Origin of the sequence: Nocardioides sp. T5, assembly GCF_048161455.1 — a bacterium.
In the GTDB taxonomy this organism is placed as follows: Bacteria; Actinomycetota; Actinomycetes; order Propionibacteriales; family Nocardioidaceae; genus Nocardioides.
Genome location: NZ_CP182415.1, coordinates 1,346,628 through 1,453,994, shown reverse-complemented (window position 1 = coordinate 1,453,994; position 107,367 = coordinate 1,346,628). Strand labels below are relative to the sequence as shown.

The 107,367-nt window shown below is 72.2% G+C and carries 123 protein-coding genes and 1 pseudogene (2 of these 124 running past the window's edge); 70 read left to right on the top strand and 54 right to left on the bottom strand.

The window, feature by feature from the left end; translation table 11 throughout:
- Positions 1-655: the 5' portion of an SDR family oxidoreductase gene (locus ACNKF0_RS07100; protein WP_416956975.1), read on the bottom strand. It extends 47 nt beyond the left edge of the window; the window shows 655 of its 702 coding nt (coding positions 1-655); its start codon is at positions 653-655; its stop codon lies beyond the left edge, outside the window.
- Positions 652-1,620, bottom strand: coding sequence for a zinc-binding dehydrogenase (locus ACNKF0_RS07095; protein ID WP_416956973.1), 969 nt, complete (start codon positions 1,618-1,620; stop codon positions 652-654). The genes ACNKF0_RS07100 and ACNKF0_RS07095 overlap by 4 nt, the downstream gene beginning before the upstream one ends.
- A 129-nt stretch (positions 1,621-1,749) precedes the next feature.
- Here ACNKF0_RS07095 and ACNKF0_RS07090 point away from each other — a divergent pair, with 129 nt between their 5' ends.
- Positions 1,750-2,214 (top strand): SRPBCC family protein, encoded by a 465-nt coding sequence (locus ACNKF0_RS07090; protein ID WP_416956971.1) that lies wholly within the window; start codon positions 1,750-1,752, stop codon positions 2,212-2,214.
- On the opposite strand, the gene ACNKF0_RS07085 is transcribed toward ACNKF0_RS07090, so the two are convergent.
- Positions 2,211-2,594, bottom strand: a complete 384-nt coding sequence (locus tag ACNKF0_RS07085; RefSeq protein ID WP_416956969.1) for a hypothetical protein — start codon at positions 2,592-2,594, stop codon at positions 2,211-2,213. The genes ACNKF0_RS07090 and ACNKF0_RS07085 overlap by 4 nt on opposite strands.
- Positions 2,595-2,741: 147 nt before the next feature.
- Between ACNKF0_RS07085 and ACNKF0_RS07080 the strand changes: the two genes are divergently transcribed.
- The gene (locus ACNKF0_RS07080; protein ID WP_416956967.1) at positions 2,742-3,986 is read left to right on the top strand and encodes a GNAT family N-acetyltransferase; all 1,245 of its coding nucleotides are present in this window, start codon (positions 2,742-2,744) and stop codon (positions 3,984-3,986) included.
- Between the two features lie 28 nt (positions 3,987-4,014).
- Here the strand turns inward: ACNKF0_RS07080 and ACNKF0_RS07075 are convergent, their stop codons facing one another.
- Genes ACNKF0_RS07075 through ACNKF0_RS07065 form a run of 3 tightly spaced genes read right to left on the bottom strand, consistent with a single transcriptional unit; the run spans position 4,015 to position 6,466 of the window.
- Positions 4,015-4,938: a DUF6910 family protein gene (locus ACNKF0_RS07075; RefSeq protein WP_416956965.1), complete on the bottom strand. Its 924-nt coding sequence runs from the start codon at positions 4,936-4,938 to the stop codon at positions 4,015-4,017.
- A 41-nt stretch (positions 4,939-4,979) separates the two neighbouring features.
- Positions 4,980-6,152 carry an NAD(P)-dependent malic enzyme gene (locus ACNKF0_RS07070; RefSeq protein WP_299927864.1) on the bottom strand — a complete coding sequence of 391 codons (1,173 nt, stop codon included), beginning with the start codon at positions 6,150-6,152 and terminating at the stop codon, positions 4,980-4,982.
- Between the two features lie 20 nt (positions 6,153-6,172).
- Entirely contained in the window at positions 6,173-6,466 is a 294-nt protein-coding gene (locus ACNKF0_RS07065) for a S24/S26 family peptidase (RefSeq protein ID WP_416956963.1), read from the bottom strand.
- 137 nt (positions 6,467-6,603) lie between these two features.
- Between ACNKF0_RS07065 and sodN the strand changes: the two genes are divergently transcribed.
- From sodN to ACNKF0_RS07045, 4 genes are all read left to right on the top strand, one after another.
- Complete coding sequence (sodN, locus tag ACNKF0_RS07060; protein WP_299927870.1) at positions 6,604-7,005, top strand: superoxide dismutase, Ni; 402 nt, start codon at positions 6,604-6,606, stop codon at positions 7,003-7,005.
- A gap of 109 nt (positions 7,006-7,114) precedes the next feature.
- Positions 7,115-7,771, top strand: coding sequence for a GNAT family N-acetyltransferase (locus tag ACNKF0_RS07055; protein ID WP_416956960.1), 657 nt, complete (start codon positions 7,115-7,117; stop codon positions 7,769-7,771).
- Positions 7,772-7,826: 55 nt separating this feature from the next.
- Entirely contained in the window at positions 7,827-8,243 is a 417-nt protein-coding gene (locus tag ACNKF0_RS07050) for an anti-sigma factor (protein ID WP_416956958.1), read from the top strand.
- 1 nt (position 8,244) lies between these two features.
- Positions 8,245-9,093: an RNA polymerase sigma factor SigF gene (locus tag ACNKF0_RS07045; protein ID WP_416956956.1), complete on the top strand. Its 849-nt coding sequence runs from the start codon at positions 8,245-8,247 to the stop codon at positions 9,091-9,093.
- 17 nt (positions 9,094-9,110) lie between these two features.
- Here the strand turns inward: ACNKF0_RS07045 and ACNKF0_RS07040 are convergent, their stop codons facing one another.
- Positions 9,111-9,485 (bottom strand): hypothetical protein, encoded by a 375-nt coding sequence (locus tag ACNKF0_RS07040; RefSeq protein ID WP_416956954.1) that lies wholly within the window; start codon positions 9,483-9,485, stop codon positions 9,111-9,113.
- Between the two features lie 200 nt (positions 9,486-9,685).
- Here ACNKF0_RS07040 and ACNKF0_RS07035 point away from each other — a divergent pair, with 200 nt between their 5' ends.
- Complete coding sequence (locus ACNKF0_RS07035; protein ID WP_056601527.1) at positions 9,686-9,937, top strand: WhiB family transcriptional regulator; 252 nt, start codon at positions 9,686-9,688, stop codon at positions 9,935-9,937.
- Between the two features lie 2 nt (positions 9,938-9,939).
- Here ACNKF0_RS07035 and ACNKF0_RS07030 read toward each other — a convergent pair whose 3' ends face one another.
- Entirely contained in the window at positions 9,940-11,409 is a 1,470-nt protein-coding gene (locus ACNKF0_RS07030) for a sensor histidine kinase (protein WP_416956952.1), read from the bottom strand.
- A gap of 69 nt (positions 11,410-11,478) precedes the next feature.
- Here ACNKF0_RS07030 and ACNKF0_RS07025 point away from each other — a divergent pair, with 69 nt between their 5' ends.
- The 3 genes from ACNKF0_RS07025 to ACNKF0_RS07015 are packed head-to-tail and all read left to right on the top strand — an operon-like array spanning position 11,479 to position 14,502.
- Positions 11,479-12,333: a DUF2785 domain-containing protein gene (locus ACNKF0_RS07025; RefSeq protein ID WP_416956950.1), complete on the top strand. Its 855-nt coding sequence runs from the start codon at positions 11,479-11,481 to the stop codon at positions 12,331-12,333.
- A 9-nt stretch (positions 12,334-12,342) separates the two neighbouring features.
- A complete protein-coding gene (locus ACNKF0_RS07020; protein ID WP_416956948.1) occupies positions 12,343-14,013 on the top strand; it encodes an acetolactate synthase in 1,671 nt (556 codons plus the stop codon).
- A gap of 9 nt (positions 14,014-14,022) precedes the next feature.
- Positions 14,023-14,502, top strand: coding sequence for a GNAT family N-acetyltransferase (locus ACNKF0_RS07015; RefSeq protein WP_416956946.1), 480 nt, complete (start codon positions 14,023-14,025; stop codon positions 14,500-14,502).
- A gap of 1 nt (position 14,503) precedes the next feature.
- On the opposite strand, the gene ACNKF0_RS07010 is transcribed toward ACNKF0_RS07015, so the two are convergent.
- The gene (locus ACNKF0_RS07010; RefSeq protein ID WP_416956944.1) at positions 14,504-15,937 is read right to left on the bottom strand and encodes a hypothetical protein; all 1,434 of its coding nucleotides are present in this window, start codon (positions 15,935-15,937) and stop codon (positions 14,504-14,506) included.
- Positions 15,934-16,458, bottom strand: coding sequence for a SigE family RNA polymerase sigma factor (locus ACNKF0_RS07005; RefSeq protein ID WP_299927910.1), 525 nt, complete (start codon positions 16,456-16,458; stop codon positions 15,934-15,936). Before ACNKF0_RS07005 ends, ACNKF0_RS07010 begins: the two co-directional genes overlap by 4 nt.
- Positions 16,459-16,546: 88 nt before the next feature.
- Here ACNKF0_RS07005 and ACNKF0_RS07000 point away from each other — a divergent pair, with 88 nt between their 5' ends.
- Positions 16,547-16,924, top strand: a complete 378-nt coding sequence (locus tag ACNKF0_RS07000) for a thioesterase family protein (RefSeq protein WP_299927913.1) — start codon at positions 16,547-16,549, stop codon at positions 16,922-16,924.
- Between the two features lie 92 nt (positions 16,925-17,016).
- Here ACNKF0_RS07000 and ACNKF0_RS06995 read toward each other — a convergent pair whose 3' ends face one another.
- Complete coding sequence (locus tag ACNKF0_RS06995; protein ID WP_416956941.1) at positions 17,017-17,766, bottom strand: hypothetical protein; 750 nt, start codon at positions 17,764-17,766, stop codon at positions 17,017-17,019.
- A 215-nt stretch (positions 17,767-17,981) separates the two neighbouring features.
- Here ACNKF0_RS06995 and ACNKF0_RS06990 point away from each other — a divergent pair.
- Both ACNKF0_RS06990 and ACNKF0_RS06985 read left to right on the top strand, forming a co-directional pair.
- A pseudogene (locus ACNKF0_RS06990) lies at positions 17,982-19,261 on the top strand (integrase core domain-containing protein).
- A 91-nt stretch (positions 19,262-19,352) separates the two neighbouring features.
- Entirely contained in the window at positions 19,353-20,807 is a 1,455-nt protein-coding gene (locus ACNKF0_RS06985; RefSeq protein ID WP_416956939.1) for a hypothetical protein, read from the top strand.
- Positions 20,808-20,836: 29 nt separating this feature from the next.
- Here the strand turns inward: ACNKF0_RS06985 and ACNKF0_RS06980 are convergent, their stop codons facing one another.
- From ACNKF0_RS06980 to ACNKF0_RS06950, 7 genes are all read right to left on the bottom strand, one after another.
- Entirely contained in the window at positions 20,837-21,397 is a 561-nt protein-coding gene (locus tag ACNKF0_RS06980) for a sugar O-acetyltransferase (RefSeq protein ID WP_299927932.1), read from the bottom strand.
- Between the two features lie 81 nt (positions 21,398-21,478).
- Entirely contained in the window at positions 21,479-21,553 is a 75-nt protein-coding gene (locus ACNKF0_RS06975; protein ID WP_369759046.1) for a 50S ribosomal protein bL37, read from the bottom strand.
- 78 nt (positions 21,554-21,631) lie between these two features.
- Positions 21,632-21,916: a mycothiol system anti-sigma-R factor gene (gene rsrA / locus ACNKF0_RS06970; protein WP_299927935.1), complete on the bottom strand. Its 285-nt coding sequence runs from the start codon at positions 21,914-21,916 to the stop codon at positions 21,632-21,634.
- Positions 21,913-22,572, bottom strand: a complete 660-nt coding sequence (locus tag ACNKF0_RS06965) for a sigma-70 family RNA polymerase sigma factor (protein ID WP_299927938.1) — start codon at positions 22,570-22,572, stop codon at positions 21,913-21,915. Before ACNKF0_RS06965 ends, rsrA begins: the two co-directional genes overlap by 4 nt.
- A 63-nt stretch (positions 22,573-22,635) precedes the next feature.
- Positions 22,636-23,298 (bottom strand): alpha/beta family hydrolase, encoded by a 663-nt coding sequence (locus ACNKF0_RS06960; RefSeq protein WP_416956936.1) that lies wholly within the window; start codon positions 23,296-23,298, stop codon positions 22,636-22,638.
- Complete coding sequence (locus ACNKF0_RS06955) at positions 23,295-24,050, bottom strand: SOS response-associated peptidase (RefSeq protein ID WP_416956934.1); 756 nt, start codon at positions 24,048-24,050, stop codon at positions 23,295-23,297. Before ACNKF0_RS06955 ends, ACNKF0_RS06960 begins: the two co-directional genes overlap by 4 nt.
- A gap of 35 nt (positions 24,051-24,085) precedes the next feature.
- Positions 24,086-24,835 carry a hypothetical protein gene (locus ACNKF0_RS06950; RefSeq protein WP_416956932.1) on the bottom strand — a complete coding sequence of 250 codons (750 nt, stop codon included), beginning with the start codon at positions 24,833-24,835 and terminating at the stop codon, positions 24,086-24,088.
- 220 nt (positions 24,836-25,055) lie between these two features.
- Between ACNKF0_RS06950 and ACNKF0_RS06945 the strand changes: the two genes are divergently transcribed.
- The 4 genes from ACNKF0_RS06945 to rsgA all read left to right on the top strand — a co-directional run bounded on the left by ACNKF0_RS06945 (position 25,056) and on the right by rsgA (position 29,725).
- A complete protein-coding gene (locus ACNKF0_RS06945) occupies positions 25,056-26,798 on the top strand; it encodes a sigma-70 family RNA polymerase sigma factor (protein WP_416956930.1) in 1,743 nt (580 codons plus the stop codon).
- An 84-nt stretch (positions 26,799-26,882) separates the two neighbouring features.
- Entirely contained in the window at positions 26,883-27,413 is a 531-nt protein-coding gene (locus ACNKF0_RS06940) for a DoxX family membrane protein (protein ID WP_416956929.1), read from the top strand.
- 18 nt (positions 27,414-27,431) lie between these two features.
- Positions 27,432-28,721 (top strand): 3-phosphoshikimate 1-carboxyvinyltransferase, encoded by a 1,290-nt coding sequence (gene aroA / locus ACNKF0_RS06935; protein WP_416956927.1) that lies wholly within the window; start codon positions 27,432-27,434, stop codon positions 28,719-28,721.
- Complete coding sequence (gene rsgA, locus ACNKF0_RS06930) at positions 28,718-29,725, top strand: ribosome small subunit-dependent GTPase A (RefSeq protein ID WP_416956925.1); 1,008 nt, start codon at positions 28,718-28,720, stop codon at positions 29,723-29,725. Before aroA ends, rsgA begins: the two co-directional genes overlap by 4 nt.
- 6 nt (positions 29,726-29,731) lie before the next feature.
- On the opposite strand, the gene ACNKF0_RS06925 is transcribed toward rsgA, so the two are convergent.
- Positions 29,732-30,193, bottom strand: a complete 462-nt coding sequence (locus tag ACNKF0_RS06925) for a DUF2231 domain-containing protein (RefSeq protein ID WP_416956923.1) — start codon at positions 30,191-30,193, stop codon at positions 29,732-29,734.
- 41 nt (positions 30,194-30,234) lie between these two features.
- Here ACNKF0_RS06925 and ACNKF0_RS06920 point away from each other — a divergent pair, with 41 nt between their 5' ends.
- From ACNKF0_RS06920 to ACNKF0_RS06910, 3 genes are all read left to right on the top strand, one after another.
- Positions 30,235-31,125 carry an inositol monophosphatase family protein gene (locus ACNKF0_RS06920; protein ID WP_416956921.1) on the top strand — a complete coding sequence of 297 codons (891 nt, stop codon included), beginning with the start codon at positions 30,235-30,237 and terminating at the stop codon, positions 31,123-31,125.
- Positions 31,126-31,222: 97 nt separating this feature from the next.
- Entirely contained in the window at positions 31,223-31,654 is a 432-nt protein-coding gene (locus tag ACNKF0_RS06915) for a CBS domain-containing protein (RefSeq protein ID WP_416956919.1), read from the top strand.
- Between the two features lie 73 nt (positions 31,655-31,727).
- Entirely contained in the window at positions 31,728-32,069 is a 342-nt protein-coding gene (locus ACNKF0_RS06910) for an FKBP-type peptidyl-prolyl cis-trans isomerase (protein WP_268110693.1), read from the top strand.
- Positions 32,070-32,085: 16 nt separating this feature from the next.
- Here the strand turns inward: ACNKF0_RS06910 and ACNKF0_RS06905 are convergent, their stop codons facing one another.
- Both ACNKF0_RS06905 and ACNKF0_RS06900 read right to left on the bottom strand, forming a co-directional pair.
- Positions 32,086-32,769 (bottom strand): response regulator transcription factor, encoded by a 684-nt coding sequence (locus ACNKF0_RS06905; RefSeq protein WP_416956917.1) that lies wholly within the window; start codon positions 32,767-32,769, stop codon positions 32,086-32,088.
- The gene (locus ACNKF0_RS06900) at positions 32,766-33,929 is read right to left on the bottom strand and encodes a sensor histidine kinase (protein WP_416956915.1); all 1,164 of its coding nucleotides are present in this window, start codon (positions 33,927-33,929) and stop codon (positions 32,766-32,768) included. Before ACNKF0_RS06900 ends, ACNKF0_RS06905 begins: the two co-directional genes overlap by 4 nt.
- Positions 33,930-34,069: 140 nt before the next feature.
- Between ACNKF0_RS06900 and ACNKF0_RS06895 the strand changes: the two genes are divergently transcribed.
- Together ACNKF0_RS06895 and ACNKF0_RS06890 are read left to right on the top strand one after the other, a co-directional pair.
- The gene (locus ACNKF0_RS06895) at positions 34,070-34,966 is read left to right on the top strand and encodes an ABC transporter ATP-binding protein (RefSeq protein ID WP_416956913.1); all 897 of its coding nucleotides are present in this window, start codon (positions 34,070-34,072) and stop codon (positions 34,964-34,966) included.
- Positions 34,963-35,769 carry a hypothetical protein gene (locus ACNKF0_RS06890; protein ID WP_416956911.1) on the top strand — a complete coding sequence of 269 codons (807 nt, stop codon included), beginning with the start codon at positions 34,963-34,965 and terminating at the stop codon, positions 35,767-35,769. The genes ACNKF0_RS06895 and ACNKF0_RS06890 overlap by 4 nt, the downstream gene beginning before the upstream one ends.
- Positions 35,770-35,802: 33 nt before the next feature.
- Here the strand turns inward: ACNKF0_RS06890 and ACNKF0_RS06885 are convergent, their stop codons facing one another.
- On the bottom strand, positions 35,803-36,057 hold the full coding sequence (locus tag ACNKF0_RS06885; RefSeq protein ID WP_416956909.1) for an RNA-binding S4 domain-containing protein: 255 nt from the start codon (positions 36,055-36,057) through the stop codon (positions 35,803-35,805).
- A 19-nt stretch (positions 36,058-36,076) separates the two neighbouring features.
- On the opposite strand from ACNKF0_RS06885, the gene ACNKF0_RS06880 reads away from it, so the two are divergent.
- Entirely contained in the window at positions 36,077-37,282 is a 1,206-nt protein-coding gene (locus ACNKF0_RS06880) for a phospholipase D-like domain-containing protein (RefSeq protein ID WP_416956907.1), read from the top strand.
- 12 nt (positions 37,283-37,294) lie between these two features.
- On the opposite strand, the gene ACNKF0_RS06875 is transcribed toward ACNKF0_RS06880, so the two are convergent.
- Positions 37,295-38,614 (bottom strand): DUF445 domain-containing protein, encoded by a 1,320-nt coding sequence (locus ACNKF0_RS06875; RefSeq protein WP_416956905.1) that lies wholly within the window; start codon positions 38,612-38,614, stop codon positions 37,295-37,297.
- Positions 38,615-38,666: 52 nt separating this feature from the next.
- Between ACNKF0_RS06875 and ACNKF0_RS06870 the strand changes: the two genes are divergently transcribed.
- Complete coding sequence (locus ACNKF0_RS06870) at positions 38,667-39,062, top strand: adenylyltransferase/cytidyltransferase family protein (protein WP_416956903.1); 396 nt, start codon at positions 38,667-38,669, stop codon at positions 39,060-39,062.
- A 61-nt stretch (positions 39,063-39,123) separates the two neighbouring features.
- Complete coding sequence (locus ACNKF0_RS06865) at positions 39,124-40,722, top strand: MXAN_6640 family putative metalloprotease (protein WP_416956901.1); 1,599 nt, start codon at positions 39,124-39,126, stop codon at positions 40,720-40,722.
- Between the two features lie 3 nt (positions 40,723-40,725).
- Here ACNKF0_RS06865 and ACNKF0_RS06860 read toward each other — a convergent pair whose 3' ends face one another.
- Positions 40,726-41,346, bottom strand: a complete 621-nt coding sequence (locus tag ACNKF0_RS06860) for a TetR/AcrR family transcriptional regulator (RefSeq protein WP_416956899.1) — start codon at positions 41,344-41,346, stop codon at positions 40,726-40,728.
- A 28-nt stretch (positions 41,347-41,374) separates the two neighbouring features.
- On the opposite strand from ACNKF0_RS06860, the gene ACNKF0_RS06855 reads away from it, so the two are divergent.
- Genes ACNKF0_RS06855 through ACNKF0_RS06835 form a run of 5 tightly spaced genes read left to right on the top strand, consistent with a single transcriptional unit; the run spans position 41,375 to position 45,975 of the window.
- Positions 41,375-42,628: an acyl-CoA dehydrogenase family protein gene (locus ACNKF0_RS06855; protein ID WP_416956897.1), complete on the top strand. Its 1,254-nt coding sequence runs from the start codon at positions 41,375-41,377 to the stop codon at positions 42,626-42,628.
- Entirely contained in the window at positions 42,625-43,467 is an 843-nt protein-coding gene (locus ACNKF0_RS06850; protein WP_416956895.1) for an SDR family NAD(P)-dependent oxidoreductase, read from the top strand. The genes ACNKF0_RS06855 and ACNKF0_RS06850 overlap by 4 nt, the downstream gene beginning before the upstream one ends.
- Positions 43,464-44,546, top strand: a complete 1,083-nt coding sequence (locus tag ACNKF0_RS06845; protein ID WP_416956893.1) for a phosphotransferase family protein — start codon at positions 43,464-43,466, stop codon at positions 44,544-44,546. Before ACNKF0_RS06850 ends, ACNKF0_RS06845 begins: the two co-directional genes overlap by 4 nt.
- Entirely contained in the window at positions 44,543-45,211 is a 669-nt protein-coding gene (locus tag ACNKF0_RS06840; protein WP_416956891.1) for a histidine phosphatase family protein, read from the top strand. The genes ACNKF0_RS06845 and ACNKF0_RS06840 overlap by 4 nt, the downstream gene beginning before the upstream one ends.
- A 20-nt stretch (positions 45,212-45,231) precedes the next feature.
- The gene (locus ACNKF0_RS06835; protein ID WP_416956889.1) at positions 45,232-45,975 is read left to right on the top strand and encodes an SDR family oxidoreductase; all 744 of its coding nucleotides are present in this window, start codon (positions 45,232-45,234) and stop codon (positions 45,973-45,975) included.
- A gap of 11 nt (positions 45,976-45,986) precedes the next feature.
- Here the strand turns inward: ACNKF0_RS06835 and ACNKF0_RS06830 are convergent, their stop codons facing one another.
- Positions 45,987-46,628: a M23 family metallopeptidase gene (locus ACNKF0_RS06830; protein WP_416956887.1), complete on the bottom strand. Its 642-nt coding sequence runs from the start codon at positions 46,626-46,628 to the stop codon at positions 45,987-45,989.
- Positions 46,629-46,699: 71 nt separating this feature from the next.
- Between ACNKF0_RS06830 and ACNKF0_RS06825 the strand changes: the two genes are divergently transcribed.
- The 6 genes from ACNKF0_RS06825 (at position 46,700) to ACNKF0_RS06800 (ending at position 49,955) form a co-directional block, all read left to right on the top strand.
- The gene (locus tag ACNKF0_RS06825) at positions 46,700-47,110 is read left to right on the top strand and encodes a pilus assembly protein CpaE (protein ID WP_416956885.1); all 411 of its coding nucleotides are present in this window, start codon (positions 46,700-46,702) and stop codon (positions 47,108-47,110) included.
- Positions 47,111-47,169: 59 nt separating this feature from the next.
- On the top strand, positions 47,170-47,478 hold the full coding sequence (locus tag ACNKF0_RS06820; protein ID WP_416956883.1) for a DUF5655 domain-containing protein: 309 nt from the start codon (positions 47,170-47,172) through the stop codon (positions 47,476-47,478).
- Positions 47,479-47,578: 100 nt separating this feature from the next.
- A complete protein-coding gene (locus ACNKF0_RS06815) occupies positions 47,579-47,842 on the top strand; it encodes a hypothetical protein (protein WP_299928022.1) in 264 nt (87 codons plus the stop codon).
- The gene (locus tag ACNKF0_RS06810; RefSeq protein WP_416956880.1) at positions 47,839-48,249 is read left to right on the top strand and encodes a DUF6325 family protein; all 411 of its coding nucleotides are present in this window, start codon (positions 47,839-47,841) and stop codon (positions 48,247-48,249) included. The genes ACNKF0_RS06815 and ACNKF0_RS06810 overlap by 4 nt, the downstream gene beginning before the upstream one ends.
- A gap of 12 nt (positions 48,250-48,261) precedes the next feature.
- Entirely contained in the window at positions 48,262-49,299 is a 1,038-nt protein-coding gene (locus ACNKF0_RS06805) for a zinc-binding dehydrogenase (RefSeq protein WP_416956878.1), read from the top strand.
- Positions 49,300-49,358: 59 nt separating this feature from the next.
- Positions 49,359-49,955 (top strand): VOC family protein, encoded by a 597-nt coding sequence (locus tag ACNKF0_RS06800; protein ID WP_416956876.1) that lies wholly within the window; start codon positions 49,359-49,361, stop codon positions 49,953-49,955.
- A 44-nt stretch (positions 49,956-49,999) separates the two neighbouring features.
- Here ACNKF0_RS06800 and ACNKF0_RS06795 read toward each other — a convergent pair whose 3' ends face one another.
- From ACNKF0_RS06795 to ACNKF0_RS06785, 3 genes are all read right to left on the bottom strand, one after another.
- Positions 50,000-50,434, bottom strand: coding sequence for an SRPBCC family protein (locus ACNKF0_RS06795; RefSeq protein ID WP_416956874.1), 435 nt, complete (start codon positions 50,432-50,434; stop codon positions 50,000-50,002).
- 550 nt (positions 50,435-50,984) lie between these two features.
- Positions 50,985-51,125 carry a hypothetical protein gene (locus ACNKF0_RS06790; RefSeq protein WP_416956872.1) on the bottom strand — a complete coding sequence of 47 codons (141 nt, stop codon included), beginning with the start codon at positions 51,123-51,125 and terminating at the stop codon, positions 50,985-50,987.
- Positions 51,126-51,250: 125 nt separating this feature from the next.
- A complete protein-coding gene (locus tag ACNKF0_RS06785; protein WP_416956870.1) occupies positions 51,251-53,272 on the bottom strand; it encodes an MFS transporter in 2,022 nt (673 codons plus the stop codon).
- A 308-nt stretch (positions 53,273-53,580) separates the two neighbouring features.
- Here ACNKF0_RS06785 and ACNKF0_RS06780 point away from each other — a divergent pair, with 308 nt between their 5' ends.
- From ACNKF0_RS06780 to ACNKF0_RS06770, 3 genes are all read left to right on the top strand, one after another.
- Entirely contained in the window at positions 53,581-55,017 is a 1,437-nt protein-coding gene (locus tag ACNKF0_RS06780) for a calcium-binding protein (protein ID WP_416956868.1), read from the top strand.
- Between the two features lie 141 nt (positions 55,018-55,158).
- Positions 55,159-55,611 carry a DUF6326 family protein gene (locus tag ACNKF0_RS06775; protein ID WP_416956866.1) on the top strand — a complete coding sequence of 151 codons (453 nt, stop codon included), beginning with the start codon at positions 55,159-55,161 and terminating at the stop codon, positions 55,609-55,611.
- A 403-nt stretch (positions 55,612-56,014) separates the two neighbouring features.
- The gene (locus ACNKF0_RS06770; RefSeq protein ID WP_416956864.1) at positions 56,015-56,269 is read left to right on the top strand and encodes a hypothetical protein; all 255 of its coding nucleotides are present in this window, start codon (positions 56,015-56,017) and stop codon (positions 56,267-56,269) included.
- A 220-nt stretch (positions 56,270-56,489) separates the two neighbouring features.
- Here the strand turns inward: ACNKF0_RS06770 and ACNKF0_RS06765 are convergent, their stop codons facing one another.
- Positions 56,490-57,788 (bottom strand): DUF222 domain-containing protein, encoded by a 1,299-nt coding sequence (locus ACNKF0_RS06765; protein WP_416956862.1) that lies wholly within the window; start codon positions 57,786-57,788, stop codon positions 56,490-56,492.
- Positions 57,789-58,027: 239 nt separating this feature from the next.
- Between ACNKF0_RS06765 and ACNKF0_RS06760 the strand changes: the two genes are divergently transcribed.
- Complete coding sequence (locus tag ACNKF0_RS06760) at positions 58,028-58,972, top strand: DUF1214 domain-containing protein (RefSeq protein WP_416956860.1); 945 nt, start codon at positions 58,028-58,030, stop codon at positions 58,970-58,972.
- 39 nt (positions 58,973-59,011) lie between these two features.
- On the opposite strand, the gene ACNKF0_RS06755 is transcribed toward ACNKF0_RS06760, so the two are convergent.
- The 3 genes from ACNKF0_RS06755 to paaK all read right to left on the bottom strand — a co-directional run bounded on the left by ACNKF0_RS06755 (position 59,012) and on the right by paaK (position 63,159).
- A complete protein-coding gene (locus ACNKF0_RS06755; protein ID WP_416956858.1) occupies positions 59,012-59,485 on the bottom strand; it encodes a DUF5709 domain-containing protein in 474 nt (157 codons plus the stop codon).
- 52 nt (positions 59,486-59,537) lie between these two features.
- A complete protein-coding gene (locus tag ACNKF0_RS06750; protein ID WP_416956856.1) occupies positions 59,538-61,652 on the bottom strand; it encodes a DEAD/DEAH box helicase in 2,115 nt (704 codons plus the stop codon).
- Positions 61,653-61,851: 199 nt separating this feature from the next.
- A complete protein-coding gene (gene paaK / locus ACNKF0_RS06745) occupies positions 61,852-63,159 on the bottom strand; it encodes a phenylacetate--CoA ligase PaaK (RefSeq protein WP_416956854.1) in 1,308 nt (435 codons plus the stop codon).
- A 47-nt stretch (positions 63,160-63,206) separates the two neighbouring features.
- On the opposite strand from paaK, the gene ACNKF0_RS06740 reads away from it, so the two are divergent.
- Positions 63,207-63,803 (top strand): TetR/AcrR family transcriptional regulator, encoded by a 597-nt coding sequence (locus ACNKF0_RS06740; protein ID WP_416956852.1) that lies wholly within the window; start codon positions 63,207-63,209, stop codon positions 63,801-63,803.
- Positions 63,804-63,822: 19 nt separating this feature from the next.
- Here ACNKF0_RS06740 and ACNKF0_RS06735 read toward each other — a convergent pair whose 3' ends face one another.
- The gene (locus ACNKF0_RS06735; RefSeq protein ID WP_416956850.1) at positions 63,823-64,740 is read right to left on the bottom strand and encodes a hypothetical protein; all 918 of its coding nucleotides are present in this window, start codon (positions 64,738-64,740) and stop codon (positions 63,823-63,825) included.
- 144 nt (positions 64,741-64,884) lie between these two features.
- Between ACNKF0_RS06735 and ACNKF0_RS06730 the strand changes: the two genes are divergently transcribed.
- Positions 64,885-66,012, top strand: a complete 1,128-nt coding sequence (locus ACNKF0_RS06730; protein WP_416956848.1) for an acyltransferase family protein — start codon at positions 64,885-64,887, stop codon at positions 66,010-66,012.
- Here the strand turns inward: ACNKF0_RS06730 and paaI are convergent.
- From paaI to paaA, 6 genes are all read right to left on the bottom strand, one after another.
- Positions 66,005-66,400: a hydroxyphenylacetyl-CoA thioesterase PaaI gene (gene paaI, locus ACNKF0_RS06725; protein ID WP_416956846.1), complete on the bottom strand. Its 396-nt coding sequence runs from the start codon at positions 66,398-66,400 to the stop codon at positions 66,005-66,007. The genes ACNKF0_RS06730 and paaI overlap by 8 nt on opposite strands.
- On the bottom strand, positions 66,393-67,448 hold the full coding sequence (paaE, locus tag ACNKF0_RS06720; protein WP_416956844.1) for a 1,2-phenylacetyl-CoA epoxidase subunit PaaE: 1,056 nt from the start codon (positions 67,446-67,448) through the stop codon (positions 66,393-66,395). Before paaE ends, paaI begins: the two co-directional genes overlap by 8 nt.
- Positions 67,449-67,451: 3 nt before the next feature.
- Positions 67,452-67,955: a 1,2-phenylacetyl-CoA epoxidase subunit PaaD gene (paaD, locus tag ACNKF0_RS06715; protein ID WP_416956842.1), complete on the bottom strand. Its 504-nt coding sequence runs from the start codon at positions 67,953-67,955 to the stop codon at positions 67,452-67,454.
- A 14-nt stretch (positions 67,956-67,969) separates the two neighbouring features.
- Entirely contained in the window at positions 67,970-68,908 is a 939-nt protein-coding gene (paaC, locus tag ACNKF0_RS06710) for a 1,2-phenylacetyl-CoA epoxidase subunit PaaC (RefSeq protein WP_416956840.1), read from the bottom strand.
- Entirely contained in the window at positions 68,908-69,201 is a 294-nt protein-coding gene (paaB, locus tag ACNKF0_RS06705; protein ID WP_416958439.1) for a 1,2-phenylacetyl-CoA epoxidase subunit PaaB, read from the bottom strand. The genes paaC and paaB overlap by 1 nt, the downstream gene beginning before the upstream one ends.
- A 65-nt stretch (positions 69,202-69,266) precedes the next feature.
- Positions 69,267-70,220 (bottom strand): 1,2-phenylacetyl-CoA epoxidase subunit PaaA, encoded by a 954-nt coding sequence (paaA, locus tag ACNKF0_RS06700; protein ID WP_416956839.1) that lies wholly within the window; start codon positions 70,218-70,220, stop codon positions 69,267-69,269.
- A 133-nt stretch (positions 70,221-70,353) separates the two neighbouring features.
- Here paaA and paaZ point away from each other — a divergent pair, with 133 nt between their 5' ends.
- The 3 genes from paaZ to ACNKF0_RS06685 all read left to right on the top strand — a co-directional run bounded on the left by paaZ (position 70,354) and on the right by ACNKF0_RS06685 (position 73,023).
- Entirely contained in the window at positions 70,354-72,384 is a 2,031-nt protein-coding gene (paaZ, locus tag ACNKF0_RS06695; RefSeq protein ID WP_416956837.1) for a phenylacetic acid degradation bifunctional protein PaaZ, read from the top strand.
- Positions 72,385-72,476: 92 nt separating this feature from the next.
- Positions 72,477-72,776: a hypothetical protein gene (locus tag ACNKF0_RS06690; protein ID WP_416956835.1), complete on the top strand. Its 300-nt coding sequence runs from the start codon at positions 72,477-72,479 to the stop codon at positions 72,774-72,776.
- Between the two features lie 28 nt (positions 72,777-72,804).
- The gene (locus ACNKF0_RS06685; RefSeq protein ID WP_416956833.1) at positions 72,805-73,023 is read left to right on the top strand and encodes a PLD nuclease N-terminal domain-containing protein; all 219 of its coding nucleotides are present in this window, start codon (positions 72,805-72,807) and stop codon (positions 73,021-73,023) included.
- An 18-nt stretch (positions 73,024-73,041) separates the two neighbouring features.
- Here the strand turns inward: ACNKF0_RS06685 and ACNKF0_RS06680 are convergent, their stop codons facing one another.
- The 3 genes from ACNKF0_RS06680 to ACNKF0_RS06670 are packed head-to-tail and all read right to left on the bottom strand — an operon-like array spanning position 73,042 to position 74,348.
- A complete protein-coding gene (locus tag ACNKF0_RS06680) occupies positions 73,042-73,476 on the bottom strand; it encodes a rhodanese-like domain-containing protein (RefSeq protein WP_416956831.1) in 435 nt (144 codons plus the stop codon).
- A 10-nt stretch (positions 73,477-73,486) separates the two neighbouring features.
- Positions 73,487-74,143 carry an SDR family oxidoreductase gene (locus tag ACNKF0_RS06675; RefSeq protein WP_416956829.1) on the bottom strand — a complete coding sequence of 219 codons (657 nt, stop codon included), beginning with the start codon at positions 74,141-74,143 and terminating at the stop codon, positions 73,487-73,489.
- Between the two features lie 19 nt (positions 74,144-74,162).
- Positions 74,163-74,348: a hypothetical protein gene (locus ACNKF0_RS06670; RefSeq protein ID WP_416956827.1), complete on the bottom strand. Its 186-nt coding sequence runs from the start codon at positions 74,346-74,348 to the stop codon at positions 74,163-74,165.
- A gap of 115 nt (positions 74,349-74,463) precedes the next feature.
- Between ACNKF0_RS06670 and ACNKF0_RS06665 the strand changes: the two genes are divergently transcribed.
- Complete coding sequence (locus tag ACNKF0_RS06665) at positions 74,464-75,453, top strand: LLM class F420-dependent oxidoreductase (protein WP_416956826.1); 990 nt, start codon at positions 74,464-74,466, stop codon at positions 75,451-75,453.
- Positions 75,454-75,471: 18 nt separating this feature from the next.
- On the opposite strand, the gene ACNKF0_RS06660 is transcribed toward ACNKF0_RS06665, so the two are convergent.
- Positions 75,472-76,122: an NAD(P)-dependent oxidoreductase gene (locus tag ACNKF0_RS06660; protein WP_416956824.1), complete on the bottom strand. Its 651-nt coding sequence runs from the start codon at positions 76,120-76,122 to the stop codon at positions 75,472-75,474.
- A 32-nt stretch (positions 76,123-76,154) separates the two neighbouring features.
- Positions 76,155-77,177 (bottom strand): LLM class flavin-dependent oxidoreductase, encoded by a 1,023-nt coding sequence (locus ACNKF0_RS06655; RefSeq protein ID WP_299932088.1) that lies wholly within the window; start codon positions 77,175-77,177, stop codon positions 76,155-76,157.
- An 89-nt stretch (positions 77,178-77,266) separates the two neighbouring features.
- Here ACNKF0_RS06655 and ACNKF0_RS06650 point away from each other — a divergent pair, with 89 nt between their 5' ends.
- Genes ACNKF0_RS06650 through ACNKF0_RS06640 form a run of 3 tightly spaced genes read left to right on the top strand, consistent with a single transcriptional unit; the run spans position 77,267 to position 79,905 of the window.
- On the top strand, positions 77,267-77,953 hold the full coding sequence (locus ACNKF0_RS06650; protein ID WP_416956821.1) for a GntR family transcriptional regulator: 687 nt from the start codon (positions 77,267-77,269) through the stop codon (positions 77,951-77,953).
- The gene (locus tag ACNKF0_RS06645; RefSeq protein WP_416956819.1) at positions 77,950-78,990 is read left to right on the top strand and encodes a 1-aminocyclopropane-1-carboxylate deaminase; all 1,041 of its coding nucleotides are present in this window, start codon (positions 77,950-77,952) and stop codon (positions 78,988-78,990) included. The genes ACNKF0_RS06650 and ACNKF0_RS06645 overlap by 4 nt, the downstream gene beginning before the upstream one ends.
- A 30-nt stretch (positions 78,991-79,020) precedes the next feature.
- Positions 79,021-79,905: a phosphotransferase family protein gene (locus ACNKF0_RS06640; protein ID WP_416956817.1), complete on the top strand. Its 885-nt coding sequence runs from the start codon at positions 79,021-79,023 to the stop codon at positions 79,903-79,905.
- Here the strand turns inward: ACNKF0_RS06640 and ACNKF0_RS06635 are convergent.
- Positions 79,898-80,605, bottom strand: a complete 708-nt coding sequence (locus ACNKF0_RS06635; protein ID WP_416956815.1) for an aspartate/glutamate racemase family protein — start codon at positions 80,603-80,605, stop codon at positions 79,898-79,900. The genes ACNKF0_RS06640 and ACNKF0_RS06635 overlap by 8 nt on opposite strands.
- Positions 80,606-80,653: 48 nt before the next feature.
- Between ACNKF0_RS06635 and ACNKF0_RS06630 the strand changes: the two genes are divergently transcribed.
- From ACNKF0_RS06630 to ACNKF0_RS06620, 3 genes are all read left to right on the top strand, one after another.
- Positions 80,654-81,256 (top strand): GNAT family N-acetyltransferase, encoded by a 603-nt coding sequence (locus ACNKF0_RS06630; protein ID WP_416956813.1) that lies wholly within the window; start codon positions 80,654-80,656, stop codon positions 81,254-81,256.
- A gap of 217 nt (positions 81,257-81,473) precedes the next feature.
- The gene (locus tag ACNKF0_RS06625) at positions 81,474-82,106 is read left to right on the top strand and encodes a DUF305 domain-containing protein (RefSeq protein ID WP_416956811.1); all 633 of its coding nucleotides are present in this window, start codon (positions 81,474-81,476) and stop codon (positions 82,104-82,106) included.
- A 57-nt stretch (positions 82,107-82,163) separates the two neighbouring features.
- A complete protein-coding gene (locus tag ACNKF0_RS06620) occupies positions 82,164-83,585 on the top strand; it encodes an FAD/NAD(P)-binding protein (RefSeq protein WP_416956809.1) in 1,422 nt (473 codons plus the stop codon).
- 89 nt (positions 83,586-83,674) lie between these two features.
- Here ACNKF0_RS06620 and ACNKF0_RS06615 read toward each other — a convergent pair whose 3' ends face one another.
- Together ACNKF0_RS06615 and ACNKF0_RS06610 are read right to left on the bottom strand one after the other, a co-directional pair.
- Positions 83,675-84,784: a carboxylate-amine ligase gene (locus ACNKF0_RS06615; protein ID WP_416956807.1), complete on the bottom strand. Its 1,110-nt coding sequence runs from the start codon at positions 84,782-84,784 to the stop codon at positions 83,675-83,677.
- 7 nt (positions 84,785-84,791) lie between these two features.
- Positions 84,792-85,895, bottom strand: a complete 1,104-nt coding sequence (locus tag ACNKF0_RS06610) for a fatty acid desaturase family protein (protein WP_416956805.1) — start codon at positions 85,893-85,895, stop codon at positions 84,792-84,794.
- Positions 85,896-85,990: 95 nt separating this feature from the next.
- Here ACNKF0_RS06610 and ACNKF0_RS06605 point away from each other — a divergent pair, with 95 nt between their 5' ends.
- From ACNKF0_RS06605 to ACNKF0_RS06590, 4 genes are read left to right on the top strand one after another with little or no spacing between them, the layout of a single operon-like run.
- Positions 85,991-86,152, top strand: coding sequence for a hypothetical protein (locus ACNKF0_RS06605; RefSeq protein ID WP_416956803.1), 162 nt, complete (start codon positions 85,991-85,993; stop codon positions 86,150-86,152).
- Complete coding sequence (locus ACNKF0_RS06600; protein ID WP_416956801.1) at positions 86,149-87,009, top strand: hypothetical protein; 861 nt, start codon at positions 86,149-86,151, stop codon at positions 87,007-87,009. The genes ACNKF0_RS06605 and ACNKF0_RS06600 overlap by 4 nt, the downstream gene beginning before the upstream one ends.
- Positions 87,006-87,464: a phage holin family protein gene (locus tag ACNKF0_RS06595; protein WP_416956799.1), complete on the top strand. Its 459-nt coding sequence runs from the start codon at positions 87,006-87,008 to the stop codon at positions 87,462-87,464. The genes ACNKF0_RS06600 and ACNKF0_RS06595 overlap by 4 nt, the downstream gene beginning before the upstream one ends.
- Positions 87,440-88,036: a DUF3618 domain-containing protein gene (locus tag ACNKF0_RS06590; RefSeq protein ID WP_416956797.1), complete on the top strand. Its 597-nt coding sequence runs from the start codon at positions 87,440-87,442 to the stop codon at positions 88,034-88,036. The genes ACNKF0_RS06595 and ACNKF0_RS06590 overlap by 25 nt, the downstream gene beginning before the upstream one ends.
- Before the next feature lie 68 nt (positions 88,037-88,104).
- Here ACNKF0_RS06590 and ACNKF0_RS06585 read toward each other — a convergent pair whose 3' ends face one another.
- The gene (locus tag ACNKF0_RS06585; RefSeq protein ID WP_416956795.1) at positions 88,105-88,572 is read right to left on the bottom strand and encodes a DUF4383 domain-containing protein; all 468 of its coding nucleotides are present in this window, start codon (positions 88,570-88,572) and stop codon (positions 88,105-88,107) included.
- Positions 88,573-88,755: 183 nt separating this feature from the next.
- Here ACNKF0_RS06585 and ACNKF0_RS06580 point away from each other — a divergent pair, with 183 nt between their 5' ends.
- Genes ACNKF0_RS06580 through ACNKF0_RS06565 form a run of 4 tightly spaced genes read left to right on the top strand, consistent with a single transcriptional unit; the run spans position 88,756 to position 90,636 of the window.
- Positions 88,756-89,397 (top strand): hypothetical protein, encoded by a 642-nt coding sequence (locus ACNKF0_RS06580; protein WP_416956793.1) that lies wholly within the window; start codon positions 88,756-88,758, stop codon positions 89,395-89,397.
- Positions 89,398-89,417: 20 nt separating this feature from the next.
- Entirely contained in the window at positions 89,418-89,759 is a 342-nt protein-coding gene (locus ACNKF0_RS06575; RefSeq protein ID WP_416956791.1) for a DUF2200 domain-containing protein, read from the top strand.
- A 35-nt stretch (positions 89,760-89,794) separates the two neighbouring features.
- Positions 89,795-90,463 (top strand): alpha/beta fold hydrolase, encoded by a 669-nt coding sequence (locus ACNKF0_RS06570; RefSeq protein ID WP_416956789.1) that lies wholly within the window; start codon positions 89,795-89,797, stop codon positions 90,461-90,463.
- Positions 90,445-90,636: a hypothetical protein gene (locus tag ACNKF0_RS06565; RefSeq protein ID WP_416956787.1), complete on the top strand. Its 192-nt coding sequence runs from the start codon at positions 90,445-90,447 to the stop codon at positions 90,634-90,636. The genes ACNKF0_RS06570 and ACNKF0_RS06565 overlap by 19 nt, the downstream gene beginning before the upstream one ends.
- Here the strand turns inward: ACNKF0_RS06565 and ACNKF0_RS06560 are convergent.
- Positions 90,626-91,489, bottom strand: coding sequence for a LysR family transcriptional regulator (locus ACNKF0_RS06560; protein ID WP_416956785.1), 864 nt, complete (start codon positions 91,487-91,489; stop codon positions 90,626-90,628). The genes ACNKF0_RS06565 and ACNKF0_RS06560 overlap by 11 nt on opposite strands.
- A gap of 83 nt (positions 91,490-91,572) precedes the next feature.
- On the opposite strand from ACNKF0_RS06560, the gene ACNKF0_RS06555 reads away from it, so the two are divergent.
- Positions 91,573-92,460, top strand: coding sequence for an EamA family transporter (locus ACNKF0_RS06555; RefSeq protein WP_416956783.1), 888 nt, complete (start codon positions 91,573-91,575; stop codon positions 92,458-92,460).
- Positions 92,461-92,533: 73 nt separating this feature from the next.
- Here ACNKF0_RS06555 and ACNKF0_RS06550 read toward each other — a convergent pair whose 3' ends face one another.
- Complete coding sequence (locus ACNKF0_RS06550) at positions 92,534-92,944, bottom strand: PRC-barrel domain-containing protein (protein ID WP_299932054.1); 411 nt, start codon at positions 92,942-92,944, stop codon at positions 92,534-92,536.
- A gap of 135 nt (positions 92,945-93,079) precedes the next feature.
- Here ACNKF0_RS06550 and ACNKF0_RS06545 point away from each other — a divergent pair, with 135 nt between their 5' ends.
- The 4 genes from ACNKF0_RS06545 (at position 93,080) to ACNKF0_RS06530 (ending at position 96,279) form a co-directional block, all read left to right on the top strand.
- The gene (locus ACNKF0_RS06545; protein WP_416956781.1) at positions 93,080-93,826 is read left to right on the top strand and encodes a winged helix-turn-helix domain-containing protein; all 747 of its coding nucleotides are present in this window, start codon (positions 93,080-93,082) and stop codon (positions 93,824-93,826) included.
- 8 nt (positions 93,827-93,834) lie between these two features.
- Entirely contained in the window at positions 93,835-95,235 is a 1,401-nt protein-coding gene (locus ACNKF0_RS06540; RefSeq protein ID WP_416956779.1) for a sensor histidine kinase, read from the top strand.
- The gene (locus ACNKF0_RS06535) at positions 95,232-95,876 is read left to right on the top strand and encodes a GerMN domain-containing protein (RefSeq protein WP_416956777.1); all 645 of its coding nucleotides are present in this window, start codon (positions 95,232-95,234) and stop codon (positions 95,874-95,876) included. Before ACNKF0_RS06540 ends, ACNKF0_RS06535 begins: the two co-directional genes overlap by 4 nt.
- 118 nt (positions 95,877-95,994) lie before the next feature.
- The gene (locus ACNKF0_RS06530; RefSeq protein WP_416956775.1) at positions 95,995-96,279 is read left to right on the top strand and encodes a Fe-S cluster assembly protein HesB; all 285 of its coding nucleotides are present in this window, start codon (positions 95,995-95,997) and stop codon (positions 96,277-96,279) included.
- A 52-nt stretch (positions 96,280-96,331) separates the two neighbouring features.
- On the opposite strand, the gene ACNKF0_RS06525 is transcribed toward ACNKF0_RS06530, so the two are convergent.
- Entirely contained in the window at positions 96,332-97,906 is a 1,575-nt protein-coding gene (locus ACNKF0_RS06525; RefSeq protein WP_416956773.1) for a M28 family metallopeptidase, read from the bottom strand.
- Between the two features lie 167 nt (positions 97,907-98,073).
- Between ACNKF0_RS06525 and ACNKF0_RS06520 the strand changes: the two genes are divergently transcribed.
- The 5 genes from ACNKF0_RS06520 (at position 98,074) to ACNKF0_RS06500 (ending at position 103,410) form a co-directional block, all read left to right on the top strand.
- Entirely contained in the window at positions 98,074-98,478 is a 405-nt protein-coding gene (locus ACNKF0_RS06520) for a four-helix bundle copper-binding protein (RefSeq protein ID WP_416956771.1), read from the top strand.
- Positions 98,479-98,548: 70 nt separating this feature from the next.
- A complete protein-coding gene (locus tag ACNKF0_RS06515) occupies positions 98,549-99,790 on the top strand; it encodes a DUF2254 domain-containing protein (protein ID WP_416956769.1) in 1,242 nt (413 codons plus the stop codon).
- A 137-nt stretch (positions 99,791-99,927) separates the two neighbouring features.
- Positions 99,928-100,686 carry a hypothetical protein gene (locus ACNKF0_RS06510; RefSeq protein ID WP_416956767.1) on the top strand — a complete coding sequence of 253 codons (759 nt, stop codon included), beginning with the start codon at positions 99,928-99,930 and terminating at the stop codon, positions 100,684-100,686.
- On the top strand, positions 100,664-102,040 hold the full coding sequence (locus tag ACNKF0_RS06505) for a glutamate decarboxylase (protein ID WP_416956765.1): 1,377 nt from the start codon (positions 100,664-100,666) through the stop codon (positions 102,038-102,040). Before ACNKF0_RS06510 ends, ACNKF0_RS06505 begins: the two co-directional genes overlap by 23 nt.
- Positions 102,041-102,090: 50 nt before the next feature.
- The gene (locus ACNKF0_RS06500; RefSeq protein WP_416956763.1) at positions 102,091-103,410 is read left to right on the top strand and encodes a chloride channel protein; all 1,320 of its coding nucleotides are present in this window, start codon (positions 102,091-102,093) and stop codon (positions 103,408-103,410) included.
- Here ACNKF0_RS06500 and ACNKF0_RS06495 read toward each other — a convergent pair.
- The 3 genes from ACNKF0_RS06495 to ACNKF0_RS06485 form a co-directional block, all read right to left on the bottom strand.
- On the bottom strand, positions 103,379-104,914 hold the full coding sequence (locus tag ACNKF0_RS06495) for a CHAD domain-containing protein (RefSeq protein WP_416956761.1): 1,536 nt from the start codon (positions 104,912-104,914) through the stop codon (positions 103,379-103,381). The two genes, ACNKF0_RS06500 and ACNKF0_RS06495, sit on opposite strands and share 32 nt — an antisense overlap.
- Positions 104,915-105,348: 434 nt before the next feature.
- Entirely contained in the window at positions 105,349-106,650 is a 1,302-nt protein-coding gene (locus ACNKF0_RS06490) for a benzoate/H(+) symporter BenE family transporter (protein ID WP_416956759.1), read from the bottom strand.
- Positions 106,651-106,680: 30 nt separating this feature from the next.
- On the bottom strand, positions 106,681-107,367 hold the 3' portion of the coding sequence (locus tag ACNKF0_RS06485) for a 2Fe-2S iron-sulfur cluster-binding protein (RefSeq protein WP_416956757.1). The gene runs 444 nt beyond the window's last position; the window shows 687 of its 1,131 coding nt (coding positions 445-1,131); its start codon lies off the right edge, out of view; its stop codon occupies positions 106,681-106,683.

The window sequence follows — 107,367 nt, the reverse complement described above, 5'->3', positions numbered from 1 at the left end:
TGGTGGCGTCGGCGGGAAGGTCGATGACGTGCAGGATCGTGTCGACGACCGTCTCCGGGCTGATCCAGCGTGAGGCGTCGTAGGTCCGGCCCTCCTGCTCGTGCACCTTCTCCTGCATCGGGGTGGCGGTGCGGCTGGGGTAGACCGTGCTGACCCGCACGCCGTGCTCGACCTCCTCGGCCCGCAGCGCGTCGGCGAAGGCACGCAGGCCGAACTTCGAGGCGGCGTACGCCGACCACTCGGCGCCGGCACTCAACCCGGCCGAGGAGTTGACGAAGACGACGGTGCCGAGGGCGCTGCGCACGTGGGGCAGGAGCTCGCGCGTCAGCACCGCGGGCGCGGTGAGGTTGACCGTGATCTGCTCCTCCCACTCCGCGAGCCGCAGCCGCTCCACCGGCGCCAGCTCCACGACGCCGGCCACGTGCACGACGGAGTCGACGGGACCGTCGACCTGCCGGCCGACGCCGTTGAGCGTGCCCGGGTCGGCGAGGTCGGCCACGAGGAGCTGCGCGTGCGGGAAGGTCTCGGCCAGCTCCGCCGCGCGCGCGTCGCTGCGGGCGATCAGGACCAGCCGGTCTCCGCGCTCGGTGAGGCGTTGCGCCAGGGCGAGCCCGATGCCCGAGCCGGCTCCGGTGAGGACGTGCGTACGGCTCATCGGGTGAAGACGATCTTGCCGAAGACGTCGCCCTCCGCCATCGCGGCGAAGCCCTCGCGGGCCTGCTCCATCGGGATGGCCCGGTCGACGAGCGGCCGGGCGCCGGTCGCGTCGAGGAACTTCACCAGCAGGTCGAGCTCCTTGCGGGTGCCCATCGTCGAGCCGATGATCGAGAGCTGCTTGAAGAAGACGTGGGTCAGGCCCGCGTCGTCGACGTCGGGACCCGAGGTCGTGCCGCTGATGACGATGCGGCCGCCGGGGCGCAGCGAGCGGACCGAGTGGGTCCAGGTGGCCCGGCCGACGGTCTCCATCACCGCGTCGACCTTGACCGGCAGGCGCGCGCCCGACTCGAACACCTCGTGGGCCCCGAGCTCGCGGGCACGCTGGCGCTTGGCCTCGTCGCGGCTGGTGGCGAGGATCGTCAGGCCCGCCGCGCGGCCGAGCGTGATGAGCGCGGTGGCGACGCCGCCACCGGCACCCTGCACCAGCACCGTCTCGCCGGGCGTGCAGCCGCCCTGCACGAAGAGCATCCGGTAAGCCGTCAGCCATGCGGTGGGCAGGCACGCCGCCTCCTCGAAGGAGAGCGAGGCGGGCTTGGGGACCAGGTTGCGACGGGGCACGACCACCTGGTCGGCGAAGGTGCCCTGGTGGCGCTCGGAGAGCAGCGACCGGCCCGGGTCGTCGGCCTCGTCACCGGTCCACCGGGGGTCGCTGATGACGCCGTGGACGACGACCTCGTTGCCGTCCTCGTCGACGCCCGCGGCGTCACAGCCGAGGATCATCGGCAGCGACTCCTCCCGCAGGCCCACGCCTCGCAGCGACCACAGGTCGTGGTGGTTGAGGCTGGCGGCCTTCACCGTCACCGTCGTCCACCCGTCCGGCGCCTCGGGGGCGGGCCGCTCCCCCACCACCAGGCCGCTGAGCGGGTCGTCGGAGGAGAAGGACTCGGCGTAGACAGCGAACATGTCCCGACCCTAGCGAGTCGCGATGGTGGTCCGGTCGGGGGTTCGTGTCGGGCCGAACGACCCTGCCGTCACTGCGAGGTCGGCGTTCACGATGAGGTCAGTGGAACATCGTGGGGAGGACGCAGCCAGATGACGCGCATCGCGGGCCAGGTCGAGATCGACGCCCCGGTCGCGGCCGTGTTCGACATGGTCGCGGACGAGCGCAACGAGCCTCGGTACAACCCGCGGATCGCTCGGGCGCGGATGACGAGCCAGGGCCCCGTCGGCGCGGGCGCTCAGTTCGTCGCCGACCCCAGGAGCATGGGGTCACGGGGCGAGATGACGCTGACGATCCTCGACTACGACCGCCCACACCACCTGCACAACCTCGTGACGTCCTCGTACATGAACGTCGACGGCAACCTGACTTTCGAGGAGAGCGGCGGAGGAACGCTCCTCTCGTGGGACTGGGAGATGCACCTGGTCGGACGGTGGCGGGCCCTGTCGCCGGTGCTGCGGCTCGTCGGGCCGCGCTGGGAACGTCGCAACTGGGTGGGCCTCAAGCGCTTCATGGAGTCCGGCGGCCCGAGCGACGGGGACGAGGACCCTCGCTAGTCCAGGCGATCGGTCCACCCCGGTTGCCACAGCGCGACCACGAGAATGGCGACGTCGATCGCGACCCCCCACCCCAGCTGACGGTCCCAGAACACGACGAGCACCACGAGCGAGGCGACGGCGCCGACGACGGCCAGGCCCACCCACGTCGAGGCCAGGATCGGCACACCGCAAACGGCCAGCCCCAGGAGCGCGAAGGCGGCGACGACCACGGCGATGAGGGCGATCGCCACGGGCCGCCGTGCCTGCTCGGGGAGGAGCCACGACCGGTCGAGGCGAAAGGGCCAGGAGGCGTCCTTCGCGGAGACGAACCACATCAGGTGCACCAATCCGTGGGCGACGAGCAGGCCACCCACGACGATGCGCAGCACGATCCCCACGGGGCCTCCTCGCAGCAGGGCACCAGGTCTGCCCAGACGGTATCCCCGTGGCGACCGAGCCCGCGTCGACCCGTTCGGGGAAATGCTCGCCGTGCCGGGACGCGTTATCCGGTTGCGGGTCCTGGTGACGACCGATTGGCTGGCTGCGTGAGCATCGACGTACGTCCCTCGGAGGACCCCGCGAAGTACCTGGCCACCGACCAGCTCGTCTGGTTCGGCGAGGTCACCGACGCCGACGCCGAGCACCTGCGGCTCGGGCTGCCGGCGGACCAGCGGTTCGTGGTCGACCTGCCCGACGGGCCCGACGACCTGCACAGCGGGATCTACGGCGTACGCCCGATGGAGATGTCGCTGCCCGGCGGCTCCGTCGTGCCGATCGCCGGCCTCACCTGGGTCGGCGTGCACCCCGACGCGCGGCGCCGCGGCGTCCTCGCCGCGATGATGTCCGACCACCTCGCCCGCACCCGCGACGCCGGGACCGCCCTCTCGGCGCTCCACGCGAGCGAGGCGGCCATCTACGGGCGCTTCGGCTACGGGACCGCGGTCCTCACTCACCAGGTCGCCCTCGGCCGCGGCACCACGTTCACCGCCGCTCCCCACCTCGAGGCCGAGGCCGCCGCGACCACCACTCACCTGCTCGACATGGCCGCCCCCGGCGTGACCGAGCGGATGCGCGCCTGCCAGCTGGCCGCAGCGCCGGACTTCCCCGGCACGATCGTCGGCTCCCCGGACTTCTTCGCCCTCATGGCCCACGAGCCGCCGGAGCAGCTGCGCGACAAGGAGCGGCGCCGCATCCTCTTCGCCCGCCGCGACGGTCAGGACGTCGGGTTCACCGGCCTGCGGCGGGAGCACAAGTGGGAGAACGCGCGCCCGTCGGGCACCGTGGTCGTCGGCACCTTCTGCGGCGACCCCGCCGCGCGGCTCGCCCTCGCGCGCCGCGTCGTCGACCTCGACCTGATGGGCACGACCAAGCTGGAGAACGTCGGTCTCGACGACCCGCTCCTGGGCTGGATCGGCGGACCGCGGGGCACCGGCAGCCTCCAGACCTGGGACAGCACCTGGGTCCGCCTCGTCGACGTCGAGGCCGCCTGGCCGCTGCGCTCCTACGAGGCCGACTGCGACGTCGTCGTCGAGGTGTCCGACCGCTACGCCCCCTGGAACGCCGGTCGCTGGCGGCTCACGGCCTCCTCCGGTGCCGGCTCGGCCACGCGCACCGACGCCGAGGCCGACCTCGCCCTCGACGTGTCCGTCCTCGGCGCCGGCTACCTCGGCCACCCGATCGGCGGGCTGCTCCGCGCCGGGCTCGTGCAGGAGCACCGCCCGGGGTCGTACGCCGACCTCGCGCGGGCGATGCGCACGACCGTCGCGCCGGAGCCGTCGATCGGGTTCTGAGCGCGTCGGTGTCGCGCGTCGGCCCGCCTCAGAGGCGAACGCGGATGCGAGCCGTCCACGAGGCGGCGTCCGGGTCGTCGACGTCGGTGACGGCGAGGAGGGTCACCAGCCCCGCCTCGGCCTCCAGCACCGTGAGCCCCTCGACCTTGAGCACGCTCCCCTGGTGGCGGGGCAGTCGCACCACCGCGGCGACCAGGTCGCCACGGAGCAGCGCCAGGGCCGTCGCCGTCACGGGGCCGTCGTCGCGGGCGTCCGGGCTGTCCTCCGCCGCTGCGCTGGCGACGAGGTCACCGTTCGGCAGGTGGACGACGTCAGTGATCGCCAGACCGACGCCGTCCGCGGACCCGAGGTCGTAGCGACGAGGACGCGAGACCCTCAGGTCGGCTGCGCCCACCTCGCCACGCGCGCCCGCCACGGCTGCCGCCAGGTCCAGGTCGACGCTTCCTGACGGCAGACCTGCTGACGGCAGTCCGCGGTGGAACCACCGCAGGCTGTCCCCGACGACGCACGCACCCTCGAGGTTCAGCTCGTCGGGCTCGACGTCCAACGTGGCTGCGACCACCGCGTACACCCCGGTCATGTCCGCGACCACGACGTCCGGCTCGCCGTCGTCCCCGAGCCGCACCAGGCACCACCGCATCCGTCGCGAGGACGACCCGGATCCCATCAGGAGCACCGCCTCCACGCCGTCCACCGACACCCGGCACGCCGCCTCGAGGTCCGGCTTGAGGTGCTTGGTGCCGGACTCCTCGTCGAACTCCTCGTGCCCGTCCACGGGCGCGAGGAGGCGGACCCGGGTGACGCCACCGTCCGGGCGGGACCACGCCGCGTAGGTCGCGTCGTCCGAGACCACGAGGTGTCCGTCACCGAAGGCCACGACCGCCGAGGCCGCCCGCACCGGGGTCCCGTCGTCGAAGCGCAGGCGGTCCGTCTCCGCCACCTCGATCTCCATGTCCCGATGCTGCCAGACACGACGCCCGGCCGGCGGGCCGGTCAGCGGCGGGCGACCCCGTCGCGCCGGGCGGCGTCCGCCACCGCGGAGCGCACGGCTCCCGGCACGCGCGGGTCGAAGGGCGACGGGATGACCAGGTCCTCGCTGAGGTCGTCGCCGACGAGCTCGGCGAGGGCGGTCGCAGCGGCGACCTTCATCCCCTCGGTGATGGCGGTGGCGTGGACGTCGAAGGCGCCGCGGAAGATGCCGGGGAACGCAAGGACGTTGTTGATCTGGTTCGGGAAGTCCGAGCGTCCGGTGGCGACGACCCGGGCGTACTTGTGCGCCAGGTCGGGGTGCACCTCGGGGGTCGGGTTGGCCAGTCCGAAGATGATCGCGTCGGCGGCCATCGAGGCCACGATCTCCTCGGGCACCTGTCCGCCCGAGACGCCGATGTAGACGTCGGCACCGGCCATCACGTCGGCCAGCGTGCCGCTGCGCCCGAAGTGGTCGGCCGTGTCGCGCGCGAGCGCGGCCTTCACGGGGGTCAGGTCGGACCGCGCCGAGTTGAGCACGCCCTGCCGGTCGAGGACCGCGATGTCCTTGATGCCGGCCTCGAGCAGGATGCGCGCCACCGCCACCCCGGCGGCACCGGCGCCCTGCACCACCACGCGGACGGTCGCGGCGTCGCGCCCGGTCAGGCGCAGCGCGTTGGTCAACGCGGCCAGCGCGACGACGGCCGTGCCGTGCTGGTCATCGTGGAAGACCGGGATGTCGAGGCGCTCCTTGAGCCGGGCCTCGATCTCGAAGCACCGTGGCGCCGAGATGTCCTCGAGGTTGATCCCCCCGAAGCTCGGCGCGAGGCGCACGACGGTCTCGATGATCTCCTCGACGTCGGTGGTGTCGAGGCAGATCGGCACGGCGTCGACCCCGCCGAACTGCTTGAACAGCACGGCCTTGCCCTCCATCACCGGCATCGCGGCGGCGGGGCCGATGTCGCCCAGGCCGAGCACGGCGGTGCCGTCGGTGATGACGGCGACCGTGTTGGGCACCCACGTGTAGTACTGGGTCAGCGACGGGTCGGCCGCGATCGCCTCGCACACCCGCGCGACACCGGGGGTGTAGGCGAGGGACAGCTCGTCGGGCCCGGTCAGCGCGGCCGTCGAGTGGATCTCCATCTTGCCGCCGACGTGCAGGTCGAAGACGGGGTCGCCGGCGTGCGGGTGCGAAGCCATGCCCGGGATACTGGCACAGGTCAGGGCCCCGGGAGCCTGCGTCCCATGCGTGGGGAAGGCCACACCCGCAGGCGTACGACGGCCAGCACGTCGGCCTCGGGCACGGGTCCGCGGTGGCGCGAGTCGACGCCCTCGCCGGGGTTGTCGCTCAGCAGCCACCAGCCGGCTGCGCCGGAGCGCGTACGACGTCGTTCGACCGCGCGCTTGACCGCCACCGTGCCGTCGGCGAACCGGGCGACGACGAGGTCGCCGGACCGGGGCGAGGCGCCGTACCGGACGAGGAGCAGGTCGCCCTCGCGCAGCGTCGGGAGCATCGAACGACCCCGGACGGCGGCCGTCCCGAACGGGGGTCCGGAGCGTCCACCCCGAGGGGCGGGACCCCGCTGCCGACGCCTCTCCACGCGGAGTAGTGTCGCAGGAGAGCAATTCCCCGACGTTCGAGAGGTTGCACATGCTTCGCACTTTCTTCGCCCCGACCATCGAGGTCTCGGCCCACTGCGACCTGCCCTGCGGTGTCTACGACCCCGCCCAGGCGCGCATCGAGGCCGAGTCGATCAAGGGCATCATCGCCAAGGTCGCCGACAACGACGACCCCGACTTCCGCACCCGCGCGATCCTCATCAAGGAGCAGCGCTCGGAGCTCGTCAAGCACCACCTCTGGGTGCTGTGGACCGACTACTTCAAGCCCCCGCACTTCGAGAAGTACCCCCAGCTGCACACGCTGGTCAACGAGGCCACCAAGCTGGCCGGTGCTTCCGGCACCAAGGGCGAGCTCGACGCCGGCAAGGCCGACGAGCTGCTTGCCAAGATCGACGAGATCGCGGAGATCTTCTGGGAGACGAAGAAGGCCTGAACGAAGTGAAGGCCTGAGCACACGCCGCACCGACCTCCGGGTCGGTGCGGCGTTCTGCATGTCCGCCCCCTCCCCGCTGGCTAGGCTCCGCCCAGCAGAGGGAGGGTCGATGATCGAGCAGGTCATGCTGCGTGACGGCACGGACGCGTTCGTCGTGCCGCTGGAGCACACCGACCGGGCCGCGCTGACGGCCGAGTTCGAGACGCTCTCCCCCGAGTCGCAGCGCCGCCGGTTCCTCGCCCCGATCAGGCACCTCAGCGACGCCATGCTGGACCACCTCGTCGACGACGTCGACGGCGTCGACCACATCGCCCTCGTGCTGTGCGCGGAGACGAGCCCTGACGTCTACGACCCCGTCGCACTGGCGCGGATGGTGCGCTACGCCGACGCCACCGACGCGGCCGACCTCGCCGTCACCGTCAAGGACGAGTGGCAGGGCCGTGGCGTCGCCACCACGCTGCTTGAGGTGCTCGTGCGCAGCCGTCCGGTGGGCGTGGACCGCATCGTCACCGAGGTCCTCCAGGACAACCCGGCGTCGCTGCAGATGCTCCGCCGGCTCGGTCCGGTGGAGCTGGAGGACGAGGGCAACGGGGTGTACGGCGTCGTGGTCGAGCTCGCGCCGCTGGCCTCGGTCGACGCTGCCGTGGGTACGCCGTCGCCGGTGCGGGTGGCACGGAGCGGGGGCAGACCGACCCCGCTGTTGCACGCGCCCCACCACCGGAACGAGCTCCGCACGCGCGACCAGGTGTGTCCGTGGTTCCACTGATCGTGACGGCTAGGGTGTGCGGAGCATCGGCCTCGAGGACGGGACATTGACGCAGATGGCAGACAACACGGGGGCATCTCGCGCCGACGTCGAGCTCCGGCTCCCCGCCGAGGGGGCCTTCGCGACGATCGTCCGGACCACGGCGGCGGGCCTCGCCGCCCGGCTCGACTTCACCATCGACGACATCGAGGACCTGCGCATCGCCATCGGCGAGGCGAGCGCGCTCGCCATCCCCGAGGCCGACCCCGGCACCGACCTCGTCGCGACCTTCTGGATCGGTCCCGGCTCGATGACCGTCGAGCTGCAGGTCGAGGCGATCGACGACCCCCCGCTCGACACCGAAAGCTTCGCCTGGCAGGTGCTCGACACGATGGCGCAGGACGCGTCGGCAGGAGCCGAGAGGGGACGCTTCCGCGTCCGCTTCACGGTGACGTCGGCGGTCGCTGCGGGAATGACAGGTGCCGAGCTCTGACATGAGCCGAGACACGGGGGACACGGGGGACGACACGGCAGCCGAGGCTGCCCGGGACCACGAGGTCGACGACGACGTCGCGACCAGCGGTCTCGACCACGTCCGCACGCGCAGCGCCGAGCTGTTCGGCGTGCTGCGCGACGACGAGGCGAGCAGCGCCGAGCGTGCGCTCGCGCGCGACGACCTGGTGCACCTGCACCTGTCGCTGGTGGAGCACTGTGCCCGCCGCTTCCGCAACCGCGGCGAGCCGTTCGAGGACCTCGTGCAGGTCGGCACCATCGGCCTGATCAAGGCCGTCGACCGCTTCGAGACCGACCGCGGCGTGGAGTTCTCGACCTACGCGACGCCGACGGTGATCGGCGAGATCAAGCGCCACTTCCGCGACAAGGGCTGGGCGATCCGGGTGCCGCGCCGCCTGCAGGAGCTGCGGATGCAGATCGGCGGCGCCACCGGCGAGCTGACCCAGAAGCTGGGCCGCTCCCCCACCCCACGCGAGCTGGCCGAGGTCATCGGCTGCACGGTGGAGGAGATCATGGAGGGCATCGAGTCCTCCCACGCCTACGCGACGCTGTCGCTCGACGCCTCGGACGACAGCGACGACGGGCCCCCGGCGATGCTCGCCACGCTCGGGGTCGAGGACGCCAACATCGAGCACGTCGAGGTCCGCGAGTCGATCAAGCCGCTGCTCGACGGCCTCGGCGAGCGCGAGAAGCGGATCCTGCTCCTGCGCTTCTTCAAGAACATGACGCAGTCCCAGATCGCCGAGGAGATCGGCGTCTCCCAGATGCACGTCTCCCGCCTGCTGACGCGCACGCTCGCCCAGCTGCGTACGTCGCTCGAGGCCGACTGACCCGACCGGTCGGCCGGCTACTCCTCGAGCCGGGCGTCCTGCTCCAGCACCTGCGTGGTCGCCGGGTGGAGCAGGCCCGCGATGACCACGAGCCCGCCGACCGCGAGCCCGACCGCCACGAGCGTGGTGGGGGCGTCGCGGAAGTTCCACGCCAGGCCGAGCTGGATCAGCTGGGCCATCACGACCGGGCCCCGGGCCCAGCGCCGCCCCTTCCACAGCGACCAGGCGCACCACGCCAGTCCGGCCGCAGCCACGAGGAAGAACACCGTGGTGGTGAGGCCCATCGTGAGCCGGATCGAGCGGAGGTTCGCCACCTCGAGGACGGCGAGCACGAGGAGCAGGAGGGCCTCAACAGCGACCAGCGCAGCCGCTACCGCGAGCGGGGGCGGCACGGTAAGGTCTCGGCCACGGGGATCCACCGGAGGCGTAACGGTCACCGGGCAACAGTAGTTGTGACGGACACGACCAGCAGCGGGGGTTGTGTGAACGTTCAAATGTTGTCAGTCTGGTCGCTGCGCTGTCAGGCGCCCGGGCCCGGCTGAACGTCCGCAAACAGCAACCGACGTGATGTGAAAGAGGGATCCCCCACCCCATGGATTGGCGCAGCCGCTCTGCATGCCTCGACGAGGACCCCGAGCTGTTCTTCCCCATCGGCAACACCGGTCCCGCGATCCTCCAGATCGAGGAGGCCAAGCAGGTGTGCCGCCGCTGCGAGGTGCGCGAGCAGTGCCTCGCGTGGGCCCTCGAGGCCGGCCAGGACCACGGTGTGTGGGGTGGCCTCAGCGAGGACGAGCGGCGCGCGCTCAAGCGCCGCAACGCCCGGGCCCGCATCCGCACGGCCTGACCTCAGTCGACCGGCACGTCCGCCTGCACCCGCGTGCCCCGGCTGCCCGGACCGATCTCGAGCACGCCGCCGAGCTCCGACTCCACGAGCGTGCGGACGATCGACAGCCCCAGCTGGGTCGAGGAGTCGAGGTCGAAGTCGTCCGGGAGCCCCCGGCCGTCGTCCTCGACCACGACGTGCAGGCGGCCGACGATGCGGCGCGCGGTGACGACCACCCGGCCCGAGGTCTCGGCGGGGACGCCGGCGTAGCCGTGCTCGACGGCGTTCTGCAGCAGCTCGGTCAGCACCATCGCGAGCGGCGTGGCCGCCTCCGAGGGCAGCTTGCCGAAGGAACCCTCGCGGACGACCCGCACCGGCACCTCGACGCCGCTGACGTCGACGACCATCGATCCCAGCCGGTCGGCGATCTCGTCGAAGTCCACCGTCTCCTCCACCGCGTGGCTGAGCGTCTCGTGCACGATCGCGATCGACCCGACGCGGCGTACGGCCTCCTCGAGCGCCGCCTTGGCGTCCTCGGCGCGCGTCCGACGCGCCTGCAGCCGCAGCAGGGCAGCCACGGTCTGCAGGTTGTTCTTCACCCGGTGGTGGATCTCGCGGATCGTGACGTCCTTGGTCACCAGCTCGCGGTCGCGGCTGCGCAGCTCGGTGACGTCGCGCACCAGGAGCAGCGCGCCGCTGCGCTCGCCCTGCGGCCGGAGCGGGATGCTGCGCACGATGAGGGTGACCTCGTCGGTGCCCACCTCGGTCGCGCGGCCGTCACGCCCGCCCAGCACGGCGCTCAGGGTCTCCTCGTCGGGGCGCCACCGAGCCGGCACGAGCTCCCGGGTGAGGTCGGTGAGGACGAGGCCGGCCAGGTCTCCCTGCAGGCCGAGCCGCCGGTAGGCCGACAGGCCGTTGGGGCTGGCGTACACGACCCGACCAGCAGGATCGAGCCGGACGAAGCCGTCGCCGACGCGCGGTGAGTCGGCGTGGTCGCTGCGCTGACCGCTGAGCGGGAAGTAGCCCCCCGCGATCATCTGCGTGAGGTCGGCCGCGGTCTGGAGGTAGCTGAGCTCGAGACGGCTCGGCGTGCGCACGCCGAGCAGGTTCGTGTTGCGGGCGATCGTCGCGATCACCCGTCTGGCCCGCCGCACGGGGATCACCTCCACCCGCACCGGTACGTCGTCGCGCCACTCCGGGTCGCCCTCGCGCACCAGCCGTCCGGTCGTGTAGGCCTCGTCGAGCATCCGGCGGCGCCCGGTCGGGATGAAGGTCCCCAGGACGTCGTCGACCAGCGCCGTCGGGCCGGTCGTGGGGCGCATCTGCCCACCGGCCCAGTAGCCCCTGCCCTCGCGGTCGGGCAGCCAGAGCACGAGGTCCGCGAAGGACAGGTCGGCGAGGATCTGCCAGTCCGCCATCAGCAGCTGGAGCCAGGCGACGTCGTCCTCGACGAGGTCGGTGTGGGCTCGCACGAGCTCGTGGAGGGACGGCACCCGGTCAGCCTAGGGCCCGTGGCGGACCGGGCTGGGGCTGTGTCCGGGTCGGCTGGCAGGATGGGCGGCATGTCACTCGGGTACTGGGACCAGGTGCAGAGAGCCGGGTTCGAGGTCCCCTCGGACCGCCCGCTCGACGACCTCACCGCCGAGCTCACCACGATGCTCGGCTCGACCGAGCCCGAGGTGCGCGACGGCACTGCGTTCCCGGCCTTCGCCACCTGGATCGAGCGCGGCGTCTACGACGACCTGCTCTCCGGCCTCGGCGACGGGATGGCCGCAGGCCTGTCGGTGGGCATCGGCGAGGTCGGCACCGACACGGTCTTCCGGCGCAGCTTCAGCGCGCTGATCCTGGCGGTCTGCCTCGAGCGGGACAACGCCCAGCACCTGGTGCCGGGACGGAAGGTCATGGAGTGGGGCGACCGGCTGGCGACCTGGTTCCTCGGCGAGCGCGACACCCGGGGGTGGGTGCCCGGCAAGGGGTGGGCCCACGCGGTCGCCCACGGCGCGGACGCGATCGGCGCCCTCGGCGAGTCACCTCACCTGGCCGGGCCGGAGCACGCCCTGCTGCTCGACGTCCTCGCCGAGCGCCTCCTCACCCAGCCGGCCGACGAGCCACTCGTGGCGGGCGAGCCAGACCGGATCGCGGTCGCGGTCATGCAGATCCTGCGCCGCAACACCCTGGGCACCGACGAGCTCGAGCCGTGGGTGCACCGCATCGGCGCCGCCGGCAACCCGTTCGCCGCGCCGGTCGACCACGACCCCTACGCGCCGGCCGCCGCCGCACAGGCGTTCCTCCGCGCGCTGTTCGTGCAGCTCTCCCTCGCCCCCGAGCCCCCGAGCGTCCGGCCCGACCTGCTCCTCGTCGTGATCGAGGCGCTCCGGATGACGAACGTTCCCTACCTGCGAGTAGCCACCGACTAACCTCGGGGCATGAGCGAGATCACAGGTCACAGCGGCGAGCTGGCCGTCCACGTCGCCCGCGCCCACGGCGTCGAGACCATGTTCACCCTGTCGGGTGCCCACGTCTTCCCCATGTACGACGGCGCGGTGAAGACGCAGCAGGACGGGCAGGGTCCGCCGGTGCGGCTGCTCGACGTACGCCACGAGCAGACCGCGGCGTTCGCCGCCGAGGCGACCGGCAAGCTCACCCGGGTCCCCGGCCTGGCCGTCCTCACCGCGGGACCGGGCGTCACCAACGGCATCAGCGCGATCGCGCAGGCCCAGTTCGCGGGCTCGCCGATGGTCGTCGTCGGCGGCCGCGCTCCGCAGAACCGCTGGGGCACGGGCTCGCTGCAGGAGCTCGACCAGCCGCCGATCATCGCACCGGTCGCGAAGTCCGCCAGGACCCTCATGACGGCCGGCGAGGTGGCGGCCGGCATGGACGAGGCCTTCACCCTGGCCCGCTCGAGCCACCGGGGTCCGGTCTTCGTCGACGTGCCGATGGACGAGTTCTTCAACTCGGCCTCGGGCGCCGTCGGCTCCGGCGAGGGCACCCGCATCGAGCCCGACGGCGACGCGATCCAGGCGATCGCCGGTCTCCTCGCCCGCGCCCAGCGGCCCGTGCTGATCCTCGGCACGGACGTGTGGGCCGACCACGCCGAGGCGGCTGCACTGCGCTTCGTCGAGGACCTCGGCATCCCCACCCTGACGAACGGCATGGGTCGCGGTCTCATCCCGGGCGGGCACCGCTCGCTGGTCACCAGGGCCCGCGGCGCCGCCCTGTCCGGCGCCGACCTGGTGGTCGTCGTCGGCACCCCGCTCGACTTCCGCCTGGGCTACGGCGCCTTCGGCGGTCCCGACAAGAACCCGACGGGCGAGTTCGCCCGCGTCGTCCACATCGCCGACTCCCCCGGCCAGGTCTCCGGCCACGCCGAGCTCGCCGCGTCGGTCGCCGGCGACCTCACCACCGTCCTCGACGGCCTGCAGGCGGCCGTCGAGCGGGGCGACAAGCCGGACTGGAGCGCATGGTCCGACCAGCTCGCCGACCAGGTGAAGGTGGCCGCCGAGCGCGACGCCCAGCTCCTCACCGCCGAGGCAGACCCGATCCACCCCGCCCGGATCTACGGCGAGCTGGTCCCCCGGCTCGAGGACGACTCGGTCGTCATCGGCGACGGTGGTGACTTCGTCTCCTTCGCCGGCAAGTACGTCGAGCCGAAGCGCCCCGGTGGCTGGCTCGACCCCGGCCCCTACGGCTGCCTCGGCGCCGGGCTCGGCGCGGCGATCGCGGCCCGCATCGCCCGTCCCTCGGCGCAGGTGACGCTCCTGCTCGGCGACGGCGCGGCCGGCTTCTCGCTGATGGACGTCGACACGCTGGTGCGCCACGACCTGCCCGTCGTCATGGTGATGGGCAACAACTCCGCCTGGGGCCTGGAGAAGGGCCCGATGCAGATGCTCTACGGCTACGACGTCGCCGCCGACCTCGCCCAGCGCACGCCGTACGACGACGTGGTGAAGGCGCTCGGCGGTGCCGGCGAGACCGTCACCGACCCGAAACAGATCGGTCCGGCCCTCGACCGGGCCTACGCCGCTGGGGTGCCGTACCTCGTCAACGTGATCACCGACGTGGAGGCGGCCTACCCGCGCAACACGTTCGGCATCTAGGCGAGCGCCGTGGAGCTGCGCCGGATCCGCCCCGACGAGCACGAGGCCGCCGGCGACGTGTGCGTGGCGGCGTACGACCCGCTGCTCACCGGTGCCGAGGACGACTACCGCGAGCGGCTGCACGACGTCGCGACGCGCGACGCCCAGGCCGAGGTGTGGGTCGCCGTGGTCGAGGAGCGCGTCGTCGGCGTCGTCACCTACTGCCCGCCCGGCTCGCCGTGGCGCGAGATCGGTCGCCAGGACGAGGGCGAGTTCCGGATGCTCGCGGTCGACCCGGCGGCCCAGGGCACCGGCGCCGGGACCGCCCTGGCCCGCCTGTGCGAGGAGCGTGCGCGCGAGGACGGCGCAGCCGGGATGGCGTTGTCGTCGCTCGCGACGATGGCGACCGCGCACCGGGTCTACGCCCGGCTCGGCTACTCCCGCGAGCCCGCGCGCGACTGGTCCCCGGTGCCGGGGGTCGACCTGCTGGCGTTCAGCAAGGTCTTCTGAGTCAGCAGGCGTGACCGGTGGCCGGGTCCTCGACGTCGTCGAAGCAGATGGTGCCCCACGGCAGTGCGGCCATCTCCGTGTCGCCCACCCGCACCCAGTGCCACGTCTCCCACGAGCCGTCGTCACCAGCCACGGCGGTGACCACCACGCCCGCACCGGTGAGCCAGGAGCGGTAGGCGCGCCCGTCGTCGGTCGTCCCGGTGCCGAGGGCGATGTCGCCCACCGGCCGCAGACGGACGAGCCCCGCCTGGTCGTCGGTCTGCACGACGACCTCCATGGCTGCGGGATCCGACGCCGAGGTGGCGACCACCGATGCAGCGTCGTAGCCGACCAGGTAGCCCGGGCTCACCACGTGGACCTGCGGGTCGGGCACGTTGAGCGCGTAGACGGACCCGTCGGCCCCGGGCCCGTCGACCACCAGCGTCCCCAGACCATCGCCGTCGTCCTCCACCCGTGCGCGGTAGCCGAGTCCACCGTCGTCCAGTGCGACCTGCTCCCCGAGACCGATGGTGTTCGTCGACTCGTCCGTCACGTAGGGAAGGTCGTCCGCGCTGTCGGCGTCGCACGGCTTCGTCGCTTCCGGCACGTGCACCAGGCAGCCCTGCTCCCCCGCCCGCAGGACACCCTGGTCGTCGAGCGTCCACTCGTAGGTGTCCATCACGTAGGTCTCGGGCACGAGCATGGTCATGCTGCCGGCGGAACGGGCGAACGCGTTCACCGACCGGGTCGACACGAGGGTCGCTCCCTCGACCCGGAACGTCTGGACGTGCACCCGGTCGTAATGCTCCGTCTCGGATCCGGGCACCACGACGTGGCCGCTCGCGAGCAGCTCCGGGTCCTCGGGCACGGCGCGGACCAGCAGCCCGTCGCGCAGGTCGAGGACGACCGGCTCGAAGGGCGCGCCCGGCCCGCCGTCGACATCGGTGGTGTAGAGCACCAGCTCCTGGTCGCCGTCGCTGTCCGCGTCGATCGGGTCGAGCGCAGCCACGCCGATGGTCGTCCCGAGCTCGACGAGGCCGAAAGCCTCCTCCCCCGTGCTGCTGAGCGTCGTCTGCACTCGGGTGCGGCCGTCGTGCTCCTCGGCCGGCTCGGCGAGGAACTCGACCTTCTCCTTCGTGCCGTCGCCGTCGAGGTCGAGACGAGCGGGCTCCGAGAGGTCGTCGGGCTCCCAGTCGCGGCCGACGTCCTGGGGAAGCTCGAGGCGCGGCTCGTCCGGCCTCGGAGCGACGTCGTCCGAGCGCGGGTCCCGCGCCAGGCCCTGGAGCACGACGCCCAGCACCAGCAGCACCGCCGCCGCGGTCGCCAGCAGCACCCACGGCGACCGCCAGCGCGGACGCAACGGCGTCGCCGTGGCCAGTGGAGCGAGGTGCTCCGGCTGCACCAGCTCGGCGCGCGCGGACAGCGCGGCGCGCAGGCGGTCCTCCATCTCGCTCATCGCTCCTCCTTCCCCGAGCCCGCAGCCGACGTCATGACCTTCTCCAGCGCGACCAGCGCACGGCTGGCCGTCGACTTGACCGTGCCCTGGCTGATCGAGAGTGTCTGCGCGATCTCGGCCTCGGACAGGTTCGACCAGTAGCGCAGCACCAGGACCTCCCGCTGCCGGGGGGCGAGCTGCTGCAGCGCCACGATGACCTCCCGGTGCTCCTCCGCCAGCACCGCGCTGTCCTCGGGCGAGGGCGGCGACAGGTCGTGAGGCGGTGAGTACGCCCGGGCCGTACGACGCCGGCGCAGCGCCGAGCGCGCCGTGTTCACCACCGACACCCGCAGGTAGGCCAGGGCCTTGGACGGGTCCTTCACCGCGTCCGGGCGACGAGCCAGCGCAGCGAACGCGTCCTGCACCACGTCCTCCGCCGACGCGAAGTCGTCGACCAGCAGCACCGCGAGCCGCACCAGTGACAACCGGTGGGCAGCGTAGAGCTCGGTGATGTCCACCGACGGCTCCATCTCGATCCCCACCCCCGTGGCCCTCCCGCTCATGTCTGGTAGACGTGTGTCAGTCCCTCAGGTTGCCCCACCGACCCCCCGAATCCCGGAAGGCCTGCCCATGCCGCAGCTCGAGCCCGCCACGCTGACGTACGCCGTCACCGACGACGACACCGCCGCAGCCGTCGGCAGCGGGTCGCTCCCCGTCCTCGGCACGCCGCGCCTCCTCGCCTGGCTCGAGGCCGCCACCTGCGCCTGCCTCGAGCCCGTGCTGCCAGACGGGTCGACCAGCGTCGGCACGCGGATGCAGGTCGAGCACCTCGCAGCGAGCCCGGTCGGCGCCGAGGTCGAGGTGAGCGCGTCGAGCGCGTACGAGGACGGCCGCCTGCACCGCTTCACGGTCAGCGCGCGCGACACCACGAGCGGCAAGGTGCTCGCGGCCGGCGAGATCACCCGGGTCGTGGTGGACGCCGAGCGGTTCCTGTCCCGGCTGACCTGAGGCACCCGCAGCCCCGAGACAGCCGCGGAGGGTCAGGGGTACTTGCTCGGCGGGCCGTAGCCCAGACCGCCGCCTCACGCTAGCGCCAGGAGTCAGCGAGTCACGTCGTCCTCTCGACCCTGCGCGTGTGACAGCAGGCCGAAGTCGAGAAGCACGGCGACCGCGACACCGTTCGCGTCGAACCCCACCCATGCCGGGTGCAGCTCCTTGCCACACAAGAACGCCGCCGCCAACGTCCGCCCATCGGTCTCCATCGAAACGATCGACTCTTCAAGCGCCCGATTGAAGATTCCCTGCATGTACAGGTCGTCCTCGAAGAGCGGCTGGAGGACGGCCGCGTCGGTGATCTCGTAGAACGCTCCGAGCGAGGAGTCGGAGTCGAGCTGGAACTGGCCATCGTCAGCCAGCGGCTGCCACGCGACCACATCGGCGACCGCGCCGACGGTGGCGGCCACCGGTAACGCCTCGGCGGCGCCGTTCTCGACGCGGGTGCGCGTGATGACGATGACCGCCGTCGGGTAGTCATTCGCACCCATGCCGATTGCGGGGGCTGCAGGCGCGTCCTCCGGAAACCAGGGGTCCGCGATGGCGAGTGCTCCCCATTTCATAGGCAGCGTGGGCCCGGCCTTCGAAGTCAGCGTCACGGTCTCCCCCTGGTAGCGGCGGTTCGTCGGGAAGACGTACCTGGCCCCGAGCTCCACGAGGTCTTGCGGCTCCACGATGATGCCGCCGCGCACGTCCGGCTGTTCGAGGCTCTCCTTCAGCCGCTCCATCACCACGGCCCGCTCAGCACGCGGCAAGGCAAGGACCTCTTCGACGACCTCGTAGATCTTCCGGCGCACCCGTCGAACGCTAGCGGCGAGTGAAGGTGCTTACTCAGATATGCGTCTATCCGCAGGTTGTGAAGAGTGCCCAACTTCGAGACTCCTCCACACCTTGGTCTGTCATGTCTCAAGACATCGGTGACAGTTCTGCATCAGGACATCGGTGACACTTTTGGTGGTCTTGGTGGTGACACTTCTGCCCTCAGGCTGCGGCGGTGGCAGTCCATGAACCCATTGATCCCCGTGTCCGTCTTGCGATCTCCCAGTGGCCCGATGACGCGCCGCGCGGGGCTGTCTCGACCTTCTGCGCCGAGCATGAGATCTCCCGAAAGTCTTTCTATGAGCTGCGCAAGCGCGCGAGGCACGATGGGCCGGCAGCCGTGCTCGAGCCCCGGACCCGTCGCCCTACGACGCGCCCGAGGAAGCTGACCGAGGAGGTCAAGAAGCAGGCCATCGAAGTGCGCGCCGCGCTCGAGGCCTCCGGGCTGGACCACGGGCCGATCAGTGTGCACGACAAGATGCGCACGATGGGGCTGCCCGTCGTGCCCTCGACGGCGTCGCTGTCCCGGATCTTCCGCGAGGCAGGCGTCGCTCGCCTTGAGCCGAAGAAGAGGCCCCGCTCGGCCTGGCGCCGGTTCGTGTACCCGGCACCGAACGCCTGTTGGCAGCTCGACGCGACCGAGTACGTGCTGACCGGTGGGCGCAGGTGTGTGATTTTCCAGCTCATCGACGACCACTCCCGCTACGCGGTTGGCTCCCACGTCGCGTGGGGCGAGACCTCCGACGCAGCGAAGGCGGTCTTCGACAAGGCCGTCGCGGCACGCGGCGTTCCGCAACGACTGTTGTCGGACAACGGGGCCGCACTCAACCCCTCCAGGCGCGGAGTGCTGGGGCAGTTCGTCGTCCACGTCATGGCGTTGGGCGTGGAGCCGATCACCGGCAAGCCGTACAAACCGACCACCCAGGGCAAGAACGAACGCTTCCACCAAACGCTGTTTCGCTACCTCGACAAGCAGCCGCTCGCCGACACGCTGGCCGAGCTGCAGACCCAGGTCGACGCGTTCGACCGCATCTACAACACCGAACGTCCCCACCAAGGACTTCCGGGCCGGATCACGCCCCGCGCGGCGTGGGACGCCACCCCAGTGGCCGAGGCGCCTCGCCCCACTCGTGAGCTGTTCCTGCGCCGCGCCGTCGAAAGTCCCCGACCCGCGCCGGCACCGGTGCCAACAGACCTTCCCGACGACACCCAGATCAAGACCCTGAGCGGCGTCGGCACCTTCTTCCTCGACAAGGTCCACTACAAGGTCGACGGACGACGCGCCTTCGAGCAGGTCCTGGTCATCACCGACGACGACAAGATCACCGTCACCGACCCCCAGGGCGAGATCCTCATCGAGCACACCCGACCAGCACCCGGCATCGGCTATGTCGGCAACGGCCGGCGCCGCGGACCCAAGACCACCGAAGTGTCACCGATGTCTTGAGACATGAACTGGCACCGATGTCTTGATACAGAACTGTCACCGATGTCTTGAGACATGACACCTCCACACCTTGGTCCATCCATTGGCGCATCGAACATGTGTTCGATAGAATGAATCATGACCATCTCCCTCCCGCACCAGGCGCCGCAGGCGGCCGATGAGGCATCGGCGAGGGAGCTGCTGGAGCTGGCTGCCGGGGCGCTCCGGTCGCGCCGCCTGGCGGAGGTGGAGGAGATCCGGCTCGCCGTCCAGTGGGCCGTGACCCAGGGACATCCGCGCGATGATCGCGATCCCATGGTGACGCCCGGCGGTGACGGCACTCCCCCGGTCCGCGACCACGCCATCCCGGAGCTGGCCATGGCGCGCGAGACGCACCCGGCGACGACGCGGGCGCTGATCGCCGACGGCCTCGACCTCGTGCACAGGCTGCCTCGGACGTGGGCGGTGGTCGAGGCGGGCGACTGCGAGCCGTGGGTGGCGCGCAAGGTGGCCGTCATCTCTCGCGCCCTGCTGTCCGAGCAGGTTGGCCGCGTGGACCGCGCCGTGGCGAAGGCGATCGGCGGCCACGCCCCGTCGACGGTCCTCGAGATCGCCCGGGCCAAGGTCATCGAGGCCGACCCCGAGACCCACCGCGCCGAGCGCGAACGGTCACGCCACGAGCGCTACGTCCGCCTCTCCCGCACCGACGAGTTCGGCTACCGCCACATCATCGCCCGCGTCACCGCCGGCGACGCCGCCTGGATCGACGCCATGGTCGACCGCGTCGCCGACATCCTCGCCGAGACGATGGGTCACGACCACAACCACGACGAGCTCCGCTCCCTCGCGATGGGCTGGCTCGCGCGACCCGTCGACCTCCTCAAGCTGCTCCTCGAGCACACCAACGACGATGCGGGCACGGACTCCGGTGAGCCCGGGGAGCCCGGTGAGTCCGGTGAGCCCGAGCAGCCAGCGTGGGCACCCGACCACATGGCCGACACCGTGGACCGGCTCTGTTCACTCCCCGCCCGCAAGCTGGCCAGGCTCCGCGGCCGCGGACGCCTCTTCGTCCACGTCACCGACGACGCCCTCCACACCGGGCGGGGAGTCGCCCGGGTCGAAGGCGTCGGCCCCATCGACGTACGACAGCTCCACGAGGTCCTCGGCGACGCCGACGTCACCCTCACCCCGGTCCTGGACCTCGCGCAGCGTCGTCGCGTCGACGCGTACGAGCACCCCGAGGTGGCCAAGGACCACGTCTGGGTCCAGACGGGCGGCGACTGCTTCCCCTGGACCCCGCGCACCGCCAACCGCGACGGCGTCGACTTCGACCACGCCGTCCCCTACGACGACACCGGCCCACCCGGCCAGACCGGCCCCCACAACTCCGGCCCCCTACGCCGACGCCACCACCGCACCAAGACCTACGGCGGGTTCACCACCCGCGTCGTCGGTCCCGGCCGCCACCTCTGGCGCACGCCCTACGGTCAGGCGTTCCTCGTCGACCACACCGGCACGAGGCGGGTGCCAGATCACCAAGCATCGGCGATGGCCGAGGCCATCGAGGACGGCGTCGAGCTCTACTTCATTTAGGTCGACCCCGGGCCGGACCGGGGTCAGGGTCAGAGCTCGCGGAGCACCCGGGCCGGCGAGCCGACGGCGACGACCCCGGCCGGCAGGTCGCGGGTGACGACCGACCCGGCGCCCACGACCGTGTCCGCCCCGATGGTGACGCCCGGGCAGACGATGACGCCGCCGCCGAGCCAGACGTTGTCGCCGATCGTGATGGGCTCGGCCGCCTCCCACTTGTCGCGCCGCGGCTGCGGCTCGAGCGGGTGGGTGGCGGTCAGGAGCTGGACGTTCGGGCCGATCTGCACGTCGTCGCCGATCGTGATCGCGGCGACGTCGAGGAAGGTCACGCCCCAGTTGACGAAGGTGCGCGCGCCGATCGTGGTCTGGTAGCCGTAGTCGCAGTGCAGCGGCGGCCGGACCTCGCTGTGCTCGCCGAGTCCGCCGAGGAGCTCCTCGAGCAGGGCGCGGCGTCCGGCGGCGTCGTTGGGGTCCATCGTGTTGATCCGGTGGGCCAGGCCCTGGGCACGCTGCGACTCCTCAGCCAGGACCGGGTCGTCGGCGATGTAGGGCTCGCCCGCCAGCATCCGCTCGCGCATGGTCTTCTCGCTCATCGGCTCAACGTACAAGCCCCCGGACATGCAAAAGTCCCCGCCGCGGCGGGGACTTCTACGAGATGACGGCGCGGGTGCGCGTCAGGCGTTGGGGCGCTTCCCGTGGTTCGCGCCCTTCTTCTTGCGAGCGCGGCGCTTGCGTCCGGTCTTGCCCATGGTGGTCCTCCTGGAATCGGTGCTCGGAGCAGTGTCTCAAATCCGCCCGGAGGCGGCCAATCGGGTCGAGCTCGACGCTCAGGCGTTGCCCTCGGTGATCTGGACCCGCACCTCGCGCAGCTGCAGGCGCACGCGGTCGCGCAGCGACTCCGGGGCGGACTCCGAGCAGGAGCGGGCGACGAGCTGCTTGACGGCCTTCTGCAGGTCGTGGCGCTCGAGGCAGGGCCCGCACTCGCGCAGGTGCATCTCGACGACGGCGCAGTCGGCCTGGTCGAGCTCGTTGTCGATGAAGTAGACGATGCGCTCGATGTAGTCGACGCAGTCGTCGTTGCCGCTCTCCATGTCGTGCTCGTGGCTGCTCACGACTCGCTCCCCTCTCCCTGGCCGGGCACGGTGGACGCCGGAAGCAGGTCGTTGGTCCGCACGTAGTCCGCCAGCATGTCGCGCAGCTGCCGCCGACCGCGGTGCAGCCGCGACATCACGGTGCCGATCGGGGTGTCCATGATCTCGGCGATCTCCTTGTAGGGGAACCCCTCGACGTCGGCGAGGTAGACCGCCAGGCGGAACTCCTCGGGCAGGCGCTGCAGCGCGTCCTTCACCTCGGAGTCGGGCAGGTGCTCGAGCGCCTCCATCTCCGCCGACCGGAGGCCGGTCGAGGAGTGCGACTCCGCCCGGGCGAGCTGCCAGTCCTCGACGTCCTCCGACATCGACTGCTGCGGCTGCCGCTGCTTCTTGCGGTAGGAGTTGATGTAGGTGTTGGTGAGGATGCGGTAGAGCCAGGCCTTGAGGTTGGTGCCGGGCTTGAACTGGTGGAAGGCGCTGTAGGCCTTGGCGAACGTCTCCTGCACGAGGTCCTCGGCATCGGCCGGGTTGCGGGTCATCCGCATCGCCGCGCCGTAGAGCTGGTCGAGGTAGGGCAGTGCGTCACGCTCGAAGCGCGCGGAGCGCTGGTCGGAGGTCTCGTCCTCGACGGCGACCTCTGCAGGTGGGGACATCTCGTCCCGGAGCGATTCAGTCATCGCCTCCCACAGTACCGCCGTGGGTCGATCGAGGGTCAGTGCAGTCACACTGACCTGAACACCTCACCCCCGTCGGGGATTCCCGACGACCTCACGCACCAGCCACTCGAGGGTCGACTCGACCACGATCCCCATCGCCTCGTCCTGGGTCACCTCGCCCCGGACGGGCACCTTGAGCGCGTGGTCGCCACCCGGGATCACCACCAGGTCGAGCCCGTCGAGGTCGCCGGGGAACTCCTCGGGCCGACCCATCGGGTCGCGCTCCCCCTGCACCACGAGTGTCGGCAGGCCGACGGCCTCCAGCTCGCCCAGCCGGGTCGGCTCGGTCCTCCCGGGCGCGTGGAGCGGGAAGGACAGGGCCAGGCAGCCCGAGGCGCCGAGCGCGCGCGCCGTGCGGGCCGCCGAGCGCGCGCCGGCCGACCGACCACCCACGACGAGGGGCGTACGCACGCGCATCACGTCGGCGGCACACCTGAGCGCCGTGTCGAGGGTCGGCGGGGCGGTCGCGATCTTGCGGCCCGCCACCCGCCACGGCTGCTCGAACAGGACGACCGAGACGCCCTGGGCGGGCAGCGCGTCGGCCAGGGCCCACAGGTCGCGGGCGTCCACGCCACCACCGGCACCGTGGCTGAGCAGCAGGGTCGCGATCGGGCTCGTCGCGCGCCGTGTGTGCAGGCGGCCCTCGCCGTGGGGTGTGTCCACCGAGCGGACGGACGCCTTCTTCACTCGACCTCCTCCAGGGGCAGCGGCTCCACGAGCTCGGGTCCGTTGTTGCGTACGTTGCTCACCAGCCTCGGCACGGGATAGGCCTCGAGCCGGCCGGGAACGGCGGGCACGAGGAGGGAGGTGTCACCGGGCGTCGTCGGGTCGAGCCACTCGTGCCAGCGCTCGCGCTCGACCATCAGCGGCATCCGGTCGTGGATGTGGCCGAGGGAGTCCTCGGCCTCGGTCGTGAGCACCGTGCAGGTCCAGCGGAAGCGGTCGGGGTCGTCATCGGCCTTCGTCGGGTCACGCCAGATCTCGTAGAGCCCGGCCATCGCGAGCACCCCGCCGTCCTTGGGGCGGATGAAGAACGGCTGCTTGACCGGCTTGCCCTTCGCGTCGGTGCGCGCGGTGGGGTACCACTCGAAGTAGCCGTCGGCGGGCAGGATCGCCCGCCGGGCGGCGAAGGCCTTGCGGTAGGCCGGCTTCTCCGCGACGGTCTCCATCCGGGCGTTGATCATCCGGTTGCCGATCGACGGATCCTTGGCCCACGACGGGACCAGCCCCCACGTGAGGACGCGGAGCTGGCGCTGGGCCGGCTCCGTCCTGTCCTGGCCGGACTCCCGCGACGGCGGTCGCTCGACGACGGCGTAGACCTCCTTGGTCGGCGCGACGTTGTAGTCGGCTGCCAGGGGCGCGGCGATCCGGGTCTCGACGACCTCGAACTCCTCCACGAGGTCGTCCGAGCTCCGGGACGAGGCGTAGCGGCCGCACATACCGCCACCCTAGGGGAGTCGGCCGACAGCGTCGCTCAGCCGCGGGCCAGCTCGTCGAGCAGCATGCCGGCGACCGCGTCGGTGCCCGGGAGCCCCTCGATCCACACATGCACCGGAGCGTCCGGCTCCGCGCCGTCGAGGAGCGTGCGCAGCACCCGGACCCGCCGCCCGAGGTGGCCGTCGCGCCGGGTCAGGATCGCGACGCGGTGGAGCCCGAGCCGGGCCACCGTCTCGTCCCGGGCGAACGCCGTGCGCGCGAGCTCGCCCGAGCGCGCCAGGCGCATGGCCCGGGTGAAGTGGTCGTCGGGCTCGTCGGACGGTTCGTCGCCGGACGGCATCTCGAACACGACCAGTGCGAAGCCCCCGATGCCGGCGTCGGTCCCACCGCCGAGCCGGTAGAGCTCGGAGAGCCGACTGCGCAGGTGCGCCTGGCTGGACAGCCCGGTGAGGGGGTCCTCGCAGGAGAGCTGGTTGAGGTAGCCCAGCGTCGTCTCGCTCCACGCGGTGAGCAGCGCGGTGACGACGTCGTACGACGGATCGGCGCCGGTGAGGCAGCGCCAGGTGTCGCGCAGCCCGGCGAGCGTCTCCTCCACCGATGCCCCGTCGCGGGCCAGCTCCTGACCCGCGACGGCGCAGACACCGATGACGTCCGATCCTGAGGTGAGCGCTTCGCCGACAGCCTCGAACCGGTGCGGCAACCCCGACCGCTCGACGGTGGGCTCCGGCTCGCTCACCCCAGGATCGGCGACCGTGAGGCGACGCCCACGCACAGCGAAGATCCTCACGGCACACCCCCTCCCGGGTTCCCTCAGTCATGCCCCAGCCATGCCTTGGGGCATGCTCTGGTGATGTGACGGGGCTCATGGCCGCCCATGACGCGGACCCGGGCGACAATCCCGTTTCTTCACTTTCCCGGCCGCTCGGCCCCCGGCCGGGGATACAGTCGGAAGGCCCGGCGACCGCCGGGTGGTGTCCCCGGAAGCGTCCAACCATGAGCGTGCAGTCATGAGCGTGGCCATCAGCGTCGAGGCGCCCAGCGACGCTGAGCTGATCTCTGCCGTCCGCGGTGGCGACGTCGACGCCTACGGCCTCCTCTTCGAGCGCCACGTCGACGCGGCCCGCCGGCTCGCCCGCCAGCTCGTCCCCGCGGGCGACGCCGAGGACCTCGTGTCCGAGGCCTTCGTGAAGGTGCTCGGTGTGCTGCAGCGCGGCGGCGGGCCCGACCTCGCCTTCCGTGCCTACCTGCTGACCGCCGTACGCCGGCTCCAGGTCGACCGGTTCCGGGCCGGGTCCCGGCTGCACACCACCGACGACATGGAGGCCTTCGACCCGGGCGTGCCGTTCCGCGACACGGCCGTCGAGGGATTCGAGAGCGCTGCGGCCGCCCGTGCCTTCGCCAGCCTCCCCGAGCGCTGGCAGCTCGTCCTGTGGCACACCGAGGTGGAGGGCGACAAGCCCGCCGACATCGCGCCGATGCTCGGGATGAGCGCCAACTCGGTCTCCGCGCTCGCCTACCGCGCCCGCGAGGGACTGCGCCAGGCGTTCCTCACCCAGCACGCGGCGGAGCTCGACGAGGACGCCTGTCGGTGGACCCACGGGCAGCTCGGCGCCTACGTCCGCGGCGCCTCGTCGCGCCGCGACGCCACCAAGGTGGAGGAGCACCTCGACGAGTGCCGCCCGTGCATGGCGATCTACCTCGAGCTGACCGAGGTCAACTCCAACCTCGGCGGCCTGCTCGCCCCGTTGCTCCTGGGCGGCGCCGCGACCGCCTACCTCGGCACGACCGTGCTCTCAGCCGCGGCCCCGGTGGGCGTCGGGGCGCTCCTCGGACGCGTCCGCGACCTCGTGACGGGCAACGCCGGCGTCGCCGCCGTCGCCGGCGTCGCAGTGAGCACCGTTGTCGTCGCCGGTGGGATCGTCCTGGGCATGCGTGGCTCCGACGCACCCACACCGGCACCGACGCGTGCTGCGACGTCGGAGGGCGCCGTCCGCTCCGGCGGCGCCTCCGCCACGACCGGAGACCGGTCGCCGGGGAGCCCGCGACTGCGCTCCACCCCGCCCGCCCTCGTCCTGCCGCCCGGCGACGTGGACGTCACCCCGGGCTCCGTTCCCGGCTCGGACACGCCCCCGGGGTCCGATCCCGCCCAGGACACCGACCCGACGCAGGACACCGTCGACCCCACCCAGGCACCGACGTCGAGCCAGACCCCGAGCCAGGGTCCGACGTCCGACCCGACCAGCAACCCCACCAGCAACCCCACCAGCAACCCCACCAACGACCCCACGTCCGACCCGACCAACAACCCCACCTCGAACCCGACGTCCAACCCGACTCAGGACCCGACCCAGGACCCCACCCAGGACCCGACGCAGGACCCGACGCAGGACCCCACGCAGGACCCGACGCAGGACCCCACCCAGCCGACCCCCGAGCCGCCGGTCGCCGACGCCTCGGTCAGCGGGAGCGTGGGCGGGGCCCGGCCGACGTACGCCGTCGTGGTGCGGGTCGCCGGTCTCGGCGGGGCGACCGGGCAGCTGCGGATCGAGGCCGCCGGGGCGGAGGTGGTGCGCACCGCCGACGGCCGGTGCACCGCGACCAAGACCGTGGCGCTGTGCCAGGTCTCCGGCGACACCTCCGTCGCCGTCGAGGTGGTGGCGCCCCGGGGCGGCAGCGTGACCGCCACCCTGGCACCGTCCGGGAGCGACCCCGACGCCGGCAACAACACGTGGCGCGCGACCCTCGGCTGATCCGGCCGCCGAGCCCGGTCACCCACCCGTCTGGCACCCCTGGGGACGGAGCGCCGTCCCCGCACATCGTGTAGACAAGGGCGCATGACGATCACCCGGTTGCTCGCGCGTCCCATGCTGGCCACGATCTTCGTCGCCGGCGGCATCAACGCCCTCCGCAACACCGAGGGCCACGCCGCCAGGGCGAAGAAGGTGACCGACAAGGTGGTCCCGGCCGCCCAGAAGGCGGCGCCCCAGGTGCCGATCCCGACCGACCCGGCCACCCTGGTCCGGATCAACGCCGGCGCCCAGATCCTCGCCGCCGCCGCGCTGGCCACCGGTCGTGCGCCACGGCTCAGCGCGAGCGTGCTGGCGGCCTCCCTCGTGCCGACCACGCTCGCCGGGCACGCCTTCTGGAACGAGACCGACCCGCAGGCCAAGAACGCGCAGCGCCTGCAGTTCTACAAGAACACCTCCGTCCTCGGCGGCCTCCTCCTCGCCGCGGTCGACACCGAGGGCAAGCCCGGACTGGCCTGGCGGGCCCGTCGCGCCGCCGCCGACGTGCGCCGCGAGACCAGGCACGTCGCCAAGCAGGCGCGCCGCGAGGCCAAACTGGCCAAGGCCCAGCTGACCTGACCTCGATAGGGTGCGCGGGTGAGTGACCTCTGGCCGGCCCCGCGCCCCACCGAACCCCTCGACCGGGTCGTCTCCCTCCCCGGCAGCAAGTCGCTCACCAACCGGGCGCTCGTCCTGGCCGCGATCGCCGACGGCCCCAGCGTCGTACGTCGTCCGCTGCGCTCGCGCGACACGCTGCTCATGGCCGCCGCGCTCACCTCGCTCGGCACCGGCATCGAGGACACCGGCGGCCCGGGGGCCGGCGACTGGCGGGTGACCCCTGCCGCCTGGGACCGCGACGCCGACGTCGACTGCGGACTCGCCGGCACGGTGATGCGCTTCGTGCCGCCCGTCGTCGGGCTGGCCGCCGGCACCGTGCGCTTCGACGGCGACCCCCACATGCGGCTGCGTCCCGTCGGCCAGATGCTCACGGCGCTGGGCGCCCTCGGCGTGCAGGTCGACGACGGGGGTCGGGGCGCTCTGCCGTTCGCGGTGCACGGGACGGGCTCCGTGCCCGGCGGCACCGTCACCATCGACGCGAGCGCGTCGTCACAGTTCGTCTCGGCGCTGCTGCTCGCGGGTGCCCGCTACGACCGCGGCGTCGACGTGCGCCACGTCGGCAAGCCGGTGCCCTCGCTCCCCCACATCGAGATGACCGTGCAGATGCTCCGGCAGCACGACGTCGAGGTGGACGACACCGACGCCAACCGCTGGGCGGTCGCCCCGGGCCCGGTGCGGGCGGTCGACCACGACATCGAGCCCGACCTCTCCAACGCGGCGCCCTTCCTCGCCCTCGCCGCCGCCACCGGCGGCCGGGTCACCGTCACCGACTGGCCCGCCACCACCACGCAACCCGGTGACGAGCTGCGCGAGATCCTCACGCTGATGGGCTGCGAGGTCACGCTGGCCGACGGCGACCTCACCGTGGTCGGGCCCCCGCGCCTGACCGGGGTCGACCTCGACCTCCACGACGTGGGTGAGCTGACCCCGGCCGTCGCCGCCCTGTGCGCCCTCGCCGACTCGCCGTCGCACCTGCGCGGCGTCGCCCACATCCGCGGCCACGAGACCGACCGGATCACCGCGCTGGCCACCGAGCTCGCCCGCCTGGGCGCCGACGTCACCGAGCGCGAGGACGGACTCACCATCCGGCCGTCGACCCTGCACGGCGGGACGTTCCGCACCTACGCCGACCACCGCATGGCCCACGCCGGCGTGATCCTCGGGCTGGCCGTGGACGACGTGCTCGTGGAGGACGTCGCGACGACGTCGAAGACGTTCCCCGACTTCGCCGGCGCGTGGAGCCGCGCGGTGCAGGGCGGGTCCGCGTGACGACCGGCCGCTACGGCGAGCACGACCACGAGCACTACGAGCGGCCGCGCCGCCGCACCCGCCCGCGCACCAAGGACCGGCCGTCCTACGACGACGCCGTCGACGCCCGCGTGGTCACCGTCGACCGTGGCCGCTTCACCCTGCTGCTCGACGGTCACCGGGTGATGGCGATGAAGTCGCGGCCCCTCGGCCGCAAGGGCGTGGTGGTCGGTGACCACGTGCGGGTCGTCGGCGACACGAGCGGCGACGACGGGTCGCTGGCCCGGATCGTCGAGGTGGTCCCCCGCACGACCACGCTGCGCCGCACGGCCGACGACGACGACCCGGTCGAGCGGGTCATCGTCTCCAACGCCGACCAGCTCGTCGTCGTCACCGCCCTCGCCGACCCGGAGCCGCGCCCGCGCCTGATCGACCGCGCCCTCGTGGCGGCGTACGACGCCGGGATGGCGCCGCTGCTGTGCCTCACCAAGGCCGACCTGGCCGACCCCGAGACGCTGCTCTCGACCTACCGGTCGCTCGGCGTGCCGTGGGTGGTCACCCAGCTCAAGGGCGAGGGCGCGGGCGACCTCACCGAGCTGCTCGACCGGCTGCGCGGACGCACCAGCGTCCTCGTCGGCCACAGCGGCGTGGGCAAGTCCACCCTGGTCAACGCGCTCATCCCCGACGCGCACCGGGAGGTCGGCATCGTCAACGCCGTCACCGGGCGCGGGCGGCACACCTCGACGAGCGCCTACCTGCTCGAGCTCCCGCACGGCGACGGCTGGATCATCGACACCCCCGGCATCCGGTCCTTCGGGCTCGCGCACGTGCAGCCGGAGAACCTCATCGAGGCGTTCCCCGACCTCGACGAGATGACGGAGACGTGCCCGCGCGGGTGCACCCACGGCGGCGAGGAGCCCGAGTGCGGGCTCGACGAGGCGGTCGAGGCCGGCGAGGCCGACCCGGACCGGGTCGAGTCCTTCCGCCGGCTGCTGGCTGCCCGGGAGGCGTCCAGCGACTGGTAGTGCGGGTCAGCCCCAGACGGCCTTGGCCCCCGAGTCCCCGGCCAGGTAGACCGTCACGAGCAGCGCGACCGCGCCGACCGCCAGCAGCACCGCGACCGGGATGCCGAAGCGCGTCTCCCGCGCGCCCCTGCCGGACGCCAGCGCCGAGACCCCGCCCAGTGCCCACGCTGCGAGCGCGGACACCGCGGCGTAGCCCAGCGCCACGTTGCGGAGCATCTCCCCCGCCTCCTCGTGGTCCTCCACGATCGGGGCGAGCTCGGGGCGTGCTGCCAGCAGGTCCTCACCGGCTGCGACGGCGACGAGAGCGGTGACGGCAGTGACCACGGCGAGCACGACGAGGGGCCACCGCAGCAACCAGCGCCACCGCGGGACGGCCGCGTAGACCAAGCCGGTCAGCGCCGCGAGCGGCCCGAGGACGACGACTGCGTGCACGACGAGGGGGTGCAGCGGCACACCGTTGAGCTCCATGCGTGCAATGTAGGGCGCGATGCTGGGAATAGCCTGTGGACATGCCCATCACCGGCTCCACTGACCACACCGACGACCTGAGGCTGGCCCACGTCCTGGCCGACGACGCGGACTCGCTGACCCAGGCCCGCTTCAAGGCGCTCGACCTGCACGTCATGAGCAAGCCCGACCTCACGCCGGTGACCGACGCCGACAAGGCCGTCGAGGAGGGCATCCGCCGCACGCTGTCGCGGGTGCGCTCCCGCGACGCGGTCGTCGGTGAGGAGCAGGGCACGACCGGGCACAGCCAGCGCCGGTGGATCGTGGACCCGATCGACGGCACCAAGAACTACGTGCGCGGCGTGCCGGTCTGGGCGACTCTCATCGCGCTCGCCATCGACGACGAGGTGGTGCTGGGCGTGGTGTCCGCGCCGCAGCTCCAGCGCCGGTGGTGGGCCTCGACGGGCAACGGCGCGTGGACGGGCCGCTCCCTGCTGAAGGCCACCAGGTGCGAGGTGTCCGACGTACGACGTCTCGAGGACGCGTCGCTGAGCTATTCGTCGCTGTCCGGGTGGGACGAGCGCGACCGCCTCGACGACTTCGTGTCGCTGTCACGTCGCTGCTGGCGCACCCGTGCGTACGGCGACTTCTGGTCCTACATGCTGCTCGCCGAGGGCGCGGTCGACCTCGCCGCCGAGCCCGAGCTCGAGCTCTACGACATGGCGGCCCTCGACGTCATCGTCCGCGAGGCCGGCGGCCGGTTCACCTCCCTCGACGGCACCGACGGGCCCTGGGGCGGCAACGCGCTGGCCTCCAACGGCCACCTGCACGACGCCGCCCTGTCCTTCCTGGGCGCCACGCACGACGACGGCACCGACCCCGACGTGCCGCGGCGCGGGCCCGGCTCGGTCAGCAGCCTGCGCGCACGGCAGGCCCCGCCGGTGCTGGACTGAGACCGCTCACCGAGGCGAGCCGTTCGGGCCTGTCCCTCGCAGTCCGGCTTGGCTACGGTGGCTCTCACCAGTTCTGCGGGACGAGAGGGCGGACACCATGAAGATCCAGGACGTCATCAAGGGCAAGGCAAGCCAGACGGTCGTGACCATCGACCCGGGGGCCACGGTGCGCGAGCTGGTCGCGCTCCTGGCCGAGCACAACGTCGGCGCGCTGGTGGTGAGCGAGGACGGCGAGCGGGTCGCCGGGATCGTCAGCGAGCGCGACGTCGTACGCCGCCTGCACGAGGACACCGCGGTGCTCGACAGCCCCGTCAGCTCGATCATGACCGTCGACGTGCGCACGTGCGCCGGCGACGACGGCCTCACCGACCTCATGCAGACGATGACCGAGCACCGCATCCGGCACGTCCCGGTGGTGGCCGACGGACGGCTGACCGGCATCATCTCCATCGGTGACGTGGTCAAGAACCGCATCGGCGAGCTCGAGTTCGAGCGCGACCAGCTCGACCACTACGTGCACCAGACCTGACCGGCACCAACCTGCAACCAGCAGCAACTGATCGGAGAATCACGTGAGCGAGAAGCCTGACGTCGACCCCCACATGGGCGACGTGCCCGCCGACCTCGAGGTCACCGACCTCGTCGAGGGAGACGGTGCCGAGGCCACGTCCGGCTCCACCGTCTCGGTCCACTACGTCGGCGTGGCCCACTCCTCGGGCGAGGAGTTCGACGCGTCTTACAACCGCGGCACGCCGCTGCAGTTCCGCCTCGGCATCGGTCAGGTCATCTCCGGCTGGGACACCGGCGTGCAGGGCATGAAGGTCGGCGGCCGTCGCCGGCTCGTCATCCCCCCGCACCTCGGCTACGGCGACCGTGGCGCCGGCGGTGTCATCAAGCCGGGCGAGACGCTGATCTTCGTGGTGGACCTGCTCGAGGTCCGCTGACCCCTGCTGACGATCACTACGCCTGGGCGTCGTGGACCAGGATCGCGACCTGCACCCGGTTCTCGACGCCCAGCTTGGTGAACAGCCTCCCGACGTGTGTCTTGACCGTCGGGACACCCATGTAGAGCTCGGCCGCGATGTCGGCGTTGCTCAGCCCGCGCGCGACCGCGTCGGCCACGTCGCGCTCGCGGTCGGTGAGGACGTCGAGGGCCGCGCGCGCGGACCGCGTCCGGTCCTGCCCGCCGGCGTCGCGGTCCGCACCGGTGACGGCGGCGATCAGCTGGGCCGTGACGCTGGGTGACAGCATCGGCTGGCCGGCCGCCACCGTGCGGATCGCCTCGACGAGGCGGGCCGGTGGGGTGTCCTTGAGCAGGAAGCCCGCCGCACCGATGCGCAGCGCGCGCAGCACCATGTCGTCGGTGTCGAAGGTCGTCAGCACGATGACCTTGAGGCCGGGGTCGGCGGCCAGCAGCTCCTCGGTCGCGCTGAGCCCATCGCGCACCGGCATCCGGATGTCCATGAGCACCACGTCGGCGTCGGACGCCGGCACCACCCGCAGGGCCTCCTCGCCGTCGGCGGCCTCGGCGACGACCCTCAGCCCGGAGTCACCACCGAGCATCATCCGCAGGGCGGCGCGCACCATCGGGTCGTCGTCGACGACGGCGAGCCGGACCGCGCCCCCGTCGCTCGCACCCGTCACGTGGTCCACGGTATCCACGCCCGTACGGCGTAGCCGCCTCCCGGGTCGGTGCCGTGACTGATCCGGCCCCCCGCCAGGGCCGCGCGCTCGGCCAGGCCCAGCAGGCCCAGGCCCGACGCCGGGAGCGACGGCGGTGCTGCCGGACCGACCGGAGCCGCGTTGCGCACCCCGATGACCAGGCCGTCGTCGGGCGACCCGGCCACGTCCACCGTCACCGCGGTGCCGGGCGCGTGCTTGCGCACGTTGGTGAGGGCCTCCTGCACGATCCGGTACGCCGTCCGGCCGGTGCCGGCGGGCACGTCGTCCTCGACGCGGTTGGACAGGCGTACGCGCATCCCGCCGGCCTGCTCCTCCGCCACCAGCGACGCCACGTCGTCGAGCCCGGGCTGGGGCCGCTCGGGGACGGCGTCGGTCGGCTGCGTCGGGTCCCGGAGCACGCCGAGCACCGCCCGCAGGTCGGAGAGGGCCCGGTGCGCGTTGTCCTCGATCGACTTCGCGGCACTCCCCCGCTCCTCCTCGCTCAGGTCGGTGCGGTAGCCGAGGGCGCCGGCGTGCATCGCCACCAGCGAGATGCGGTGGGCCAGCACGTCGTGCATCTCGCGGGCGATGCGGGTGCGCTCGGCCGCCTGCGCCTGGGCCACGCGGGCGCGCTGCTCGCGCTCGGCGGTCAGGGCACGCTCGCGGTAGGAGTCCACGAGCTGCCGCTGGGAGCCCATGGCATAGCCGGTGGCCGCGAGGATGCCCACCGTCAGGCACCCGAAGGCGAACGACGCCCACAGCGGCAGCGTGTCCTGGGTGAGGCCGATGCGCTCCTGGACGATCCCGGCGAGCACGTTGAGCGGCGCCACGACGGCCAGCAGCCGCCAGCGTCGGTGGGACGCGATCGAGCCGATGATCCACGAGCCCGGGCCGGCGCTCGAGGCCGAGACGCAGGAGAACGCCACCAGCAGGCCGGCGACCAGCGCGGGTCGGCGGTGCCGCCAGCGGATCAGCACGAACGACAGGATCCCGAGCACCGGGTCGCCCACCAGGAACCACATCACGACCGGCTCCGGCGGGCGCTCGGCGGCGCTCACCAGCGGGATGCCCCAGACGGTGAGGCTGATCAGGGCAGCCAGTCCGTAGCGCCAGGTCGCCGCGAGCCGGCCGGTCCCCACCATGGCACCGACCCTAGGCGAACCCTCGACACGGCCGCGTCCGACCAAGGTGTCGTCCGGGGGCGGACGCCGATACCGAGGTCGGACCCCGCCGACCCCTCCGCCCGATGTCCCGGCACCGGCAGCGCGGCGAGGCTGGAGCCATGATCACAGTCGAGAACCTCACCAAGCGCTACGGCGGGTTCACCGCCGTCGACGACATCTCCTTCGAGGTCCGCCCCGGCAGCGTCGTCGGCTTCCTCGGGCCCAACGGCGCCGGCAAGTCCACCGCGATGCGGATGATGACCGGTCTCACCCCGCCCACCTCCGGCCGCGCCACCATCCTCGGCCAGCCCTACCGCGACCTGCACAACCCCGGCCGCCAGGTGGGCGTCATGCTCGACGCCTCCGCGCAGCACCCCGGCCGCACCGGCCGCGAGGTGCTGCGGGTCGCCGCCATCTCGATCGGCGTCACCAAGGCGCGCGTCGAGGAGGCCCTCGCGCTCGTCGGCCTGACCGACGAGGAGGCCGGACGCCGGGTCCGCAACTACTCCCTCGGCATGCGCCAGCGCCTCGGCATCGCCGCCGCGCTGCTCGGCGAGCCGCAGGTCCTCGTCCTCGACGAGCCCGCCAATGGCCTCGACCCGCAGGGCATCCACTGGATGCGCGGGCTGCTGCGGCGCTTCGCCGACGGCGGCGGCACCGTGCTGCTGTCGAGCCACCTGCTCCACGAGGTGCAGATCGTCGCCGACGACCTCGTGATGATCGGCCGCGGCCGGATCGTGGCGATGGGCTCCAAGGAGGAGCTCCTCAGCCGCGGCGGCACCGCGGTGTCCTCCACCGACGACGGACGCCTCGCGCAGCTGCTGCAGGCCGCCGACGTACCCGTCACCCGGACCGGCTCGGGGCTGGTCGTCGAGGCCGAGCCGCGCGTGGTCGGCGAGATCGCCGCCCGCGAGTCCGTCGTCCTCCTCGAGCTGCGCTCCGGCGGCTCGGAGGGCCTGGAGGAGATGTTCCTCGGCCTCACGGCCGCCACCTCTCGTGAAGGAGACGCAGCATGACCTCGACCACCACCCCCGGCGCCGCACCCGCCGTCGGCGGCACCACCGGCTCCGCCGGCACGCCCACCGCCCTCCCCGGTCGTCCGGGAGTGCCCTTCGCGCGCACCCTGCAGGCCGAGGTGCGCAAGATGGTGGACACCCGAGCCGGACGCTGGATGGTCATCGTGATGGCCGCGCTGACCGTCCTCATCCTGGCCGCGTTCGTCCTCTGGGGCCCCGCGGAGGACGCGACCTTCGGCAACCTGCTGCAGGTCTCCACGCTGCCGCTGGCGATGCTGCTCCCCGTCATCGGCATCATGGCCGCCACGGCCGAGTGGACCCAGCGCACCGGGCTCGTCACCTTCACGCTCGAGCCGCGCCGCGGTCGGGTCGTGCTCGCCAAGGCGCTGGGCGCCCTGGCGCTCGGCCTCGTCGTGATGGCCGTCGCCTTCGCCGCCGCCGCGCTCGCCAACCTGGCCGGCAACGGCGCGTGGGACCTCGAGGTCGCCGCTGGGGCCGGGCTCGTGCTGGCGCTGCTGATCTACGTCCTGCAGGGCGTCGCGTTCGGCCTGCTGTTCCTCAACACGCCGGTCGCGATCGTCACCGTGCTGGTCCTGCCGACCGCCTGGACGATCGTCACGCAGGTCTTCAGCTCGCTCTCCGGCGTCGGGCAGTGGCTCGACCTCGACTCCGTCACGCGTCCGCTGTTCGACGGCGAGATGGCGGGCCAGGACTGGGCCCAGCTCGGCACGGGCGTCGGCGTCTGGGTGATGCTGCCCCTGGCGATCGGCACGTGGCGGGTGCTCACACGTGAGGTGAAGTGACCGGGGGGTCTTCACCTCATCCGGTCGCCCCACTCACCAGGGGACGTCGATCTCGATCTCCCCGGTGGCGACCCGGGCCGCCAGCCCGCCCAGCGTGACCACGTCACCAGGTGCGAGCTGGCGGCCTCGCCGCGTCTCGACCTCTCCGTTGACCTGCACCGCCCCGTTGGCGATGACGGGCTTGGCCTCCGCGCCGCTCTCGACGAGGTTGGCGAGCTTGAGGAACTGGCCCAGCCGGATGGACTCGTCGCGGATGGGGACGTCGACGGGCTCGCTGGTGGGTGACATGTCTCTAGGGTAGGTGTCCGTGAGCATCCGAAGCCTCCTCCTCGCCGCGGCGTCGCTCTGCCTGGTGACGCCCCTGCTTGCCGCCACCACGCCCACCGGTCCGGCGTACGCACGTCCGGCCGCGGCGGCCGTCAAGTCCGGCTGCCAGGCCCAGGCCGGGTTCGAGGCGTGCTTCACCTCCCCGCTCGCCGTCCCGCGCGACCCGACGGTGCTCGACCGGGCGAGCCACCTCTTCGACACCGCCGGCCCCGGCGACACGATCCGGGTCGCGATGTTCCGCTGGGACATCAAGGAGCCCACCGACGCCCTCCTCGCCGCCCAGCGCCGCGGCGCCACGGTGTTCCTCGTCGGCGACGACGACCTGCGCCTCAACCGGCACGGGCGCCGCCTCATCTCGACCCTCGAGGAGCAGGACCCCGCACGACGCAACGTGACGATCTGCAAGGGCGCCTGCCTGCCGTGGCGCGCGCCCGGGCCCTACCCGGACAGCCAGGACGTGCAGCACCTGAAGTTCTACGCCACCGAGATCGGCGGCGTGCAGTCGTTCATGACGTCCTCGGCCAACCTCGAGGACCGCCAGTACCGCCAGTACAACTCGTACATCAAGATCGACGACCCCGGGCTCTACGCCTTCGGCGTGGCCTACTTCTCCCGTCTGGAGGCCGAGAGCCTGAGGGTCGACGGCGAGCGCTGGGACGACCGGCGCAAGGTCTGGAAGAGCGGCCCGTTGACCGCGGCCGTCTATCCCAACCGCAGCGACCTGCTGCTCTCCACGCTCAAGGACATCTCCTGCACGCGCGGCGCCCGGGACGTGTCGGCGATGTTCGCGGTCATCCAGCGCGCCGACGTGCGCGCCCAGCTGGCCCGGCTCTCCGATCGCGGCTGCCGGGTGCGGATCGTCACCTCGCGCGACACGGTGGAGAACTGGGTGCAGCGGTCGCTGCCCAGCGGCGACATCCCGGACCGTCAGGTCCGCACCGTCCTCACCCACGACAAGATGCTGGTGGTGCACGCGAAGTTCCGCGGCAAGGTGACGGACCTCGTCCTCACCGGCACGTCCAACACGACGTGCGGCGGCCTGCTCTACAACGACGAGGTCATGCTCCGCGTGGTGGGCAACCGCTGGCTGCACGACCAGTACCGCGCGCACTTCGACGACGCGTACGCCCGCGCGCACCAGAGCCGGTCGCGGATCATGCCCGTGATGAAGCCCTGCCGGCGCTGACCCGCCGGGCGGTCAGTGCACCAGCAGGCTGAAGGCGTGGATGAGCACGCCGACCAGGCCGCCGACGATCGTGCCGTTGATCCGGATGAACTGCAGGTCACGGCCGACGTGCAGCTCGATGCGGCGCGCGGCCTCCTTGCCGTCCCAGCGCTCGATGGTGTGGGTGATCACGGTGGTGACCTCGGCGCCGTAGCGCTCGACCGCGAAGACGGTGAGGTCGGCGGCGACCCGGTCGAGGCGCTCGCGCAGGACGGCGTCGTCGCGCAGCCGCTCGGCGAAGGTGCTGAGCTCGATCAGGAGGCGCTGCCGGACGGCACCCTCCGGGTCGCGGATCGAGCTGAGGAGCGCGGAGCGCATCGCCTTCCACAGCGAGATCGCGGTGGTCACGACCTGCGGGTGCTCGAGCAGCCGCTCCTTGAGCGCCTCGGTGCGGCGGACCGTCTCCTCGTCGTTGAGCAGGTCGTGGGCGAGCTGGCCCAGCATCGAGTCGAGCGCCTCGCGGGCGCGGTGGTGCGGGTCGTCGCGGATGTCCTCGAGCCACGCCAGGGCCTGCACGTGCAGCCGTGAGGTGACCGCGTCGTTGAGCTTGGGCGGCGCCCACCACGGCGCCCGCTCCTCGAGCACCCGGGTGAAGGTCTCCGGGTTGTCGCGCACCCAGCTGTGCAGCTCGTCGACGGCGAGGTCGACCAGCCCGTGGTGCAGGTCGTCGCGCAGCACCTCCATCAGCGTCGTGCCCAGCAGCGGCGAGATCGGCTCCTCGCGGAAGCGCGGCACCAGGGCGTGGCTGACCAGGTCGGCGATGTGGTCGTCGCGGACCTTGCCGAGCGCGATCACGGCCACCTCGGCCGCCTCGTCGACCACCCGGCGGGCATGGGCCGGCTCCTCCAGCCACGCGCCCACCCGCGCCGAGATCGTCGCCGCCGCCACGCGCTCGCGGATGATGTCCTCCTGGAGGAAGTTCTCCCCGACGAACTCCTCGAGCCCCTTGCCGAGCTCGTCCTTGCGCTTCGGGACGAGCGCGGTGTGCGGGATGGGCAGCCCGAGCGGGTGCTTGAAGAGCGCCGTCACGGCGAACCAGTCCGCGATCGCACCGACCATCGACGCCTCGGCGCCCGCGTTGACGAAGCCCCAGAAGCCGTCGCGGCCCAGCGTGGCGGCGTACACGCAGGCCGCCAGCAGCAGCAGGCCCACGGCGACCGTGCGCATCCGGCGCAGGCCGCGGCGACGGGCCTCGTCGGCGCCCGGGTCGGGCGTGATGAGGGAGATCGGGGGCGGGCTCGGTGGCGGGCTCGTCGAGGAGCGCCGAGGCGAGGTGGCGGAGGTGGCGGCCATGGCAGCATCCTCCCCCACCACCCGTGACGACCCGCGTGCCAGAATGCCGCGCATGCCTCGCACCGTGATCACCTTCGGCACGTTCGACGTCTTCCACGTCGGGCACCTGCGCGTCCTCGAGCGCGCCGCCGAGCTGGGTGACCGGCTCGTCGTCGGCGTCTCCGCCGACGCCCTCAACGAGCGCAAGAAGGGCCGCGCCCCCATCTTCAGCCAGCGCGAGCGGCTGGCGATCGTCGGCGCGCTCAAGGTCGTCGACGCCGTCTTCGTCGAGGAGAGCCTGGAGCAGAAGCGCGACTACGTCCTCGAGCACGGCGCCGACGTGCTGGTGATGGGCGACGACTGGGCCGGCAAGTTCGACGAGCTCGGCGACGTCTGCGAGGTCGTCTACCTGGCCCGCACCCCGGCGATCTCCACCACGGCGATCATCGAGCACATCGCCGATCTGTGATCGTGGCCCGGCAGCGTCGCCGGGTTAGGGTCGTGCGGACATGACCTACACGAGGGGAACCATGCGCAGATTCGTCACCACCGCCGTGGCCATCGCACTGGTGGGCGGGGCGCTCGGCGCCCCGACCGTCGCTGCCGCCAACGACCGCCCGGGCGTGCCCGGCTCCTTCCCGGGAGCGGCCGGGGTCCTCGACCCCGCCGACCTGCTCGAGCTCACGCCCGAGCCGGCGCTGCCGCTGCTCGAGGAGCAGATCGAGCCGACGGCCACCGAGAGCCTGACGACCGCGCGCCGCGTCCTCGCCGGCAACGCCCGGCCGAGCGACCCGTCCGCGACGCTGGTGCTGCGCGACCTGTGGATGAAGCGGTCCCAGCTCCGCGGGGCCGAGCGGCGCCAGGCCGACGCCCTCCTCGCCCGACCCACCGACGGCGTGACCGACGAGCAGGGGTTCGGCTACACCGTGGCCGAGGCGCCGCCGGTGTGCAACACGCGCCTGTGCGTGCACTACGTGCCGACCGGCACCGACGCCCCGCCGTCGCCGGAGTGGCCGGCGACCAACCTCGCGGTGATGGACTCGGTGTGGACGACGATCGTCGACGCCATGGGCTACCGCGCGCCGGTGCGCGACGGCGCCCGCGGCGGCAGCCCGCTCTTCGACGTCTACCTCAAGGACCTCGGCGGCGACCTCTACGGCTTCTGCGCCGGTGAGGACAAGGCCAAGAAGCGCACCGCCTCCGGCTACTGCGTGCTCGACAACGACTTCGCAGCCGCGCAGTTCCCCAACGGCACCCCCAACGACAACCTCGTCGTGACCGCGGGGCACGAGTTCTTCCACGCCGTCCAGTACGCCTACGACTACGCCGAGGACCCGTGGATGATGGAGTCCACGGCCACCTGGATGGAGGAGCGGATCGCGACCACGGTCAACGACAACCGCCAGTACCTCCCGGTCAGCCAGATCTACGCCCCCAACATCCCGCTCGACGCCTTCAGCCGCACCAACGGCTTCCAGTACGGCAACTGGGTCTTCTGGGAGTACCTCACCTCGCGCTACGGCAACGGCCTGGTGCTGAAGACGTGGAAGCAGGCCGGCACCCTCAAGAAGGACGGCGGCAGGAGCAGCCTCCCCGCGCTGCAGAAGGTGCTCAAGCGCAAGGGTGGCTTCCACAAGAACTACGCCCAGTTCGCCGCTGGCAACCTCACCCCGGTCGCCAACTTCCCCGAGGGTGCGGAGTACCCCGGCCCCAAGGTCCGCGGCGCCAAGCTGCTGAGCAAGCGCAAGCGCGCCAAGCGCTTCGGCACGAAGGTCAACCACCTGGCCTCCGCCTCCTACGTCTACGGCCCCGGCACGGGCCTCGGCGGCAAGAAGTGGAAGCTCAAGGTCATGGTCAAGGGCCCCGCCAAGCGGACCTCGCCGGCCGCGGTGGTGGTCGTCCACCGCCTCGACGGCAAGCGCAAGGTCAAGATGGTCAAGCTCAACCGCCGCGGCGACGGGCACGTCAAGGTGCCCTTCAGCGGCCGCAAGGTCGGCGCCGTCTCGGTGACGCTGGTCAACGGCTCGACCCGCTACAAGTGCGGCCGCGACACGCTGCTCGCCTGCGGCGGCACGCCGCTCGACGACCGGATGCGGTTCGCCGTCAAGGGTCGCGTCGTCAAGCGGTGACGATCAGGAGCTGATCCGCAGCAGGGCGTGGAGCGCGGCGACACACTCCGCGACCAGCTGCGACAACGAGACCGGGCGTTCACCGGGCGGCACTGCCGCCCAGGTGAGCGCCCGGTCCTCCGTGTAGGCCCACCACGCACGTACGACGTCGCGCCGGGCCTCCGGCACGTCGAGCGCCACCATCACGCGCTCCGTGCTGCCGTCGCGGACCGAGTCCATCACCTCGCTGACCCTCGGGTCGGCGACGCCGTGGCCGTGGACGAGCGCGAGGTAGAAGCCGCGACGGCGCTCGATCTGCTCGATCATCAACCGCGTGGTCATCTCGACCTGCTCCTCCCCCGGCGCGTCCTCGTCGGGCGCGGTGGTGCGCAGGATGCGCCGACCGGCCGCGGCGATGCAGGCGAGGTAGAAGTCGGTCTTGGTCGGGAAGTAGTGGAACAGCAGCCCGCGGGAGATGCCGGCCTCCGTGGCGATGTCGTCCATCGACAGGTCCTGGATCGGCGTCTCGACGATCTTGGCGAGACCGATGGCGACGAGCTGGCGTCGGCGCTCGTCCGCGCTCAGCCGGCGACGTACGCCCTCGGTGGGAGCGGTCGCGGCGGCGTCGGACATGCTGTTGAGCATTGCTCAACAGTGTGCGAAGGTCAACGTCATGGACTTCTCCCTCTCCCCGCGCGCCGCCGACCTCCGCGACCGCGTGCGCGCGTTCGTGGCCGACGAGATCGAGCCGATCGAGGCCGAGGCGCACCAGCGGATCACCCGCCTGCGCGAGTCCGGCGGCGACAGCTGGACGCCGGACCCCGTGATCGGCGAGCTGCAGGCGAAGGCGCGGGCGCAGGGCCTGTGGAACCTCTTCCTCCCCGCCGCGCACGCCGGGCGCTACGCCGCCGACTTCGGCACCGACGGCGGCGAGGGCCTCAGCAACGTCGACTACGCCCCGGTGGCCGAGGCGATGGGCCGCTCGTTCCTGGCGCCCCTGGTCTTCAACTCCAACGCCCCCGACACCGGCAACATGGAGGTGCTGCTGAAGTACGGCACCGACGAGCAGCGCCAGCAGTGGCTCGAGCCGCTGCTCCGGGGCGAGATCCGCAGCGCCTTCTGCATGACCGAGCCGGCCGTCGCGTCCTCCGACGCGACCAACATGGCCGCCACGGCGGAGGTCGACGGCGACGAGATCGTGATCAACGGCCGCAAGTGGTGGTCGACCGGCGTCGGCAACCCCGACTGCAAGATCTTCGTCTTCATGGGCCTCTCCGACCCCGACGCCGACCGGCACTCGCGCCACACGATGGTGCTCGTGCCGCGCGACGCCGAGGGCGTGCGGGTCGAGCGGATGCTGACCACGATGGGCTACTACGACGAGCCGCTGGGCCACGGCGAGGTGTCCTTCGACAACGTACGCGTGCCGGCTGCCAACGTCCTGCTCGGCCCGGGGCGCGCGTTCGAGATCGCCCAGGGCCGCCTCGGTCCGGGTCGGGTCCACCACTGCATGCGGGCGATCGGGCTCGCCGAGCGCGCCCTCGAGCTGGCGTGCGCCCGCGCGGTGTCGCGCACCGCCTTCGGCAAGCCGATCGCCAACCTCGGCGGCAACCGCGAGCGCATCGCCGACGCGCGCATCGCGATCAACCGGTCCCGGCTGCTGGTCATGCACGCCGCGTGGCTGCTCGACCAGGGGATGAGCCGGGAGGCCTACTCCGCGGTGAGCGAGATCAAGGTGGAGGTGCCCACCATGGCCCTCGACGTCATCGACATGGCCATCCAGCTCCACGGCGGCGCCGGCATGAGCGACGACTTCCCGCTGGCCGCTGCCTGGGTCGGCGCCCGCACGCTGCGCCTGGCCGACGGCCCCGACGAGGTGCACCGCAACGTCATCGCCAAGATCGAGCTCGGGAAGCACACCGCATGAACGACACCCCACGACCTTCTTCTCCTCCGCTGCGCTCCCCCGAACAACGCCGCGGGGACCCCAAGAACAGGCGCGTCCTGGTCACCGGCGCTGCCTCCGGCCTCGGCGCCGCGCTGGTGTCGGCGTTCCGCGCACGCGGCGACGAGGTGCTCGCCACCGACCGCGTCGAGGTGGGCGGCATCGACCTCGTCCTCGACATCACCTCCGACGACGACTGGGCCGCGGCCGTCGACGCCGTGCGCGAGCGCTGGGGCGGGCTCGACGTGCTCGTCAACAACGCCGGCGTCGCCGGCGGTGGACGGGTGGACCGCTGCACGCTCGACGAGTGGCAGTGGATCACCGAGATCAACCTCTTCGGCCTGGTCCGCGGCACCAAGGCGTTCGTCCCGATGCTCAAGGAGCAGGGCTCCGGGCACCTGGTCAACGTCGCCTCGCTCGCCGGCCTCGTCCACCCGGGCGGCATGGGCTCCTACAACGCCACGAAGGCCGCAGTGGTGGCGTTCACCGAGACGTGCGGCCACGAGCTGGCGTCGTACGGCATCCGGGCGAGCGTGGTCTGCCCCTCCTACTTCCGCACCAACCTGATGGACTCCATGCAGGGCAGCGACGAGACGGTGGGTCGTGTCGTCGCCGGTCTGGTGGAGCGCTCGCAGGTCAGCGCCGAGGACATCGCCGCCGCCGTGCTGGCCGGCATCGACGCCGGTGAGGACGTCATCGTCCCCGACGAGGCCGCGCGGCAGGCCTACTTCCTCAAGTGGGCCGACCGGCCGGCGTACGACGCCGTGATGCGCGACCAGGCGACCAAGCTGCAGGCAGCGGACCGGGGAGCCGCCTCGTGACGGCCGTGCCCGGCGCGCGCGAGGTGCGCGCGGAGGACGCCTTCGACGTCGCCCGGGTGGCCGCCTGGCTCCGGGCCCACGCCTCCACCTCCGAGGGGCTCGAGGGCGAGCCGGAGGTCCGGCAGTTCACCGGCGGCGCGTCCAACCTCACCTACCTGCTGCGCTACCCCTCGGGCCGCGACCTCATCGTGCGGCGCGCCCCGGCGGGCACCAAGGCCAGGGGCGCCCACGACATGCGCCGCGAGCACACCATCCAGTCGGCGCTCGCGCCGGTCTTCGACCACGTGGCGACGATGGTCGCGTTCTGCGACGACCCCGACGTCATCGGCGGCGACTTCTACGCGATGGACCGCATCCCCGGCGTGATCCCGCGAAGCGAGTGGCCCGCCGACGTGCCGCTCTCCCCCGAGCAGGCGCGCGAGCTGTGCCTCCACGCCGTCGACGTGCTCGCCGAGCTGCACGGCATCGACCCGGAGGCCGCCGGGCTCGCCGACCTCGGCAAGGGCGCGGGCTACGTCCGCCGCCAGGTCGAGGGCTGGTCGACGCGCTACCGGAACGCCCGCACCGACGACGTACCCGACCTCGAGGCGGTGATGGCCTGGCTCGACGCCCACCAGCCCGACGACGTGGCGACCTGCGTGATCCACAACGACTTCAAGCTCGACAACCTCGTGCTCGACAGCGACGACGTGACGCGCGTCGTGGGCGTGCTCGACTGGGAGATGGCCACCCTCGGCGACCCGCTGATGGACCTCGCCGGGTCGATGGCCTACTGGGTGCAGGCCGACGACACCGAGGAGTTCCAGATGATGCGGCGGGTGCCCACGCACCTGCCCGGGATGCTGACCCGCGACGAGTTCGTGGCGGCGTACGCCGAGCGCACCGGCCGGTCGGTGACGCCCGAGCAGTGGCGCTTCTACGAGGTGTTCGGGCTGTTCCGGATGGCGGTGATCGCCCAGCAGATCTACTACCGCTACTTCCACGGGCAGACGACCAACGAGATGTACGCCCTCTTCGGACCGGCCGTGCAGATCATCGGCCGCCGGCTCGACGGGCTCATCGCCCCGGGCGCTTCGTGAGCCGCATCCTGCTGGTACGGCACGGCCAGGCCTCGTTCGGCGCCGCGGACTACGACGACCTCTCCCCGACCGGCCACGAGCAGTCGCGGGTGCTCGGCGCGGCCCTGGCCGCCCGCGGGGTGGTGCCCGACCTCGTCGTGGCGGGCGAGATGAAGCGCCACGCCCAGACCGCCGCCGGCGTGCTCGACGGCGCGCGGTGGTCGGCGTCCGTCGACGTCGACCCCGGCTGGAACGAGTTCGACCACCTGCAGGTGCTGGCCGTCCACGACCAGCCGACCACCGTGGAGGGCGAGTCGGAGAAGGCCGCGTTCCAGCGGTGGTTCGAGGAGGCGACGCAGCGCTGGACGTCGGGCCGGCACGACGAGTCCTACGACGAGTCCTTCGCCGCCTTCACCGCGCGCGTCGGGGTCGCCCTGACCCAGCTCACCGACGCGCTCCCCCGCAGCGGCACGGCCGTCGTGCTCACCAGCGGCGGACCCGTGGCGTGGGCGGCCGCGTCGCTGCTCGCCGACGCCGAACCTGCGTGCACCGACCTGTGGCTGCGGCTCAACCCGGTCTCGATCAACACCGGGACCTCGACCATCGTGTGCGGCTCGCGCGGCACGACGCTCGTCACCTTCAACGCCGCCGACCACCTCTCCCCCGAGCTCATCACCTACCGCTAGCCCCACCCCAGGAGACACCCATGCCGACGACCCTCATCACCGGCGCCAGCAGCGGCCTCGGCGCCGAGATGGCCCGCCAGCTCGCCGCCCGCGGCCACGACCTGGCGCTGTGCGCACGTCGTACGGACCGCCTCGTCGAGCTCGCCACCGAGATCACCACCGCCCACCCCGACCGCCGCGTCGTGGTCAAGGCGCTCGACGTCACCGACCACGACGCCGTCTTCCGCGTCTTCGAGGAGTTCCGCGACGAGCTGGGCGGCCTCGACCGCGTCGTCGTCAACGCCGGCCTCGGCAAGGGCCAGCCGCTGGGCACCGGCCGCTTCGACGCCAACCGCGAGACCGCGGAGACGAACTTCATCGGCGCGCTCGCCCAGACCGAGGCCGCGGCCGCGATCTTCCGCGCGCAGGACGCGGGGCACCTCGTGATGGTGTCGTCCTTCTCCGCGCTGCGCGGGATGCCGAAGAACATCACGACGTACGCCGCCACCAAGGCCGCGGTCGCCCACCTCGCCGAGGGCTTCCGCGCCGACGTCCACGGCACGCCGATCAAGGTCACCGTGCTCTACCCGGGCTACATCGTCTCCGAGATGTCCGGCACCTCGGCGAGGACTCCGCTCATGGCGTCCACCGAGAAGGGCGTGCGCGCCATGGTGGAGGCGATGGAGAAGGAGAAGAAGTCCGCCCTCGTGCCGGCGTGGCCGTGGGTGCCGCTGGGGTTCGTCATCAAGCGCGTGCCGGTGGGGCTGCTGCGCCGGATGAGCTGAGGCCCTCTGGGTCAGCCTGCGTCGACGACGTCGCCGTTGCGCGGCAGGTGGCCGTCGAAGGTGATGGCCACGGCGGACGCGTGCGAGGGGTCCGGACCATCCATGGCCTGGAGGTGGACGTGGGGCTCGGTGCTGTTGCCGGAGTTGCCGCACCGCCCGAGCTCCTCCCCCACCTGCAGGCCTTGCCCGGGCCGCGCCCGGATGCTGCCGCGCTGCAGGTGGCAGACCGCCACCACCGTGCCGTCGCCGGTCTCGATCATCACGTGGTTGCCCGCCAACGCCGCCCACCCCGCTGCCAGCCGGCGGCGCTGGGTGAGGGCGTACCGGACCGACGGCAGTCCGCGGAATGCGCCGTGGTCGGGCGCCTCATCGTGGACGGCGACGACCGCGCCCTCCACCGGTGCGAGGACGGGGCGCCCGAAGCCCGGGAACCGCTCCGGCGGCTCGGGACGCAGGAGCGAGCCGAGCGTGATCGGCGCCGTGCGCCCCGCCTCGTCGACCGGGACGAAGTCGATCGCGTACGCCGTGGCCAGCAGCGTCGTGCCGTGGCTGGGCACGCGACTGCCCGGACTGTTCTGCGTCAGCCAGCGGCCCTCGAACGGGTACGCCAGGTCCACCGTCGGCCGCACCGAACCGCCCCCTCTTCGCACCATGACCACACCCTGCTGCTTCTCACGCGCCTTCGCCACCGCCGTCGCCACCGCGGCTGAGCGACACTGGCGAGGTGACCTCCCCTGACCTCGCCCGCCGCCTCCACGACGCCGGACTCGCCTGGTCGCCGAGCAACGGCGACCGGTTCTGGCTGCCCGAACGCGACCTCGACGAGGCGGTCTTCCTCGTCAGCGACATGGTGGTCGAGGTGCGGGACGTGGCCTCCGGTCGCGTCCTGGCCTTCAACGGCACGACCGAGTGGGCCCTCGACGGCGTGGAGGAGCACGAGGCGGTGTGGCTGCCACGCCTCGACCAGCTGCTGGAGGTGCTCGGCGGGCACTTCCTCAGCCTCACCGCGCGCTCGGGCGGGCACGTCGTACGCGTGGAGGTGGGACAGCGCGAGGAGGAGCACGTCGACGTCGGGCCCGCCGACGCGGCGGCGCGCGCCGTGCTCAGCCTGCTGCAGGGCGGTCAGCAGGTGTGACGGGAGAGGCCGGGCGACGGCCGGAGGACCTCTTCGACGGGTTCCCCCGGGGTCTCGCCGTGTGTCGCGCCGTCGAGCAGGCCCTGTCCTCGATCGGCGATGCGTCGGTGGCCGTGACGAGGAGCCAGGTCGCCTTCCGACGCCGCAGAGGCTTCGCCTACGTCTGGCGACCGGGGCAGTACGTCGACAGCAAGGTCCCCGCGGTGCTCTCGATCGCCCTGCCCCGCGAGGTCGCGTCCGACCGCTTCAAGGAGGTCGTCCACCCGTCGGCCCGGGTGTGGATGCACCACCTCGAGCTCGACGACGCCGCCCAGGTCGATGACCAGGTGCGCGCGTGGCTCCGGGAGGCGTACGCCGCAGCGAAATGATCCTTGATCTCTCCGGGACACCGGAACTGTGAGAAGAAGCCGGTCGGACTCAGGTCGTCGACGGTGGAGGAACGGATGTCGCGTGCGGCATCATCAACACGTGGTCGTACTGGTGCCGCGACAGATCCGGATGACCGGGATGACAGGCAGCGTGCCCTACTACGGCGGGCGCTTCACCCCGGCGCAGGCGTACGCCGCCTCGCACCCGTCGCCGCGGCGCGCCCCGCCACCCGTCCCACCACCGGCCGAGCAGCCGCCGGCGCGGCCCGCGCAGGACCCGGTGGAGGCCCTGCAGCACCTTCTCGACACCGGCGTGCTCACACAGGATGAGTTCGACGAGCTGCGGGAGCGGGTCGAACGGTGAGCGGGCCGGTCCAGGTCCTGGTGATCGGGTTCGAGGCGCCGTCGTTCTCGGGCGAGGTGCTGGCCGAGCTCACCCGGCTTCGCGAGCGTGGCGTCGTACGGCTGGTCGACGTCCTGCTGGTCGAGCGCGGCGACGACGGCACCTTCGAGATCCTCGATCCGCCGCCCGGCAGCGACCCCGACCTCGGGAAGATCGCGGCACAGGTCCTCGGCGGAGGCGGTGAGGCCGACGGCGACGTGCCGGTGGACGAGGCCTGGTCGCTGGCGGACGCCGTGCCGCCGGGTGGGGTCGCCGCCGTCGCGCTCCTCGAGCACCTCTGGGCCGAACCGCTCCTGGCTGCGATCGGGCGCGCCGGCGGCCGTCCGCTCGGTGAGCTGTGGCTCCCGGCGGGTGAGCCGCCCGGGTGACAGGATGCCGGGGTGCGCGCCGTCGTCATCGATGCAGTCCGGGGCCGTCCTGCGGTCCGCGAGGTCCCCGACCCGACGTGCCCCGACGGCGGCGTGGTCGCGCAGGTGATGGCCACCGGGATGTGTCGGAGCGACTGGCATGCGTGGGCGGGGCATGACGACATCGCGTTCCCGCACGTGCCGGGTCACGAGCTGGCCGGCGTGGTCGTGGAGGTGGGCGCCGGGGTCGGCCGGTGGGCCGTCGGCGACCGGGTGACCGTGCCGTTCGTCTGCGGGTGCGGTCGCTGCGAGTGGTGCCGGTCCGGGAACGCCCAGGTGTGCCCCGACCAGCAGCAGCCGGGGTTCACCCACTGGGGGTCGTTCGCCGAGCACGTCGCCCTGCACGCCGCGGACGCCAACCTGATCGCCCTTCCCGAGTCGCTCGACTTCGCAACGGCCGCCAGCCTCGGGTGCCGATTCGCGACGGCGTACCGCGCCCTCGTCGCACGCGCGCGCGTCACCGAGGGCGAGTGGGTGACCGTCCTCGGCGCCGGTGGAGCGGGACTCAGCGCGGTGATGATCGCTCGCGCCCTGGGCTGCCAGGTCGTCGCGGTGGACCGCAACCCCGGCGCACTCGCCCTGGCCGCCGACCTGGGTGCGGACCACGTGCTGCTCGCCGACGGCGCGGACGTCCCGGCCGCGGTCGCCGACCTCACCGGAGGCGGCAGCCACGTCGCCGTGGACGCCGTGGGCAGCGAGCAGACCTGCGCCGACGCGATCCTCAGCCTCCGGCGCCGCGGTCGCCACGTGCAGGTCGGGCTGCTGCCGCCGATCGACGGTCACCCGCGCGTCCCGATGGACCGCGTGATCGGGTGGGAGCTCGACGTGCTGGGCAGCCACGGGATGGCCGCGGCCGACTACCCCGAGCTGCTCGACCTCGTCGCGCAGGGCCGGCTCCGACCCGACCGGCTGGTCCGGCGCACCATCGGGCTCGCCGACGCTGCGGAGGTGCTCCCGACCTTCGACCGGGCGACTGCTGCCGGGATCACGCTGATCGACCCCCGTCGCTGACCTCGACACTCCACCAGGCCCGTCGCGCGCAGCTACGATGGCGGACGGAGGAGGCGGCGATGGTCGATCCGTGGAGCGACATCCTCGGGGACTGTCGGGCGTTCGCCGCGCAGCAGCGCGACCGGCTGCTCAACCGCGGCATCGACATCGGCCCGTACCCGCTCAGCCACCTCGCGTTCCGCGTGCTCGAGTGGGACCAGTACGTTCACGTGCGCACCCTGCTCGAGCGCCACGCGCTCGCCAACCGGGAGAACGTCTGGAACGGGCGCCCGATCTCCCTGATCGTCCCTGCCGAGCCGCTCGAGGTGCTCGACGGCAAGCTCGTGCCGCTCATCGAGCTCATCCCTCCGGTGCACCAGCGCGTCTACAAGATGGGGTTGGAGCACATCGGCGTCGTGGTCGGCGACGCGTTCGACTCGTTCGTCGCGACCCACAAGCCCGTCCTCACCGGACAGCAGTTCCAGGGCCCGGACAGCACGCCGGACCCCGTCTACGTCCTGTTCGAGGACTTCACGCACGCGAAGTTCTACCGGCTCTCGTTGCGGGCCTCCGTCGAGCTCCACTCCGACCCCTTCGTCGACGGCTTCCACCACGTCGACGGCTGGTCGCCCCAACGGGTCGTGACCGCGACCGGGCCCAATCCCCTGCCGCGGTGACAGGGACCTCCGCTTCCCGCGTCGTCCCGGCGGCCGGTTGACGCTCACCCCTGGGCGAACCGGTCGAGCTCCTTGCGCCACATCCGGGCGATGACGCCGTTCATCGTGTGGTGCAGCAGGAAGATCGCGACCTTGTCCCGCGGGCGTACGGGATGGGTTCCCCACTCGACGTGGAGCCGGCTGCCGTCCGCTCCGTGCGGGGCGATGCGGATGAAGCCCTCGCCGGGGTCGCCGTGGTTGGTCTCGAGCTCCGTCCACCGGATCAGGCGGGGGTCGGACCAGTCGTAGCGGACGACGACCCAGTACGGCGATCGCGGCGACCCTTCCTTCGCCACGGCCCAAGTGTCGCCCTGCTCCCTGACCTCGTAGACCTTCGGGTCCAGCGTCTTCTTCCAGATCTGGAGCCTGCGGTCGGTGAAGTCGGTCATCGCCTCGAGCACCTGCTCGGGGGACGCCCGCGTGACGAGGTCGAACTTCATCGCACCCGCGCCCGCTCCATGGAATCAGGCTAAGGACGCCGATCGGCGGCGCGCAACCACTCCGTCGTGACGGCGGGGCACCGTCACCCGACCCACTGGGCGGGAGCCGGGACGCATCACGAGCGGCAACCTGGGAACGGGATGACAGCCATCCACGACCGAGGGGACGAGCCCATGACCAGCCCGGACGACCAGACAGCCAAGCCTGCAACCGAGGAGAGGCGAGCGACGCCGAACTCGTCCGGTCCGGAGGGAGCGGCAGGCGGCATGGGGTCCAGCAGCGAACACGTCGGCCCCACCGGAAGGGGCCAGGTCGGGACCGACGGTCTTCGGGACACGAGCCGCCTCGAGACCTCGGAGGAGGCACCTCCGGAGCAGAGTTCGGGCGGCGAGGAGCCGCGGCCGGACGGTGTCGACCCCAAGGCGGGGTACCCCCGGCTGGACCCGCGGCACGAGGACAAGCCCTACCAACCCTGACTCGACGCGACACGCTTCCGGGAGATGACGGATGCTGACCTGCAGGCGTGACCGGACCGAGCGATCGGCACCTCTAACCGCCGCCGCCGTCTCCGCCGTCGCCACCGCCGTTGGCCTGACCGCCGGTCCTGGTGGCCTTCACGGGCCCGCGTCGAGCGTTCTCGATGACCAGGGCGACGAGCAGCACGACAAGGACGACGACGAGGTACGTCATCTCGCTCGCCTCTGTGGTGGTGCGCCGGGCGTCGCGTTGGCTGCCATGAGTCCCCCCAGGTGTCGAGTGATCCGAGTCTGCCACCGCTGCGACCTCCAGCAACACCACCGGATCGCCGAGCCCGGTCAGGAGGTGGCGTCCTCCGACGGTCGAGGATCGGGCAGATCGGGCAGCACCAGGTTGAAACGTCGTCGCTGGGCACTGATGACCACGTCCTCGGACTCGGCGGCGCCCGTGCGCGGGTCGAGGGCGGTCAGCACGTACCGGCCCAGCGGTGGCAGTCCGATCTCGTAGTGCCCCTGCTCGTCCGTCCGGGTCGCGCCCGCGGACTCACCCGACGAGTCCGTCAGTACGACGAGCGCGTCGTCGATGGGCCATCCGTCGCGCGAGATGACCCCGGCGACCGTGAGGCGCTGGTCGAGGTGCAGCACGGGTACGGCGTCGGCCGAGAGGTGGCGGAGCTCGGACCGCGCCGCCCAGCCCTCCGCGGAGCAGATCACGAGGTACTCCCCCGCACCGGGCAGCACGACCGACCAGCGACCGTCGTTGTCGGCGCGAGCCCAGTCCGCCTGGCGTCCCGTGCGGTCGAGCATCGAGACCACCGCCAGTCGCGCCGGCTTGCCGTCGCCACGCTGCACCCGACCTCGTACGACGACCTCCGCACCGACGTCCGCCCGGCGCACCGAGTCGCCCCGCACGGCGGCCGGAGGACCCCCGGGCAGGACGGGAGCACCGGCGAGGACGGGCGCGATCCGTGCCGGGATCATGAACCCGACGGCGGCGGCGAGGAACGCAGCCCCCGCGGCGAGCCAGTTCATGGCGTGCAACGCGGCCTCGGAGGGGTACGGGCTCCCGGCGACGGTGCCGGCGGCGAGGACCGCCGCGACGGTCGCTGAGCAGGTGGAGGTTCCGATGGAGCGGACCACGGTGTTGAGCCCGTTGGCGGCAGCCGTCTCGCTGATCGGCACCGACTGCATGATGAGCACCGGCATGGCCGCGAAGCTCACCGCGATGCCGACCGACACGATGCAGACGGCCAGCACGAGCTGGGCGAGGGTCGCGTCGAGCAGGACGCGCACGACGTAGCCGAAACCCGTGATGACGAGCCCCGCCACCAACGTGATCCGAGCGCCGAAGCGCCGCGTGATCGACGCCGACACCGGCGCCATGACGACCATCAGCACGCCGCCGGGCAGCATCGCCAGCCCGGCCTGGGTGACGTCCAGGCCGAAGCCGACCCCGGTCTCGACCGGGATCTGGAGCTGCTGGGTCGCGACCAGCAGGTTGGCGAACATCGCGAACCCGGCGAGGAGGGAGGCGATGTTGGTGAGGAGCACCGGCCGCCGCGTCGACGTACGCAGGTCCACCAGTGGCTCGCCCGTCCGCAGCTCCCACGGTGCCCAGAGCGCGAAGAGGAGGAAGGACAGCGTGAACGACAGCAGGGTCCACTGCGAGGTCCACCCCCACGTGCCTCCCTTCGAGATGCCCAGGAGGAGTGACGTCAGCGCCAGGGACATCAGGATCGCGCCGGGCCAGTCGAAGCGACCGGGCGTCCTCACCCCGGACTCCGGCACCACGGCCAGGACGAGGACCAGCATCACGGCAGCCATGACGACGCTCCCCCAGAACACGGCCTGCCACCCGAAGGCGTCGTAGATGACGCCCGACAGCGGGAGCCCCACCGCTCCCCCGATGCCGAGCGTCGCGCTCATCAGCGCGACCGCTCCACCGATCCGTTCCGGCGGGAGCTCGTCGCGCATCATCGAGATGCCGATCGGGATCAGCGCGGGTGCGAAGCCCTGCAGGGCCCGTGCGGCGATCAGCCCGGCCAACGAGTCGCTCACGGCGCCGAGGAGAGAGCCGGCGAGCAACACGACCAGCGAGACCACGACCATCCGCCGCTTGCCGTGCATGTCAGCCAGGCGGGACAGGATGGGCGTCGCCACCGCGCTCGTCAGCAGCGTGACGGTGACCAGCCACGAGGCGTTGTCCGAGGTCGTGCCCAGCAGCTCCGGGAAGTCGGGCAGCAGCGGCACGACCAGGGTCTGCATGAGCGACACCGACGTGCCGCACAGGGCCAGAACCAGCACGATCAGGCCCGAGCGACTCGACCGCTCGCGCTCCAGCTCGTCCTTCGTGGCAGCCACGGTCACCGACAAGACCGCGCTCCATCACTCATGGAGCCGACCCTAGTCCCGTTCCTCGGCCCACCGAGGCGGCGGGCCACCGCCCTCACAGCAGCGGCAGACGTGCGGTGGCGACGTCCTACTTTTCCCGGACCGCTCGGGACTCCCGTCCCGTGCGCGGTGCGCGCGAGGCGCTCATCCTGAAGGGCATCGGACGCGGGCAAGGAGACGAGGACATGGACACACGCCAAGACGCGGATCTGCCGTCGAGGAACACGCTGCTGCACGCCATGGCTCCGCCTTCGTGGAGGTGGACGCCCGGAGGGCGCATGGCGCCTCGCCTGGCCCTTGCCGGCCTCGCGCTGGTCGCGCCACTTCTCCCCGCCGTCCCGGCAGGTGCCGTCGCGGGGACGTGCGAGGGCAGGCCTGCGACGCACCTCGGCACGCCGGGAGACGACGTACTGACGGGGACCGACGGCGACGACGTGATGGTCGGGCTGGGGGGCGACGACACGATCTGGGGGTTGCTCGGCAACGACGTCATCTGCGGCGACGAGGGATCGGACACGCTCATCGGGCGCGCCGGCGACGACCGCCTGCTGGGCGGGCTCGACAGCGATGCCGGCGGCGACATCATCTGGCCGGGAGTGGGCAACGACTTCGTCGACGGAGGCCTCGACCCCCTGACGCGCGACGACTACTCCGTCCCCGCGGACACCGTGCTCTACTCGGACCTCCTCGCCGCCGGCTTCCCGGGCGGGATCAGGGCCGACCTCACGCCGGTCGGCGGGCTCGGCTTCGTCGCAGAGCCGTCAGGCACCGACCAGATCGTCGTCACCGAGGCCCAGAGCATCGCGGGCACACGCACGGCGGACGTCCTGATCGGATCGCCGTACCTCGACGTTCTCGTGGGTCGCGGCGGCGCCGACCAGATCGACGGCGCCGGCGGCAACGACACCCTCCTCTCGGACTTCACGGACGCGGTCGTCGACCCGGCCACCGATGGCCCCGACGACATCGACGGAGGGCCCGGCACCGACTGGATCGCCCTGGGGCAGGCGGGAGGTACGGCGCGCGGTGGGGAGGACATGGACCACCTCGAGGCCCACCCGGCGACCGGCCCGGCCGTCCTCCGCGGCCAGGACGGGGACGACCAGCTCTGGGCCCAGTCCGTGGAGGACGTCGACGTCGACGGGGGTCGAGGCCACGACGACATCGACGTCCGGCTCACCCCTGCCTCCCGTGGCGTGTCGGTGGACGGGGGCAGCGCCAGGGACCTCGTGACCTTCGACGTGCGCAAGGCGGGCTTCGGCAAGGGTTCGACGATCACCGTGGACCTGGGCCGCGGCGTCCTCCGGGCCAAGGCGCGCGCCGGTCGGCTGCGCGGCCTCGAGGTGCTCTGGATCAAGGGCGAGGACGCACGCTGGCGGATCCGCGGCACGCACCGCAACGAGGACGTGATCATGCAGGGAGGACGCAGCCTGGAGGCCTCGATGCGCGGCGGGCGCGACTCCGTCGTCGCCACGCGGGGACGCGACGTCCTGGACCTCGGTCAGGGTCGCGGCGACTTCGCGAACGGCCGCATGGGACGGGACACCTGCCTCGGCGCCGAGCGGGTCAGGAGCTGCGAGGTCCTGCGCTCCGGCCGGTCCGATCGAGCCGCGCGTCAGGCAGGTACGACGGAACGGGATGCGGTCGAGCGACTCGAGCGCGGCCTGCACGTCGTGGCACGGATGCCCATCGAGGTCTCTGCGCTTCGGCGGTGACGGTGATCCCCTGCTCGCGGATCGGCCGATCGGCCAGAGATTCCCGTACCAGAGGCCAGGAAGACCATGCCGCCGGGCCGATGGCACGGGGCGGTCCCTCGTCCATCGTGGCATCAAACCACCGATGAGAAGGACGAGACCATGAGCATCACGACCAGGACCACGTACGACACCGCGGCCAAGCCGGCCCTCCACGATCCGCCCACGCCGGTCAGGGCGAAGCTCGCCGCAGCCTGGGCCAGCTTCATGTTCTTCTACATCTACGTCGACTACCTGCACCTCTACAAGCCGGGCGCGATCGACGACATCCTGGCCGGCGTCGTCTTCGAGTTCGACATCAGCCAGACCTTCGCCGTCAGCTCGCTCGCGCTGGTGGGCATCCCGAGCCTCATGATCCTGCTCTCCATGGCGCTACCCGCCCGTGCGAGCCGCACGCTCAACCTCGTCGTGGCCGCGCTCTACCTCCCGGTCTCGGCGTTCAACGTGCTCGGTGAGTCCTGGCTCTACTTCTACGGCCTCGGCGTCGTGGTCGAGGTGATCGTCCTCGCCTACATCCTCCGCACCTCGTGGACCTGGCCTCGTACGGCGGCGTGAGCGGGCTGGGGCGATCGCGGCGCTGTGACGCGCCTTGCGCAGCACGCAGTCACACTCGCGCCGCTACTCGGTGAGGAACGCCAGTGGTGCTGCATGAGTCCATGACGTTCGGCGCTTGCGGTCGAACCAGGCAGAGGCGTTCACTAGTAGGTCCAGCACCGCGCAGGCCTGCGGGGCGCCACGTCATCAAAGGGGCTCGCAATGACCGTGTTGCAAGGTGACCTGCATCTGCTCGAGGACCCGGTAGCGCAGGACCTGCTCGGCTCGAAAGAACTGGCTCGTCTCGCCTACACCTGGCTCGCCGGCACCCCACGGGTGGTCCCGATCTGGTTCCATTGGACCGCTCACGTTCGGAAGCCCACCAAAGGCCCCGAAGATCCGCGCCCTGCAGCGAGAGCCGCGGGTGGCCGTCACGATCGACGCGGCCGGCGGCTGGCCCTACCACGCGCTGATGGTTCGTGGTGACGTTGCGGTGGAGATGCTGGACGACGTCTCCGAGGAGTACGCCGCCGCCGCGCGCCGCTACTTCGGCGATGACCAGGGCGATGCCTGGGTCCAGCAGCTCAGCGGTCAGCCGATGGCCAGGATCACCTTGACGCCGTCGTGGGTGGGCCTGCTCGACTTCGAGACCAGGTTCCCGAGCGCGCTGTCCATGTGAACCGTCCTGGCTCGCTGGATGGGAGGACGCCTGTCCCACGATCAGGGCGGCCGCGGGGTCCCTGCGCCTAGAGCGGCGGAAGGCACTGCTGCACGGATAGGTGACATCTCATCTGCGGCGCTGTGCAGCGACCTTCTGGCGCGGACCGATCGGTGGTGCCGCGAAGGACCTGCGTGACTACCAGCCAGTCGGCAAAGCAAAGAACTTGCGGCCCATCGGCCTACGTCCGCCTGGCGAACGACACCTTGTTGTCGGCGTGGACGGTCATGGCGTAGCGGGAGCTGTGGGCCAGGCGGTGGTGGCGGGGGCAGAGCAGGCGGCCGTTGGCCAGATCGGTGAGGCCGAGGCGGGACCAGGGAGCGTCGTGGTGGGCGTGGCAGCCGGACGCCGACGTCTGACAGCCCTTGGTGGTGCAGCCGCCGTCGCGCAGACCGAGGGCGACCCGCTGTGCCTTGGTGAAGAACCGGGCCGCGCGCCCCAGGTCGAGCGGCTGGGAGTCAGAGCCGAGCACGGCGGGGATGATCCCGGCCTCGCAAGCGATCCGGCGCGCCTGCCCGGCTGACATCCGCGAGCCGTCGTCGAGGAGGGCAGTGGCGTGCTCGGCCAGCAGCTGCTCGAGCGTCATGGTCACCACGATCGTGGCGTTGACCCCTGCGGTCTGCGGGGTGGCTGCGACCGGGTAGCGCTCGACGTACTCGATGAAGGCCTCACCGAGACGCCGGCGCAGGGGCTTGAGGTCGCCGGACTCGTCGCGCAGCTCGGCCTCGGTGTGCCGCGCCGGGTTGGCGAGGGCCAGGAGGTGACGCTTGAACATCGCGCCGATGTGGGACGGCACGGTGAAGCGACCGTGGCACCGGCCGTTGCCGTCGTCGCTCAGGGTGAGCTCGACACCGGCCACCGCTCGGGCTTCCTCGGCCTCGAAGACCGCCTCCTCGTGCGACTCCCCCACCTCGGGAGCCACGACGTCCAGGATGCGCTTGCCGATCTGTCGCAGGTCGCGGGCGTCGTGCTTGCTCGCGAACCCCAGCATCGCCGCCTCCGCGCGCCCGCGGGTCTCGGCGTCCACCCGGGCAGGAAGGGCGTCCACGGCCTCCGCGATGACGCGCGCCTGGTCGACGCGCACCTCTCCGTCGGCGAGCGCGCGTGCCACCGGGGCGTGGATGTCGCGCTGCAGAGCCAGGCCCAGCTTCACCATCCGGGAGGCCTCGGCCCGCGTCAGCAGGCTCAAGCCGGACCACCACTGATGCGTGTGCTGGGCACCGGTCGCCTCGCCCAACCGCCGTCGGTCGGCCTCCGCAGCGCTCCGGCACTCCGCCGCCGCCAGCCGGCTCGACGCGACGGTCGTCGCCGTCAGCAGCCGCTCCACGTCGGGGTCGGCCAGCCCGCCCATCCCCAGCTCCAGCAGCTCCCCCAGCACGTCGTCGAGACGTCGCAGCAGTGCGGTCACCCGCGGCGACGCATCGGCGTCGACACCGGGCGCCCGCCACAAGGCGTCGTCCTCGGCTGGGATGGCACTCACGGCTGGACCTCTCCACGCCACGCAGGCGCGTCGACAACAGGAGGGCCAGATGTCAGGAGGTGTGTGCGGCCGGAATGTCGGCGATCAGGTGGGGCCCGAGCTCGCTCGCTCGAATATGTGTTCGATTGTACACCCGATGGCCGGGCACATCAACCGGGCAAGGGTCTGGCGGGCCCCCGCGGCCGCGATCACCTGAAGCGGGTGAACACACGCCTCATCCGTGCGCGCAGGATCCCGACGTGACCCCGATCAACGTGAACGTCGACAACTTCGCCCGGGCCGAGACCCACCGCATGATGACCGACCTCCAGCGCGAGGCCGGCGGAGTCAACAGGTTCGCGCACAACCGCACTCCGGCGCCGGTCGACCGGCAGACCGTCATCCGCATGAACCGCGACACGCTCTACAGCTTCGCGGTGGTCGACGTCGGCGACGGAGCGACGCTCACGGTGCCCGACGCCGGGGGCCGCTACCTGTCGGTGATGGCGGTCAACGAGGACCACTACATCAACCGGGTCATCCACGAACACGGCACGTACGAGCTCACGGCCGCCGACCTGGGCAGCGACCATGTCGTGCTCGCGGCTCGTACCCTGGTCGACCCGCGGGACCCCGGCGACCTCACCGCAGTCGCCGCGCTGCAGGACCAGCTCAGGCTCGAAGTGGCCGGCGGCCGCGCCTTCACCGCACCCGACTACGACACCGCGAGCCTGGACCGCACCCGCCAGGCCTTGTTGAGCCTCGCCGCCGACATGACGTCCTTCGAGTCGAGCTTCGGGCGCGCCGAGGACGTCGACCCGGTGCACCACCTGATCGGCTCCGCCGCCGGCTGGGGCGGGCTGCCGGACGCCGAGGCCACCTACGTCGGGGTCTCCCCCGGCCTGCCCGTGGGCGAGTACGAGCTCACGGTGGCCCCCGACGTACCGGTCGACGGTTTCTGGTCCATCTCGGTCTACAACGCCGAGGGCTACTTCGAGCCCAACGAGCGTGACGCCTACAGCCTCAACAGCATCACCGCTGCCCGCAACGACGACGGCAGCGTGACGGTCCGCTTCGGCGGCGACGGCGACCCGGCCCGCAACTCGCTCCCCATCACCGACGGCTGGAACTACCTGGTCCGGCTCTACCGCCCGCGACCCGAGGTCCTCTCGCGGGCGTGGAGCTTCCCCTCGCTCGCCATGTGAGAAAACGCTCGCCGCGCGAGGGGAGCCACCGCGTCAGTGCTAGTAGTCGTCGCCGCTCGCGTCCGGGTCGGGCTCGCGGGTGATGTGCATGGCCGCCTCCTCCGCGGAGGCGCCGGCGCCGTCGATGCCGACGTCGTGGGCGACCTCCTGCTTGTCGACGTCCTCCCCCAGCCCGGAGTCGGGGGCGACGAGACGGCCGGTGCGCTCGTCGGCCTCGTCGAGGCCGAGCTGCTCGTCGAGGGCGTTCTCGTCCTCGCGGTCGTCGTCGCGGTCGTCCTCGGCGTACGGGTCGATGTCGGGCTCCTCCTCGGCGAGCTTCTCGTCGAGGGACTCCCCCTGCCGGCGCTCGGCCTCGGTCGGGTAGTCGTCGTAGCCCTTCGGCGCCCGGTCGGGCGGCGAGTAGCCCCGGTCGAGCACGTCCTCGAGGTCACCGTCGTCCAGCGTGTCGCCCGGCTGGAGCTGGTCCTCGTCGTCGATCGACATGTCGAGATAGGTCTCGCGTTCCTCGCTCATGCCTACAGGCCTACCGGAGCAGACCGGCCCGGACAAGGGCCGAGCGACCTCATCAGCCGAGCTCGCGCTCCAACGCGTCGGTGAGCAGCGCGGCCAGGGCCTCGGTCTGGATGTTGGCCGAGGACCCGACCTCCTCGTCGGAGCCGTCGAGCGCCCGGGCGGCGAGGCCGGCCTTGGAGTCGATCAGCTCAGCGATGCGGGTGTCGATCGTCTGCGCGGCGATGATGCGCCACGCGGTGACGGGGTCGCTCTGACCGATGCGGTGCACGCGGTCGATCGCCTGGGTCTGCTCGGCGTCGGTCCACGAGAGCTCGGCGAGCACGACGTTGGAGGCCACCTGCAGGTTGACGCCGACACCGGCCGCGGCCAGCGAGCAGACGATGACCTGCACGTCGGGGTCGTTGACGAACGCGTCGATGGCCCGCTCACGGGCGCGGGGAGACTGGTCGCCACGGATCGAGGTGTGCTTGAGGCCGCGGCGGGTGAAGGTCTCCTCGGCGATGTCCATGACGTCGACGTGTCGGGCGAAGAAGACGACCTTGCCGACGTTGCGCGCGAGCTGGGCGGCGTAGTCGGCGGCGAGGCCGCCCTTGGCGCGACCGATGCGGCGGAACATCGAGAAGACGTTCTCGCCGCCCGTCCCCTGGTCCATCTCCTCGCGCTCCCACGTCGCGACGCGGCGGACGAGCTCGTGGTCGATGCCGTCGACGACGGAGCCCGTACGACGGGTCTCGAGCGCGGCCTTGTAGCGCTGGACCAGCCGCCGGGCGAGGTCCTCCTCGGCCGCCCGGATCGAGCGGGTGTCCTCGTCGTCGAGCTCGACGGGGATGTCCGCGATGCGGCGCGCCGGGATGTCCTCGGCGACGTCGACCTTGCGACGCCGCACGATGCCCATGTCGATGACCGCCTTGCGGGCCGCGGGGTAGAACGCGTGGTCCGCAGGGGTCAGGTCGGTCTCCTCGAGCGACTCCATCAGCCGCGCCAGCGGCTTGGTGTCGTCGACCCAGCCGAGGAACTGCCAGATCGCGCGGAAGTCCTCGATGTCGTTGATCAGCGGCGTGCCGGTCAGCGCCATCAGCAGCGGGCGGGCGGTGCGGGCGCGGAGCCGCTCGGAGAGCTCGAGCACGTGGCGCGAGCGCTGCGAGGTCTTGTTCTTGATGAAGTGGGCCTCGTCGACGACCATGCTGCGGAAGCCGAACGAGCCGAGCCAGTCGACGTGGCGGTCGAGGATCTCGTAGTTCACGATGATGACGTCGGCGAAGGCGTCGACCCGGTCGCCGTCACCGTGGATCACGGTGGCGCGGCGGCGCGGCGTCCAGCGCTCGGTCTCGCGGGCCCAGTTGGTCTTGACGACGTTGGGGCACACCACGAGGAGCGGGTAGGCGTCGGCTGCCTGCGCGGCGAGGAGCGCCTGCGCGGTCTTGCCGAGGCCGGGCTCGTCGGCCAGCAGGAAGGTGCGGTGGCCCTCCGCGGCCGCGGCGATCATCCGCGCCTGGTGCGGCATCAGCTCGAGCTTGCCCGGAGCGTTGAGCGAGGTGGCCTCGGGCAGCTCCATGCACGAGGAGGAGCCGCCGAGCTCGAAGGAACGGAACAGCGGGCCGAGCAGCTCCCACGACGACAGCCGCCCGTGCACGGAGCGACGCTCGCGGCCGATGCCGAAGTCGGGCTTGAGGAACGGGTTGGCCAGCTGGTGCTGGAGGACCGACTGCGGCACGACACGGCGCTCGCCGAGCCCCGGGCCGGCCTCGTCGTCGGGCTTCGGCTCCTCCGGCGCGACCTCGACGCCGGCCTTGCGCAGCATCTCCAGGCGCAGGTCGCGGGCGCTGTCGGTGACGACGGACTCCTCCGAGAGCAGGCCGAAGAGGGAGGGATCGCGGGTCGCGGTCTTGGCGAGGATCGTCGCGATGCCGTCGAGGCGCTTGAGCTCGTCGGCCTTCTGGGCGTCGGTCAGCTCGGTCGAGGCGCGTACGTCGCTGCGGTGCTCACGCACCAGGAGCGCGACCACCTGGAAGCGCACCCGCTGGCCGGGAGCGAGCGGACCGCGCTGAACGGCCGACTCGAGCTCGCGGACGGCTCGCGCCAGGACGGGGACGATGCCCTCGTTGTCCTTGTGGCGGGCGTGCGCAGGGGTGCGGCGGTTGCCGCGTTGACGCTGGCGCTGGGCCAAGGTGTCCTCCCGGACTCGGGTACGCGTCGTGGACAGGCGAGCCCGTGCGGCTCTGCCTGCACGCCACGGCGTGGAGGTGTGGAGCGGGCGCCAGGTGCGCGGTGTCCGGCGGATCGGGGGTGATCACAGCGACACGGCGTCTGGAACGCTGGTCCCCACTGTAGCCCCCACCGGCCCGTTGCCGGTAAACATCCCCCGATCAGCGTGCCGCGCGGTGGTCGACGATCCGGCGCATCTTGCCGACCGACCGCTCGATCGAGGCCACGTCGACCACGTCGACCCCGACGCTCACGCCGATGGACGCCTTGATCCGCCTGCCCAGCTCGTGCTGCGCCGCAGCGGCCTCGGCGTCGGTGGTGGCGTCGCGCCGCTCGACGCGGACCGTCAGGGTGTCGAGGTTCCCGGCGCGGTCGAGGTGGCACTGGAAGTGCGGCGACAGGGTCGGGATGCCGAGCACGATCTCCTCGATCTGGGTGGGGAACAGGTTGACCCCGCGCAGGATGATCATGTCGTCGGTGCGACCGGTGATCTTCTCCATCCGCCGCATGCTGCGGGCGGTGCCGGGCAGCAGCCGGGTCAGGTCGCGGGTGCGGTACCTGATGACGGGCATCGCCTGCTTGGTCAGCGTGGTGAAGACCAGCTCGCCCTCCTCGCCGTCGGGCAGCACCTCGCCGGTCACGGGGTCGATGACCTCGGGGTAGAAGTGGTCCTCCCAGACGTGCAGGCCGTCCTTGGTCTCGACGCACTCGCTCGCGACGCCGGGGCCGATCACCTCCGAGAGCCCGTAGATGTCGACGGCGTGCATGTCGGTGCGCTCCTCCATCTCGCGCCGCATGTCGTTGGTCCACGGCTCCGCGCCGAAGATGCCGACCTTGAGCGACGTCGAGCGCGGATCGACGCCCTGCGCCTCGAGCTCGTCGAGGATCGAGAGCATGTAGGACGGGGTCACCATGATGACGTCGGGCTCGAAGTCGAGGATCAGCTGCACCTGGCGCTGGGTCATCCCGCCGGAGACGGGCACGACCGTGCAGCCGAGGCGCTCGGCGCCGGCGTGCGCCCCCAGCCCGCCGGTGAAGAGCCCGTAGCCGTAGGCGTTGTGCAGGATCATCCCCTTGCGTCCGCCGGCGGCCCGGATGGAGCGCGCCACCACGTCGGCCCACATGTCGAGGTCGTCGCGCGTGTAGCCCACCACGGTCGGCTTGCCGGTCGTCCCGGTGGAGGCGTGGAGGCGTACGACGTCCGCGCGGGGCACCGCGAACATCCCGAACGGGTAGTTGTCGCGCAGCGTCGCCTTGGTGGTGAACGGCAGTCGGGCCAGGTCCGCCAGCGACCGTACGTCGTCGGGGCCGACGCCGGCCTCGTCGAAGGCCCGCCGGTAGTGCGCGACGTGGTCGTAGGCGTGGCGCACCGACCACTGGAGCCGCTCGAGCTGCAGTGTGCGCAGGTCCTCGACCGGTGCGGTCTCGATCGGGTCCAGGTCGCCGGGCCGGGGAGTCAGGTCGAGCACGGTGTGGTCCTCCGCTCGCGCGTGGTGGGTCGTGAGAACGTTCATCCATGTCAGAGCCCGTGCGACGGGGCCGGCCCGGCCACGACCAGCAGACCGTGCTGCGCGTCGCGATCGAGCTCTTCAACCGGCAAGGCTACGACGCCACGAGCATGGGCGACCTGGCTCGCGAGCTGGGACTGACCAAGTCGGCGATCTACCACCACGTGCCGAGCAAGGAGCACCTGCTCGAGCGCGCGCTCGACGAGGCGCTCGACGAGCTCGCGGGCGCCCTCGACGCCGTGCACGCCGACCGGACCCGCACGCCCGAGGAGCGGCTGCGGGCCGCCGTGCGCAGCAGCGTCGTCGTACTGGCCGAGCACCTGCCCGCCGTCACCCTGCTGCTGCGGGTGCGGGGCAACACCCCGGCCGAGCAGCACGCGCTCGCGCGCCGGCGCGAGATCGACCACCGGCTGGCGGAGATGGTGCGCGAAGCCGCGAACACCGGGGCGATCCGCGCCGACGTCGACCCGCTCCTCGCCAGCCGCCTCGTCTTCGGGATGGTCAACTCCATGACCGAGTGGCTCCGCGACGGCAGCGACGGCGCCGCCCTCGCCGACACGGTCACCTCCCTCGCCTTCGACGGCCTGGTGCGGCACCGGAACTGACGCCGTCCAACAATCCGGGTCAGGGCTCCAGGCACGCCGGGGTGGAGTCGCCGGGCCCGTCGGGGTCGAGCGTGCTCCCGGTCCGGTCACGCAGGACGACGCGGTCGACGGTCGGCAGCTGCTTCAGCGTCGGGAGCACCTCCCCGGCGATGCTCACCGTCGAGCCGCCGCTGCTGCACCGTCCGGTGAGGCGCAGGTCGGCCACACCGCCGGAGACCGTCAGGTCGTCGTAGCCGGTCGCCCCGGAGCGCAGCAGCCGCAGACCGCGGGCGCGCTCCCCCGGCAGCGGGCCGGCGAAGAGGCGGTCCATCAGGCCGGTGGCGGGCGTGCCGGGCCGGACGGGTCGCGTCCGGGCGACGAAGAACGGCTCGCGGTTGTCGACGAACCGGGCGCGGTGGAAGAACCACACCTTGCGCGGCACGGTCGCGAAGCCGGCGCCGACCTCGACGACCACCCGGGGCGGCGCCTGCAGGGTCGTGACCCGGACCGGCGTCCGCTTCGCGAGCCCGATGCCGTACGTCGTCACCGCCTCGAAGTCGCCCGCGCGGACGGCGGTCATCACGTTGGGCAGGGCGTACGCCACGCGACGCGGGGCCGCGGTCGGCGACCCGTCGTCGGTGTGGGCCTGGGCCGGCTCGAAGCGCACCCGCAGCAGCGCCTGCCCGGCGATGCGGACGCGGCGACCGGACCCGTCGGCGAAGATCCGGTCGACGTAGCCGACCTGGCGCTTCGCGGGCAGCCCGCCGCGGAACTCGAACACCACGCGGTCGGCACCGTCACGGTGGGCCGCCCGCACGGCGACCAGCACCGGCGTCGGAGGAGGCGCCGCGGCCACGGAGGCGGGAGGAGCCGCCCCACCCGTCGACGGGGCGACCAGCGCCGGGGCGAGCACCAGCGCCGACACGAGCAACGACGACAGCTTCCACGAGGACCTCATGACGCGCCTCCAGACGGACCCGCGCACCCGGCGCGTCCTGCTCCGAGGCTAGGGACTCCGTCGCCGCGCGGGTAGGGCCGACGGACCCACCCCCGGGGCCCTGTGCCCCTACCCCGCCGGAACGTGACCGCCAGAGCATGAGACATGGAGAGCGAGCGCCTGCTCTACCTCGACAACCTCAAGGCCGTGCTGATCGCCCTGATCATCGCGATGCACGCCGCCCTGGGGTACGTCGGCGTCCTGGACGCGTGGACCTACTCCGGGCTGCGGGAGACCACGCTGCACCCGGTGGTCGAGATGCTGCTGCTCGTGGCGCTCAGCCCCTTCGGCTTCTTCCTGATCGCGCTGCTCTTCCTCGTCGCCGGGCTGCTCACCCCCGGTTCCCACGACCGCAAGGGCGGGCACCGGTTCGTGCTCGACCGGCTGCTCCGGCTCGGGGTCCCGTTCGCGCTGTACGTCTTCCTCGTCCAGCCCGCTCTGGTCTACGCCGTCGCGCACCCGTTCGGCAACGCCTCCGGCACCTTCTGGCAGGAGTACCTCGGCGCCGAGTGGCAGCTCGACACCGGGCCGCTCTGGTTCGTCGGCGTCCTCCTCGTCTACTCGCTCGCGTACGCCGGGTGGCGGCGGTGGCGTGGCCCCGACCGCCCACCGCAGCGGCCCCCCACCGCCCGGACCCTGGTCGTGAGCGCCGTCGTCGTGGCGCCGCTGTCGTTCGCGATCCGGCTGGTCTACCCCTACGGCGGCGAGAGCGGGTTCACCGACCTCAACTTCTGGCAGTGGCCGGCCTGCATCGCCGTCTTCGTGCTGGGCATCCGGGCCGCCCGGCACGACTGGGTGCACGAGGTGCCGCGCGACCTGGTCCGTCCGAGCCGCCCGCTCACCTGGGCCGGCGTCGTCGCGATGACCGTGCTCCTCTACGTCGTCGGGTCGCGGGACGTCGTCGACGAGATGCTCGGTGGCTGGAACTGGTACGCCGCCGCGTTCGCGTGCGTCGAGGCACTCCTCGTCGTGTTCGGCCCCCTGTGGCTGCTCGACCTCGCCCGCCGTCGGCTCGGACGTCCCCTCCCGTGGGGCGAGCAGCTCGGGCGGAGCGCCTACGGCGCATTCATGCTGCAGGGCGTCTTCCTGCTCGGTCTGGCCCTGCCCCTGAGGCCGGTGCCGGCCCCGGCCGAGGTGAAGGCGCTCCTGGTGGCCGTCGGCGCGGTGGCGGGCTCCTTCGGCACAGCCTGGTTGCTCATCCAGCGGGTGCCCGGGGTGGCCCGGGTCATCTGAGCGAGCGGCTGCGCCCGCGGAACTCGGCGATCACGGTGTCGCCGGCGCGCACCGTGACGTCGTACAGTCCCGAGCGTCCCCGCAGGACCACCTCGCGCGCGTGCGCGTCGAGCACCTGGCCCAGGCGCGCCGGCTCGAGGAGGTCGACCGCGAAGCCGGCGGCGACGGTGACGGGGCCGCGGGAGTTGCAGGCGAGCGCGAACGCCGAGTCGGCGAGGGTCGCGACCAGGCCGCCGTGGCACAGGTCGTGGCCGTTGACCATGTCGGCGCGCACGGCCATCGACACCCGCGCCTCCCCCGGCCCGAGCTCGACGAGCTGCATCCCCAGCGCGGCGCTGGCGGCGTCCGCCGCCCACATGTCCCGTGCCGGCTGCAGCGTGTCAGGCATCGAAGTCGACGGTGACGGCGTCGCTGACGGGGTAGGTCTGGCAGGTCAGCACGAACTGCTGCTCGACCTCCTCGGGCTCGAGGGCGTAGTTGCGCACCATCTCGACCTCGCCGTCGACGACCTTCGCCCGGCAGGTGCCGCAGACGCCGCCCTTGCACGCGAAGGGCAGGTCGCTGCGCACGGCCTGCGCGGAGTCGAGCACCGTCGCGTCGCGCGGCATCGGCGTGGTCGTCGTACGTCCGTCGAGCACCACGGTCACGTCGCTGGTGACGCCCTCGACGACCCGGTCGGCGTGCCGAAGCTCGGGCGGCGGCTCGTCGACGTAGAACAGCTCGAAGTGCACCTTCTCCTTCGGCACCCCGAGCTCGGCGAGCACGGTGCGCGCGTCCTCGATGAGCCCGTGCGGCCCGCAGAGCCAGACGTGGTCGACCGAGGCGAGGTGCACCTTCAGCGGGAGCAGGCGACGCAGGCGGTCGGCGTCGAGGCGGCCGGAGAACAGCTCGACGTCGCGCGGCTCGCGGGAGAGCACGTGGACGAGGTCGAAGCGGGGGCCGTGGAGGTTCTTGAGGTCGCTGAGCTCCTCGGCGAACATCACCGAGGTGGTCTCGCGGTTGCCGTAGAGGAGCGTGACGGTGCTGGCCGGGTTGGCCAGCACGGAGGCCGCGATGGAGAGCATCGGCGTGATGCCGGACCCGGCGGCGATGCACAGGTGGCGTCCCGGGCTGGCCGGGTCGGCGCGGAAGCTGCCGGTCGGCGGGGCGACCTCGACGGGCTCCCCCGGGCCCACCTCGCGGATCAACCACGACGAGAACATCCCGCCGGGGATCTCACGAACGCCGATGCGAGGCGCGGCGCCGGACGGAGCGCAGAGGGAGTAGGAGCGACGGTGCTCGACCCCGTCGACGACCCGGCGCAGCGTCAGCGACTCCCCCGGCTCGAAGGCGAAGAGCTCGCGCAGGTCGTCGGGCACGTCGAAGGTGACCGCCGCGGAGTCGTCGGTCAGCGGCTCGACGTCGCGCACGGTGAGGCGGTGGAAGGTGGTCGCCACGGCTCAGATCTCCTTCACGTGGTCGAACGGCTCGAGGCAGGAGGTGCAGCGGTACTGCGCCTTGCAGGCCGTCGAGCCGAACTCCGAGACCAGCTCGGTCGCCGGGGAGTCGCACTGCGGGCAGCGCACCTGGCGGGCCGTGGGCAGGAGGGTGAGCGGGATCGGTCCGGACGTCGACGGCGCCGGGCCGGGCGGCGAGATGCCGGCCGCCGCGAGCGCGGTGCGGCCCTCGGGCGTGATCCAGTCGGTCGTCCACGCCGGGTCGAGGCTGACCCGCACCTCGACGCGGTCGAAGCCGGCGCCCTGCAGCTCGCGCACGAGGTCGTCGCGCATCGTGGCCATGGCCGGGCAGCCGGAGTAGGTCGGCGTGATGTCGACGACCACGTGGGAGTCGGCCACGACGTCGACGTCGCGGAGCACGCCGAGGTCGGCCAGGGTGAGCATGGGCAGTTCGGGGTCGGTGACCCGCTCGGCCACGCGACGCGCGCGCTCCGTCGTACGACTCATCAGCCTCATCCCCATCACCACTGGCCCCTCGGGTGGGCGCGGGCCACGGACTGCATCTCGGCGAGCATGCGGCTCAGCGGCTCGCCGTGCATCCCGTCGCGACCGGTGCGGCCCAGCACGCCGGCGCGACGCGTCGCCTCGGGCCGCGGCACGTCGGCCGCCACGAGCACCTGGTCGAGCACGCCCTCGGCGGCCTCGCGGACCGAGGCCGGGTCGACGCCGACGCCGGACTCGGCGGCGGCCGCCTCGACCGGGTGGGTGTCGAAGAGCTCGGGCCACAGCGGCCACAGCTCGTCGAGGGCGGCGAGCAGCCGGCGACGCGACTCGTCGGTGCCCTGCGCAAGCGTGACGAACCAGCGGGCCGAGTAGTCGCGGTGGTAGGCGAGCTCCTTGACCCCCTTGGCGGCGACGGCCGCGAGCACGTGGTCGCGGCTCGTGCGCAGCCGCTCGAACGTCGCGAGCCGCCAGACCGAGAACAGCAGCACCCGCACGGTCGCCTCGGCGAAGTCACCGTTGACGAGCTCGGCGAGGCGCACGTTGCGGAAGTCGTGGGCCTCGCGGAAGAACGCCAGCGCGTCCTCCGGCGGGGCGGGCGATCCCTCGGGCAGCCGCGGGACGACCGACTCGTCGGCCTTGGCGGCACGGGCGAGCAGCAGCCGCGCCTGGCCGAGGAGGTCGAGGGAGATGTTGGACAGCGCGATGTCGTCCTCGAGGTCGGGCGCGTTGCTCGTCCACTCCGAGATCCGGTGCGACATGACCAGCGCGTCGTCGCCCAGCATCAGGGCGTACGCCGCCAGCGTGGGCGCGTCGACACCCTCGGGGATCGTCGTGTCGACGCCGGCCAGCGGGTCCTCGAAGTCGGTGCCGAAGGCCCAGTGGGCGTCGTTGACGAGCAGGCCGGCGTAGGCGTTGTCGTGCTCGTCCTCGGGTGTCGTGTGCACGTGGTCTGCCATCACATATGAGGGACGTTGGAGGGGATGTCGTAGAACGTCGGGTGGCGGTAGACCTTGTCGCCGCTGGGAGCGAACATCGGGTCCTTCTCGTCGGGGCTCGAGGCGGTGATCGCGTCGGCCCGCACCACCCAGATGCTCACGCCCTCGTTGCGGCGGGTGTAGACGTCGCGGGCGTGGAGCAGGGCCATCCGGTCGTCGGCGGCGTGCAGCGAGCCGACGTGGACGTGGTTGAGCCCGCGCTTGCCGCGGACGAAGACCTCGTAGAGGGGCCACTCCGGCTCGGGCGGGGTCACGCCCTGCCCCGTCGGGACGTCCTTGAGCGGCACGGCGCCGTGGCCGCCCTCGGCGGAGAGCTCGCTCATGCCGACACCGCCCGCTGCTTGGCGGCGTACGCCGTCGCGGCCTCGCGCACCCAGGCGCCGTCCTCGTGGGCGCGGCGGCGGTGAGCCATCCGCTGGGCATTGCAGGGTCCGTTGCCCTTGACGCCCTCCATGAACTCGTCCCAGTCGGGCTGGCCGAAGTCGTGGTGGCCGCGCTCCTCGTTCCACCTGAGCTCGGGGTCGGGCAGGGTGACGCCGAGGGCCTCGGCCTGCGGCACGGACATGTCGACGAACTTCTGGCGCAGCTCGTCGTTGGTGTGGCGCTTGATCCCCCACGCCATCGACTGCGCGGTGTTGGGCGAGGCGTCGTCGGGCGGGCCGAACATCATCAGCGCCGGCCACCAGAAGCGGTCGACCGACTCCTGCACCATGGCGCGCTGCTCGTCGGTGCCGCGCATCATCGTGGCGAGCAGCTCGTAGCCCTGGCGCTGGTGGAAGGACTCCTCCTTGCACACCCGGATCATCGCGCGACCGTAGGGGCCGTAGGAGGTGCGGCACAGCGGCACCTGGTTGCAGATCGCGGCGCCGTCGACGAGCCAGCCGATGGTGCCGACGTCGGCGTAGGACAGCGTCGGGTAGTTGAAGATCGAGGAGTACTTCTGCTTCCCGGCGATCAGCAGCTCGGTGAGCTCGAGGCGGGAGACGCCCAGGGTCTCGGCGGCGGAGTAGAGGTAGAGCCCGTGGCCGGCCTCGTCCTGCACCTTGGCGAGCAGGATCGCCTTGCGCCGCAGGCTGGGCGCGCGGGTGATCCAGCTGCCCTCGGGCTGCATGCCGATGATCTCGCTGTGCGCGTGCTGGGCGATCTGGCGCACGAGGGTCTTGCGGTAGCCCTCCGGCATCCAGTCGCGCGGCTCGATCCGCTCGTTGCGCGCGATCGTGGCCTCGAACCCGGCCTCGAGATCGCGGGCGGGCGGCGTCTCCGTGAGTGTCATGCGTCCTCCGACGTGGGTCTGCGACCACTGCTGGCGACCGATTTACTGACCGATCGGTCTGCTATTAGTGTGTCACCCGTCACCCCGGGCGCGCAAACACCGTCGCCCCCACCCGACTTCGAGGGAGTCCCCCGTGACCCGCCTGCTCGAGAGCTACGCCGCCGGACGCTGGTACGCCGCCTCCGCGGAGGGCCACCCGCTCCTGGACGCCGCCACCGGCGAGGAGGTCGCCCGGATCTCCAGCGCCGGCCTCGACCTCGGCGCGATGGCCCACCACGCCCGTACGGTCGGCGGTCCCGCGATCCGCGAGCTCACCTTCCACGAGCGCGCGCTGCTCCTCAAGGAGCTGGCCACGCACCTCACCGGCCTCAAGGACGAGCTCTACGAGCTGTCGCTCGCCACGGGCGCGACCAGGCGCGACTCGATGATCGACATCGACGGCGGCTTCGGCACCATGTTCAGCTTCTCCTCCAAGGGTCGACGTGAGCTGCCCAACGACACCGTGGTCTGCGACGGCGACCTCGAGCAGCTCGGCCGCACCGGCGTCTTCCTCGGCCAGCACGTCTACACCTCGCGCCCCGGCGTCGCGGTGCAGATCAACGCCTTCAACTTCCCCGTCTGGGGGATGCTCGAGAAGCTCGCGCCCGCCTTCATCGCGGGACTGCCGAGCATCGTCAAGCCCGCCAGCCAGACGGCCTACCTGACCGAGCTCGTCGTACGCCGGATCGTCGAGTCGGGCATCCTCCCCGAGGGCTCGCTCCAGCTGCTGTCCGGCTCGGCCGGCGACCTGCTCGACCACCTCGGCGTGCAGGACTCGGTCGCGTTCACCGGCTCGGCCCACACCGCCGGCATCCTCCGCCAGCACCCGTCGGTGCTCCACGGCGGAGTCCAGCTCCAGGTCGAGGCCGACTCGCTCAACTGCTCGGCGCTGGGCCCCGACGTCACGTCCGACGACCCGGAGTGGGAGCTCTTCGTCAAGGGCGTCGTCACCGAGATGACCGCCAAGGCCGGGCAGAAGTGCACCGCCATCCGCCGCGTCATCGTGCCCTCGGCCGTGGCCGACGAGATGACCGACGCCGTCGCCGCCAGGCTGGCCACCATCACGGTGGGCGACCCCTCCGACGAGTCGGTTCGGATGGGACCGCTCGCCTCGCTCGGCCAGCGCGAGGAGGTCCGCAAGGCCGTCGAGGCCCTGCGCTCCTCGGCCGAGGTGGTCCTCGGCGACCCGAGCGCGACGACGGGCTTCGCCGGTGACGGCGAGCGCGGCGCCTTCATGACACCCGTCCTGCTCCGCGCCCGCGCCGGCGCGGTGGAGCCGCACGACGTCGAGCCCTTCGGCCCGGTGTCGACGGTGATGACGTACGACTCCCTCGATGAGGCCGTCACCCTGGCCGCGCGCGGCAAGGGCTCGCTCGTCGGCTCGGTCGTCACCCACGACCCGGCGGTCGCCCGCACCCTGGTGCTGGGCCTGGCCCCGTGGCACGGCCGCATCCTCGTCCTCGACCGCGACGACGCACCCGAGAGCACCGGCCACGGGTCTCCCCTGCCGATGCTGGTCCACGGTGGTCCCGGACGCGCCGGCGGCGGCGAGGAGCTCGGCGGCGTACGCGGCGTGCTGCACCACATGCAGCGCTCGGCGATCCAGGCCTCCCCCGACATGCTCACCGCGATCACCGGCCGGTGGACGCGCGGCTCCCAACGCACCGAGACGCCCGAGCACCCGTTCCGCCACTCCCTCGCGACGCTGCGGGTGGGCGACACGATCGCCTCGCAGCCGCGGGTGATCTCGCGCGCGGACATCGACCACTTCTCGGAGTTCACCGGCGACACGTTCTACGCCCACACCGACCCCGAGGCGGCCGCGCAGAACCCCCTCTTCGGCGGCATCGTCGCCCACGGCTACCTCATCGTGTCGATGGCCGCCGGGCTCTTCGTCGACCCGGCCCCGGGGCCGGTGCTCGCCAACTTCGGCGTCGACAACCTCCGCTTCCTCACCCCGGTCAAGGCCGACGACTCGATCCGCGTGACGCTCACCGTCAAGCAGGTCACCCCGCGCTCCTCGGCCGACTACGGCGAGGTCCGATGGGACGCGCTCGTCACCAACCAGCACGACGAGCCGGTCGCGACGTACGACGTCCTGACGCTCGTCGCCAAGGAGGCCTGAGTCCGGTCCCCGGCGAGGAGCGGTGCGTGAGGCAGGTTCTGCGGCCCCGAAAGGTGTCTCACGCACCGCCCCACGCCCGCTAGCGTGCCGCCATGAGCCGGTCCGCGCAGCGCCTCCTGGGCATCGTCGTCCTGCTGGTCGCCGGGATGCTCAGCCTGCCGGCGACGGCGTACGCCCTCGACGACCCGGGCACGGAGAACTGGATCGTCCCGGTGCAGCTGCTCGCGATGGCGGGCATCGGTGCGGCGATCACCGTCGCGCTGCCCGGGCTGGCCCGCGAGGGCGCGCCGACCCGGCGGCGGGCGATGACGGGCGCGTGGTGGGGGTTGATCGCGGCCTTCGCCGGCGTGGTCGTCTTCTGGATCGCGATCAACGGCTACAGCGGTGCGTAGCCCGAGCCGCCCCGAGTACGGTTCGGTCATGGCACAGAAGAAGTCCTGGGGCGACATGACGCCCACGCAGAAGAAGCTCGTCGCCGTCGCCGGGATCGTGGAGGTCGCCGTCACCGCGTGGTGCGCCAGGGACCTCAAGCAGCGCCCCGCCGAGCTCGTGCGCGGACCCAAGCTGCTCTGGGCCCCGGCCCTGACGGTGCAGCCCGTCGGCCCGATCGCCTACCTGCTCTTCGGTCGCAAGCGCTGATCCCGCGCGGGCGGCCGGTCAGCCCGCGAGGTCGGTGTAGCCACCGCCGTTGACGACGTCGGTGAAGCCGAGCTCGCGCATCTGCTCGACCGCGCCGGTCGCGCGCCGCCCCGACGCGCAGTACACGACGTACGACGCCTCGCGCGGCAGCTCCTCGACCCGGTCTGCGAAGTCGTCGGCCTGGTAGTCGATGTTGACCGCGCCGTCGAGGTGTCCGGCGTCGAACTCCTCAGGGGTGCGTACGTCGATCACCTCGGCCCCGTCGGCCACCAGGGCGAGCGCGTCCGCAGCCGGGATCGGTGCCGCGGTGTCGGCGGCCGACGTCGAGGCCGGGTCGGCAGGCTCCGCGGGGTCGTCCGCGCCGCAGGCCGCAGCGCCGAGGAGCAGGATCGCCACCGACGCGAGCGCGGCGAGACGGGTGGTCGGGCGACGGGTCGGGCGGCTGGACTGCACGTCATCGAGACTAGCCACCGTAGGGAACCTCGCTGCGCCAGTCGGCGTCGCCGGTCGCGACCGCGTCCCAGATCGCGTCGGCCACCCGGTCGGGGGTGAACGCGCCCTCGCGCGCCAGCGCCCCGCGCACGGTCACGGACACCGCTCGGATGCCGTCGGGCGCGAGGGTCTTGTCGATGCTGTGCACGAGGTTGCGCACGCCCGCCTTCTGCACCCCGAGCGACGCCGCGCGCTCCCAGGGCTCGTCGGCCGCCATGCTGCCGGTGACGCTGATCCGCCCGCCGGCGGACATGAAGGGGCGCGCGGCCTGCACGGCCGTGAGCAGGGCCCCGACCCCGAGCGCGACGTCCTCGAGCAGCCCGGCGACCGTGAGGGTCAGCGGGTCCTCCTCGCGGAAGGCACTGGGGTTGAAGTGCAGGACGTCGATGCGCCCGGTGTGCTCGCCGAAGTGGTGTACGGCGTCGCGCGCGGCCTGCTCGTCGGTGACGTCGACGACCGCGTGGCCGACCGTGGCGCCGCGGGCCCCGAGGTCGACGGTGAGCTGGTCGAGGACCTGCTGGTCCTGGCCGAGGAGCGCCACGTCGTAGCCCCCGTCGGCGAAGCGGCGCGCGACCGAGCCGCTCACCCCCGGCCCTGCCCCCACCACCAGGATCACCGGCCTGCTCATGAGCGTGTCCTACCGCACGTCAGGGCTTGTGGGGGTGCTCGCCGGTCGGGTCGTCCGGGACCGCGTTGGGCCCCTGGGCGCCCTCGTCGACCTCGCCGGGGTGCGGGTCCGGCTGGCCCGCCACCGAGTCGCCGGAGCTGATCTCCTCGGGCGCGTCCTGCGCCAGCTCGGAGACCTGGCCCTCGCTGTCGTCCTTGCCACCCATGGCAGTCCTCCTCGGTCGTGGTGTGTCCGTCAGTCTCCACACAAGCAGCGCACCCCAAGCACACCTCACCTCGTCGGGTGGTGGGTGTCCCCGGACGGCTGGCTACGGTCGCAGCATGACGCGCTTCGGATACACGCTGATGACCGAGCAGAGCGGCCCGCGGGAGCTGGTGTCGTACGCCGTCGCCGCCGAGCAGGTCGGCTTCGACTTCGAGGTGATGAGCGACCACTACTCGCCGTGGCTCACCGAGCAGGGGCACGCGCCCTACGCCTGGGCGACGCTCGGTGCCGTGGCGCAGGCGACCGAGCGCGTGGGCCTGATGACCTACGTGACGTGCCCGACCCTGCGCTACCACCCCGCCGTCGTGGCGCAGAAGGCCGCGACGCTGCAGATCCTCGCCGAGGGTCGCTTCACCCTGGGGCTGGGCAGCGGGGAGAACCTCAACGAGCACGTCGTCGGCGATGGCTGGCCCGCGATCGCCGAGCGCCAGGACATGCTCGCCGAGGCCATCGAGGTGATCCGCGCGTTGCACACCGGCGACCTCGTCGACCACCGCGGCGACTTCTTCCAGGTCGACTCCGCCCGCATCTGGGACCTGCCGGAGCAGGGCGTCGACATCGGCGTCGCCGTCGGCGGCAAGCGCGCGATCGAGCGGTTCGCCCCACTCGCCGACCACCTCGTGGCCACCGAGCCCGAGGCCGACATCGTCGAGACGTGGAACGGGGTCCAGGACGCCCCGCGCATCGGCACGGACGCCCGGGCGATCGGCCAGATCCCGATCTGCTGGGACCCCGACGAGGACGCCGCGGTCGCGCGGGCCCACGAGCAGTTCCGCTGGTTCGCCGGCGGTTGGTCGGTCAACGCCGACCTGCCCACCCCGGCCGGCTTCTCCGGCGCGACGACGTACGTCCGACCCGAGGACGTCGCCGAGTCGATCCCGTGCGGTCCCGACCTCGACAAGATCGTGGAGGCCGTCTCGGCCTACTGGGACGCGGGATTCACCGACGTCGCGCTCGTGCAGGTCGGCGACGAGGGGCAGGACCGGTTCATCAGCGAGGCGGCCGGCCCGCTGCTGGAGAAGCTGCGGGCGGCCGCCCCGTCGTGAGTCCTGCCCGGCTGCGCGTCAGCTGATCGCGGTGAACCGTCCTCGGCGATGCGTCGGCGTCTCGATCTCGTCGAGGATCGCCAGCGCGAGGTCGTCGGCCGAGATCGTCGACGCACCGTCGGCGTCGCGCAGCATCACGTCGCCGCCGAGGACGTACGCACCCTTCGACTCCGTGCCCAGCCACGAGCCGAAGTCCGCAGGCGGGCTGACGTAGAACCAGTCGAGCGACTCCGGGCTGTCCTGCAGCATCGCGAACGCGTCGAGGCCCGTCTGCACCTCGGGCTTCACCTCGTCGGGCATCTGGGCCTCGGTGACGTCCCACAGTCGCGGTCCGCCCTCCTCGGTGAGCAAGGAGGACGCGCCGCCGACGTAGCCGAGGCGCGTCGGGGTGCCCGCCAGGCGGGCGATGAGCTCCTCGACGACGCCCTCGACCTTGCCGGCCATGTCGCCGCGGGGCGACAGGGCGACGAGCACGACGTCGCGGCCGGTGGTGGTGCGCTCGAGGACGTCGGCGTCCAGCACCGAGCCGGTGACGTAGTCCGCTCCGGGGACCGGTGAGGACGGTGCCGTACGACTCACTGCCGTCACGTCGTGCCCGCGCCTGCGGGCCTCGGCGACGACCGCCGCGCCCGCGTATCCGGTACCGCCGAGAACAGTGATGCGTGCCATGGGATCAGCTCCTTCGTGTGGTGGGTGGTGACTCAGCGCCAGCCGAGGTCAGGCGCCACCTGGGTCAGCACCGACTCGAGGACGTGGGCGTTGTAGTCAACGCCGAGCTGGTTGGGCACCGTCAGCAGCAGGGTATCGGCCGCCGCGACGGCCTCGTCCTCGGCGAGCTCCTTGACCAGCACGTCGGGCTCGGCGGCGTACGTCTTGCCGAAGACCGCGCGCAGGTTGGCCTCGATCTGACCGAACTGGTCGGAGCTGCTGCCCTCGTGGCCGAAGTACATCCGGTCGAGGTCGGTGGTGATGGGCATGATCGAGCGGCTCACCGACACGCGGGCCTCGCCCTCGTGGCCGGCCTCGCGCCAGGCCTCGCGGAAGACCTCGATCTGCTTGCGCTGCTGGACGTGGAAGGGCTCGCCCGTCTCGTCGGCCTTGAGCGTCGAGCTCATCAGGTGCATCCCCTTCTCGGCGGCCCAGCGGGCGGTGGCGTCGGACGCGGCACCCCACCAGATGCGGTCGCGCAGGCCCTCGGAGTGCGGCTCGATGCGCAGCAGGCCGGGCGGGTTGGGGAACATCGGGCGCGGGTTGGGCTGGGCGAAGCCCTCCCCCTCCAGCACCTGCAGGAGCACCTCGGTGTGGCGCCGGGCCATGTCGGCCTGGTCCTCGCCCGCGGCGGGGGCGTAGCCGAAGTAGCGCCAGCCCTCGATCACCTGCTCCGGTGATCCCCGGCTGATGCCGAGCTGCAGCCGACCGCCGGCGATCAGGTCGGCCGACCCGGCGTCCTCGGCCATGTAGAGCGGGTTCTCGTAGCGCATGTCGATCACGCCGGTGCCGATCTCGATCCGGCTCGTCCGCGCGCCGACGGCGGCGAGCAGCGGGAACGGGGAGGCGAGCTGGCGCGCGAAGTGGTGCACCCGGAAGTACGCCCCGTCCGCGCCGAGCTCCTCGGCCGCGACCGCGAGGTCGATCGACTGCAGCAGCGTGTCGGACGCCGACCGCACCGCGGACTGCGGCGAGTCGGTCCAGTGGCCGAAGTTCAGGAACCCGATCTTCTTCATGACTGGTTCAACGCTCAATCACCCTGGTTGTTCCCTCGGCGTGCGTCGACCCCTTGACCGGAACCCACGAGCGATGTGCAATATATTGCATGCCGGTCCCTACGTCCCCCGCCCCGCTCCGCACGAGCCTGCTGCGCGACTCGGTCCACGACCGGCTGCGCGACGCGATCGTCGACGGCACGCTGGCGCCGGGCGAGGTGGTGCGCGACACCGAGCTCGCCGCCTGGCTCGGCGTGAGTCGTACGCCCGTGCGCGAGGCGCTGCTGCGGCTCGGCGACACCGGCCTGGTCCGGGCCGCCCCGGGGCGCTCGACGGTCGTCGCCGAGATCGACCTGGCCGAGGTGCGGGACGCCCACGCCGTCGTCGTCGCCATGCACCGTCTCGCAGTCACCGAGGCGGTGTCCCGGCTCACCACCGGCGATCTCGACCGGATGCGGGAGGCCAATGCACGCTTCGCCGCGGCGATCGACGCCCGTGACACCGAGGCCGCACTCGCCGCGGACGACGACTTCCACCGGGTCGCCGTCGAGGTGTCCGGCAACCGGGCGCTGGCCACCGTCCTCGACCAGTTCACCCCGGTCGTACGCCGCCTCGAGCGCCGCCGCTTCGCCAGCCACGCAGGCTCGGAGTCGGTCGACCTGCACGCCCGGCTCGTCGAGGCCTGCGCCAGCCGCGACGAGCAGGCCGCGGCCGACGTCGCCTCCCGCACCTGGCAGAACCTCGCCGACCTGATCCCCGACCCGGCCGACCGGCCCGACCAGCAGGAGTCCCGATGAAGCTCGACCAGTTCCCCCGCCACCCGCTCACCTTCGGCCCCTCGCCGGTGCACCACCTGGAGCGGCTCAGCGACCACCTCGCCGCGCAGGGCGGCGGCGCGCAGGTGTGGGCCAAGCGCGAGGACGTCAACAGCGGCCTCGCCTTCGGCGGCAACAAGGTCCGCAAGCTGGAGTACATCGTCCCCGACGCGCTCGCCTCCGGCGCCGACACGCTCGTCTCCATCGGCGGCTTCCAGTCCAACCACACCCGTCAGGTCGCCGCCGTCGCCGCCCACCTCGGGCTCAAGTGCCGGCTGGTCCAGGAGAAGTGGGTGCCGTGGGACGACCCGACCAACACCCAGGTCGGCAACATCCTGCTCAGCCGGATGATGGGCGCCGACTCGCGCCTCGACCCCCACGGCTTCGACATCGGCATCCGCGACTCGTGGAAGGACGCCATCCGCGAGGTCGAGGAGTCCGGCGGCACGCCGTACGCCATCCCGGCCGGCGCCAGCGAGCACCGCCTGGGCGGCCTCGGGTTCGCGAACTGGGCCTTCGAGGTGGCCGAGCAGGAGAAGTCGCTCGGCATCACCTTCGACACGATCGTGGTTTGCACCGTCACCGGCTCTACGCACGCAGGCATGATCGCCGGCTTCGCGGCCCTCGAGGACCTCACCGGCGTACGACGGCGGGTGCTCGGCATCGACGCCAGCGCGACCCTGGAGAAGACCCGTGACCAGGTGGCGCGCATCGCCCGCCACACGGCCGAGCTGATCGAGCTGGGCCGCGACCTGCGCGACGACGAGATCACCGTGCTCGAGGGCTGGGCCGGCGAGCTCTACGGCCTGCCCGTGGACTCGACCATGGAGGCGATGGCGCTCGGCGCCCAGCTCGAGGCGATGATCACCGACCCGGTGTACGAGGGGAAGTCGCTCGCCGGGCTCATCGACCTCGTCACCTCGCGCGACATCCCCGCCGACTCGCACGTGCTCTACGCCCACCTCGGCGGGCAGCCGGCGATCAACGCCTACCACTCCCTCTGGCCGGCCCAGGGCTGAGCCGGCCGGCCGGGCCGCTAGCGTCGCCACGTGCCCGATCCGGACGTCGACATCGCAGCCGCGCTGGCCTGGGCGGGCTCCGCGCTCGGCTCGCCGGTCACGTCGTACGACGCCCTCGACGGCGGCGTGACGTCGACGATGCTCGCACTGCGGCACGACGACGGCACCGAGTCGGTGCTCCGGCTGATGACCAACGAGCCGTGGCGCACCCACGGCGCCGAGCTGACCGCGCGTGAGCGTGACGCGCAGCTGGCCATGGCCGACACTCCCGTGCCGGCGCCGTACAGCATCGCCCTCGACGCAGCCGGGACGGCCGCCGGCGCCGCGGCCCACCTGATGTCCCGGCTCCCGGGCACGCCGCTCGAGGGGGGCGAGGCGCTGGGCGAGCAGCGGCTCCAGACGATGGTCGACCTGCTGGTGACGCTCCACGACCAGCGCCCGGCCGAGCCCTTCCGCACCTTCCAGTCGTGGGCATGGGAGGCGAAGTGGGTCGTGCCCTCCTGGACGCGGCATCCTGCGTCGTGGCGACGTGCGTTCGGGGTGCTGGCCGGGCCCGCGCCGGCGTACGAGCCGACGTTCCTGCACCGCGACTTCAGCCACCGCAACCTGCTCTGGTCGGGCGACGCGATCACCGGGGTCGTCGACTGGGTGGAGACCTCGACCGGTCCGGCGTGGCTCGACGCGGCCCACGCAGCGTCCTACCTCGCGCTGGCGTACGGCACCGGCCCGGCGCTCGACCTCCTCCGGCGCTACGCCGCCGCGACCGGCGCGACGCCCGACACCCACTGGCTCGTGATGGACGCCGTGGGCTACCTCCCGCCCCCCGGCAGGCAGCCGTTGTTCGGTCGCAGCGACCAGCTCGAACGGCTCGACGAGTGGCTCGAGGTGGTCGTGCGGGACCCGGACCTCAGCTGAGCGCGACGTCCAGCGCCGCGAGCGCGTGCAGGCGCGTGGTGGCGAAGACGGGTACGTCGACGTCCTCAGGTCGCAGCAGCAGCTCGATCTCGGTGCAGCCGAGGACCACGCCCTCGGCGCCGTCAGCGACCAGCCGGCCCACCACGTCGACGTACGCCGCCCGCGACGCCTCGCGCACGACACCGTGGACGAGCTCGCCGTAGATCACCTCGTGCACGAGCTCGCGGTCCTCAGCCGGCGGGACGAGCGCCTCGACGCCGTGGGTGGCGAGCCGGTCGCGCACGAAGGCCTGCTCCATGGTGAACCGCGTGCCGAGCAGCGCGACCCGCGACAGGCCGGCCGCCAGGACGGCCGCGGCGGTCACGTCGACGATGTGGACCAGCGGGACCTCGGTCGCCGCCTCGATCGCGTCGGCGACCTTGTGCATCGTGTTGGTGCACAGCACGAGGCACTCAGCGCCGGCCGCCTCGAGCGCGGCGGCCTCGGCCGCGAGCAGCGCGCCGGCGGCGTCCCACTCCCCCGCGGCCTGCATGGCCTCGACCTCGGCGAAGTCGACCGACGACATCACCACCCGCGCCGAGTGGTAGCCGCCGAGGCGCTCACGCACCGCTTCGTTGAGGATCTCGTAGTAGAGCGCCGAGCTCTCCCAGCTCATCCCGCCCAACAGCCCGATCTTGCGCATCGTCCGTGGAGCACCCATGCCCTCATTCAACACGCGCCTGTCGGAGCCCGGGTCTAGCGTGGCGCCATGGCCAGCACGCCCCTCCTGAGGTCCGGCGAGCTCGTCGTCCACCCGGCGACCCACGCCCGCTTCGACGACGTGCGCACGATGGTCGGGCCGAAGAACCCGACCTCGAGCGTGTGCTGGTGCCTGAGCCACCGCATCCCGGCGAAGGACAACCGCGAGCTGGCCGGGCCGGCTCGCGGTGCCTACGTCGAGTCCCTGACCCGCAGGCGCACGAAGCCAGGGGTGCTCGCCTACGACGGCGACGAGGTCGTCGGGTGGGCGGCCGTCGCTCCCCGCGCCGAGCTGCCGTTCGCCCGCTCCACCAAGATCCCGCACGTCGACGACCAGCCTGCGTGGTCGGCCTGGTGCATCCGGGTCCGTCCCGGCCACCGCGGTCGCGGCATCTCCCACGTGCTGCTGGAAGGCGCCGTCGCGTACGCCGCCCTGCGCGGTGCTCCGGTGGTCGAGGGCTACCCCGTCGACAACCGGGGCGAGAAGGTCGACCTGACGATGGCCTACGTCGGCACCCGCAAGCTGTTCGAGGACGCCGGCTTCGCGCTCGCCGCCCGCACCGACGCCACCTCCGCAGGGTTCCCGCGCGTGGTCATGCGCCGCGCGACCTAGGCTGGAGACATGCTCCGCCTGGCCCGTCCTACGCCGGGCGTCCTCGCCGTCCCCCCCGGGCACTGCGCACCGCGACCGCCCCGGCCGCGGCCAGGAACGCGCACGCCCCGCCCGATCTCCACGCCCTCTCGGTCCTCCGCTGCTGAGCCGCCCGCCGGCCCCGCCGGCTGACGCGACCCTCACACCAGCACGGACACCGACCCACGAGGAGACACCCATGTCCGCACGCACGCCTGCGCGCCGCGCCACCGCGGCCGCGCTCTTCCTGACCCTCACCACCGCCGGCCTCGCCGGCTGCGGTGGGGACGACGCCTCGGGCGGCACCCCCGCAGCCGAGCACACCGCGGCCAACGGCGACGTCCACAACGACGCTGACATCGGGTTCGCGACCGAGATGATCCCGCACCACGCCGACGCCCTGGTGATGGTCGACATGACGCAGGGCCGGGACCTGTCCCCGGAGTTCGCCCGGCTGACGGAGGACATCCGGGATGCCCAGGCCCCGGAGATCGAGATGATGGCCGACTGGCTCACTGACTGGGGCGAGGAGGTCCCCGAGACGTCCCGCGACCACGTCAACAGCCACATGGGTGCCGACGACGGCGACATGGGGATGGGCGACGGGATGGAGATGGACCCCGACGACCTGGCCGAGCTCCGGGACTCCGGGGCCGGCATGTTCGAGTCCATGTGGATGCGGATGATGATCGAGCACCACGAGGGTGCGATCGAGATGGCCGAGACCGAGCAGGCCGACGGCCTGTTCCCCGACGCCATCGCGCTCGCCGAGTCGATCGAGTCGAGCCAGACGGCCGAGATCGAGCTGATGGAGGAGCTGATCGACCGGTGACCGACCGGCCCTGATACCGTTAGTCAAGTAATTAGGTTGACTAATATGGGAGCAAGCGTGGGAAGCAGCGAGGGAGACGGTCGGGTCGTCGTCGTGGGAGCCGGTGCCGGCGGCACCCTGGTGGCGACCCACCTGGTGACGGCCCTGTCCTCGCGCTTCCGCGTCGAGCTGGTCGACCCGGCGTCGAGCACGGGCCGAGGCCAGGCCTACTCCACCACCGACGAGCGCCATCTCCTCAACGTCCCGGCCTGGGGCATGAGCGCGTTCCCCCGCGACCCCGACCACTTCCTGCGCTGGCTGCGCACCCACCACGACCCGACGTTCCAGCCCCACGACTTCGCGCCGCGCGCAGCCTTCGGCCGCTACGTCGAGAGCCTGCTGACCGCCGCGGCCGAGCTCCCCGGCAACGCTCGGCTCGTACGACGCCATGCCGAGGTCGCGGACGTCACGCGCGCCGGCGACGGTCTCGTCGTCGAGCTCACCGACGGCGAACGGCTCGAGGCCCGCGCGGTGGTCCTGGCCACCGGCAGCCGCCCCGGCACCGGCTGGGCACCGTCCGAGCTCGCGGCCGACCCGCGCCTCGTCGCCGACCCGTGGACCCAGGCGATCCCCGAGGTCGGCGACGTGCTGATGCTGGGCTCGGGCCTGACCATGGTCGACCTCGCAATCAGCGCCGACCGGCCCGACCGCACCGTCCACGTGGTCTCGCGCACCGACGCGGTGCCCCGTCCGCACGTGCTGCCCACGACTCCCCCGGTGCCGCCGCCGCCCGGCATCACCCACACCCGGGACCTCGACACCCTGCGCTCGATCCTCACCGCGCACGTCGCGGAGACCGTCGCCAGCACCGGCGACTGGCGTGCGGCCGTCGACGGCCTCCGCCCGGTGACCGCCCAGCTCTGGCGGGGCCTGTCGGAGGCCGACAAGCGCCGCTTCATCGCCGAGGACGCCCGCACGTGGGACGTGCACCGGCACCGGATGGCGCCGGCCACGGCACGGCGGCTCGACGCCGTCGCTGCCGCGGGCCGGCTCGTGCGTCACCGCGGCACGCTCGCCGCCGTACGCGCCGACCCGTCCGCCCTCCACGTCACGCTCGACGGCGGGACGACGCTGCGGGTGGCGGCGGTCGTCAACTGCACCGGCCCCGTCGGCTCCATCGCCGCCGACCCGCTGCTCACCCGCCTCGCGCAGTCCGGCCTGGTCCGTCCCGGTCCGGCCGGTCTCGGCATCGACACCGCCGACGACGGCCGCATCCTCGGCGCCCTCCCCGAGACGCTCCCCTTCCTCGCAGTCGGCTCGCTGCGCCGGGGCAACCTGTGGGAGTCCACGGCCATGCCGGAGATCCGCGAGCAGGCCCACGACGTGGCCCGCGTCGTCACCCGGTCGCTGCACGGCGAGGTGCGGAGCCGGCCGGTCGACAGCCTGGCCGACGCGGTGCTCAGCCGGGGGCGCACGACCGTGGACTCCCCGACGCCCTGAGCGACGGGCACAGCGGGGAAGATCGTTCCCGGCATGTCACGACGATCATCCCCGCTGTGGGTCGCGCTGATCGTCCACCCGTCCGCCGCTCAGCCGTCCAGGTCGGACGTGCGGGCGACCAGGTCAGCGAGGAGAGCGGCCATGCCGCCGGCCGCGACCACCCGCCGCTGGCGGTTGGGCTCGGTCTCGCCGGCGAGCGCGCGCTCGATCGCTCCGAGCGGGGCGTCGAGACGGTCGCCGGCCAGCACCTCCCCGGCCTCGGCGACCACCCGCGCGGCCACCTCGCGCATCGGGCGCAGGGAGCGGTCGACGTCCACCACTCGGGTGTCGAGGCCGTAGCGCGCGGCCCGGTGGTCGTTGACGGCCAGCACGTCGTCGTCGAGATCCACCTCGTCGGGCGACTCCACCGCGCGACGGGCGATGCCCTGCACCAGCGCGGTCAGCGCTGCGACGGTCGCCAGTGACGGGACGGCGTCCATGACCCGCACCTCCAGCGTCCCCAGCAGCGGTCGTGGACGCATCTCCCACCACACGTAGGTGTGGTCGGACGCCTCCGCCGCCGTCATCAGCGCCTCGGTGCGCGCGACGTAGTCGTCCCACGAGCGCAGGAGCGGCGGCATGGTCGTGCGCGGGTAGGAGCGGATGATGGCGGCCCTGGCCGTGGCCTGTCCCGAGTCGAGCCCGTGCCAGTACGGCGACCCGGCGGCCAGGGCGCGCAGCAGCGGCAGCCGGTTGCGCAGGCCGCGGTAGGCCAGCATCGCGGTGTGCTCGTCGGGCAGCCCGACGTGCACCTGCAGGGCGGCGGTCGGCGTGCGCAGCAGACCGGCGTACTCGTCGATGATGCGGTCGTAGCGAGGCGAGGCGGCGATGTCGGGGACGCCGACGGGCGCGGTCGGGTGCACCCCGGAGGCCAGCACGCGACCACCCTGCTCGGCGACGAGGGCACGCAGGTCGCGCAACGAGCTCCACGCGTCCTCGGCGCTCCGGCACACCGGGGTGTTGAGCTCGACCTGGTCGACGTAGATCTCCCCGGTGACCACGCCCGCGCCCGACTCCGCGTGCGACATCGCCTCGACCAGTGGGCCCGCCGCCGCCCCCATCAGCTCGTCCGCGTCACCGACGAGCATGAGCTCCTCCTCCACGCCGACGGTGAACTCACCGCCGGGCACGTGCGAGGGCACGCCCGCGTACGTCGTCATCCGCGGGTCAGCCGCGCGGCGGCAACGACAGCCGGAGGACCTTGTGCCAGGCGCTGGCGACCTGCCGCCACAGCGGTGCGGTGTTGTAGGCCAGGCCGTGGCGCTCGAACAGCTCGCGGACCGGTCCGGCGATCTCGCGGTAGCGGTTGCTGGGCAGGTCCGGGAAGAGGTGGTGCTCGATCTGGTGCGAGAGGTTGCCGCACAGCACGTGCAGCAGCGGCGGACCGGAGACGTCGGCGGAGCCGAGCATCTGGCGGACGTACCACCGCCCGCGGCTCTCGTGCTCGTCGAGCTCGGCCACCTCGAACGTCTCCACCCCCTCGGGGAAGTGACCGCACATGATCACCGAGTGGCTCCACACGTTGCGGGCCAGGTTGGCCACCAGGTTGGCGGTCAGGGTGGTGCGGGCCGAGCCGGTGGGCGCGGACAGCAGCGGGTGCAGGACGTAGTCGCGCAGCGCGTTGCGCGCGGCCCGGCGCCCCGTCGTGCGCATCTCGGCCTTCTGCTCCTCGGAGAAGCCGGCACCCGTGCGGAGCGACTCACCGAGGTCCAGGTCGTACATCGCGATGCCGTACTCGAAGATGCACGCGTTGACGAGGTTCCACAGGGGCTGGGCGAGGTGGCGGGGCTCCCACTCCTGGGCCTCGTCGACGCGCAGGATGCCGTAGCCGAGGTCGTTGTCCTTGCCGAGCACGTTGGTGTTCACGTGGTGCCGGTCGTTGTGGGCGCGCTGCCACTGGCCGGGGTCGGAGGCGTGGTCCCAGTCCCAGGTCGAGGAGTGGATCCGCGGGTCGCGCATCCAGTCCCACTGGCCGTGCAGCACGTTGTGCCCGACCTCCATGTTGTCGAGCACCTTCGACAGCGCCAGCGAGGTGGTGCCCAGCCACCACGCGGTGCGGCTGCGGCTGCCGAGGAGCACCACCCGTCCGGCCACCTCCAGGCAGCGCTGGACGGCGATGACCCGTCGGACGTACGCCGCGTCGCGGGCGCCGCGGTCGGCGAGCACCTCCTCGCGCAGGGCGTCCAGGGTGCGGCCGATCTCGTCGACCTCGGCCTCCGTGAGGTCGGCGTACGACCGACGTGTGGGCGGGTGCTGGAAGAGGGCGACCATCGCTCCCAGTGCCCCACTCCGAGCGAGCCCATGCATCTCGCAAATGCCCTCCGTACGGGTGGACTGCGACGCAATCCGGTGGGTACGGAGCCCGCATGACCGAGCAATCCCACCACGACCAGGACGCGGATCCGCCGACGCCGGACGGGGAGGAACCAGACCAGGAGCAGCTGCAACCGGGCTCCGAGCCCGCCAGCGACCCCGACCCCGATCCGGACGCAGGCACCACCCACACCCACTCCGAGGAGGACGCATGACGACCTACGAAAATGACCCACTGAGCACCACCCCCACCACCCCCGGCACCACCGGCACCACCGGTGGCTACGACGCAGGTGGCTACTCGTCGGGGACCGACTCCGACGCCAGCACCACCGACAAGGCCAAGGACACTGCCGTCACGGCGACCGACCAGGGCAAGCAGGTGGCGGGCACCGCCAAGGACGAGGCGCTCAACGTCGCCGGCACCGCAGCCGAGCAGGCCCGCAACGTCGTGGGCGAGGCCCGGCAGCAGGTCACCACGCAGCTCAACGACCAGGCCACCACCGGTCGCGACAAGCTGTCGGAGACGCTCAGGACGCTCGGCGACGACCTGCAGAAGATGGCGCAGGGCGAGGGCCCGTCCCAGGGCATGGCGACCGACCTTGCCCAGGAGGTCTCCGACCGCGTCCGCGCCTTCGGAAGTCACCTCGAGAACCGTGAGCCCGGACAGCTCCTCGACGACGCCCGCGACTTCGCGCGACGCCGGCCGGGGACCTTCCTGGTCGGCGCCCTCGCCGCGGGCGTCGTGGCCGGCCGCATGTTCCGTGCGACCGCCGACGGCGCGGCAGCGGCTTCCCTCGGCGAGTCCGCCGGCACCACCGGCACCACTGGCACGACTGGCACGACTGGCACCACTGGCACGACGTACGGCGCCACCGGCGTCGGCGCCGGACCCATGGGCACCGCCAGCGGCAACGCTCCCCTCGCCGGCCAGCCGGGCCAGTCGAGCACCACCAGCCCGGGCACCACGGGGTACGACACCCCAGCGCCGCACCCCACCCAGGCGACGCCGTCGAGCCTCGACTCGAGCTCGACCGGGCTCTCCGGCCAGCGCACGCAGGACGCACCGTGACCGGGACGCAGGGCTACGACCCCGTCCCCCCGGCCAGCACGACGGGCCCGGTGGGCTCGCACGTCGCCGGGACGGAGGACGAGCGCAGCCTCGGCCAGATCGTGGGCGACCTGAGCCACGACCTGACGACGCTGGTCAAGCAGGAGCTCGAGCTGGCACGCACCGAGCTCAAGGAGGAGGCGGCCAAGGCCGGGAAGGGTGCCGGGATGCTCGGCGGTGCCGGTGTGTCCGGACTGCTCGCCCTGATCCTGGGCTCGTTCGCCCTGGCCTACCTGCTCGACAACTGGATGCCCGTCGAGCTGGCGTTCCTGATCGTCACGATCCTGTGGGCGATCGTCGGCGCCGTCCTTGCGGCGAGGGGCCGCAAGGAGCTCAAGAACACGAACCCGCAGCTGCCGGAGACGCAGCAGACACTCAAGGAGGACGCAGCATGGGCCAGAGCACAGAAGAGCTGAGGAGCGAGATCGAGCAGACGCGGCAGTCGATGACCGCCGACGTCGACGCCCTGCAGGACCGGGTGAGCCCGTCGGCCATCGTCGAGCGGCGCAAGCAGGCCGCCCGCGGCCGCATGGTCGGCGTCCGCGACAAGGTCATGGGCACCGCCCACGGCGTGAGCTCGTCGGCGTCCGGCACGGCCGGGTCCGCCAGGGACTCCGCCAGTGGCGCCGTCGACTCGGTCAAGGGCACCGCCCAGGGCGCCGTGAGCGGCACCCAGGACAAGGTGCAGGGCGCTCCCCTGGCGGCCGGCCTGGTCGCCTTCGGCGCCGGGATGATCGTGTCCGCGCTGATCCCCGCCTCCGAGAAGGAGGCCGTCGCGGCCGGTCACGTCGTCGACGCGGCCAAGGAGCACGGCCAGCCGGTCGTGGACCAGGCGAAGTCGGTGGCGCAGGACGTCGCCGAGGGCGTCAAGGAGACGGCCACCGAGGCGGCCCAGGAGGTCAAGGGCACGGCCACCGACAGCGCCGCCAAGGTCAAGGACGAGGGCCAGTCGGGAGTGGACGAGGTCCGCTCGCAGACGAAGTCCTGACCTGAACCGTCGCCGAGCCGGCCCGTCCCCACCGGGGCGGGCCGGTTCGTGCGTGCGGTCGTCCGTTCTCAGCGACCGACGGCGTTGGCGCCGGGCCGCTTGGCCAGCACGACACCGAGGGCGATCATCCCGACGCCGAGGACGAGGTGCAGCCAGTCGTCCGCGGTGTTGAGCGGGACGAAGTTGGCCTGGGAGTCCTCGTCCACGACCAGCCCGTAGACGAACAGGACGAGGTAGACCGCGCCACCGCCGAGGAGGAAGGCGCGCGCGCTCGACGGCCGCCGCGCCAGGGCGATCCCGGCCACGCCGAAGAGGAGGTGGACCACGTTGTGCAGGACCGACACCTGGAAGAGCCCGAACAGCTCGGCATGCGAGCCATGACCTGCGGCCTCGAGGCTGCCGCGGTCCGTGGTGATGCCGGGGATGAAGCCCATCACCCCGACCAGCAGGAAGAGGGTGCCGACGAGGGCAGCCGCCGCCTGGACGGGGGTTCCGGACGCGGTGGACCGGGACCGCACGCGCGTGTTCTCTGTCATGGGTGTCCTCTCTCGACGCCGGACCTCGGCGCGGAGGTTGCTCCGTACCCGCTGTCCTGAGTCGCACGCGTCGCTTCACCCGGAGTGACGTGCTTGCCGTCGTGGCGCAGGTCACGGTCTGGTGCGGCACCGAACGGGGTACTGAGCCGTCCCCGACGTAGAACCCGACGAGAGGATCCGCTGGTGAACGCCACCCGCCTGCTCACGCTCCCCGCCCACGCCGCCGCAGCCGTCATCGGCACCTCCGTGGGCGTGGCCACCACCGGAGTGCGTACAACGGCCCGCGTCGTCGGCCGGGTGATCGAGCAGGTGTCGGGCTCCGGCTCCGCGCCGTCCCGCCCGTGGCCCGGCGAGCGCACCACCCCGTCCCCGGTCGCCCCCGTCCCCAGCACCCCCACGACCGCAGCGGGCCGCGCCGCCGCGGAGGCTCCCGCCACGACGACGGCTGCCACCACGACGGCGGCGAAGACGACGCCTGCGAAGAAGGCGCCCGCCAAGAAGGCTCCCGCGACGAAGACGGCTGCCAAGAAGACGACTGCCAAGAAGTCGGCGGCGAAGAAGACGGCACGCAAGGCACCCTCCAAGCAGGCCGCCGTCCTCGCTCCGGCCCTCGGCCTGAGCGAGGACGAGGTCGAGGCCGTCACCGGTGACGGCCCGGTGACCCCGTCCGGCATCCCGGCCGCGGGCGAGGGGGTCAACCCCGACACGACCGAGACCGACCTCCACCAGCCGGGCACCGAGCCGCTGATGGACCCGTCCACGGTCAAGGCGGCCGTCAGCGAGTCCGACATGATGCGCCGGGCCGCGGACACCGACAAGGGCTGATCCCGCCTATCCTCGACAGCGTGCACCGGATCTTCACCACGAGCGTGGCCTCGGTCTACCCCCACTACGTCGCCAAGGCGGAGCGCAAGGGTCGCACCCGCGCGGAGGTCGACGCGGTCATCGAGTGGCTGACCGGGTTCGACCACGCGCAGCTGCAGGCCCACCTCGACGGCGGCACGACGTTCGAGGAGTTCTTCGCCGGGGCGCGGCTCAACCCGCACGTCGACCAGATCACCGGCTCGGTGTGCGGGGTCAAGGTGCAGGAGGTGGAGGACCCGCTCATGCGGCAGATCCGCTACCTCGACAAGCTGGTCGACGAGCTCGCCCAGGGCCGTCCGATGGAGAAGGTGCTGCGGGCCTGAGCGGCTGGAGCCTCGCATCCGGGGTACGGGGCCACATGGCCCACCACCCCGACCCCCACGTGTCCTGGCGTCGACGCACCGTCCGCGGCGACGGCGTCGACCTCGCGGTGCACGAGACCGGCGCCCCCGACGCCCCCGTGGCCGTCCTGGTCCACGGCTATCCCGACACCCACCGGATGTGGCTGCCCGTGGCGGAGCGGCTGGCCTCCCGGCTGCGGGTCGTGCTCTACGACACGCGCGGCCAGGGCCTCTCCCCCACCGATGCGCCTGACGCGGCCTTCACGCTCCCCCACCTCGCCGCCGACCTGATGGCCGTGGTCGACGACGCGAGCCCCGACGGTCCCGCCCACGTCGTGGGCCACGACTGGGGTTCGGTGCAGGCGTGGGAGGCGGTGTGCGAGCCGGGTGGGGCCGACCGCATCGCGTCCTTCACCTCGATCAGCGGGCCCAACCTCGACCACGTCGCGGCGTGGACCCGACGCACGCTCCGCCGCCCCTCCCCGGCCGCAGTCGCGCGGCTCGCCGCCCAGGGCCTCGCGTCGTCCTACGTCCCGTTCCTCGTCTCGCCGCTGGCGCCCCGGTGCTCGGGGTGCTGGGCGGGCGCGACATGGTCTCGGGGCTGCGCTACTACCGCGGCAACGTCGCCCTGCCCCGCCGGCCGCGCGAGCGTCGTACGAGCGTGCCGGTGCTGCAGCTGGCCCTGACCCGCGACCCGGCGATCCGGCGGTCCGCGCTCGAGGCCAGCGATCCCTGGTGCGACGACCTGCGGCGCCACGACCTGCCGTTCGGGCACTGGGCGCCGCGGTCGCACCCGGACGTCGTCGCCGGGGAGGTCCTCGGCCATGTCACCGAGCGCCGGGGCCCGATCAGCCGGTGACCAGCCGGTCGGTCACCGCCCGCAGCGGCGGCCAGCCGCCCCGCCCGCGTCGCGTCACCGCGAAGGCGCGCAGCCGCACCTCCGGGTCCCGCAGGCGTACGACGCTGACCCCGCGCCGCGACGCCCGCCCCCGCGGGAGCAGGGCGACGCCGCGCCCGGCCAGCACCAGGTCGTCGACGAGCTCGAGCGCGTCGATGCGGTGCACCACGTGCGGCACGAAGCCGGCGCGCGAGGCGAGGGTGCGCAGCGCGTCCTCGTCGGCGGTGTGGCGCGAGTTCACGATCCAGTCGCGGTCGGCGAGGTCGGCGAGCGTCAGGTGCCGGTCCCGGGTCGGCACGCCGATCCCCCACTCGACGTCCCAGAGCGGGGCCACGACGTGGTCGTCGCGCCACTCCGCGGGCGCGAGGTCGTAGTCGTAGACGAGGGCCAGGTCGACGTCGTCACGGGCGAGGAGGTCGAAGGACTCGAGCGGCTCGTACTCGTGGATGCGCACCTCGATGCCCGGGTGGGTCGAGCGCAGGTCGTCGATGGCGGGCAGAAGCGACCTCCGGATCGCCGAGGCGAACCCGGCGACGCGCACCACGCCGGCGGGTTCCGCCGTCGGGTCGAGGTCCAGGCGGGCGGACTCGACCGCCGCCAGGATGGTCACCGCGTGGTCGGCCAGGCGTCGCCCGGCGGGCGTCAGCCGCACCCGTCGGCCGTCGGGCTCGAGCAGCGGACTCCCGACGTCGCGCGCCAGCGCGGCGATGCCCTGCGAGACGCTCGACGTCGTCGTCCCGAGCGCGTCGGCGACCTCGTGCATCGAGCCGAGGCGGGAGAGCTCGAGCAGCATGCGGAGCCGGCGTACGTCCATCGCCCCATTGTGTCGAAGTGACGAACGAACCGTCCAGCAGAGTCACGTGGACGCGAACGGTCCGAGCGGCGTCTACTGGGGTCGTGCCCTCCTCCACCTCGCGCTCCGCGGCCCGCACGGGCGCGTCGATGGCGGTCGCCTCGATGCTGTGCGTGCAGCTCGGTCTGGCCGCCTCGGTCGGACTCATCGACGACATCGGCGCGGCCGGCGCGGCCTGGATCCGGCTCTTCTGGGCCGGGATCCTGCTGCTGGTCGTCGTACGCCCTCGGCTGGCGGTCTACTCCCGCGAGGCACTGTGGTCCGGTGCGGCGCTCGGCGTCGTCACCGCCGGGGTCACCCTGCTCTTCATGGCCGCCGTGGCCCGCCTCCCCCTCGGCACGGCCAGCGCGCTCGAGTTCCTCGGCCCCCTGACGATCGCCGTGTGGCGCAGCCGCGGCGTGGGCCGGTCGTGGGCCGCCGTGGCCGCGGTCGGCGTCCTGCTCCTCACCCAGCCCTGGACCGGGGCTGCCGACCCCGTCGGCGTGGCCTTCGCCCTGGGCGCCGCGGTGTGCTGGGCGGCGTACATCCTGCTGACCCAGCGCGTCGGCGACGCCGTCAGCGGACTCGGCGGCCTCGCGATCTCGATGCCCGTCGCCGCCCTGGTGGCGACCGTGGTCGCCGGACCCGGTGTCGTCGGGCACCTCACGCCGGAGCTCCTGCTGTACGGACTGGGCCTGGCGATCCTGCTCCCGGTCGTGCCCTTCGCGCTCGAGCTGGTCGCGCTGCGCCGGCTGACCACCGGCGCCTTCGGGACCCTGATGGCCCTCGAGCCGGCCTTCGCGCTGGTGATCGGCTTCCTCGCCCTCAGCCAGGTGCCCAACGGAGTCGCCGTCGTGGGCATCCTCCTCGTCGTGGCGGCCGGCATCGGCGCCGAGCGCACCGGCGCTCGCGCGGCGCCGGCATCGTCCGTGCCCGAGCCCGTGACGGCGTGAGGACGTCCCCGGAGGCCCCTTCCCTCCGAGGACGTCCTCGTTCCCCACATGCCCGACGCGCGTCGGGCAGTCCTCACCAGCGCCGGTCGAGGAAGTACGGCGCTGCGTAGCCGTCCTCCCAGAAGGGCGTGTAGCCGAAGTAGCTGTAGACGGGGCCGTAGTCGACCGGCCCGGGCAGCTCGGGGTCGTAGTCGAACCCCGACGCGACATGGAGGTCGCTGCGCTCCAGCCGCACGTGGGCGCGGACGCGCGAGACCGCGTCGACCGGTACCAGCCGCTTGTGCTCGCCGATCCCGAGGATGCCTCCCGACGCGACCACCAGCAGCCGCGCGCGGCGGTCGACCGAGTCGACCAGGATCTCCTCGACCTCGCCGACGCGGTGCTCCCGCACGTCCAGCACGGTCATCCCGCGCACGTCGTCCTGCTCCTCGGCCAGGCTCATCCGATCGTCGGTGAGCGGCAACAGCTCCAGCGTCGTGGTCATCGGCGCGTCCTCCCGTGAGTGTGGCCGTCGAGCCTCGCACCCACGTGTGACGAGCGGTCGTGTCGACGCATTGCAGTTGCGTGACAATGGCCGCGCCGAGCGCTCCGTGCAGCAGCGCTGAGCCACGATGGCACGATGGACGACATGCCGACGCGAGTTCTGGTCCTCGAGGACGACGCCGGGCTGCGCACGTCGCTGCGGCTCGTGCTCGAGGACAGCGGCTACGCAGTCGTCGAGGCCGACGAGGCCGAGGCCGCCCTGGAGCTGGTCGAGCAGGGCGTCGACGTCATGCTCGTCGACCTGATGCTGGGCGGGGTCGACGGGTTCACCTTCATCAGCCGGGCACGGCCCCTGACGCAGGCCCCGATCGTGGTGATCAGTGCGCGCGACGGCGTGCAGGACATCGTGTCGGCGCTGGAGGCCGGCGCGGACGACTACGTGACGAAGCCGTTCGAGGTCGAGGAGGTGCAGGCCCGGCTGCGCGCGATGCTGCGACGTCCGGCCCTGGTCAGCTCCCCGGCCGCGGGCGGCGACGAGTCCCGGCTCGAGGACGGCAGCCGCCCCGGCGACGTGGTCGTCCTCGACGCCGTCGACGGTCCCCTGGTCTTCCACCGCGCCGGCGCCCAGCTCGTCCGCGGCGACCGCGACATCCACCTGACGATGACCGAGTACCGCCTGCTGTCGGTGCTCACCGAGAACATCGGACGCGTCCTGAGCCGCACCGCCCTCCTCGAGCACGTGTGGGAGCGTGGCTTCTTCGGCGACGAGCGCATCGTCGACGTGCACGTCCGGCGGCTGCGCAAGAAGCTCGAGCTCGACCCGGCCGAGCCCCGCACCCTCGTCACGGTCCGTGGACTCGGTTACCGGCTCGACGCACGGTGACCCGCCGGTTGCCCCGCCCGGGGCTGCGCGCCTCGGTGACGGCGGCCTTCGCCCTCGGGGCGCTCCTGCTCTCGGTCGCCCTGTCGGTGGGCACCTACGTCCTCGCGCGACACCTCCTGCTCGAGCAGCGTGAGCGCACCGCCCTGCGACAGGCCTACGCCGACGCCGCCCTGGTCAGGAGCGGCCTCGGCACCTCCGGCACACCGGTCAGCGAGGTGCTCGGTGGCGTCGCACCACCCGCCGGTGCCTCGATGTACGTCCGGCAGGACGGCAGCTGGTACTCCTCCACCCTCGACCAGTCCGGGGAGGACCTCACCGAGGTCGTCCGCCCCCTCGTGGCCAAGGGCGAGGTGGGGGTGGGGTGGACGTCCCGGACCGAGCCGCACGCCGTCGTGGTCGGCGTACCGCTCCCGGCCGTCGGCGCGGAGTACTACGAGGTGTCGGTCGCGCGGGAGCTGGACACCACGCTGCACACGCTGGCCGTGGCGCTGGCGGTCGGCGCCGCCCTCACCACCGTGGCGGGCGCCGGCCTCGGCCGGGCCGCCAGCAGGCGGGTCCTGGCCCCGCTGACCGACGTCACGCGCGCGGCGGTCGACATCTCGGCCGGCGACCTCGAGCGGCGGCTGCGGGACACGCACGACCCCGACCTCACTGCACTCGTCAGCTCCTTCAACGACATGGTCGACGCCCTGCACAGCCGCATCCAGCGCGACGCCCGCTTCGCCGCCGACGTCAGCCACGAGCTCCGCACCCCGGTCACCACCCTGACGACCAGCCTCGCCCTGCTCGAGCGCGCCGACGACCTCAGCCCGCAGGCGCAGCAGGCCGTGCGGCTCATGTCGGCCGAGCTGTCGCGCTTCCGGCGTGCCCTCGAGGACCTCCTCGCCCTCGGCCGCCTCGAGGCCGGGATCGACGAGGCGAGGGTCACCACGACCGCAGCGCACGAGCTGGCCCGGCAGGCGCTCGTGGCCAGCGGCCGGCGCGCCGACCTGCTGGAGGACCTCGACGGGCCCGGCGACGCGCCGGGACCGCTCGTGCTGGTGGACCGTCCGCAGATGGTGCGCGCGCTGGTGAACCTCTACGACAACGCCGACCTCCACGGTGACGGCCTCGTCGGCGTCCGGGTGGCCGCACGTGGCGGTCGCGCCGAGATCAGCGTCCGCGACCGCGGGCCGGGTGTGCCGGAGCAGGACCGTCGCCGCATCTTCGAGCGCTTCGCCCGGGCGGGGGGCTCCAGGCCCGGGACCGGCAGCGGTCTCGGCCTCAGCCTCGTCGCGGAGACCGTGCACCGGCACGGTGGCGACGTCAGGTGCGACTCGACCGGCAGCGGCGCCGAGTTCGTCGTCGGCCTCCCCCTCGCCGACCCCCTCGCCGACCCCCTCGCCGACCCTGCGGGCGGTGCCGCATGAGGTGGCTGCTCGCCGTCGCCGTGCTGCTCTCCGTGACCGCGTGCGGTCTCCCGGACGAGGAGCGGAACCGGACGGTCGATGCCGCCTCGGTGCCCTACAACCTGTTGACCCCTCCCGAGGAGGAGCGGGCCGACGCGACCGGACTGGCGGTCCCGCGCGGGGTGCCCGTCGTCTTCTGGTTGCGACGCGACGACCGGCTGACGCCCGCACCGGTCACCACGACGTGCGACGACCCCACCGCGGACGTCGTGGAGGACGTGCTCGACACGCTGGCCGAGCCGCCGACGTCGGAGGAGCGCAGCGCCGGGTGGACGTCGGCGGTCCCTCCCTCGGCACGTCTGGAGCTCGTCGCGCTCGAGGACGGTGTCGCTGTCGTCGACCTCGACCCGATGGCCCTGGGCGACGCCGAGCGGCTGCCGCTCGCCGTGGGACAGCTGGTGCTCTCGCTGTCCTCCGCGCCCGGTGTCGACGGGCTCCGCCTGGTCACCTCCGGCGAGGCCGTCGACGTACCCCTGCCGGACGGCGCGCTCGCGGACCGTCCGGTGACGGCGGATGACTACGTCGAGCTGCTGCCCCCGGACCTTGTCGCGGGCACGGGCCCCGCCCGCACGCTGGCGCGCGACGTGGGCTGCCCCGCATGACAGCCACGTGACGACGACGTGTCACCACCCCGACGGTCTGCGAGCAGCCGCGTCGAGGTCCTTGTCCGAGCCCGCCGCGGGTGACTCCATGGAGGCAGACCGACGAGAGGAGCCCGACATGTTCACGATGACCCAGAAGGCACGAGCCGTCGTCCAGCAGGTGACGGGGCACCCGCGTCTCGGGGAGGAGTCCGGATTGCGCATCGCGTCGCAGGACGAGCAGACCGACGCCCTCGGCGTCGGGATGGCTGCTGCCCCCCGGCGTGGCGACGAGGTCGTCGAGCACGACGGTGCCCGTGTGTACCTCGACGAGGAGGCGGTGCCCCGGGTCCGGGGTCGGCTCCTCGACGCGGTGACCGAGGACAGCGGGCGCGTGCAGTTCGTCGTACGGCGCGCGGGCTGAGGCCGACGGGAAGGGTGGGGACGTGACGCCCCCACCCTTCCTCGTGCGCTCCTCAGCGTGCGTGTCGGTCGGTCATCGTCGCGAGCGACCGCTCGAAGTCACCCGGCTTCACCAGGCCGCGTCCCGGGTGCCCGGGGGCGCCGTTGACGGTCGAGGTGTCGTAGGCGAACGTGAGGACCGCCGTGGCGATCGCGTCGGAGTTGACGTCCAGCGCGTGCACGTTGACGTTGCCGATCAGGGTGTAGTCCTCGCGCAGCTGGTCGTAGAGGGCGACGTCCTGTCCCTCCCCGGTCAGGTTGTCGCACGGCTCGTGGTAGCACGGGTCGTACGACGCACCGGCCACGCCGCCGTAGAGCGCCGCCTCGGCAGCGGTCTTCGTGACCTCGGCGCCGGTGAAGAGACCACCGGCCGGGATCCCCACCGCGATGAACGGTCCGTAGTCCGAGCGACCGGAGAACTCGCTGTCCTGGAAGGGCTCGCCGCGGTCGGCGTAGTACTTCTCGAAGACGTCCTCGATCTGGGCCGAGCCCTCCGGGATGAAGCCGGGAGCCGCCGTCCCGCCGGAGTTGTCACCGTCGTAGACCCCGAACATGTAGTTGGGCGAGGCGACCATGTCGAAGTTGAGGTAGAGCGCGATGTCGTCGGCCTGCTCCTCGCTCAGCTGGGAGACGTAGTACTCCGAGCCGAGGAGGCCTTCCTCCTCCGCACCCCACCAGGCGAAGCGCACGGTGTTCGTGGGCTTGACCTTGGCCATCTGGACGGCGGTCTCGAGGAGGGCGGCGCTGCCGGAGCCGTTGTCGTTGATGCCCGCGCCGTCCTGCACGCTGTCGAGGTGGGCGCCGGCCATGACGGTGTTCGCGTCGTCGCCGGCGCTGGTCTCGGCCAGCACGTTGTACGCCGTCCGCTCCTCGGAGACGTAGTCGACCACGACCCTGACGGTGGCTCCCGGCGTCGCGGCCAGGTCGGCGCCGACCTCGGTGAGAGCGAAGACAGCGGGAATCGTCAGGCCGGTGGCGTCACCGATCATGCCGACGAGACCAGGGGCGTTGTTGTAGATGATGACGCCCGCAGCACCGGCCGTCTGGGCTGCGAGGGCCTTGATCGCAAAGCCGCACCCCCCGCGCTGGATCAGCGCGATCTGACCGGCCGCCATGCCGGCGAAGTCGCCGGCCTCGCAGCCATCGGTCGCGTCGGCGGCGGGGACCACGAACAGCGTGCCGGTCGCGGAGCCTTCTGGGACGCCGGAGTCGAAGCGGTTGCGGATGAAGTCGCTGCCCTCCTCCCAGGTGGTCGGAGACGGTGCGATCCTCTGGAGCTCCGAGTTCTCCTCGAAGTAGGTGAACGGGAACTCCTGGACGGTCGGCGCGTACCCCGCGGCCTCGAGCTGCTCGACGACGTAGTCGACGGACGCCCGGTAGCCGGGTCGGCCGGCCGCTCGGTCTCCGTTGGCATCGGCGATCTCCTGGAGGGCCTCGAGGTGGTCGACGACGCCGTCCACCGTGACCGCCTTCGTGAGCTTGCGGACGGTGTTGTTGTTCGGGTCGGCGTACGCCGGCGGGCTGGTCATGGCGCCGAGCAGCGCCGCTGTCGCGGCCGCCGTCACAGCCACGTGGAACCGTCTGGGCATGGGGGTCTCCTTCGCCTAGAGAGGGGGTTCTCGACACTAGGGGCGCGATCCCTACCCCGGTTATGGCCCGGACGGGCTAACCGTCGATGCCAGACTCCGAACGCCGCCGCATGGACCGTGTCACGGTGGGCACAGGACGGACACCCCCGAGCCGAGAGGACGATCAGATGACCCACACGATCACCGCGATGATGGACAGCTCCCCCGCCGAGGTCGCCGTCGACCAGCAGCTGCTGGCCGAGTGCATCGAGGCCTGCCTGGTGTGCGCCCAGACGTGCACCGCCTGCGCCGACGCCTGCCTGAGCGAGGAGTCGGTGGCCGACCTGCGACGCTGCATCCGCACCGACCTCGACTGCGCCGACATCTGCGAGACCACGGGCCGCGTCCTGTCGCGGCACACCGACCCCGATGTCGCCGTCATCCGCGCCGTCCTCGAGGCCTGCGCCCGAGCCTGCAAGTCGTGCGGCGACGAGTGCGCGCAGCACGCCGAGATGCACGAGCACTGCCGGATCTGCGCCGAGGCCTGCCGCCGGTGCGAGGACGCCTGCACCAAGCTCCTGGCCGCGCTGTGACCACTGCCTCCACTGCGACCGACGAGACGTCGAGCCTGCTCATCGAGCCGCGTGCGTCGGACGACCTCCGGTGAGGAGGTTCTGGACGCGCCTGCGGGACAAGTTCTGGGCGCTGCCCCTTGTCTTCGCGCTCGCCGCCGTGTTCCTCGGCCTCGGGCTCACCGCCCTCGATGACTGGCTCGACACCTCCCTCGAGCTTCCGCTGCTGTTCGCGGGCGGGCCCGAGGGGGCCCGATCCCTGCTGTCGGCCATCATCACGTCGATGATCTCGTTCACCGGCCTGGTGTTCTCGATCACCATCGTCGTCCTGCAGCTCACGAGCAGCCAGTTCTCCCCGCGCGTCCTGCGCACCTTCCTGCGCGACTGGGTCAACCAGGTCGCGCTCGGGGTCTTCGTCGCGACCTTCCTCTACTCACTCGTCGTGCTCCGCGCCGTGCGGGGGACAGCGGAGACCGACACCTTCGTGCCGCAGATCTCGGTGACCGTGGCGTTCGGGTTCGTGCTGGCGAGCGTGGCGGTCTTCCTCCTCTACATCGACCACATCGCCCAGTCGATCCGGGCTGCGACGATCGTGACCCAGATCGGCGAGGACACCCGCGTGGCGATCGAACGCACGCACCCCTCGGACGCGGAGCCGCGCACTCGCGTCCCCCCGCCTGCCACCGCAGGGCGCCGCGTCGCGGCGGACGCGTCCGGCGTCGTGCAGCAGGTCGACGACCGGGCCCTGCTGGAGCTGGCCGAGAGGCACGGGGTGACCATCATGGTGCTGCGAGCAGTCGGCGAGTTCGTGCCCGGGGGCGCTGCCCTCCTCGAGGTGCACGGCGCGGACCTTCCCGACGAGGCATCGCTCCGCGCGGCCGTGCACCTCGGCAAGGAGCGGGTCCTCGACGACGACCCGGGGTTCGGTCTGCGCCAGCTGGTGGACATCGCCGAGCGAGCCCTCTCCCCCGGGATCAACGACCCGACCACCGCCGTCCAGGTGATCGACCAGCTCCACGACCTGCTGCGGCTCCTGGCCGCCCGTCCCCTGCCAGAACGCCAGACGCTCGGCGAGGACGGTCGACTGGCGGTGCACGTACCCCAGGCGACGTTCGAGGACCACGTCCGCCTGGCCGTCGACGAGATCGCGCACTGGGGTGCTGACTCCGCGCGCGTGCAGCGGCGCCTGCGGGCGATGTTGGTCGACGTCCAGGAGGCGGCGCTGCCGGAGAACCGGGATGCCGTCGCTCGAGCCCTCCAGTCGCTGGACCCCAGCTCGCACCTCACCGCCCGGGCACCCGCCCCTCAGCCCACGGACGATCACCTGCGCTGACGCTCCCTGCTCGGACGTCCGCGTGACAACGGGGAGCCCCAGCCTGCTCACAGCGAGCCGGGGCTCCCCGCTGTCGTTCCGCGTCTCACGAGGCGTCGGGGTCACCCGCAGCGGATGAGGCCTCTCCCCTCGGCTTCGTGACCTACTGGTCGGACGGCCGGGCCACCCCGAGGCTGAGGAAGATCGCTGTGCGTCGTCGACTCGTGAGGATCAACCTGGTGGCCGCCTGCGCCTTCGTGGTCGGCGGCAGCCTGTTCGCCACGGGCGCGTTCCTCGCAGAGCAGGGAGAGGTGCTGGTGACCGTCAACACCACGTACCTGGTCGGCGGGTTCTTCTTCAGCCTGGGCGCCTATGCCTCGGTCCTGCTCGTCGTCAACGCTGCTCAGCTCCCACCGGGCGGGGAACCCTCGAGCAGTGACGCGATGCGGTGGTGGGGCCGCCGGCCGGGGCAGCGCGACTGGCGCGGCGCGGTCGTGCTGTTCGTCGGCACCCTGCTCTTCGCGGTCAGCCTGATCGCCGCCTTCGCCGAAGGGCTCACCCCCCGCCAGTCCGACGGGTGGATCTGGCTGCCCGACATGCTCGGGTGCATCTGCTTCCTCGTCTCCGGCCACCTCGCGATGCTCGAGGTCGGCGGCGGTCGCGTGGCGGTGCGCGTGCATGTCCTCACCTGGTGGGTCGTGGCGGTCAACCAGCTCGGTTCGGTGCTGTTCCTCCTCGCGGGGCTCGCCGCCTTCGTACGCCCGGCGACCGCCGCCGAGGTGAACACCGGGATCGTCAACTGGGGGACCTTCGCCGGCGCCGTCTGCTTCGCGATCGGCGGCCTCATCCAGTCCGTCGACCGGCCAACCCCGACAAGAATGGTGGAGCAATCCCATGAGCACACTGGACCAGCCTGAGGCCGAAGCGCTGTTCGGCAACCGGTTCCTGACCGACAGGGCGCCTGCGACGTCCTTCCCCCAGGGCGGCATGCGCCCCACGGACGCGATGCGGCTCGTCGCCGAGGACCTGGCCCTCGAGGGGGATCCCCAGCGCAACCTGGCCACCTTCGTGACCACCTGGATGGAGCCGGAGGCCCAGCGGATCATCGCCGGGAACCTGCACCGCAACTTCATCGACCACGCGGAGTACCCGATCTCGGCGGAGATCGAGCAGCGCTGCGTGCGGATGCTGGCCGACCTCTTCCACGCGCCGGGCCCGACGACCGGGTGCCGCACGCAGGGCTCGTCCGAGGCGATCATGCTCGGCGCCCTGTCCCTGAAGTGGAAGTGGAAGGAGCGCCGGGAGGCCGCCCACCTGCCGACGGACCGACCCAACCTCGTCTTCGGGGGTGACGTCCACGTGGTGTGGGAGAAGTTCTGCCGCTACTTCGACGTCGAGCCCAGGATCGTCCCCCTGGCCGCAGACAAGTACACGATCGGTCCCGAGGACGTCGCCCCGCTCCTGGACGACCACACGATCGGGGTGGCCGCCGTCCTCGGCACCACCTTCACCGGTCACATGGACGACATCGTCGGCATCAACGACCTGCTGCTCGACATCCGGCGCACCCGTGACCTGGACATCCCCCTCCACGTCGACGGCGCCAGCGGCGGCTTCGTCTGGCCGTTCCTCTACCCCGACTCGCCGTGGGACTTCCGGCTCGAGCAGGTCCGCTCGATCAACGTGTCGGGGCACAAGTACGGGCTCGTCTACCCCGGCATCGGCTGGCTGGTCTTCCGCGAGGAGTCGGACCTGGCGGAGGACCTGGTCTTCTACGAGAACTACCTGGGCAAGCTCGACGCCACTTTCACCCTGAACTTCTCGACGGGTGCCGCCATGGTCCTCGCGCAGTACTACAACTTCGTCCGCCTGGGCCGCGACGGCTACACCTACGTGATGCAGCAGATGCAGCAGAACGCCGCCGCGCTCGCGGCCAACCTGCGCGAGAGCGGCCGGTTCGAGGTCATCGGCACGGATGCCGAGCAGCTGCCGCTCGTCGCCTTCCGGTTGTCCGGCGAGCACACGGCGTACGACGAGTCGGACGTCGCCTGGCAGCTGTCGGCGGAGCGCGGCTGGATGGTGCCGGCCTACACCCTCCCGCCCAACGCCGAGCACGTGAAGATCATGCGGGCCCTGGTGAAGGAGACGATGAGCCGCGAGCAGGTGGAGCGCCTGACCCGGGACATCGAGGACGCGTGCACGACGCTCGATGCGAAGGGCGGGACGGCGCACGTCGAGCGGGAGAAGACCAAGAAGGGAACGGGCTACTGACGACTCCGGAGCAGGGGCAGCACGCTGCCCGGTCGGCGAGCGACCCACCGGTGGTCGACCCGGCGGCGGTCGTCCGTTCGCGGCCGTACCTCGCGGCCCTGCTGCTCTCCGCTGCGCTCGGCGTGCCCATCTCCGCCGTCGCCTACGGCTTCCTGGCGCTCGTCACGGAGGTCCAGCAGCTCATCTTCGTCGACCTGCCCGACGCGGTGCTCGACGGAGGTGCGCCCGCGTGGTGGCCGGTGCCCTGGCTGGCCCTGTGCGGGCTGCTGACGGGGCTGACCATCCGCTACCTGCCCGGCACGGGCGGCCACTCACCCGCCTTCGGCTTCCAGACGGGTGGCGGCCCTCCCACACCCCGGGAGCTCCCCGGCGTCGCCCTGGCCGCCCTGACCACGTTGAGCCTGGGCGCCGTCCTCGGTCCGGAGGCACCGCTCATCGCCATCGGTGGCGGGCTCGCGGCGCTGACCGTCCACCTGGCGAGGAAGGACGCGCCACCGATGGCGCTGACGGTCATGGCATCGGCCGGCAGCTTCGCGGCGATCAGCACCCTGCTCGGCTCCCCCGTGCTCGCCGCGTTCCTGATCATGGAGGCGGCCGGCATCGGGGGTGCGACACTGACCTTGGTGGCGCTTCCCGGGCTGCTGGCGTCCGGCGTGGGAGCGCTGGTGTTCGTCGGCCTGGACAGCTGGACCGGCCTCGGGAGCTTCTCCCTGTCCCTGACCTCGGTGCCTCCGGCCACCGAACCGACCATCGCCACCATGCTGTGGGCCCTGCCCATCGGCGTCGCCTGTGCGGTGCTCGGCTGGCTGATCCGCTGGATCGGGCTGTCGTTGCGACCGCTCGTGCACGTCAACCGGGTGCTGGTGACGACGGTGCTCGGGCTGGGCATCGGCGCGACCGCGATGGTCTACCAGCTCGTCTCCGACCGCAGCTTCACGCAGGTCCTGTTCTCCGGCCAGGACGCCCTGCCCGAGCTGGTCGCGGACGCCACCTCGTACTCCACCGGGGTCCTGGTCCTCCTGGCCGCCTGCAAGACCCTTGCCTACGGGCTGGCGCTGAGCGCGTTCCGCGGCGGGCCGGTCTTCCCGGCGATGTTCATCGGGGCCGTCCTCGGCATCGCGGTCTCCGGGCTGCCCGGCATGGACCTCGCACCGGCGATCGGCATGGGGATCGGCGCGATGTGCGCCGCCATGCTGCGACTCCCGCTCACCTCGACGCTCCTGGCCACGCTGCTGCTCGGCGCGGATGGCGTCTCGGTGACCCCGCAGGTCGTGGTGGCCGTGGTCGCCGCCTTCCTGGTGACCACCCTGCTCCCGGTTCCGCGGCGAGAAGACGCCGTCACGCCTCGAGCCGGCGTCGCAGCCCCTTGAGGGAGAGCTGCGACCATGCGTCCTCGAAGTCCCGGACGGCCGCTTCGGCATGCACCTCCTCGAGATGGTGCAGTCGGCCGTAGGTGAAGCCGTTCTGACCCTGGACGTGTGCGCGCGCCCCGTAGTCACGCAGGACGCGCCGTGACATCACGGTGTCCTGGAACTCGCCGAGGGACTGCTGGATCCGCTCGACCGAGACAGCCAGGTCGTCGGCCTGCTTCCCGAGGACCGGAGACATCGACTCGGCGGCGTAGCGCAGCCGCTTCGCCTTCTTGCGAGCCTCGTGGAGCGCGAGGTCGCGGTGCTCACCGTCCTCCGCGCACTGAACCCCCTTCACCGCACGTCGCAACCGTCGCGCGTCTCGCACCAGCAGGCGCGCGAAGACCCTCCGGGCCGGTTCCTCACCTTCGGCAGTGAACGACGGCGACCGCACGATGTCATCGAGGTGGTCGAGGAGCCGGAAGTACCGCGCACTCCCGAGAGCGGCCATCGTCTCCTCCCGCGCGTCCCTCTCGACCGCCTTGAGGTCGTCGTCGATCAGACCGGCCACAGGACCGAGCACCAGGTCCGGCGGCTGAGCCGCCACGAGGCAGTACAGCCGCTGTCGGAGGACCTGGGCATCCCGGGCCGGTCCGAGAGCCTGGCCGAGCCACCGCAGCTCCGCCGCCAGCGACTCCGCCCCTGCAGCGTCGTCGAGGAGTGGTCCGTACGTCTTGAGCGCCGAGCCGAGTCGCCGCGCGGCGATGCGCATCTTGTGCACGGACCCGGCCTCACCGGCCCTGAGGAGCCGATCCCGCTCGAGGAGCTGGTCGAGCTGGCGCCCCAGCACGTCGGTGAGTGCCCCACCTGCGGTTGCCCGTCGGAGCTCCTCCTCCCGCATCGGCGACGACGCGGGTACGACGAGACCGGTCAAGGTCCTGGCCAGTTTGGAGGACGCCTGACCCCGCTGCGCGCCGGCGTCTCGCCACGCCTCCTCCACCAGACCGAGGAGGACGTCGTCGCCGGACGCCAGCTCGACCTCCCACTCGCGCCACTCGCGGACCTCGGCGCCGACGTGCAGCTGCTCGCCGCGGACGTGGTCGTCGCAGACGCGGGCCAGCACACCGCCGGCGTCGTCCAGGAGCTCGCTCTCCAGACGACGGGTGGCGATGCGAGCCACCGGCACCAGAGGGCGGTCCCGCACCACTGCTCGGACCGGCTCGAGCAACGCGTCGGGGACCGACCGCGTGGCCCGGCCCAACGGGCTCCGCAGCTCGGTCCGGGCATCGCCGACGTCGGGCAGCTTCATGTGCCACCCCGCGTCAGCGCCACCTGTCCGGCGCCGCAGGGTGACACCCCGGCGAGCCAGGTCGAAGTCGGCCGTGTCGAAGTAGACCGCCTCGAGGCTCAGCTCGACCGCCTGGCCCACTCGTGCCACGCCATCGATGCCGACGAGGGCGGGTAGCACCGTCGCGAGGTCCACGTCGAAGGTGCGCTCGATCTCGGTCGTCGACTCGGTCGTCATGACCCATTGTCCGCCCGTTGACTCTGTGCGCCAAGTGCACCTGTCGCAGATACGAAAGACCCCCACAGCCAGGCTGTGGGGGTCTTCCGGATTTGTAGCGGGGGGACGCCGCAAACCTGCGATCGTCCCGTTGCCAGTCGCCACTCCCCCGCGGCCGTAGGCGTGTGCCCTGGCATCTGCCACCCGTTGCTCATGACGTGATAGGAGCACACAGTCGGGACAATCGCCTGGGCCGACCCGACGGATCCCCGGATGGATCTGGCCGATGAGTGGACGGCAGACCTCTCAGCCAGTTGGGGACTCGAGCCCGTGGCGCGGACGACACTCGCCGGGGCGCCGGCGAGTCCCAGCCCACGTCCGGCCCCACTTCGGGCTGCCAGCTGCCTGCCTACGTGGTCGTCGTCGAGCACGCCGCCATCTCTCGGAGCTTCGGCTCAAGCCGTCTGGCCGTCGTGCGTCGTCCCGTCCGCCTTGAAGTCCTTCGGCTCGAGGACAAGCGAAATGAGCACGCCGCCCACCAGCGCCCAGAACGGGCTTGAGATGTTGAGCACCGTGACACCGCTCATCGCGATCACTAACGCGGCAAGCGCGCCGACCTGGAAGCGGCTGCCCGCGAAGGCTCCGCTGAACGCCGACAGAAGTACGCCGATCATGGCCAGACCGGCGACCGCGGCGATCAGCTCGCCGGGGAGCATCGACACTGCGGCGACGGCCGCGCCTGCGGCAATCCCGAAGGCGATGAAGAGGATCCCGTTGACGACCGTTGCGGCGTACCGTCCTGACCGATCCTCACCGGCCTGCTCCGAGGAACAGATCGCGGTCATCGGTCCGGCGATGTTCGCGTTGTGGCCGCCGAACACACTGGCCAGGATGCCACCCAAGCCGCTGATGAGGGTCATCGAGTTCACTGGCGGTCGGTACTTCTCCGCCATGAGCACACCTGTTGCCTGAGCGTTCTCGGCCCCAATCACCAGCACGGCTAGAGGCACTGAGACAGCCAAGATCGCGTTGACGTCGAAGGTGGGTGCCATGAGCGTGGGCGCGGTCATCCCGAGACCTGCAGCCGAGTCGTTGAAGGCGCCGGTGACCGCAGCAGCGGCAGTTCCCAGCAGCAGTGCACCGACGGCACCCGGCACCGACTTGATGAACCGCGAGAGCAGGAGGAACCCGATCACGGCGGCCCCGACGATGACGGGGGCGCTGAGCCCGGCATCCACCACACCAATGCCAAACCGGATGAGGGCGCCGGCGATCATCGCCATGACGATGGGCACTGGCAGCCAGGCCGCGACGCGGCGCATCAAGCCGGTCACGCCTAGCAGGAGGACCAAGAGTCCGGCTACGAGGAAGGAACCCACCATGTCGCTGAACTCGAATGTCGCGAGGGCACCCACGACCAGCACCGCGCCCGGGATACTCCACGCGCCGGTGACCGGACTCTTGTAGTACAGGGCGAGAACGAGGGAGATGACCCCACCGAAGACGTAGATGCCGAAGATCCAGGAGGTGATCAGGTCCGCCGACAGTCCGGCTTCGGCGCCACCGTTGATGATGATGAGCGCCGGACCGGTGCAGCCGAAGATGGCGGCCACCAAACCAGCTCCGACAGTGGCGACATTGAGGTGCCGGGGCAGATCCCTGAGTCCACTGGCGAAACCCGGCCCGCTCTCGATCAGGCGGCCTTCACGGTCGGGTCTCGAGGTGGTGTCGTTGGTCGAGGGTGAGGTGCTGGACATGGTGCCTCAATTCGGGATGGATGGAAGGGGCTACTTTCCGGACCGCCGTCGGCGGCGGTTCTCCCGAGCGCGGCGGCGACGATCGCGAACGGTGTCAAGCAGGAGGCGGAAGGCGCTGGGGGCCTTGGCTGCGACTGGGACTTCGCCGCGGGCCGCCTGGTCGAGCGCGGTCGCGAAGTCCTCAAACATGCGACGGCTCACGTCGCCGGCGAGCGAGCGGCCGAAGCCGGCGATGCGCCCCACCAGGAAGACGCGTGCCCGCGCCTCCAAGCGGGTCCCGTCGCCGTCCTGGTACGCGGACAGCTGGATCTCGGCCTGCGCCCTCCCTCCGCTGGCGTCGCTACCCTGGGCAAGCAGGTGCATCCGGTCGGACTCATGCACAAGCAGGTGGGCGATGCTGTTGAAAGACAGCCGGATCGGGCCCAGCGCCACCCGTGCCCGGCCGCGGTACCACCCCTGCCCGAGGTCGTCGGTGAGCTCGGCTCCGGGAAGGCAGCGGGCCAGCAGACGTACATCGTCGAAGACCTTGCCCACGTCGGACAGGGACGACCCCAAGGAACTGGTGAGCTCGATGGCTATGGTGGGTTCCCCGCTGGGGAGGGTGATCTCCTGCGGCTGGTCCTGCTCGGTCGCGGCGGCGGCCTCCTCCGGCTCGCTCGCGGGCGCGGTGGAGCCGGCGCCGCCTCGCCCGACCAGCGTGCGGTGCCCGCAGTTGGT

What these genes read in the sequence shown, in the direction of transcription:
- ACNKF0_RS06690 (WP_416956835.1), top strand. Translation starts at nt 72,477, where the DNA reads ATGAGCCGGTCCGCGCAGCGCCTCCTGGGCATCGTCGTCCTGCTGGTC.
- ACNKF0_RS06910 (WP_268110693.1), top strand. Translation starts at nt 31,728, where the DNA reads ATGGGCGACGTGCCCGCCGACCTCGAGGTCACCGACCTCGTCGAGGGA.
- ACNKF0_RS06965 (WP_299927938.1), bottom strand. Translation starts at nt 22,572, where the DNA reads ATGACTGAATCGCTCCGGGACGAGATGTCCCCACCTGCAGAGGTCGCC.
- ACNKF0_RS06945 (WP_416956930.1), top strand. Translation starts at nt 25,056, where the DNA reads ATGAGCGTGGCCATCAGCGTCGAGGCGCCCAGCGACGCTGAGCTGATC.
- ACNKF0_RS06645 (WP_416956819.1), top strand. Translation starts at nt 77,950, where the DNA reads ATGAAGCTCGACCAGTTCCCCCGCCACCCGCTCACCTTCGGCCCCTCG.
- ACNKF0_RS06650 (WP_416956821.1), top strand. Translation starts at nt 77,267, where the DNA reads ATGCCGGTCCCTACGTCCCCCGCCCCGCTCCGCACGAGCCTGCTGCGC.
- ACNKF0_RS06735 (WP_416956850.1), bottom strand. Translation starts at nt 64,740, where the DNA reads ATGAGGTCCTCGTGGAAGCTGTCGTCGTTGCTCGTGTCGGCGCTGGTG.
- ACNKF0_RS06665 (WP_416956826.1), top strand. Translation starts at nt 74,464, where the DNA reads ATGACGCGCTTCGGATACACGCTGATGACCGAGCAGAGCGGCCCGCGG.
- ACNKF0_RS07000 (WP_299927913.1), top strand. Translation starts at nt 16,547, where the DNA reads ATGCCGCAGCTCGAGCCCGCCACGCTGACGTACGCCGTCACCGACGAC.
- ACNKF0_RS06740 (WP_416956852.1), top strand. Translation starts at nt 63,207, where the DNA reads ATGTCAGAGCCCGTGCGACGGGGCCGGCCCGGCCACGACCAGCAGACC.
- ACNKF0_RS06985 (WP_416956939.1), top strand. Translation starts at nt 19,353, where the DNA reads ATGACCATCTCCCTCCCGCACCAGGCGCCGCAGGCGGCCGATGAGGCA.
- ACNKF0_RS06855 (WP_416956897.1), top strand. Translation starts at nt 41,375, where the DNA reads ATGGACTTCTCCCTCTCCCCGCGCGCCGCCGACCTCCGCGACCGCGTG.
- ACNKF0_RS06800 (WP_416956876.1), top strand. Translation starts at nt 49,359, where the DNA reads ATGGTCGATCCGTGGAGCGACATCCTCGGGGACTGTCGGGCGTTCGCC.
- paaA (WP_416956839.1), bottom strand. Translation starts at nt 70,220, where the DNA reads ATGACACTCACGGAGACGCCGCCCGCCCGCGATCTCGAGGCCGGGTTC.
- ACNKF0_RS06660 (WP_416956824.1), bottom strand. Translation starts at nt 76,122, where the DNA reads ATGGCACGCATCACTGTTCTCGGCGGTACCGGATACGCGGGCGCGGCG.
- ACNKF0_RS06940 (WP_416956929.1), top strand. Translation starts at nt 26,883, where the DNA reads ATGACGATCACCCGGTTGCTCGCGCGTCCCATGCTGGCCACGATCTTC.
- ACNKF0_RS06955 (WP_416956934.1), bottom strand. Translation starts at nt 24,050, where the DNA reads ATGTGCGGCCGCTACGCCTCGTCCCGGAGCTCGGACGACCTCGTGGAG.
- ACNKF0_RS06545 (WP_416956781.1), top strand. Translation starts at nt 93,080, where the DNA reads ATGGACGACATGCCGACGCGAGTTCTGGTCCTCGAGGACGACGCCGGG.
- ACNKF0_RS06850 (WP_416956895.1), top strand. Translation starts at nt 42,625, where the DNA reads ATGAACGACACCCCACGACCTTCTTCTCCTCCGCTGCGCTCCCCCGAA.
- paaC (WP_416956840.1), bottom strand. Translation starts at nt 68,908, where the DNA reads ATGGCAGACCACGTGCACACGACACCCGAGGACGAGCACGACAACGCC.
- ACNKF0_RS06875 (WP_416956905.1), bottom strand. Translation starts at nt 38,614, where the DNA reads ATGGCCGCCACCTCCGCCACCTCGCCTCGGCGCTCCTCGACGAGCCCG.
- ACNKF0_RS06865 (WP_416956901.1), top strand. Translation starts at nt 39,124, where the DNA reads ATGCGCAGATTCGTCACCACCGCCGTGGCCATCGCACTGGTGGGCGGG.
- ACNKF0_RS06870 (WP_416956903.1), top strand. Translation starts at nt 38,667, where the DNA reads ATGCCTCGCACCGTGATCACCTTCGGCACGTTCGACGTCTTCCACGTC.
- ACNKF0_RS07020 (WP_416956948.1), top strand. Translation starts at nt 12,343, where the DNA reads ATGAGCGAGATCACAGGTCACAGCGGCGAGCTGGCCGTCCACGTCGCC.
- ACNKF0_RS06525 (WP_416956773.1), bottom strand. Translation starts at nt 97,906, where the DNA reads ATGCCCAGACGGTTCCACGTGGCTGTGACGGCGGCCGCGACAGCGGCG.
- ACNKF0_RS06780 (WP_416956868.1), top strand. Translation starts at nt 53,581, where the DNA reads ATGGCGCCTCGCCTGGCCCTTGCCGGCCTCGCGCTGGTCGCGCCACTT.
- ACNKF0_RS06550 (WP_299932054.1), bottom strand. Translation starts at nt 92,944, where the DNA reads ATGACCACGACGCTGGAGCTGTTGCCGCTCACCGACGATCGGATGAGC.
- ACNKF0_RS06920 (WP_416956921.1), top strand. Translation starts at nt 30,235, where the DNA reads ATGCCCATCACCGGCTCCACTGACCACACCGACGACCTGAGGCTGGCC.
- ACNKF0_RS06925 (WP_416956923.1), bottom strand. Translation starts at nt 30,193, where the DNA reads ATGGAGCTCAACGGTGTGCCGCTGCACCCCCTCGTCGTGCACGCAGTC.
- ACNKF0_RS06615 (WP_416956807.1), bottom strand. Translation starts at nt 84,784, where the DNA reads ATGACGACGTACGCGGGCGTGCCCTCGCACGTGCCCGGCGGTGAGTTC.
- ACNKF0_RS06795 (WP_416956874.1), bottom strand. Translation starts at nt 50,434, where the DNA reads ATGAAGTTCGACCTCGTCACGCGGGCGTCCCCCGAGCAGGTGCTCGAG.
- ACNKF0_RS06790 (WP_416956872.1), bottom strand. Translation starts at nt 51,125, where the DNA reads ATGACGTACCTCGTCGTCGTCCTTGTCGTGCTGCTCGTCGCCCTGGTC.
- ACNKF0_RS07095 (WP_416956973.1), bottom strand. Translation starts at nt 1,620, where the DNA reads ATGTTCGCTGTCTACGCCGAGTCCTTCTCCTCCGACGACCCGCTCAGC.
- ACNKF0_RS07090 (WP_416956971.1), top strand. Translation starts at nt 1,750, where the DNA reads ATGACGCGCATCGCGGGCCAGGTCGAGATCGACGCCCCGGTCGCGGCC.
- ACNKF0_RS06610 (WP_416956805.1), bottom strand. Translation starts at nt 85,895, where the DNA reads ATGGTCGCCCTCTTCCAGCACCCGCCCACACGTCGGTCGTACGCCGAC.
- ACNKF0_RS06915 (WP_416956919.1), top strand. Translation starts at nt 31,223, where the DNA reads ATGAAGATCCAGGACGTCATCAAGGGCAAGGCAAGCCAGACGGTCGTG.
- ACNKF0_RS07070 (WP_299927864.1), bottom strand. Translation starts at nt 6,152, where the DNA reads ATGGCTTCGCACCCGCACGCCGGCGACCCCGTCTTCGACCTGCACGTC.
- ACNKF0_RS06655 (WP_299932088.1), bottom strand. Translation starts at nt 77,177, where the DNA reads ATGAAGAAGATCGGGTTCCTGAACTTCGGCCACTGGACCGACTCGCCG.
- ACNKF0_RS06490 (WP_416956759.1), bottom strand. Translation starts at nt 106,650, where the DNA reads ATGTCCAGCACCTCACCCTCGACCAACGACACCACCTCGAGACCCGAC.
- sodN (WP_299927870.1), top strand. Translation starts at nt 6,604, where the DNA reads ATGCTTCGCACTTTCTTCGCCCCGACCATCGAGGTCTCGGCCCACTGC.
- ACNKF0_RS06885 (WP_416956909.1), bottom strand. Translation starts at nt 36,057, where the DNA reads ATGTCACCCACCAGCGAGCCCGTCGACGTCCCCATCCGCGACGAGTCC.
- ACNKF0_RS06560 (WP_416956785.1), bottom strand. Translation starts at nt 91,489, where the DNA reads ATGGACGTACGCCGGCTCCGCATGCTGCTCGAGCTCTCCCGCCTCGGC.
- ACNKF0_RS06590 (WP_416956797.1), top strand. Translation starts at nt 87,440, where the DNA reads ATGGGCCAGAGCACAGAAGAGCTGAGGAGCGAGATCGAGCAGACGCGG.
- ACNKF0_RS06630 (WP_416956813.1), top strand. Translation starts at nt 80,654, where the DNA reads ATGGCCAGCACGCCCCTCCTGAGGTCCGGCGAGCTCGTCGTCCACCCG.
- ACNKF0_RS06605 (WP_416956803.1), top strand. Translation starts at nt 85,991, where the DNA reads ATGACCGAGCAATCCCACCACGACCAGGACGCGGATCCGCCGACGCCG.
- ACNKF0_RS07065 (WP_416956963.1), bottom strand. Translation starts at nt 6,466, where the DNA reads ATGCTCCCGACGCTGCGCGAGGGCGACCTGCTCCTCGTCCGGTACGGC.
- ACNKF0_RS06835 (WP_416956889.1), top strand. Translation starts at nt 45,232, where the DNA reads ATGCCGACGACCCTCATCACCGGCGCCAGCAGCGGCCTCGGCGCCGAG.
- ACNKF0_RS06675 (WP_416956829.1), bottom strand. Translation starts at nt 74,143, where the DNA reads ATGAGCAGGCCGGTGATCCTGGTGGTGGGGGCAGGGCCGGGGGTGAGC.
- ACNKF0_RS06530 (WP_416956775.1), top strand. Translation starts at nt 95,995, where the DNA reads ATGTTCACGATGACCCAGAAGGCACGAGCCGTCGTCCAGCAGGTGACG.
- ACNKF0_RS06570 (WP_416956789.1), top strand. Translation starts at nt 89,795, where the DNA reads ATGGCCCACCACCCCGACCCCCACGTGTCCTGGCGTCGACGCACCGTC.
- ACNKF0_RS06585 (WP_416956795.1), bottom strand. Translation starts at nt 88,572, where the DNA reads ATGACAGAGAACACGCGCGTGCGGTCCCGGTCCACCGCGTCCGGAACC.
- ACNKF0_RS06895 (WP_416956913.1), top strand. Translation starts at nt 34,070, where the DNA reads ATGATCACAGTCGAGAACCTCACCAAGCGCTACGGCGGGTTCACCGCC.
- ACNKF0_RS06890 (WP_416956911.1), top strand. Translation starts at nt 34,963, where the DNA reads ATGACCTCGACCACCACCCCCGGCGCCGCACCCGCCGTCGGCGGCACC.
- ACNKF0_RS07035 (WP_056601527.1), top strand. Translation starts at nt 9,686, where the DNA reads ATGGATTGGCGCAGCCGCTCTGCATGCCTCGACGAGGACCCCGAGCTG.
- ACNKF0_RS06535 (WP_416956777.1), top strand. Translation starts at nt 95,232, where the DNA reads ATGAGGTGGCTGCTCGCCGTCGCCGTGCTGCTCTCCGTGACCGCGTGC.
- ACNKF0_RS06775 (WP_416956866.1), top strand. Translation starts at nt 55,159, where the DNA reads ATGAGCATCACGACCAGGACCACGTACGACACCGCGGCCAAGCCGGCC.
- ACNKF0_RS06625 (WP_416956811.1), top strand. Translation starts at nt 81,474, where the DNA reads ATGTCCGCACGCACGCCTGCGCGCCGCGCCACCGCGGCCGCGCTCTTC.
- ACNKF0_RS06755 (WP_416956858.1), bottom strand. Translation starts at nt 59,485, where the DNA reads ATGAGCGAGGAACGCGAGACCTATCTCGACATGTCGATCGACGACGAG.
- ACNKF0_RS06730 (WP_416956848.1), top strand. Translation starts at nt 64,885, where the DNA reads ATGGAGAGCGAGCGCCTGCTCTACCTCGACAACCTCAAGGCCGTGCTG.
- ACNKF0_RS07075 (WP_416956965.1), bottom strand. Translation starts at nt 4,938, where the DNA reads ATGGAGATCGAGGTGGCGGAGACGGACCGCCTGCGCTTCGACGACGGG.
- ACNKF0_RS07010 (WP_416956944.1), bottom strand. Translation starts at nt 15,937, where the DNA reads ATGAGCGAGATGGAGGACCGCCTGCGCGCCGCGCTGTCCGCGCGCGCC.
- ACNKF0_RS06670 (WP_416956827.1), bottom strand. Translation starts at nt 74,348, where the DNA reads ATGGGTGGCAAGGACGACAGCGAGGGCCAGGTCTCCGAGCTGGCGCAG.
- ACNKF0_RS06830 (WP_416956887.1), bottom strand. Translation starts at nt 46,628, where the DNA reads ATGGTGCGAAGAGGGGGCGGTTCGGTGCGGCCGACGGTGGACCTGGCG.
- ACNKF0_RS06495 (WP_416956761.1), bottom strand. Translation starts at nt 104,914, where the DNA reads ATGACGACCGAGTCGACGACCGAGATCGAGCGCACCTTCGACGTGGAC.
- ACNKF0_RS07050 (WP_416956958.1), top strand. Translation starts at nt 7,827, where the DNA reads ATGGCAGACAACACGGGGGCATCTCGCGCCGACGTCGAGCTCCGGCTC.
- ACNKF0_RS06520 (WP_416956771.1), top strand. Translation starts at nt 98,074, where the DNA reads ATGACCCACACGATCACCGCGATGATGGACAGCTCCCCCGCCGAGGTC.
- ACNKF0_RS07055 (WP_416956960.1), top strand. Translation starts at nt 7,115, where the DNA reads ATGATCGAGCAGGTCATGCTGCGTGACGGCACGGACGCGTTCGTCGTG.
- ACNKF0_RS06600 (WP_416956801.1), top strand. Translation starts at nt 86,149, where the DNA reads ATGACGACCTACGAAAATGACCCACTGAGCACCACCCCCACCACCCCC.
- ACNKF0_RS06685 (WP_416956833.1), top strand. Translation starts at nt 72,805, where the DNA reads ATGGCACAGAAGAAGTCCTGGGGCGACATGACGCCCACGCAGAAGAAG.
- ACNKF0_RS06900 (WP_416956915.1), bottom strand. Translation starts at nt 33,929, where the DNA reads ATGGTGGGGACCGGCCGGCTCGCGGCGACCTGGCGCTACGGACTGGCT.
- ACNKF0_RS06635 (WP_416956815.1), bottom strand. Translation starts at nt 80,605, where the DNA reads ATGGGTGCTCCACGGACGATGCGCAAGATCGGGCTGTTGGGCGGGATG.
- paaD (WP_416956842.1), bottom strand. Translation starts at nt 67,955, where the DNA reads ATGAGTCGTACGACGGAGCGCGCGCGTCGCGTGGCCGAGCGGGTCACC.
- ACNKF0_RS06505 (WP_416956765.1), top strand. Translation starts at nt 100,664, where the DNA reads ATGAGCACACTGGACCAGCCTGAGGCCGAAGCGCTGTTCGGCAACCGG.
- ACNKF0_RS06860 (WP_416956899.1), bottom strand. Translation starts at nt 41,346, where the DNA reads ATGCTCAACAGCATGTCCGACGCCGCCGCGACCGCTCCCACCGAGGGC.
- ACNKF0_RS07045 (WP_416956956.1), top strand. Translation starts at nt 8,245, where the DNA reads ATGAGCCGAGACACGGGGGACACGGGGGACGACACGGCAGCCGAGGCT.
- ACNKF0_RS07025 (WP_416956950.1), top strand. Translation starts at nt 11,479, where the DNA reads ATGTCACTCGGGTACTGGGACCAGGTGCAGAGAGCCGGGTTCGAGGTC.
- paaI (WP_416956846.1), bottom strand. Translation starts at nt 66,400, where the DNA reads ATGCCTGACACGCTGCAGCCGGCACGGGACATGTGGGCGGCGGACGCC.
- ACNKF0_RS06980 (WP_299927932.1), bottom strand. Translation starts at nt 21,397, where the DNA reads ATGAGCGAGAAGACCATGCGCGAGCGGATGCTGGCGGGCGAGCCCTAC.